Below are 114,226 nucleotides of genomic sequence, written 5' to 3'. Positions count from 1 at the left end.
GCACAGGAGACCCTGACACGCCTGGTCCAGGCCGCACTGCCGCGTCGCTATCCGGCCGGGGCGCCGCCTGAGGTCGAGACGCAGATTGCCCACGAGCTGAAGCTGATCGGCTCTCTGGCCTACGCGCCGTATTTTCTGACCGTGAACACCATTGTCCGTCATGCCCGCTCACTTGGGATTGTGTGTCAGGGACGCGGATCGGCCGCAAACTCGGCCGTTTGCTACGTCCTGGGAATCACCAGTATTGATCCGGTCCGCTCGGGTCTTCTGTTCGAGCGGTTCCTCTCGGCCGAACGGCAGGAGCCGCCGGATATTGACGTCGATTTCGAGAGCGACCGCCGAGAAGAGGTCATCCAGTGGATCTACCGACACTACGGCCGCCACCGCGCGGCCCTGTGCGCGACCGTGCAGCGCTATCAGCCCAAAGGCGCGTTGCGAGAAGTCGGCAAGGTGCTCGGCCTTCCGGAGGATCTGACCGGCCAGCTTTCAAAACACATCGCCTCGTCGTTAGCCGATCCCGATCTGTGCAAGGCGCGTGCGGCCGATCTTGGTCTCAACCTGAAGGATCGCCGCCTTAGCCTGACCTTCCATCTCGCGCGCCTGCTTCTCGGCTTTCCACGTCAGCTTGGCACGCATCCAGGCGGATTTGTGCTGACCGAGGATCGCCTGGACGAACTCGTCCCCCTGATGCCGACGGTCATGGACGGCCGGCAGATCATCGTCTGGGACAAGGATGACATCGACGTCCTGCGCTTCATGAAGGTGGACGTTCTGGGATTGGGAATGCTCGGCTGTCTGCGTCGCGGGTTCGAGCTGCTGCACACCGTGTATCAGACCCGCATGGATCTCGCCGCGATCCCGGCCGAGGATCCACAGACCTATCGCATGATCCAGAAGGGCGACACGCTCGGGACATTCCAGATCGAGAGCCGGGCGCAGATGTCGATGCTGCCGCGCATGAAGCCCAGGACATTCTACGATCTGGTGATTCAGGTGGCGATCGTCCGGCCGGGGCCGATCCAGGGGGATATGGTCCATCCCTATCTCCGCAGAAGAGAGAAACTGGAGCCTGTCACCTATCCGTCCGAGACCCTGCGCGGCATTCTGGGGAAAACACTGGGTGTCCCGCTGTTCCAAGAGCAAGCAATGCAGGTGGCGATCCACTGCGCGGGCTTCACACCTGGCGAGGCGGACCATCTCCGCCGCGCGATGGCGACGTTCAAAATGACCGGGGGCGTGTCGCCGTTCCGGGACAAGCTGGTCAACGGGATGCTGGCCAATGGCTATGAGCAGGACTTTGCCGAGCAGACCTTCGCACAGCTCGAAGGTTTTGGCAGTTACGGCTTTCCCGAAAGCCACGCCGCATCGTTTGCCCTGATTGCCTATGCCTCGGCCTGGATGAAGTGTCACTACCCGGATGTGTTCTGTGCCGCCCTGCTGAACAGCCAGCCGATGGGATTTTATGCGCCCTCGCAGATCGTTCAGGATGCACAGCGGCATGGGGTCGAGGTCCGGCCGATCTGCATCAACGCCTCCCGATGGGATTGCACGCTGGAGCGCGGCCGGAGCGGACGGCACGCGGCCGTCAGGCTGGGCTTTCGAATGGTGAAGGGGCTGGCGAACGGCCATGGGGCCGCCCTGATTGCGGCCCGGATGCCGGACTATGAGAGTATTGACGATGTCTGGCGCCGTGCGGATGTGCCGGTCTCGACCCTGGAATGTCTGGCGGAGGCTGATGCGTTTCGGATGTTCGGACAAATGCGCCGTGCTGCCCTGTGGTCAATTAAGGGGTTGGCGGATACCGCCCTGCCGCTGTTTGAGGCAGCGGATCGGGGCCGGAACTTTCCGCTGCCGGAAGTGATCGAGCCGGAGATTGCTTTGCCGCAAATGTCAGAGCGGGCCTCGGTGCATGAGGACTACCGGGCGACGGGTCTCAGCCTGAAGGGTCATCCGGTGGCATTTTTACGGGAGGGCCTGCGAAAAGAAGGGATCGTCCGGTGTGGGGATCTTCCGTATCTGCGGGATGGACGCCGGATCCAGCTCACCGGATTGGTGTTGATGCGGCAAAGGCCAGGGACGGCCAACGGCACCATGTTCGTCACGATCGAAGACGAAACCGGTACGGCCAATCTGATTGTCTGGAAAAACGTGCAGGAGAAATTCCGCCGTCCTCTTCTCGCCTCCCGTCTTCTGGCCTGCAAGGGGCGGCTTCAGAAGGAAGGTGATGTGATTCATGTCGTTGTGCTCAGCCTGGAAGACCGCACGCCGTTGCTTCAGGGATCGGAGCTGTTGAAGGCACGGGACTTTCGGTAGGGGACAACACCGGACCGGCAGATTTTATTTTAAGAATGAAAACATTGTTGTTGGTGCTGAACCTGTGGAGTTGTGGGCAGAGCCGCGTCATGATGGTCAGCCTGCAGGGCTGTCCATCATGACGCGAGCGGACGTGAAACGGCTGTCCATAAATCCACGGGCTCTACTTTCAGATCGAAACTCAACTAGTTTATTCTCCTACATCAGACTGGTCTTTCGTTTGTCAGTCGTAGTCTCTACGCTGGAGCCTTTGAATGTTCGGCCGGCACCACACAAAGCCAAGTCAAAGGGCGACTAGCGCTAAACATCCACACCAGAAATAACCAAGGCCGCCGTCAAGCAGGTTAAACCATCTGTGCATCCAATCGTCATGGATCATCTCTACGTTCATAATTTGGTCCTTTCCGTCGATTGCTTGTCAGTCATGGCCGTCATCCTTGAATTAAAAATGCCCGAAGCAGGCGCCTCCAGGCCGGTAGTCCTTCTGCTTTCCAGCCGCGCTGAAGTTGCTTGTCAGCGGCAAAAGTGTTCCGAAGCAGTGGCGACACCGAGAGCCTTTCTTTTGGGGCGGCCCCTTCTCTCCGCTGGCGTTGGCGCTCTCGACGGATCATAATGACACGAGCAAAATTCACTTCTCATATCTCCTGATTTCTTTCTCATCAGTCATACCGTGTTCCCCCAGCTCAGCCCTCATGCTGTTCCGCAAATCATTCGTGCCGAAGTTCCGATGCTTCAAGCTTAACGAGTGATACGCGAGCGTTCGAGTAGGGTGTAGCGGACGGATCAGGATGCGTGATGATGTCTGAACCGGCAGCGGCGGCGAGCAACGTGCCAAAATACGGATCATTTTCTTCCGCGATCGAGAGCACCTCGTTCGCGTCCCGCGCCTCGCGGGTCAGGTCGCTGTCGGCGTCCTCAGCCAGGAAGGCCGCTGACCATTTGGTAGACGCTATCTAAGGAGGCGCCGCCACAGCAGTCATCCCGCTCCGAGCGAACAAACGGATAATGCGATCATATGACAAAACGCCCTATAAGGAACTTAACCGCGTCCAGCGGTTAAGTGACAAACTCAAATACTTCCACCATACCTCTACCCAATACGCAATTTGTTCGACAACTATCCATGCTTATTTGTAATATTTATATCTATTTGGAGAATACTCATTAAATACTAAATTGTAACACCTAAAAAATATTATGTAATGAAATATATATTCATACGAGCAGATCTTTGTTCCATATGAAACGATATCGACCAGGTCGCAGTCCCGGTTTTCCCGTCGCTTGGAAACCAATTTTTTCAAGGAGTTGCCAAGAAGGACGGTTCTCAGGTCGGCATTCAGCAATAATTTCACGTTTTGGAAAAAATTTGGTAAGCAGCATGATCAAAGCGGTAGCGCCTTCTCGCGCAATACCTTTTCTCTGCTGATCTGGCCGAACCCAATACCCAATCTCTATTTCGTTTTCGTCATGTAGGTGCACACCTATCACAGCAGCCATATCATCAAAGCCATGAAGCCACACACCCATAAACTTATCTCGCCCATCCGCCTTCCCAATAATTAGGTTTTTGGCATCAATTTCGGTAAATGGTGTTGGTAGAAAATGCACGATGTTGGTAATTTGAGGGTGGTCTGTAAGACGTTGGAAAGAGCCTGCATCGTTGACACCCAGAATACGGAGATGCAAACGCAAGGTCTGGATATCAGGAATATTTTCGAGAGAATTCTGATCAGTCAAAGCAATCTCCAAGAGTGATTGGTTATCAATAAAATAAGAATGTATTCTATATATTAATAAGAGAATTTGCAAAAGAGAAATTATGTAATTCTTCTTTATAAGAACATATAGTTATTAATTTTTTTCAGATACATTTACATGAGTTCCAAATATTCTTGTTTCCAATCGTTGGAGGCTTTTTCCGATGGCTGACTTGGTGAGACCAAGGCGCAACCCTGCTTTTGTGAAGCTCCCTTCCTGAACGGCTGTGACGAAAATTCGCACACCTGTGAAAGGATCTGCAGAGAGTTCCGTGGACAAATATTCTACTCCGTGACGACATTTATGACACTTATTATCTGACGTTAGACAGATAATCTTCCTGAAGACACGGATTTCTTGTTTCAGGAGAAGGCATGACAGATCTTTTTTCACCACTCCAGCTTGGCAGCATAGCCCTGCCTAACCGCATTATCATGGCACCTCTCACAAGGTGCAGAGCCGACAGCGAGCGTGCTCCGACACAGCTTATGGCGGAGTATTATGCACAGCGTTCTTCTGCCGGTCTGATTATCAGCGAAGCCACAAGTATTTCCCCTCAGGGAGTTGGATATCCACGGACCCCAGGACTGTGGACAGAGCAGCAGGTTGCAGGCTGGACGACCGTAACAAAGGCGGTTCATGAGGCAGGCGGCCGTATTGTCGCACAGCTCTGGCATGTCGGACGGATCTCAGACCCGGAATACCTCAATGGCGACCTTCCGGTCGCTCCGAGCGCTCTTCCTGCAGAAGGTCATGTCCGTCTCCTGCGTCCGAAACGTCCTTATCCAACACCTCGTGCTCTGGGTACGGATGAGATTTCAGGAATTGTCGAGGATTATCGCAAAGCTGCTGAGAATGCGAAAAAGGCTGGCTTCGACGGTGTTCATCTCCATGCGGCGAATGGCTATCTCATCGATCAGTTCTTGCAGGACAGCACCAATCGCAGGACCGATCGCTACGGTGGTTCCATTGAAAACCGTGCGAGATTTCTCCTGGAAATTGTAGATGCGCTGACATCTGTCTGGGGAGAAAACCGGATTGGCGTTCATCTACGTCCTCGTGGAGAAGAACACGACATGGGAGACAGTGATCCCGTTGCACTGTTTGAATATGTCGTAACAGAGTTGCGTGCCCGCAAAGCGGGATTTCTGTTCATTCGTGAAACACAGGGAACAGATAGCCAACTCAGCAGACTGAAATCTGTTTTCGGTGGGCCAGTTATTGCAAATGATGAGTTTAGTCCAACGGATGCTGAGCAAGTTGTCGAAGAAGGAACCGCTGATGCGGTAGCTTTCGGACGGCTGTTCATTGCAAACCCGGACCTGGTCGAACGCCTAAAAGCGAAAGAGCCCTTCAACGCTCCCGATCCTAAAACCTTCTACGCCAGTGGACCAGAAGGTTACACCGATTACCCAAAAATCAATGAAAAAATATAGTGAAAAATAAGCAAAAAAACGGATCTGTATTAATATTTAGAGATTAGCAATTATGGACACTTTAGAAACATCGCCCACTCCAACATCAAGAATGACGACCATTGTCTTTTTTATTTTAGCTTTGGGAACATTTTCGATAGGAACAGCCGAGTTTGCGGCTATGAGCCTTGTGCCCATGATCTCTCACTCTCTGTCAATTTCCGAACCTCAAGCCGCTCATATGATTGTGTCATATGCTGTCGGTGTCAGTGTGGGCGCCCCACTTTTTGCAATTTTTGGAGCAAAGTTCAGTCGGAAAAATCTTCTTGTCGCAATGATGGCTCTCTATGCGATTGGAAACGCTATGAGTGCTTCCGCATCAGATTATCATCATCTTTTACTCTTCAGGTTCGTAACAGGGCTACCACACGGGGCCTATTTCGGTATAGCGGGCTTGGTTGCATCCTCCCTTGTACCACCTAACAAGCAATCTCAGGCGGTAAGTAGAGTTATCCTAGGACTCACTGTTGCAACCATTGCTGGTGTCCCGGTTGCAAACCTCATTGGTTTATTCCTGGGGTGGCGTTGGACCTTTCTTGTGATTGCGGCACTGTCACTTCTCACTCTGGTTTTGATCAAATATTTTGTCCCTGCCGACAAACCACGACAAGGCGCGTCTGTAAAAAGCGAACTCGCCGCTCTCCGCATCAAACAAGTCTGGCTGACATTGGCAATTGGAGTCATCGGATTTGGTGGGATATTCTGCGTTTACACTTATCTCGCCTCAATCATGCATCATGTTACTCACCTTCCTGATAGCTTTGTACCCATTATGCTGGTGATTTTTGGTATAGGCATGACCGTGGGAACACTCATTTGTGGCTGGATGGCAGATCATAAAATGATGCCCACGATGGGTGGCACTCTCTTAGTGGGGGCAGCAGCTATGGCAATGTTTCCGTTAGCTGCCGACAAACTCCTGCCACTAAGCATTGACGTCTTCCTGATTGGCGCAAGTGGTGGCTTGGCGGCAGTCGTACAGTCGCGTCTTCTGAGCGTTGCGCTCGGGTCAGAAGGACTGGCAGCAGCGCTCAATCAAAGTGCATTTAATATAGCGAATGCTATCGGTCCGTGGCTGGGCGGATTAGCCATCATGAGTGGTGCTGGCTGGACGTCAGTAGGATGGGTTGGACTTGCTCTTTCGTTAGGAGGGTTTGTGATCTTCCTTCTGAGCCTTTTTGAAGAAAATCGAGCAAAAAAAGCTTAACTGTGAAGCTATCATACTGATGCGAATTCATTCTTGAAGGATGAAGAAGCTAAAGCGTCTGTCTCGAACACTTGAAGGGGTCTGCAGACCCGAAGATGATCTGCGTTCCGAGTTTGTATATACCGAACTGTATTTCGATCAGACGCACTTCTGTCATGATGGCTGGTCCCTGCTGTCAGGGACTGGTCTGCCCCCGCCCCCTTCACACATTTATAATCCCGAGGACCAAAGCCTGGCTGATATAGGTCAGTGTAGGCTTTGCCCACTATTTCAAGTTACCCGAGGCCTTGACCAGAAAGTGTTTGGACGCCTGGGTATTTCGGGATGGCCAGAAAGAAAGCGAAAAGTATTTTCACTACCCGCACAGGCGCTTTTCTATTATTAGGTGTTTAGTCCCGTGTTTTGATGGGTTGGATTGATGATGAATCTTTCTGGCTCTGAAGTCCAGATTTTGCAAACGTATTCGTAAGGGGTAAGGCCACTGAGGGTCTTGAGTCTTCGCCCGAAATTATAGGCTGCCATGAAGTCGTTGAGGTGTGTCCTCAACTGCTCATGACTGTCGTAATGGAAGCGTTTGACGGTTGCTTCCTTGATTGTCCGGTTCATCCGCTCGACCTGACCGTTCGTCCAGGGATGATTGGGTTTCGTCAGACGATGTTCGATCCCGTGAGCTTCGCAGATCATGTCGAAGCGCATGGGGCGAGACCAGGCCGTATTGCGGTTACGGGGCTGATCAGCGAACTGGATGCCGTTATCGGTCAGAATGGTATGGATCCGATAAGGAATGATGCTCAGGAGATATTCGAGGAATTCCCAGGCGATTTTCCGATCGGCTTTCTCAACCAGTTGTGTGACAGCGAATTTGCTGGTCCGATCGATGGCGACGAAGACATACAGCTTGCCTTCAGCAGTTTGGACCTCGGCAATATCGATGTGAAAAAAGCCGATGGGAGTGCGTTTGAAACGCTGTCGTTTGGGCTTGTCTCCCGCGATATCCGGAAGCCGGGATATCCCGTGGCGCTGAAGGCAGCGATGCAGAGCCGAGCGTGTCAGATGAGGGATGCTGGCCTGCAGGGCATAAAGACAGTCATCCAGCGGCAGCAACGTATGCCGGCGAAAGGCTACGATCATCGCTTCGTCCGTCTCGGACAGGACCGTGGATCGCGGCTCTTTGGGACCTGTCTTCTGATCCTCAACCGTTTGACGCTTCCGCCATTTTGCAACTGTTTTCGGGTTGATCCCGAACTCCTCGCTCAGCGTCGCGAGCGAAGCCTGCGATCGCTGTAGTGCGCTCGCACGGCGTGCGTGGTCGTGGCGCTGCCATGACGTATCTGTCCCATAAGGCTTCCTTCCACTCGCGTGAAAATATCACACCATCAAAACACGGGACTAAACACCTAGGCGACAGGCAGTTTGGCGATGAAAGTGGAGTGTCGGTTTTCTATCGGACCACTTCGAGGCTGTAGGCAATCCGAAATGGGATCGACGCAAGGTCGTGTCTGGTGATCCGGGCGGCTATTCGTAGAAGCTACTGGTATCTACCGAGAGCCGGATTGCCTCCGCGTCTATGTCGAGCGGCTTGCCTGCCGCCACTATAACTCTTGCCTGGTAGGGGTAGCTGTCGTCTGAGCGCATGCCGATATCGTGTGCGACATCTGAGTTTGAGCCATATTGCAGTTCCACTTCGACATCGCCGGTCACGCAGTACTCGATCTCGGCCGCATCCAGGCGCCGCACCTTAATCTCGTCGATTGTGTGCCCATCGACGCGTGTATGCGTTGAGAGTTCGTCAAGTTCTTGGATTGTATCGAGGATCAGGCTTTCGAACACCGCATCCTGCAGTGAAGTGCTAACCGTATCCTTAATCGAATGACGTGCGTAGGCAGCATCTTCGAGCAGCGTGTGAATTTCGGTCAACACGTTGTAAAGCATCTCGCGCACCGCGCTACCCTTGTATACCACCGTCTCAGCGCGGACGTGGGTTGCCTTGTGCAGGTTGTCCATCGCTGCAAGCAGCGGTTTCGCCACCGCGCCAGCATCAACCTTAAGTTTCTCCTTCACAAAGTCGTTGGGAAGTCCAGCTTGGACAATATACCGCGCGCGTTGGCTTCGTGTGACGGTCTTGGTATCCGCAGCTTGTTTGAACCAGATGCAGCGCCGCACCTCGTCTTCGGGCGCTAGACTATGCAGCACATGAGTCGCCAACTCACGCAGTGCGCTCGCCACAAGATTGCCGCGGATCGGGTTCGTTTTGTCGCGCCCGACCTTGATCGCGCCCTTGCAGATCTTTTCGAGGAACCGGTCGCGCGGGCCGTGTCCGATCAGATCGCGTCGTGCGGCCTCAACATCTTCCCACGCAATGCGATTTGCCATTCTATTCTCCCTTTGCCGCGATCTCTACACGTAGCTCGCATTGTAACATTTAAGTGGGGCGTCGAGCGGGCGAGATTGCAGTGTCAGCTTTCGGCCAGCAACCATCACCACTTCGATGTCTGACTTGTAGGCGTAAGCCTCCTGTCCGCCATCAATGAAGCTGTTCATACTTCCAGAAAGCGGACTGCCTAGAATTACAAGAATGCAGTAAGTCTAAAAATGTGCAGAATACGACCTTGTTAAATTGGCAATAAAATTCTAACTTTAGCTCATGTCTAATATTTTTTCTGATCCGGATGATTTTTCTGATAGCATAAAATCGCTTTCGTTATACTCAATATTCATAGATTACCTATTTAAGGTATTAGAAAGGACGGCTGTTCTGGTTCCTATATTTGCCATTTGGCAAAAAAGTCATAATTATTATTTTTTAATAATAGGTATTGTTTTCTCGTCTATTTTAATTCTAGACATCTGGATTAAATTTTACTGCAATACGATCAATTATCCTCACGCTCACATGACAGGTTTCTTTTTCTCCAGATTTGGAAGAATTTCCCAGTTTCTCATTTTGACCGTGTCGGCTATCGCGATCATGTTCTTTGGCTCCCGTTTTGTTGCACTTTTTATTCAGTTACAAATAAGAAGCTGAATGTCGGGAGCCGCCTCAAGGCAGGCATCAAAGTGATAGTGGCGGGTGCCCGAAAGCCGACATTGTCAGGCAAGTCGTGATAGACCACGTTTGGGATATTCTTGCCATTCTCAGCGGCCCGAGCGGATGACTTGTTGCTGTCACAAGAGGACGTTGACCTTGCGCCTCGTGCGTCCGCAGAGGCGCACGCTGGAGACCGGCCAGAATCTGATTTCAGATCCACAAAAGCGGCTATCCATTCAGGCAACGCAATCGTAGCGAAGGCGATCAGCCTCCCGACACAGAGCAAAATAAACCAGAAAGTGTATCAAGATAGCTAAGGTGTCATGTCGAACGGACAACAGACACATGCTCGCCGGGAACATTCTCGCATTGGTAAAGTGATATGGGTGCCAAGACTAGCCGCAGCGGCTCAAGGACGATATATTGCTATTGCAAAGGGGAAAGCATGGGCGCAAAATTCGCTGTAAAGCATAGTAATCTCATTGGGTATTGCACGACTGAAGGGCAAGCCAAGGCGCCGAGAGTGGACCGCGAGACGTTGGGCACTTTCCTGATGTCGCTTGCGTATGGCCAGAATCTTATCAGTTCGACCCAAGGCACGTCAGACGACTGGACCGATCAAGTTCGGAACATCGCTGAGACTTGTCTGAGACGTGCACAGTTCAATTTCGGCGACCGAAGCCCTGTCGAACCAGTTGAAGTTCGAGCGTTGTTGGATCCGCTGCGTCCCTATTTCACGGGATATGATTTCTTTGCGCTAGTTCTCCCGCAGGGACGGGGGGACCAGGATCGGGAGAGTTTTTCATTCTTCGTCGAAGCGGCGATCGGATCGCAGAAATCTGGACTGATCCTGCTGCCCGACGAACTGCCCCAAAACGGTGTGGCGCAGTTCGTCGATCCCTTCCCCGCGCTGCGTGAACTTGCCGACCATCCGGTTGCCCCGCCTTGGGTCCTGTTTTGGACACCCTTTGGAGGTGCCTGTGCGCTGCCGCTCAAAGATGCACGCACCTTTTATCGCGACGCAATCGTGACCGCTCTGCGTCATGGTCGCCGACAGGTAGACGATGCAATCCGACGAGTAGCTCAACGGCAGCAGAGCAAACGGATCCTGCATCTGAGCGACCTCCATATTGGACGGCCAGAAGCAACACAGCGTCGCTCGTGGCTGAAACAGCATCTGGCAGGCGTGCTCCCCGGCATTGATCGCGTCGTGGTCACGGGTGATCTCTTTGATACGCCGAAGGAGGAATACCGGACTTCATTCGACGAGCTACGGCTCGATGTCGAACGCCTGACAACAAAGAGTCTACTCGTCATTCCGGGCAATCACGACGTTCGCATCAAGGGCAATGCTTGGGGACCGCTTGGTCGCCAAGCGGACCAAGTAATCGATCTGGGCTGGTCACCGCTCGAGATCGACGACGATCTGCAAACGGTCTTCTTTTCATTCAATTCGAGCGAGGACGGTGATGCCGCGCAGGGCTCGGTCAATCAGCGCCAGCGCCTAGATCGCGCGGTAAAGTTTGATGCCTTGCGGAGCAAACGGCCCGAACTCAATGGCTATCTCAAGGTCGCGCTTGTCCACCATCATCCGGTAAACTATTCTGGGCAGCCAACGGCCTTCTACGAGAAGCTGTTGGCCCCCTTCGGATTAGGCGATCGGCTGATAGAGTTCAAGGATGCCAAAGCGTTCCTCACCTGGTGCGAGCGTCGCGGCATTAGTCTTGTGCTGCACGGTCATAAGCATGTCCCACACCTCGCTTCGATCACGCGCGGTGGCCAGCAGATGACGATCGTCGGGTGCGGCTCGTCAACTGGCGCGGAGGGCAAACCGATGTGTTACGACATCATCACGCTTAATCCGCAATCGGGCGAATGTAGCGTGTCGTTCTTCCATGATGTCGCGGGGGACGGCAGCGGCTTCGATCTACAGAATATCGCGATAAAGGTGGCTTGATTGTCGGATTTCATCCAACAACTTTCGTGCTCGGCGTGAAATTGCCATCGGAGGCGTCGGACTGCTGAGCTAACGTCTTAGGGCAGCTTCGAACAGCACGCGGCGCTAACAGTTCACCATACACCCCCTCCACGAAATGGAATCTGCCGGTCGGCGGCTCCGACCGGCAGATTCCATGGGCTTAGAATAGCAGATGTCGGTGTAAGCCGACATTCCCGGCTACGCATCGGAATGGTGTATATTGGTCGGTAGCTGTCATGAACATGGGCGCAGGCTACGGCCGCTTTCGGCTATCGCTTGCCGATAACCGACATTCCGCATCCCCCCCCCCTAACTGGCCAAAGGTGGCCATATAGCGTGATAAAAAACCGGCCGTTTAGCGTGAACATTCACACCCATGAATGCGATTGCAGATGCAGGCCCTGTCGGAAAACGGATGTTTTTCTTAGCGCTAGTTAGAGGACACAAACCGACATAAAAGTTCAGAAGTTGCAAAAATAGCACATTACAGTTTTAAAATATTAAGGGCGCACGCGAAAAATAAGAACAAATATTGACTGTTGCATTTGAGGAACACGTAAGTGTCTTTCGCAACGTATTGATACAATGCGGTTTGGTGTCCTAGCGGTCGGAGATCCTGGCTCCTCTAACCGAGATACACCACCATCCATGACCGCATCGTCACCTGTTCACTTCATTTCTGGTCTCCCCCGGGCCGGTTCGACACTTTTGGCCGCGCTTCTGAGTCAAAATCCAAAAGTGCTCGCGCACGGCCGAATATCGCCTGTCGCTCCCATGATCATTCGACTATCGGGTCTGATGGCCGAGGGGGAGTACGCTTCTGATTTTTCTGAGGAGCAACGCAAGCGTCTGCTCCGAGGCGTTTTAGAGGATTATTATCATCCACAGCCCGGTCAAATTGTCCTGGATACGAGCCGTGAATGGTGTACGCGACTTGCCTTGATCGACCGGCTCTACCCGAAAGCGCGCGTGATCTGCTGCGTGCGTGATCCTGTCTGGATCCTTGACTCTCTTGAGCGCCTCATTGTGCGAGATCCCATTTTATCGTCACGACTTGTCCCTATCACTCAACGAAGCACGCAGCATGACCGTCTCGATCATCTGCTGTCTCGGGAAGGTGTTTTTGGCTACGCTTGGCGGGTTCTGATGGAGGCTTTTCACGGTCCCTTTGCCGATAAGCTTATTCTTGTGGATTACCAGACACTAGCCACCAATCCGCGTCAGGCCCTTGAAAAACTGACGCGGTGTCTCGGTCTGCCCACGTATCCATATGATCTGAACAATGTCACCAAGAAGGATGCAGAAGCCTTCGACAGTCTGCTTGGAACTCCGGATTTGCACAGGATACGTCCGGTCGTTAGCCATGAAAGACGACATTGTATTCTTCCGCCGGATGTTATCGCACGGATGCAAGGCGGCATGTTTTGGCGAGAGACATCTCTTCATCTCCAGTCAAAGGCACAAATCATTGCCTAGACTATATTTGCGATTTCAGGGGCTGCGAGGGATGGTCGTGACGTTATGGCTTCTTGAGCCAGCAATGTCATATGGCGACCCTACGACTTACTTCATGCCGCCTAAAGCAAAAGAAGTATTACCAATGCCCTCAGAATTAAGCATTAAGGCCGGATTTCAGGATTTTAGGGGAGTAATTGAGAAGAAAAGAAGGGATATTACACCAAAGGCTCAATGGCTTCCTTCGGATTTGTCCCAACTTTCCAAAATTGGTCCGCTCGACATTGAGCGAGCGACCCAATCCCCACTCATTGAGGAAAAGGGGATCACAACAACCTTTTCGTATCCTGTGAAATCCCTTCCTGGTGTGGACCTCACAGCCAGCTTTTTCGGTGGCCATCGAGATACGATACAGGGAGCCGCAGGAGGGTCAGCAGCAGTGACAGGAGGCGTTCGTATTCACTGGTGAATGCTTTGCCAGCTGGTTCCTTATGCAACCGCGCTGAACCGTGTCGCGGCTGGAAAAGGCGTCCGCTTCCGAATATCAGCGCCACAAAGCCGACTTTCCGTTTACCCCTCCTGAACTGCCCGTCTGCTCAGTTATGCCGGAGCAGACGGCCGGCAATCGCCTACATGGTGGACCTGAAACGCGGTCAGAATGTTCCTAATAGCGGACATAAGCGAAATGAATCTTGTTGAACTCGGCTTTGGCTGGGGGCGAAATGTCACGCCAAGGGCTGGTTGGGGGTTGGACGGTTCCCTTAATGCGCTGCTAACGCCTAATGAGCCCCCCATCGACTGCGTATTGGCTGCCTGTCACATATGATGCATCGTCGGAAAGAAGAAAAAGAGCAACAGCTGCGGCTTCTTCAGGCGTTCCTGCCCGTTTGAGGGGGACTTGATTAAGCACGAAGTCCTCAAATCCCTTCCGCGCTTCATCTGGCAAAAAACTGCGGAAATTTGTCTCGATTGGGCCTGGGACAAGGACATTTACGCGAATGCCACGTGGAGCCAAAGCTGTAGCCCAAGAGCGTGCCATGGCAACGACAGCACCTTTTGTTGCAGCATAGAGGCCAGTGACCGCTGCACCCTCATAGGTCGAACTTGAGGACGTTACAACGACTGATGCTCCCGGAGCCAGACTTGGCGAGAGCCGTGCCAGTTGAAGCATTGGTCCCCGCACATTCGTCGCCATCATATTATCGAATTTCAATGCGTCTAGTTCTTCAGGTGTCCCAAGTGCTGCGAACGCCGCATTGAGCCATAGTCCATTCAAGCTACCTGTAGATTTGACGATTTCGGCAAGTGCTTCTGCCGTGGGATCAGCAGAGTCATTTCTTACGACGATGGCTCGATCCCCAAATTCCTCTTTAGCCGATCGCAATCTGTCTTCGCTCAGACCCGTCAGAATGACTTGGCCGCCTTCCAAGATGACTCGCCGTGCTCCGGCAAGTCCCATGCCACTTGTCCCACCCGTGATTAAAACGCGCTTTCCATCAAATCTTGCCATTAATCCGACCTCCTTTTTTATAAAAACATTCTCACACAACGTGTGTCCGTTTTGCGACATCAGTGACGTGTTTTTGCTAATGCCTAAATCACGAGCGATCCACTGGTAGCTTGCGGCCTTTAGAAGCTGGCGCTTTGTCCCAGAGAAAGTCCCCGGAAAAGGCGCTGTACCCCCATCCTACCGGGGAAGTATGCGCCAGAAAATCGTTAGGGACGGCCGCCGATGTCGAACGCAGATGCGAAATAGCGGCTTGCAGATAGACAGCGTTCCAGTAGACGATCGCCGCAATAACGAGATTGAGGCCGACGACCGGTATTGCCATCTGGTTTACCAACAGCCGACAGTCGCAAAGCCCCCCCAAAGCTGCCTGCATGAGACCAGACAGGCAGCCAGATATTGTGATCAGAAAACAGCCATTCAGTGTAATAGTGCGACGCATCTGAGACAGTAGACACTCCGTAAGTTGCCTTGGATGATGCGGAACATAGTACTAGCTGATGGGTACGCTCAATCCGCCTTACGAGACAGCACCGCCTGATTTGCGGCAACAGCCTTTTGGGAGCTGATCGAGTTCAGATCATCTGCCGTTGCGTCCGTCTGAACCTTGGCCTTGCCTGTCTGAACCTGCTGCAGCCCGGTCGTCGCTTCCTGCGCCATGTTATCCAGGCTGATCGCACCAGCGGCTTCCGCCGCCTTCGGTGCAACGGCCTTTTCATAAATGATTGGTGCGCCCTCGGCCGTCGTTGTCGGTGCACCTGGAGCGGGTGCTACGGCCTCAACAGGCGCAGGCGCAACAGCAACAGGTGTAACGCTCACAGGCTGACCAGGCTGTGCTGTCACCTCCGCCTGAAGAGAGGGTGCTGCCGGTGCCGCGACAACAGGTGTGCTGTACGCCGTGCGGTTAATGATCAGGTGATCGGGGCCGGTGGAGTCCGTCGGATCCTTGTCATAGATGTCGACAAGCTTGTCGTTACTGCCAAAGCAGAACAGAACCGTATGCAACTGCGGACGGGTGCCAGCCTTCACCGGTGCCCAGATGACCTGCGCCAACCCAAGGGTTGCAACACTGGTGACAACTTCACCCGCCTTCATGGCAGCACGGCCACCAGCCGTCAGGCCGGTCGTGTAAATTTTGTAGATATCGCAGGACCGACCGTTCTTCTGGATCGTGCCCTCAGCCTTGCCGACCGTGCTGACAACGCCAAACCTGTCCGTGTTCTGGTTGAACTGACTGAGCAGTACAGGCTCAGGCGCGGGCATCCCGCTGCTGCAAGCGGCCAGAAGCAGAAGGGCAGAGCTGGAGAAAAGTGTTTTTGAAATGGCTTTCAGTGTCATGACGGACCTGTCGATCACGGTCCCCGCCTGATAACGGGGACACAGTATGTTGCGTTACAAATCATATTAAACGCTATCGTTTATTCGTCAATAGACGATATCTTTTATTTGTGTTTGACAGGCGCAGTACGAGCCGTGTAGCGGAGGCGTATGGGAAGACCGCCACTCAACTTCAAAATGACATCCGTTCGCCTGAGTCCTGAGGAGCGCGATCGTATCATCGCCCTTGTGGGCGACAGGGGAATGGCTCAGTTTATTCGCGAGGCCGTTGAGAAAGAGTTAAAGCGCCGCGAGCAGTCTCTTCGACGTCAGGGCGATCCGCCTTCAGATCCCTGACGGCTTCTGCCAGCCCTGCCCCCAGAAGCAGGAAAGCAATCCCGCCAAGCGGCATGTTCAGAAAAGCGCTCTGCGACGACAGAGGCCACTCATGCAGAACAGCGGCCCCGAAGAGACCGACACGCCAGGCAATCTGCGCTGCAGAAAGACCGACCTGCCGCGTGGCGGTTCGTCCCAGAACACGCCACCAGCTTCCGATCATCGCAACAAACAGAGCAGCGCCTGGAAATCCGCTGTTCGTGGCGGCTTCGAGCACATGATTATGGGTGTGCTGGACGCAGACAGACACTCCGCCTCCATCCGGTCGCAGATGGCTCGGACCGGGCTTCAGGAACACCTCAGAACGACAGTAGTGCCGGAACGCATCGTCCCCTAACCCCATGACCGGATGGGCTTCGATCATCACGGCCGCACGATTGTAGATTTGCCCATACGGGGAACTGGCGAAGTGGGCGAGCTGGCTGTGTGTCTTTGTCACCAGATGCTCGAAAGCGTCCGGGGACACGAACGCCAGAAGTCCAATCAGAGCCGGACTGACGACCAGAAGTGCGAGCGAAGGACGCCGCAGTGACGGGAGCACTAGGGCACAGACGCCGGTGCCGAGAAGAAATGTCGCCAGAGACATCCGCTGGCCAGCCAGAACGAGCAAACCGAGAACCGGCAGCAGGGTCGCCTCCGTCACGAGTGCTTTCTGCCAGGACCTTCTCACACGTTCCCCCAACAGCGCCCCAACAAACAGAGCGGCCGAAAAGACCCAGCAGTGCAAAAGGCGCAGACACACGCGGCTTGTCGTAGGGGCCAGTGAGTGTCCCAATCCCCGAAACGCGGATTGCCAAACAGGTTACGACCCGTCACCGCCTGAAGCAGCATTTGCCCCCCAGATACAGAACGCAGGCGATAACCAGACGGCGACACCATGTCCGGGTCCAAGATTCCTACAACGTCCAGAACGCCAGAGCGAAGGCCGCGACCGGAAAGCGGATGGCCAACAGCGCCTGGGTGAAACTGGCAGTCGCCTCTGCCGGAACTGGCACCTGGCGTGGCAGGGAACACAGGACCAGCCACCCCCACCAGACAAGGGCCGGCCAGACGAAGCCCTGACGACACCAGTGCCACTCGCGGGTCAGGACGCTCCGAAGCAGAAATCCAACGGCGAGCCCATCCAGACAGCCCTCGGCGAGACCGCGCCAATGCACCAGGAACAGCGACAGAAGCAGGGTGGTCAGTGCCCCGAGACGATCCAGAACGCGCAGAAGAGTGGGCTTTTCAGCATGCCCCATGTCAGATCCACGCCGCTCGGCTTTTTGGGCTCTCCACGCCTACGGCGGCCAGCGAGACACCGGCCTCGGCCAGCATCCCCACTTCCCGGGTGCGATGATCCCGCAGTGCATACAGGCTGCGATCAAGGAACAGGGTGTTTCGTGCCCCGCGTTCGATCAGGGAGCGGAAATAGGCATCCCGGAACCGGATGACAGCGCCCCGCTCCAGCCGGGACGCCATGACGATGACGGCGACGGCCGCCTGCAACCGGCCGAGGACGACGCAAGCCTGCGACCAGGCATGACAGGTTACACCCACCTGCCCCGACAGATACTCGGCAGCCTCGATCAGCTGCTCGGCACTCGGCCGACCGGTGGAACAGAAATCCCGCAGGCTGCTGCAGATTTCGAGATAGAACGTCGCCGTGCCCTTGAACCCGCGCAACGCTGTCCGGTCATACACGCTCGAACGGTCGGGTTTGGAATCCGGCCCTTCACACCGCATGTGTTCAATGCGACTGCCGCTATCGGCGGCTACGTGATCTACTTTTTTAGAAGTTTGAATGTTTTTAGTATCTGTATAGTGGGCCCCGTTTTGAGGACCCATGGGCCTCATTTCTGCTGGATACGACGTTGAAAAAACAGCGTTTTCCACAGGCGCATCATCCGGGCCGGATTCAGGCTCGACGCAGTGCTCGGCCAGAGCCGCAGAAAGGGCCAGCATCTCCCGGTATAACCCCTCCAGAGTGCCAGGCTGAGCCGTCCTCAGACGGCTGCGCATGATTCCCGTCGCTTGCTCCATGATGTTCTGAAGCCCGAGGTCTTCTGCCTGTGCGCGGACCGTGTCGTTCAGGCTGGCAATGCTGTCGCGCAGAAAGGACACGCGCTGGCGCAGTCGCCGCTGTTCCGCGCTCAACGCCAGCAGATCCGGCCAGCGGTAGCGCAGGGACGCCAGATTGAAGCCAACCTGCGTCTGGCCCTCCTCCGCCTGCCATCGTCGGCCGCGCTGCCCGTTGCGTCCGTCCTGGGGCACCAGAAGCCGCGCGTCCGCCAGCTCTCGGATGTGCCGCTGCAGTGTACTGCGCGACAGTCCTGTCCAGGACATGAGCGTGGTGTTGTGCGCGTAGATGAAAGGCGTCTCAAGCGCCGTCCAGGCGTCCGGAGAGGTCTTCTCCACCATGATAATCAGCGTCGAGGCTGCTCCCCGGCTGACAGGCAGGACACCGCGGAGGGATTTCAGCATGTTCAGCATATCCCGTTTGCCGGGTTCAGCCGGGACGGGGGTGGTCAGTTCGTCGCGTGCGGCCAGCATGGCCTCACTGATCCGGCGTCGGCCGCGCCGCGTGCACGGGGCCTGCGCCCTCTGCGTCTGTGCAGAATGCTTCATTGATCGGTCCGGTCTGGGGATGAAGGGACCACCTCACGGCCGGACACCAGACAAAACGCTCCCGTTCGCAATTTAGTGCTTGCGTTTCGAAAAGAGCTGACGCTAGATGAAGTTAACGATTTCATCACCTAACGAGTGTTTTGCCGGAGCCCTGGCTCTTCCGATCGCCAAATCGGAGGAGGCGGGGTTTTTGGTTTGTGGGCGCTACGTCATCGGGGGTCCTCTGGATCGACTCGCTGGCGCCGCCCACAGGGACGTCTCCAGACATCCGGGCATCGTGCCTCCGTTCGGGCGCTGGAACAACCTCGAAAGCGCTGTGACGGCGAAAAAACTGAGTAAAAACGGACGTTTAGTGTGTCCATTTTGGCGCGCTTTTTTCAACTTGTGACGGCCTCCGAAGCCCCGCTGCCCATGCGGCTGGCCACCGTCTGCTGGTACTGAGCCACCGTCCAGCCGCTCATATTGTTGGCTGCCAGAGCCTTGGCCGAGACGAACTGGCTGAGAGGCGCGTTGGCATTCGAAGCCGTCGCAATGGCCGATCCTGCTTTGGTGCCAAACATGTAGGCCCCATACACCTGTGTCCCTGTCGCAGGTGCCCCCGTTGCCAGACTCACCGTAGAAGCATAGTCGCTGATGATGGCGCTCGCGACTTTCGCCTGGGCGACAGGATCGGACCGGTCTGCCGTACTCAGCCCAAGTCTGGAGGCATACTGGTTCCAGGTGCCGTCTGTGACCTGCCACACCCCCTGTGCGCTCGAGGACGTATTCCCGACATTCTGGAAATGGCTCTCGATCTGCCCGAACGCCGCCAGCGTGTCCGGATTGATCCCGGCCGCCTGCGCCGCAGCCACCGCGTCCGCCCCATAGGTCTGGGCCATCAGGGTTGCAGAGGCGTCCGCCGTACCCCATGCGCCCTGATACGAGGATGTGGCGGTGGATCCGCCAGTCGTCGTAGAGGACGATGGCCGTGTGAAGACGGGCGATCCAGGTTCCGGATTGACTGGGACGATCTGCTCAGGAACCGCCCCGCGAGCCAGACTGACGGTGCCCGCGGTTGCAACTGCCAGGAGAAATATGGGGCGTGCGGCGCTCACTTACTTGGCCGGATAATCGAACAGGACCATGCCGGCCGCATTCTCACCCGTGACAACGCAGTTTGGGGACGCACCGTCCACGAGCGGGCGATAGGCTACGACGTCGGCCTCCGGGATCCAAGCATAGATTGTTCCCGAGCGCACAACCTGCCGCCAGCCCTGAAAGACCGTGTCCGTCACAGCGATCTGCGGAGCGGCGGTTCCGACACGGATAGCGCCACGACGCGGCTCGGCAAAAAGCGGCTCGAAGTCATGAACGGGACTGCGGCAGGTCACGGGAACCGGCGTGGCGTGCAGCGTCTGCGGCGCCTGCGGGACTGTCGGGGGCGGACCCCAGTTGCGGGAACCGAGCTCCGACTGACGCTCCTGCGACAGTCTGTCGAGCTGCTCAGGCGTCAGATGCTGCGCTGAGGCCTGGGACACCAGAGGGGCCGCCAGCGAGACACAGACGGCGAGCCAGAAGCGAAAGCGCATGGTGTAGAATCCTTTAGAAAGTACCTCCCCATAGTCTGACCAATCCGAATGTGAGTGCGAACACGACCCTGATTGACGCGCCTGGATCGCACTCACATGGGCGCCCGTCATGATGTCCGCAGGAGGATCAAACCCATGCGCTCTTTTATCCCGATGCTGATGCTCGGGCTCCCCGCTGTTGCTCTCGGAGCCTCGACCTGCCCCGCACGACGGAGCCACTTCATCCGGATCTGGATCAGGCACTCCTAAGCGAACTGGTGGCGTTCGAGACGGCGCTTGGACTGGATAAGCGGGCGGCCGTCGAGGCAATCACGCACGCCCTGAATCTTTATGCGCGTGGCAAAGAACTCGCATAGCACCTGAGGCGGCATGTCCCGTGCCGCCTCCTTCTTCAAACCTACATCCCCCGTCCTCTGCCTCACGACGTGTCTAACCATCAGACGTCTCCATTCGTTGATGGTAGCACTGCCAAGTCTAAGGCATCTATGCTCCCTCATGTATAAAACATACCTCTCTTCGTTGCACCAAAATCAGCGGCACTCCTTGGAATCAGCAAATAAGTAAGTTCTATTATCAGATAGCCAATTTCTGAAATATTCGTACGAATCCTTCGAAAACAACACAGAGATTCCGTCAATTTTTCCTTTAATATAATCTTGGTTCGTGAATGATTTTTCGAATAAAATACTATGCTTGTTATTACCATTAGTATCTTGAATATATATCCCATTCCAAACATCTTTGACATTCTGTAAAGGTGATCGATTCAGCCTATACTTTAAAAGCTTTTGGTAGATCGTTCCGGTTTCGTTATCTGTTTTATGGATAAACTTGCAACTGTATATTGGAAGGGTTGTTTCGTTTACAGAAAATCTTGAAGTAGATAGAGGAGCTCTAACGAATATGGTTTCGATATATTGAGATCGGGTAGCAGTCGCGTCATGCGCCAAAGCAAGTGGAACTCCTAAAAAGAGAAAAAACATCTTAATGAAGAAAAATATTCGCAAAATCGACATATGTAATACCGCTTCACACCGAGAAAAAAATTTAAGTGCATATTAGCACGACATAAAAGCACATTGTAGCAACTGAGGCAGCATGTCCCGCGCCGCCTCACTCTTCGAACCTACATCCCTCGTCCTGTGCTACGAACCCGCGTGCGATCGCGCTCCCGGTCTTCGGCCTGCTGCGCTCTCCGACGCTCCTGCAGATCTTCAACTCGCCGCGCTGCATTCAGGGCATCCTGCGCGGCATACCCGGCCTTGCGCAGCTTGCGACTGACATCGTCCCACTGCGCGCGCGGGACATCCCGGATCGGGGCTTCCTCAACCTGACGACGCACCTGACCGCCCGGTGACTGCCCCTTCTGCCGGGTCCGCTCATTGACGTGGTTCTGCCGGATCCAGCGCGTATTGGCTTCTTCGTGCGCAAGACGGGCTTTTGCCAGATCAACGGCCAGGGACTTGTAGGGATGACGTCCCATATCCGACGCCAGACGGTCATACAGATCGTTGACCGTCACCGGCCGGATGTCGCCCAGAGCCCGCGAAAACGTCTCGGCCTCCCGGAGAGATCCCTCCGACACGGCCGTCCAGCAGCGATGCACATGTCGGCTTTCGGCAACGTAAGAGGTAAAGCCTGTCATGGCCGAGGATCCACGCGGCATGGCGTTGATATGCTCGTCGGATGTCACACCCTGCGCCGCATCGACCGTCATGGCGTGACCAAAGCCCAGACGGACGCGTCCGGTCTTCGGGTCGGCCAGTCGGGTCCAGGGCACGAGCCCTTCCCGTCCCTTCGCATTCTGCAAAACCAGTCCCTCATCGGACCAGCCTTTGACGGTCGTGAAGTTACCATTCGAACCCAGATCACGCCAGCGGCGCCCGTGGGCTGTGTCCACCCGGACGCTGGTTTTTGCAAACAACCGAACCCGGTCGCCAACAGCGAGAGGCAACTCATACGTGACGCCACGCTGATCGATCGCGGCCTTGACGATTTCCTCCTGCCCGATCTCGCCGCGCCTACGTAGCCGGTCACGGACGGCACGGCTGAGATCCATGACGTCTTCGTTGGTCGGCGCCGACATGGTGATGCCCCGCTCCGATCCGGCCTGCGTCAGCATGTCGCGGCGTCGAAGATACAGGTCAGCGATCTGCTCGACGACTTGGTCATGGTCGCCCCCCACAAGTCGGATCGTGCCGTCCTTGCGCTTCATGTCGATGGCTTCACGCGCCCGCGCAATATCGGCTTTCTTCTGCTCGTCCTCGGTCTGGCTCAGATCGCGGCCGGGACTGCGGAACATGCTGGCGATCTGCCGACCCCGCGCCGACTTCTGGCGGATCGTGCTCAATAGCTCCGGACGGGCTTCTTTGGGCATCACCCGCAAAAGCAGTTCCACAGCGTCACCGGCCTCGATCGCCTGTGCCTGTTCCCGGTCGCCCACCACCCGAAGGGCAAAGCCCTTTTCCTGCTGAAGCTGGAGGATCTCAAGCAGCTGACGCGGGGAGACCTGACTGACTTCATCAAGGACAAGAACCGACTGCCGATCGAGGACAATCTTACCTTGCGCCAGACCGTCCAGAAGGGGTGTCATCGCGTAGGTCTGGGAAATGCCCGCATCCTTCAGCGCATCGGCCTGACGCCAGGCAATGGCCGCGCCAATGACGGTGCGACCGTCCTCCTGCCAGGCGTCGACCAGAGGCTTCAGAAGCGTCGTTTTACCGGATCCGGCGACACCGATCAGGAAGCCCAGACCACCTGCCTGACCCAGCGCATTGATGGCCGCAAGCTGTGCGGCGCCGTGTGCCGGCTCGCGCGTGAAGTCGAGACCCGACCGGGCGACGGCTGCGGCGATCTGCTCGTCACTGAGTGCACCGTCCCGCGTCCGCGCAGACAGGCCGGCAAGACGGGCCATGTCCTTTTCGACGGCGAGCTGGACACTTGTGGCGACCCGGAGGCGGCCATCCTGCTCGCGCTCAAGGAAGCGGACCTGTTGGCTGTCGATCTCAATGCCGCGTTCCTGGATCATATCGGCAACCCGCTCCACGTCCTCCATCCCCTCAATGCCAGCCGCAATGAGACCGTGCGCGGCATGCGTCCGGAAGGCGTCCCGGTCGATGACAGCGGCCGTGCGAAATTCGTCAGCCAGCATTTTGGCCGCAATCCCGTAAGCCTTCTCGAAACGCTCGGCCTGGGACAGCAGAACTGTCTTCTCATCGGTCAGGACCGTGTCATGGTGCCAGCCGATCTCATCGGCCTCCTCCCGCCAGATGTCCCGCTCATTGCGTCCGGTATATTTTTTCGACCGGTAGGTCAGATTGGCCTGATGCAGGACTTTGAACTTCTGCTCGGCACTCATGGCCTTCCAGTCCCCGCCCTGCCGCTTGACGAAGGCTTTGGCCATGCGCTCGGCCTGCTTGCTCCGCTTTGAAAACAGCTCGCGGGCTTCTTCGGGGATACCGCTGACGACGACAGCCTTACCGCGTGCATCCACGTCCACCCGAATACCCAGCTTGCGGAGCTCGGAGGCCAGCTCGGCCTGGAAGTATCCGCCAAACATATGCGACGTCATCCCGGTCACGCGCTTGCTGTCCAGAGACCCGAGGTGCCCGCTCTCCGTGGCGACCGCGTTGAACATGATATTATGGATATGCGCCTGTGGATCCCCCGGCACCAGAACTTCCACCGCCGCCGTGGGGCCTTGTGCGCCATCCTGGATCTTCATGACCGGTCGTGCCGTGTAATGACGGAACGAGACCCAGCCAACATCCCCGCCTTCGTTGTACGAGACGCCCCCCTTTCCACGTCGTGCAATCCCGATCTCCTTGGCGATAAATGCCATGGCACGGTCATTCGCCTGATGGATGGCGGACCAAATGAGGGCCTGCTCGGCTTTCGTGGAAGCAAACTCTGCAGCAAGGGTGACGCTCTTGTCCGGGGCGGCCGTGAAATCAATCCCGGAAATCTCTCGGTTCGCATGAGCCCCTGCCCATTTCTCCCCCGTGTCAGCGCGCTTGCCCTCAAACAGACGTGCGAGGGCTTCATCGGTCGGGCGCGTCGTCACATCAATGCCGAGCTGATTGGCAATCCGTTCGCTCATATCAGGGGCCCAACTTCCGCGGGCATCGCGTCCGGTGTAATAGGAGTTTAGGCGATCACCGGATTCAAACTGGCTCTTCTCGCCGTTCCGCTCGAACCGGGCATCCTTTTCCGGCTCCAGCTGATGCTCCCGCAGATAGGCGACGATGAGCTTCCCGGCCCCGGCCGCAGAAAGCTTGCGGTAAGTGATCATGCCTGCTCGGCCGCTTCGCCGCTCCCGCGCTCAAGCCTCGCAACCTGTTCGCAGAGCTGCTCCATGACACTGCCCTGGCGGTCCAATGCGTTCGCCATGCGAACCATGACCTCGTGCAGTCCCTCTCCCTCCTGTGGCGTATCAGGCGGGCTGACCAGCTGATGGATCTGGGCAAGCATTTCCCCGAACTGGTTAAGACGGGTCATGACAAGCAGTTCAAACTGGCTCTGCCCCTTGAGGGGGTGAGGCAGCGTAAAGTCTTCGACGTCAGACACGGATGGTCAGCTCCTTCTTACTGAAAGAGGCATTCTCCCATCCTGGGTTGTGAGTGCGGTCGGCGGGGGTCAGCAGGACGCGTCAGGGATGACGGGCCACACGCCTTGCCTGCGGGAACAGGCTGCGGAACTGCTCCAGAACCGTCCGCATGAACGCCTTGCTGAACTGCCCTGTCACGGCGGACTGCCGAAGGTAATACGATCCCTTGACCGGATCGAGATTGTACTCATCCAGCATGAGCCACTGACTTCGGTTCTGATCGAGCGCCGCACGCGGCTTCTCCGTTGCCGGGATCTCGATGGCCTGTCGTCCCTCCGCTGGCTTCTGCGTGGTGAGAGGCAGCAGCAGAACATAGTCCTGACCATCCCGGCCGACGAACAGCACGGCTACGGCGACTGGCCGGTCCTTGCGCCCCTCTGTCTCACCCTGTGCATCCTGCCAATGCCACAGATAGGGGTAGTGCAGGACCGTACCGGGCTCGAACACGGCGCTCATGGTCAGCGCTTGTCCGGAGACAGGAACGCATCAATGGCCTGCGCGACATCCTCTGCCAGATCGGCGGGCATATCGGCTGTAGCTCCAGACACGCGGCGGTCGGGCTGCGACTGTCTGAGCGCCTCGTACTGCTCGACACTCAACACCACCAGACGGGGCTTTCCGCGCTGGCTGATGGCGATCGGTCCCTGGAGCGCGCTGGCGATAATATCTCCCGATTTCCGGGACAGATCACTGGTTGAAAAGGTACGCATTGTCGGGCCCTCCGCTCCGTTGGACATACATCAGCGCTGTCGTTGTCGTAATATACAGCAATTACAGCACAACGAAAAGCACCCTCTCAAGAGCATCGAGCGGCGTCCCCTGATCCGGTTTCCTGGTGGTCCCGCAGGGACCGCACCCGAAAGGGTGCATTTGTATATGGAAAAAGAAAAAGGCTGATACTCTCGTGATACCCTTTTGATACCCTCATAATAGCGAAGCGATACCTGTTGATACCATCGCGATATCGTTCTAGAGTGTCCTTCAGACGCCAGTAGCCGCGTCAGCAAGCCCCTGTGAGGATACACATGACTGCCGCCAGCATCGGAATTGAGGGAGCTCTCGGAGCGCTTGAAAGAGCGTCTGGTGCGACGTCTCTGCGTGTCTGGATGGAAGCACACCGCGATGAGCTTCTGACAGCTCTCGATGGTCGGCGTCTGAACTGGAAAGCCCTGTGTGCGTGGTTTGCCGAAGTCGGCCTGACGAACGCGAAGGGTGAAGCGCCGTCTGTAGGATGCGCCAAGTTGCTCTGGAACCGGGTCGGCAAGACACTCGAGGCCCGTAGGCAACGCCATGCCGATGCGGCAGCCGCCGCAGAGCGACTGGCCGAAGAAAAGAAGGCAGCCCGTGAGGCTGCGAAGGCGAGCCGGGATGCCGAAGCGGTTGAGGCTGGAACACTGTCTCAGCGGATGCAGGAAGCAGACCGGGCCCAGAGCTTTGCCACAGCCCAACGGATCGAGGTGCAGGACGCTCATTCCAGGGCGGCAGTCCAGCGTCAGGAGCGCACCCAGCAGCAGGCCGCGACAACACAGCAGAGCGACGTTGAGTCGTCTGATCCATCAGAGTTCATCACGCTGGATCTTCCGGTGCTCAAAGGCGTTTCGAACCGTGCCTATCTACCCGTTGACCCCAAACTGGCCCCAGTCCGGGACGGTGATATCAATCGGTACACAGGCAGCGCGTGGCGATATGGCGGCGATCTGCCCGGATATCCCAGCAAGCGAAACTACGAGTACGAGAAAGAATGGCTGCGGGACGTGGGTCTTCTTCTGCGCCATCGCCATCCGACAAACCTGACCATGACGCCGGAAGAAAAGTTCGTCATGCGCGGTGCCAAGAGCTGCATCCCGAACCTGTACTGAGCCGGGTTAACCGCACTCACAACGGCCTGTGAGATCCTTCTGGGACGGGACACTTTCCCGCATCAGCAGGAGACACAGGCATCATGACTGAAAAGCCTACAACGCCCCCCAAGAAGGGGCCCCCACGGCGGCGCGCCGTCTGGCGTATCGCTCGGGGTCGAAGCGGCGGGAGCCTCGCGCTCGCCATTTTCGTCCATTGGGCCATACAGGCAGGCCGGGACGTTCTGGCGGCAGATGGCGATCCAAACAATCCGATGCTGTCCAAGCTGTTTCCGCCGGAAGGCAAGCACGGTGTCGAGCGCCCGGCTAACGCAGAACTGGAAGAGAGCAAGCTCTGGCTGGCCAACACGCTCGCACAGGCTCTTGAACACAACGCCTCCCTTGCCATCGACATGGGCGGCGGCGACCGGGTCAGTGAAGAACTGGCATCAGAGTCCCATCTGGCCGACTTCCTGAAAGCGAATGGCGTCAGCCCGACGTTTGCGTATTTCACTGGCCCGGAGCGGGACGATTTCGATCACGTCTACCGCATCTGGAAGTCTGGCGCCTTCAATAACGGCGACTCAATCCTCTTCCTGAACGAAGGTCTCTTCCGATCCTCTACACGCTCTGCTGATCCGTTTCTCTGGCTGAAAAAAGATACGCGCCTAGAGGAAATGGAGGCGGCCGGTGTGCGTCCGATCGTTTTCCCTGCGCTGACGTGCATGAAGTATCTGGAGGGTGATGACATGAACGTCTTCGACGTGGTGGCGGGCAAGCCGAAGGCTGACGGCACCATGGTCAATCCCCTGTGGAAGCACATGACGGTCAAGTGGCTTGAAGCGTTCCAGCACAATATCAAGGAAGAAGGCGTGGCCGAATGGCTGCCGTAAGCAGCCTCACCCCCTCGACCGCACAGGAGGCGCGTGAGCGCCTTCTGGCAAGCCTGCATGATGCGGGGATAGAGCCCTCCAGCCCTCTGGGTCTGATCATGATGTCCCAGTCTGAGGGCATCAGTCTGGCCAGTGCACGGTTCGACCGGGCGGCTGAGGCACTGTCTGCGGCCTCGCGGACTGCTGAAACGGGACTGGCGGACCTCCGGGAGCAGCTGACACGCGGGGTCGAACAGGTTGAAAGCCTCAAGGCGTCTGGAGAGAACCGGATCCGCACACAGGAAATTTTCCTCGAGCGGGAACAGACGGCGGCCGTGGCACAGATTGTCAAAAGCATCGAACAGGCACTGACAAAAAATGCCGTGGCGCAGCAGGAGGATCTGTTCAAGGCCCTCAAGAAGCGCCTTCCTGAGAACGAGGAACTGTTTTACCGACAGATCCGCTGGAACCGTATCTTCGTGGCCTTTGTCATCGCGGCCGGTCTTGTGACACTGGGCTACTGGAGCGGGAGCCGCGTTTCCTCGGAAAAGACCGTGAGAGGTCATTTCTGCTCCGAGCACCTTCAGTATGACAAACCGACCGGGATGCAGTGGTGCCCCCTGACGCTACCCTCTCAGGGCATCGGGGACAGTCGGTCATGACGGTCGGGCGAGTCTGGAAAGGTTTCGCGTCTTTCAGGGGTCATGCGATCGGCGTGATCCGCTTGCGGATTGCGCCGATCGCACGATTTGTTTCCGGGTCGGACTCATTGCGGGAGATTTACGCCAGCCCGCTCCGGTTGGTGCTCTGGGGAAGTGGGTGCCTCTCCCTCCTTGGTGGCGCGTGTACCCGCGTGCTTTTCGGTCCATCACTGGGCTTTGCTGCATTTCCCGTTGGTGCCTTCGGAGTGCTGCCAGTGTCCTGCATCGGCCTTTATCTTTTCGTTCGTTTCGAGAGCCATGCGGCCTTGGTCTGGTCTGTCGCAGGACTGACGGGTCTGGCGATCCTCGTGTCTGTGGCCGTACCGACGCTGTCTTGGCCGTGAGCTCTCGCGCAGACACCGCCAGGGCGAAGCCCTGACGCAGCATACGTCACAGCCGCGCTTGCGCGGTTGTGTCCATTTTGGCGCGGTCTGGCCGGACAACAAAAAAGGCGGCTCCCTGGGGAGCCGCCTTTTGCGTGTGTGGACCTGGCCGAGGCCGATCAGGCGAGGCCGTTCGAGGCGGCCCGGATCTCGGCAGGGGTGGCACCAGCGGCGCGCGCGTCGTCTGCGGCCTTCTCAATGCTGGCATCGAAGCGGGTATTTTCCAGAAAGGTCATGAGGGCATCCGCAATGGCGAAGCCACGCGCAAGGTGCTCCAGCCTCCTCAGGGGAAGGCTCTTGGCGCTGGCGTCGGGGACATAGTGGGCGAGTGCGTGAGACATGGGACAGGCTCCACGACCGGGCGGGGCCGGTCGCTCTTCGATGTGCAGAGGGACAGGAAGAGGCCGCGCCCTGTGGGCGCGGCGGGCCTGACTTAGAAGCCCATGGCATCAGCCTGAACGGCAGCGACGTCACGGGAGAGGCTGCGGCCATTGTCGCGGGTGTAAGGCTTCCACGCCTGACCCATCAGTTCCTCATAGGCGGCACATGCGCCGGAAGCGACGCAGGACAGCGCGTAAGCCTTCGCGCCATTCTCGGCGGCGATGCGGCGCAGACCGTCCACGCGGTTATCTGCCCCATCCACGCCCATGCGGTCTTCGTCGCGGTCGCCGTTGGCGTAGCTGTCTGCGGCATCCTTGGCGATCATGCGGCGGTTTTCATAGAAGTTCGCGGCGCCATAGGCGGACCGGATGAGACCATCCACCACGCGGTCAAGGTGCATCCGCAGACCGTTGAAATTCTGCTCGCCCCGGATATAGGTTACGAGAATGGGAAACATCAGGTCGTATTGCTCGCGGACCATGTTGGACCCTGCCCCGGTCAGCTCGTCAACGTCACCGGCTTCGACGCCGAACGCCAGCACGATTTTTCCCATCTGGTCTTCAGACGGAACGAGGCGGAGAATGTCGGCCAGCCCCGGAGAGGCAAGAGCCTTGGTGCGGCGTTGGGCTTCGTTGAAGCGACGGACGGCGGCGGGAGAATAGTTGCCCTGAGAAGCGTTCTGGGACATGGTGTTGGATGCGTCGGACATGAAAACAACCTTTCTAGTCTAGCGAAGTCCCGGCTTGGTGTTCCAGCACTAACCGGGGCGCTTTGTCTTGAGGACCAATCCCTCTCGACAAGTAAAAGATAGCCTTTTCGGCGTTTCATGACAAGAGAAAAAGAGCGRAAAACCGCCATAAAACGAGTTTTATTTTTACATGACAAGTAAAAAGATTTCTTGATGACTTTATGAATACCTGTCGTTTTCCTAGACCCATCCTGCCCGTGCGGCGAGCACACTGACGGCGACGAGAGTGGAAGGGAGGTGGCGTTTTCCTGAGCCCATCCTGCCACCGGCCAAGACGGTCGACGGGACAGGCCGTCAAGTCCGGAGCGTCCTGAGCAAGGGAGCAGGTTTGCGGCTGATGCGGGGTCGCGTGCGGCCCTGCAGCAGACGCGGGCCTGACACCTGCCGCCGAGGGTCGCGCAGTGGCTTTACGGACTGGCACGGCGACTGTCAGACTGAACGCTGGATGCGAGGCCGCCGTCGTGGAACGTGCCTCCCCGGACGGTCCGCAGGACTGGCCGGGGAGGTTGAGGAGCCGTCTCACGAACCGATCACCCAGACCAAGACCGTCCGTCATCGGAAAAGAACGCGGGCAAGCCGTTACCCGGAAGGGCCGAGACCCGAGGGCCAGACGCCCGGTTGAGTGCGGCTGGGCGTCGGGGCTCGGTGGAGCTTGGCGACGCAGGAGCCTAGCGGAATAGAGCGCGCGAACCCTTCAGGGCCGCCCCAAATCCTCTTTTGCTTTCTTTGCTCACTGCCCTGATTTTTTCCCGGAAGAGTCCCGGGTCAGAAAGAGCACCACAAAACCCACGGCAAGCACCAGCAGACCTCCCCGGGTTGGATGTAGAAATCCCTGCCAGATCAGGAGAAGAACGGCCACCTGAATGACCAGAGCGCCGATGCGGATTGCGTTGTTTCGTGACATGGGCACAGTCTAGCTTTTTCTGCTGTCCTGGCGCAGCCCCCCTGTGGGGGGCGAGCACTGGGGGCATCAAAACTCGCGCCGGCGAGGCGCGTCCGCCTGATTGAACTAAACGAGCGGACAAAAAAAAGCGGCCCGAAGGCCGCCTGTGTCGCTTTGTCAGGAAGGACTATGCCGCTTCTGTCGTGGGCTGGCGGTCGGGAGTAACCGGCTAGCAATCCAGCCGAAAAGAGCGCAGCCACCTGCAAACGCGGCGAGCATCATCAGCAGGTTTGGGAAAAACTCATTCATCATGTTCGGTCTCCGTTGGCGTGACCTCAGTGTTCGGAATATAGCCCAGAAGCGTCCACGCGGCAATTTCAAAAGCGGCGGCAGCAAGCGCGGCTGCCAGACGCTGCCACATTGGAACGGCCGCTCCCGTGAAGAGCGGAGCCACAATCCCCGCCCCGAGGATTGCCAGCGCAAGGCTCTGGCAGCCGCTTGCGAAAAGCTTCACGCGCTCGGTTGTGTGCTGCGTGGACGTGGGAGGTCTGGGAGGCAGTGTCGGCAGCATCATGGAAAAGTCACTTGGGTGGTCATAGCGCCGGTTCCTGTGAGGAGAGTGAACGGGGACGGTCCTTTGGCAGGACCGTGCAGTGAACTGAGTACCTTAGAATGGCGCCTGATCGTCCCGTTCCTCATCCGATTGGCCCCAGCCGCCTCCTTCGCTTCCGCGGTTGCTGTCAATCAGCACCAGTTCACCCTTGAACCGGTCAACGACAACTTCTGTCGTGTAATGCTCCTGACCGCCCTGATCGGTCCATTTGCGGGTGCGCAGTTCGCCTTCGAGATAGACCTTGCGACCTTTACGGAGGAACCGATCTGCGACGTCCCCCAGACGCTCATTGAAAATGACGACACGGTGCCATTCGGTGCGCTCACGGCGTTCGCCGCTCTGGCGGTCATTCCAAGTCTCAGACGTGGCGAGTGTAAAGCTCACGACCTTGGACCCGGACTGCATATTGCGGACTTCCGGGTCTTTACCAAGGTTGCCAACGAGAATGACTTTGTTAACGGAACCAGCCATGAGAGCCTCCAAGACTTAGGGAACGTATCGACTGGACTTGTTCGGCGTTATTGCCTCTGTCCATGAATATATAATAGGTTTTTACTTGGTATCGGTCAACGAAAAACGGCAGGAAACCGCCGTTTCCGAAGAAATAAAGCCGTATGAAAAGTCGTTTTACTTGCTGATTACTCAAAGGATATTTGATGTTTTCCTAGACCCATCCTGCCCGTGCGGCGAGCACAGTGACGGCGACGAGAGTGGAACGACGGTGGCGTTTTCCTGAGCCCATCCTGCCACCGGCCAAGACGGGCGACGGGATAGGCCGTCAGGCCCGGAGCGTCCTGAGCAAGGGGGCAGGCTTGCGGCTGATGCGGGGTCGCGTGCGGCCCTGCAGCAGACGCGGGCCTGACACCTGCCGCCGAGGGTCGCGGAGAGGCTTTACGGACTGGCACGGCGACTGTCAGAATGAACGCTGGATGCGAGGCCGCCTCCCTGTAACGTGCCTCCCCGGACAGTCCGAAGGACTGGCGGGAGAGGKTGAGGAGCCGTCTCACCGACAGATCACCCAGACCAGGGCCGTCCGACGTTGGAAAAAGACGCGGGCAAGCCGTTACCCGGAAGGGCCGAGACCCGAGGGCTAGACGCCCGGTTGAGGGCGGCTGGACGTCGGGGCTCGGTGGAGCTTGGCGACGCAGGAGCCTAGCGGAATAGAGCGCGCGAACCCTGCAGGGCCGCCCCGATCCTTCTTTTCTTCTGCCCTTCAGATCACCCACGAGTCAGTATCGAAGAAAGAAAACACATTATCCCCTCTCTCCTGCTCTGCCGTCTTCAATCTCCTCCTCAGCACCTTCTGCTCCTGACGGGCCTTGCGCCTTTTCTTCTCGTCAGCCTTCCAGCAGTCCCGCAGGACAGCACGCAGTTCAGGACACTGTGCGCTGATCTGTCCATAGGCCTGACGCCGGAACCGGGCCACGCCGCCGAAACGGTCGATACCTGTCAGCATGGTACTCCTGCCGATCCCCGGATAGAAGATCACGCCGAGGCCATCCTGCGCGGCGGGTGTTGAGGGCAGCCGGAAGAAAAGGGTGGCGAAGCCATCCGAGGTCTGAACCCATCCGGGCGCTGGCCCTGCCAGTTGCCGCAACGGCATCAGGTCAAAGTCCGGACAGTTCTCGGCGATAGCCGCTGTAAGAGCGGGAGACCTGTGCCAGAAGCTAGCGCTACAGCCCGGCCAGTCTTTTGAGGTGTCGGTCGGAAACAGGAGTCCGAAGACGGTGATGAGATCAGCCTCATAGACAAGCTGACCGCCCTGCCATTTGGCAAAGCCCGGATCATCGAAGCAGTCAAAATACTCCATGCCCCGGATACTGACATCGGGATAGTCGTCGGACAGCCCGTGGCCGTGGTCAAGGCAGGACGTTCCGATCCCGTTTTCGAGGGTCATCACCAGCGTGGTGTCGTTCTCCCACGCCATCTGGTCCGGTGCGCAGGTCCGGTAGGCGCGCTCTTCGGCGATCTGGCGCAGACGATCCTGCGGGCCGGTGAGCGTGAAGACTGTTGTGACGGCAGTAGCCACGGAAAACATCCTTTTCTTTTTTCAGACGCTTTCCCGCAGACGCAGATGGCTGGACGGGACAATGGCGCGCCCTCCTGGGCGCGGGCCGCGTGCGGCCGGACCATTGTGGCGGCCGGACGGCCTGTGGCTGGCCCCTTTCCTCTCCTGACCCGTCTTCCGCTTCTCCTGACCCCGTGTTTCAGCTCCTCGCAGCAACTCTCTGAGCTTTCGACTGTTTTTCTCTGCGCAAGGGCGGTCGACCTCATGCCGGCCACACATCAAACCGCGAGATCCCGATGAAGAAGATGCTGATGCTGGCTGTTGCAGCCGGCCTGATGACCACGACACTGACAGCCGCCCAGGCGGAACCGGGCGGTTGCGTGAAATACGGTGCTGCCGGTGCGGTCGGCGGCCATGTCGCCAATCATCATGGCGTCCTTGGCGCCATGGGCGGATGTGTGACGGGCATGTATGTCCGCCACGAGCATCGCAAGGAAGCGCGTCAGAAAGCCGCGCTGTATGACAAGGATCATCCGGGCGCCAAGGGCTCCTACGAAGAGAAGGCCACGGCCTATGATGTCGAGCATTCGACCAAGCCGGGCCAGATGACCTCTGACGCCAAACCGGCGGCTCCGACCGGGGACGGCAGTTCCTTCTCGCCGCAGTAAGACCCATCCACAAGCGCAACCCGTGCTGGTACCACTCGGCACGGGTTACGATGGGTTCAGGCTTTCCCTTGTCTGCTCTCTTCTCCTCGGTGGCTTTCTCAATGCTCCCGGGACAGGCTCATTCTTTGCACGACGGCTTCGGCCTGCAGGTACAGCGCCTCGATCATGGCCAGACCTTCCTCTCTCCGGTCATCCGCCAGAAGGCGGTCGGCTTCCCGGGCGAGGACCTTGAGGGGCGCCATTAGGTGAGACGACGTCTGGATTGCGGGAGGAACAGGGAGTGAGATCATGGGGTGTGGTTCCGAACACTGATGGTGCGTGAAGAAAATGGGACCTGGGCGGGCAGTGGAACATAGCCGCGCACCGGCTGAGCGGCGCTTTGGCGGATCGCAAGAAGATCCTCAAAAGCCTCCGCCGCAAGGTCTGCGAGCCGCGGATCGAAGGCTGTCCCGGCCTGCTCCCGGAGGAAGGTTCTAACCTGTCGGGGCAACCATCCGGACTTGTACGAGCGTTTCGAGAGCAGGGCGTCGACGACATCGGCCAGCCCGACAATCCGGGCAGCCAGCGGAATGGCGTCACCCTGCAGGCCAAAGGGATAGCCTTTTCCGTCATACCGCTCATGGTGGAGCAGAACCACCTCATGAACGATCGTCGGCACATCGGCAGAAAGATGAAACAGGGCCCCGAGACCCATAGAGGGATGCTGGCGCATCACCGTCATCTGGCGGGAGCTGAACACTCCGGGATGATTCAGCAGGCTGTCTGGCAGGAGGAGCTTGCCAGCATCGTGCAGTCGGCCTGCAAGATCCACGGCGCTGGCGCACAGCCCGCTGCCCGCAAGATGACCGATCAGACCCGCCAGTCGACCGACACGCTGTCCATGACCGCCATCGCCGCGGGCGAGCTGCCCCAGCAGGCTGGCGAGAGGAGGACCCTTCTGGGCGTCATAGGTTGCAGGACGTCTTACGACTTCCTTGAGGAGCGTCTGAAGTTCCGGCATGTCACCTCTTCCGATTGCGTCGGCTCATTCTACGGACACTAAATGTGAGTCCGTTCAGGCCGGATGCAGGAGACAGCGGGCGAGGCCGCCGAGCAGAAGGGCAACACAGGTCACGACAATCCTGACCTTGCGACGACTGCGGTCTCCAGATGCCGGCACCAGACCCGTGAGACGTTCGGCGACCTTGACCAGAGCCAGTGTAACGCAGGGGAGAAGCATCCACGGCCAGAAGCTCAGCGCGAGCAGCGGCTTGCCAAGGGCGTGCAGGTGCCACGATTGCGGTCCCGCAACCTGATCCAGGGCACAGAACCCGTCGGTCGCGTTTGTCACAAGAAACAGCATGCCTCCGGCGATGCAGCTGAACCGGCCGACACGGCGGGGCGGCGTCGCCGATGGCGCGTTCCTGTCCGGAAGACCTGTATAGCGAACGGTGGTCACAACAGTCGGCGACCAGGCCGCATGTGCAGAATAGGACGTCACAGGCCGGCTCCCGGAAAAAGGCGCGAGAGGGACAGCAGGAGCAGGACCGCACCGAGGCTCGCGAACACGGCACTGCGTCGGCGCTCCAGTCCGTAATCCCGGCCGTCATGGCCGATCTCCGGTCCCCCAACCTTGATCAGGGCCTCGAGGCCTCCGCCGAGGATAAAGACAGGTCCGATCAGAGCGCCGAGACGGGGCACGACAAACGCAAACAGAAGCAGGCCAATACTCGGCCAGCTTGCCAGAACCTCGCTGATCACTTCCGCAACGCGCTCCCGGACCGGTACGTTGCGCATGGCGTCACATTCCCAGGGCACGGCGGTAAATCTCCAGAAGGGTTTCCTGAGCCTCGACCTCTGCGGGCTCCTGTTTGCGTAGCTGGATGATCATGCGGATGACCTTGACGTCGAACCCGGCCGACCTGGCTTCGGCAAAGATATCCTTGATGTCACCACTCAGCGCCTTGCGCTCTTCTTCCAGGCGCTCGACCCGTTCGATGATGGACCGCAGCCGCTCGGCAGCGATGCCGCCTGCGACGGCACCCTGATTGTCCTGAGAATCTTCAGGGACGAAAACGCGTTGCAACATGATCAACCTTTCAGAGATCGGGTGAGAGGCAGATGGGGGCGTGTGGCCGGGGCAGATCGCGATGCCCGTCTGCCAGGGCTTCCAGCCAGCGGGACTCTCTCACCGGAAGATGCCCGTGACTTGCGATCAGACGGCGGAGGGCTGTGCGATGCTCCCCCAGGCGCTCGGCGAGCACGCGCTCGGACCAGCCGATTGTGATCAGGGCACTGGTGATCGCATAGCCATTTAACGGGGGGCGATTACCCGGAGGCGGGACAGCGCGCGCCAGCGGGTGGCTCAGCCTGCCCCTGCCCGTCCTGCCAGCGCAGGATGCGGTCTTTCGAAACCCCGGATCGGCGCGCGGCCTGACGCGCACTCCAGCCGATGACAGACAGTTCGCTGGCAATCGAAAGGGTCACCCGACGATGCCCGGTACGAACGGAACGTGAATCCACACGTCCTCCCCCCGGTTGCCCACAACGCTGTCCACCGGATCCGGGGATAACCTCCCGCAAGGCCTTCACCGCCATCGATCAGCCGTGCCGGGCAATATCGGTGAACGTCCGATCCTGTGCGCCCTGCCGGATATGTTTGGCCATATGAGGCGAGACGATCCGATAGCGATTGGGTCGACGGGGATCCAGTCGCTCCTCGATCAGGCCCGCCTGTTCCAGGGCCTCGAGCGCCTCACGCACAACCGCAATTTTCAGGCCAAGCCAGGGTGCAATTTCCCCAGCGGTTTCGTGCTCGGTCAGGGACGCAAAGACGAGGTCATGAATAGGCGACGTCACGACAGTCCTTGTCGCGGGCATCCACGGCACGCGGGCGTAGACACTGTGCCCCAGGGCTGCGATTTCTCCGGCTCTTGCAAGCGTGACCAGGGCATCAGGCAGAGCGCCCGCCTGCTCGGGCGTGAGGTTCGCCCGCAGTTCGAGAACGTTGTACGGCCCGCGGTTCAGGCAGGTCCGAACGTGCTGAAGGACAGACTGATAGGCCTCACGTTGTGTCTCTGCATTCAGTTTGCGGAAAACCCGCGCTTTGGGTTGGTTGCCGCCGATCTTCACTGTGTTGCCCTGTCTGCTGTCATCGTGCGGACAGTCTGCCACGTCCGGTTGTGAGTGCGGTGACGCCGCCTCACAGCTGACCTGCCACCCGCATGCACTCGTAGGCCTTCTGCAAATTAGCCAGACCAATCGCCACCCAGACGGGGACGAACACCGGGACGTACCACCGTGGCATGAAGGCTTTCGTCTTCCATAGGCACCGCAGATCCATTCCGAGAACGCTGAGAGCCAGGGAGAACAGGATGGCCTGTGCAACCATGGTCCAGACCATCTGGATATCGAAAGGAAAGACCATCCAGCCAAACCCGAGGACCAGTGTCCCCGCGAAAACCATGCTGCCGAGCATCCATGGAGAGTTCAGGGAGGGAAAAGAGAGTGCCCTGGGCAGGGCAGCCTGCTTGGGAGATATGAGTTGCTCGGTCATACCGGGCAGTATGACGAAGGCGTTTGTGAGTGCGGTTCAGCGGATCGACCGGGAGGGGTTGAAGCAACAGACCCGACTTGAGGCCCTCAGACCGTCAGCCCGAGATCTGACGCCTTGTAACGCGGTGTCGGAAGAAGCCACACCACAGCATTTCCCTCAACATCCGAAAGATACAGCACACCCTCTGACGGACAGCTCAAAGGACGACCATCTGCATCCAGCACAAGGTGGAGGCTCTCGGTCGGGCTCACCGCGTAGGCACAATCCTCTTCCAGGAGAACGAAAGCGTAGTCTCTCCCCTGATCGGTCAGCGTTTTTAGCGTGCCTGGAACCACACCGGCAGATCCGGTCATCAGACGCTCCGCCATGAACCGCGCGACTGCCTGGAGTTGCTTTTGGCTCAAGTCTGCATAGCGCGCAAAGACCGAGCCTCTTTGCTCTGTTGTCACGTCTCTTCTCCTTGCACGCCTTTTACTCCGTCGTCACCCTGGCCGATCAGATCCTGCCGGATGTGACCCTAACCCACCCGCCCCCCGCGTGAATACAGAAGGCGCGTCGCAGACCGACTTGCGTGCGTATTTACCCGTTTCTAGAGTCATGTGATGTGGCATCCTCTTCTCATCGTCCGACATTTCTCTGAACGCAGCCGTCGGAAGAAAGCCCAGGTGGCAGTCCTCGCCTTCCTGAAAGACCTTGAAGATCATCCCTTCAAGGCAGATGCCAGCCGGGATCCGCGCGAAGAAAATGCCTACTACCGTTTGCAGCGCATGGTTGGCTTTGCCGAAGCGTTCGACAATATCCCGCTCCATCCTGCTTGTGAGCTGCTGCGCACCCTTCTCCGCGTGGGAGATCCTTACCATGCAAAAATTGATATCCGGTCGATTACCGCTGTCAGCGCGTCGAAGGGAAAGCTGGTCGCCGAACTTGACAGCCTGCCCGAGACCATGAGCTTCGATAAGTCCTATCCACCAAACTATGGTCCTTTTGATGAAGACCAGACTGCTCGGCTCCGGGAAGCGATCCTGCAGGAGTTCAATCCGTCTACAACTCGAGATCGAGAAATATTCGACATCACCGATGTGACCTGGAGCCACGAGCGTATTGCAGCGAATTGCGGAGCTTCTCGGCGTTTCAGTCTCTGGCGGCGCCTCGCAGGCAGAGGGGGGTGGCACACGGTCTGGCTTCATGCCCGGATTACACCTGTGCATCTTGATGGAGACGTGTTCGCGGACCTGCTCTCGTCGTGGCGTATTGTCAGGGTCAGTCGCTCCCGCACACTGGAGCGATCACTCTGGGACATGCGGCAGGCATGGCCAGACGGGCCATGCCCTCTTGATTACGCGCCAGCCTGGCAACCTGATCACTCGGAGACCTGGATCCTCCCGCTCCCGCACCGTGTACCCGCCTCTTTACGCAAGATTTTGATCCGGGTGCATGCGGCGATTGATCGCGCTGGCATCGAGGACGTCTTACGCAGCATCAGCGAGGCACGTTGCCTCAAGACAATCGGCGCCGCTCAGGGAGAAAATGATGTCCCTCTGGACCACGCATAAAAGACGTCATGTAACAGGCTCGACATGAGCCTTGCCGGTTCCGAGAGGATAAGACAGCTCATGACCCTTCCCAGATCGATGATCTTTAACATTATTGCTATCTGTTTCGAGATATCGTGGTGCTCTGTAGCCCGCGCTACCGCGCAGCCCTGCACTCTCAAGACAGCCGAGTTCTGCCGGGACACCAATCAGTTGGTTTGGAGTCCGGGCTTCGATGGTGAAATCAAACGCTTTGTTGGACCTCATACGGGCGAATTTGCGACGCTTCAGCGACAGGTATTAGCCTCTTTGGGTGGTCCGCCCGATCGTCCGGTCGAAATGCTAGGCTATAAGGCCGGGGGCTGGCTTTTCTCGGCATGTAAAGCACACGAATGCCCGGTCAAGGGTGCTTTGCTCCTCGATTACGACCACTCGATCCGCGGGCTCGCGGTGTTCGATTTTGGGACAAAAGGGGAGAAAAACCCTCGCCTTGATCTGATCCTGAGAGACCCTGAAGACACAAAAGCCCGTGACGTCCTCGCTGCATGGGCAACCTGGACCATTGCCCAGGACCTCTTCACCTATTCGGATGACTACGTCGCGACCAAGCTGACAGGCATCACGGTCCTGCCAGCGCAGCGTCTCAAAGACTGAGAGGTGATTTGAAGAATATAAAAAGTACGACGCCCGCTCACGCCTCATAGTTAACGTAAATAACGATCGCCATTCCCTCGAGAGCAGACGCATCAGACCTAAATTCCACGTATCGTCGAAGCTAGTTTGATTTTCGATATCAGCATTGATATTATCAATAAATTGACTGCCACAAAAAAAATAACGAAGACTAGGTAAATGAGTAAAAAAACTGAACTTCCAGAGTTTCTATATAAATATATAGATCCAAGAATAGAGAAAATAATAAAGCTTATTGAGCGAAATTCCCTTTGGGCTGCAGATCCTAATAGTTTTAATGATCCATTCGACTGCTTTCCCTACATAGACCTTTCCACAACCACAGCAAAATCTACTGAGATATATAATAAATTATGTAAATTAAGAAATATTAAAGCAAGCAGAGTGGATAGAAGACGTTATGTTAAAGAATTACCGAAGGAAGTGGAAAAGGAATGGACACCCAAATCAAAACAATTAATCCGTTGGAGGGAAAATATAAAACAAATAGGCGTCGTGTGCTTGTCAGAGATCTTTTCCGACATTCTTATGTGGTCACATTATGCATCAAACCACGAAGGTGTATGTATTCAATATTCTACCAAAGAAATACCGATAGAAGTTTTTGAAAAAGTTGAGTACCTCGATGAGCGTCCCACCCTCAATCCGTATGATTTGCGCTTATCAATGTTGCGTGGTGATGAGCGAGATTTACTTAAAGAGTTTTTTAGGAAAAAAGACTCAAACTGGAGTTACGAAAAAGAATGGCGGTACTTTATTGAGATAAAGAAAGAAAACGAAGAAGATATAAACCATGAGAGAGAAATAAAACTTAATGAAAATGCCATAAGAGGAATTTACTTTGGTGCAAAAGCGAGCGCAGAACTTATAGAAAAGGTTAGTTATTTTATAAAAAACAAGAATAAAAGCATTTCTCTTTATAAGTGCCAATTAAATTCAAAAAAATACCTCCTTGATTTTGCGAAACTTTGAAATTCTTATTAAATGCAAATACCCAGGCGCAAAGCCACAAAGCTCGGCGAGATTAGCAGAGAGGTCCGCTTCCGATCAGGTGCTTACGCGAAACAAACCTTCGGCTCTCCCCCAGTGCGGCCACCGCACGTGAGTGGTCAGAACCCCATCGCCTCTCTCTGAGCCTGCCGATTGAAAACCGTTCCCCGTTGGAGCGCGGGACGGCGCTTGAGATTGCGCCCCCAGCCATCCCGCCGCGCCTGGAGCGGGATCTCGTCGATGAAGCAGCTCGGATTGGCCTGCTCGCCCCGACGAAACTCGCACCAGGACACACTGACACGCTGGCGGCCGCGGGTGAGTGCGACATAGGCCAGTCGGCGTTCTTCAGCCGGGTCGATGTTCGTGCGCGACGGAAACAGCGTATCTTCCCAGCCGATCAGAAAGACATGCCCGAACTCCAGGCCCTTTGATCCATGGATGGTCATGAGCTTGACCCGGCCAACACTGTCATCGTCGCGGCTTTCCGAACCAAGGGCTGCGTGGTCAAACAGTTCCTCTACCGAGCTGAACTCATTGGCGAGCGACAAAAGCTCATGAAGGTTTTCCAGCGCCGTGCGCCCGTCCTCCCCGGCCGCCTGGTGTATCGCGAGATACCCGCTCTCGTCTACGAGAACCCTCAGACGCTCTCCCAGACTGGGCTCGTCACTGCGGGCACCCTTCAGAATCACGTCCAGGAAGCCGCGCAGCTTGTCAGCAGCCTTGCCGGTGCGTCCCTGCATCGTGCGCTCCGCTGCCTCGTACAGCGAGATCGCCTCGTCATCCGCGACCTGCTCGAATGTCGCCATGGCCTTGGCCCCGATCCCCCGGGCGGGCTGATTGACGATCCGACGGAAGGCCTCGTCTGACTGCCGCTCATACGGAAAACATGTCAGACGCAGGAAAGCCAGCGCGTCCTTAACCACCGCGCGCTGCCAAAAGGCGGTATCATTGACCAGCTCGTAAGGGATCTTTGCGCGCAGCAGAGACTCTTCCAGCAGCCGGGAGAGATGGTTGAACCGATAGAGCACCGCCATGTCCTCGTAAGGCACACCTTCCAGGGCACGACGTCCGATCTCGGCGGCGATCCCGGAGGCCTCGTCCTGGCTGCCAGTGTGCCGCATAATATCCACTGGCTCCCCATCTCCGGACGCGGTATACAGGGTCTTCTCCAGCCGGCTCGTGTCGTGAGAAATAACCGCGTTGGCCGCTGACAGGATATGACCGGTCGAGCGGAAGTTCTGCTCCAGGGCAATCAGGCGTCCGGTCGGAAACTCCTTCAGAAAGCTTCGGATAATCCGGACATTGGCCCCACGCCAGCCGTTTATGTGGAATACAATTTTTCAATAAAAATCCTGTCAGCAGTACCGTTCGGAATGCATGCAATCTGCATGCTTCAAACGAGTCAGTCGGTGAGAAATGCATTCCTATAGGCAATTTTTGCATAGGGCTTTCACATAGTGCGCCGAGGAGGCATATAATACTCCATAGACCCCAACTAAGAATCAAAGATATACTGGGGATGGTAGCAATATTTCGATTAGTCGATCTTTCATGATGACTGGTTAAACGGATCTGTGGGAATCTAGTGACAAGCGTTACATCGTACCAACAACGTGTTGAGGAATGGCTCGAAGCTTGCTTTTCCCCCTCAGTTAGGGCCGATCGAGCAGAACGCACTCATCGTTTTCTGGAAGAGGCGCTTGAATTGGCGCAAGCCAACGGATGCAGTCGTGACGATGCGATTGCCTTGGTCGATTACGTGTTTGGCCGGCCAAAGGGAGATCCGCAGCAAGAAGTCGGCGGAGTGATGGTCACACTTGCCAGCCTTTGCAGTGTGTCAAAAATTCACATGGATACAGCTGGAAACGACGAACTAGCCCGCAATTGGGACCGGATCGATGCAATCCGGGCTAAACAGCAATCCAAGCCTCACGGGTCCTCTCTTCCCCAATGAAAGAAGGAACCACCGCTTTTTGGCCATCAAGTGGCATCCCAACTGCAATATTCTGTCTGCGATCAAGGATGAAATCTTGATCACCGTTTCTTTTGTAGGACAAGAGCTTCATGACAGGTGCACCAAGCTAGACAAAGCGGAATTGGCCTTCGGTAGCTTGAATGCTGGTGCTCTGATCACCTTCATTTCGGAAGCACGTGCCTTCGAGAACGTACAAGAGCTACTGGACCTCCTCGGCGATCAAATAAAAATTTTAGCGGATGATTCACTTTCCGTCTCAATTGGTTCAGACTATGTTGCGGCGCTTGTTGCAGTTGGTACGCGTTTCAAAAGGGACGCTAATAGCCGGGTAATTTGGTCGAGCGTAAAGGCGTTGAAGCTAGTGACAATATCGAGGCTACCTTGAATTCAGCACTCAGCATCACACCTGACTGGTTCTCAAAACCTGGTGATTCATTACGCACTCTGATGCTTCGTCGAAGCGTCAACGCCCAAGACATCGCCCGCCATCTCGATGGTGGGATTAAGACGTTGCGCGGCCTACTTGATGGTTCGCATCCCATTGACGCTAATCATGCAAGCGTATTAGCCGATGCCATAGGCGGCACGACATCTTTCTGGCTGAAGCGGCAGGAGCAATACGAAGATGCCCTCGAGCGAGCGGTAGATCGCGCCATTACCGTTGAGGCCGAAGACTGGCTTTTGCTGCCTGTCCCCGGGAACAAGCCCAGGGGGCGCCGGACTCAGGAAACGACGCGTGACGAAGTTCGCCGACGCCTTCGCTTCTTCAACGTGAGCACCATGGATGCTTGGCACGCGCGTTACGGCAAAATCTGCACCAGCACCCTGTTCCGCACTTCTTCGACGTTCAATTCGGATGACGGTGCTGTCCTGATGTGGCTCCGTGACGGCGAGCTGAGCTCAGATCTGATATCAACGAAGCCATGGAACGCCGACAATCTTCGAGACCGTCTCGACAGCATACGCAAGTTGTCGAAGCTGAAGCAGCCGGAAGTCTTTCTACCTAAACTCAAGGAACTGTGTGCCGAAGCAGGCGTCGCCGTGGTTGCAAAGAAGGCACCACCAAAATGCAGGGCATCAGGCGCCAGCCGACTGGTAGCACCTGACAAAGCCATGATCTTACTCAGCTTCCGCGGCCTATCGGATGACAAGTTCTGGTTTACTGTGTTCCATGAGATCGGTCATCTAATCCTTCACGGCGCCCAAACTTTCGTTGATTCAGACATAAACGGAGATGACCTCGACGATTACGAGCACGAGGCCAACGAGTTCTCCTCACGCATGATTGTGCCAGCGAAACTCGTCGAAGAATTTGAGCGGCTACCGCCCAACAAAAACAAGGTTCTTCGCTTCAGCGCGAAGGTAGATGTTTCAGCTGGCCTTTTGGTGGGCCAGATGCAGCACCAAAAAATGATTCGGCCTGACCAGATGAATTACCTCAAGCGCCACTGGAATTGGGACGACCTCGCCGAAGTTTTGGATTAACATTCCCTACGAAGAGCTATCCTAGAAAGTGTACGAATTTTTTTGGGCTTTTTTGCCAATTGCAGAGGGCATCTTCCATTACAGTCATCCCGACCTTGAGGTGCGCATCTAAGACGTCGAGTTTCTGTTGGACCTCGCCATTCGATCTCCTGCTGTCAGGCCTTCCATCCATAAGAAGACGGGCGCCGTTGCCCGGGCCCGTCGCGCCGTCCAGATAAGCGGATCCGGCCTCGATAGGCGCAAGTCCATATCGCCCGATCAGCGCGAGATAATCAAACTTAGCCAAGCGACCGAAAGAGCAAATCCTCATCCGTTGATAGAGATAGTCGAAGATCGTATGAGGGTTGTTGCCTGCCGCGATTACCGCAGCTGCAAAAAAGGTAGCATGTCCACCTGGACCAATCCAAGCAAGGTATTCAGCGACTGTACGCTGCATAGGCCGGTTCGCGTCTGGGCGCAGACTCTCGTACTTGCGATGGTTTCCGAAGGCGCCACCGACATGCATCCAGTTGTGAGTAAGCCACTGATTGAAAGCTGCCGGATTAGCCGTGACTGAATGCCAGTCCCATAAGCCAGCGCCGAGCATCCCATAGACATCTTGGAGGCGTCGCCAACCGCTATCAGGCCTACGGGCAAAATGGGTCATTAAGAAGATGAGCCAGCCAGCTTCGTCGATGTTTCCCTGCTGAATGTGGAACGCAACAGCTCGTTCGGCATCAAATGAGAGGTTGTTAGGATCAGCGCGAGCCGGAGAAATGGGGGAGCGTTGGACAAGGCGGTAATATTTCTCACGGCGTAGACTAGCGACAAATTGCATCGCCAAAGTCTCGATCGTCTGGATATCGGGTAGTCCCTGAAGCCCTTGATCAGCCTTCGCTCCTGTTAGCCCCGCGACGAGGCGTTGATGTTCAGTTCGCTTTGACGGCCACATTTATAATCAATCCTTCAAACAAGATATGTGTCGCTCGCGCTCGCCCTTGGCTTGAGGTGGAGTCTGCCTTCTAGATACGGAGCGTAAAAATCACAGGCCAACTGAGCCTTCAACTCAAGCAACCGAGCTGGATAATCTGGTTCGGATTTTTGAAACCAGAAGGCTTGTAGCAAGCGAACTATGTCGGCCCAGTAAGGATCATTGATCTCGTCTGCAGCGACTATACTCTCCCTATTCCGCAGGCGTCCTTCGATCTCCAAAAACTTCTCAACCATATCAAAAGGATTACCCTCTGACATTGGCGGCATCTCACGGGTCTGCTGGAACCCTTCTTCGACATACTTCTTCATGCTCGGTAGATGCTTCTCGTAGACATGCATGCTACCGACATACTGGTAGTAGTTCCCAATCTCGACACCCAGCCTACGTGCCATCATCTCTTGAATCATGGTGAAACAGAATACGTCGTGGGGAAGACCTAAGTAGGCGTCGTTGGAGCGCATCGTAACCGACATATGCAGGGCGCCATTGCGTAGATGAAACTGCATAGTCGTGGTACACGGAATCTCTTTGTGCACCGTGGCGATATCTTCAGCATTGAAAAGCTGAATGACGGCTCGCCTCGAACCCGACTTTTCTTTAAGTAGCTGATAGATGCTGTCGAACTGATTGATACCACTGCGCATATTCAACAGCCTTGGCCCATAAGCGCCTTCAAGAATTCCACCAACAGCGTCGTCTTTATAGGCTCGCACGTAGGGTTCTATGAATTTCAGAGTATTTGAACCGGACAGATACCAAAGTAGCTCCCCTAGAGCGCTAAAAAATTTTCCCCGGTTCTCGGAAATACTTACTCGGGCACGAGGCCTTTTGATGTGTAAAATTACACTGATTAATTCACGAGTTTTTCCACGCGATCCAACATGCAGCTGACCATTGGCTTCAAGCGCACCGTAAAGTTTAAACAGAATGGCGTCGAGACTATCCCCGGAAAATTCCATAGTCGTTCACTGGCCTCTCTAACGCCTCTTCTAGGGTCTCCACAGGCTATATGTTCTATTAACTCCAATAAACGTCAATAGTGTAGCTCCAAATACTGCTGCACTGGACGGTCACATTCTTGGTTGTCGCTAATCAATTTTATTGGCTTTGGTAGCGAAGTGGCTTCATTCCAATCCCAATCATGCTGGAACCCCTGCTCGATTAACCATGCCGGAACGTGCGCAGCTGGGGCGAATGCATTATTCGGATTGGCCAAAGCACGAATACGCCGTAGCTTGTCAGGTCTTCTTTGAATAATCGCGGCCATTGCCACGGTCTGATATCTGTCACAGGCAATTGCACCAAAACCTATGGCGATCGTACGGCTCGCAACGTCTATATCGTAATGAGGCCATGATACGCGCATCGTCAGCGGGTCCTGAAACCAACTCCGCTTAAGACCAATACGCGCTGCCATAGCGTGAAGTTCACCGAGGTCCGGCGAGAACATGTGGCACATCCACCGCCCGCGCATTGTGTGGATAGCAATATCTACATAAACACTCATCTTACGGTCAGCAGTAGCACATCGGGGTACGCCTCGCTAGCTTGGTATCCAATAACCCAGCGGGTTCGAAAAAATTTTTCCATGGAGTTTTATATCCCAACAATATCAGCGACAAATAATTTTGAATTGATCCAATACAGCTTCCTAAACCGTCCATTTATAATGCAAATGATGACCTGAGATTCTTGTCTCATTTTGATTTCAAGCATCGAAACCCAATCTATTTTCGGATCATCGACAGCCTATCACTGCGTCAGAAGTGTAGGCAGAAGCAGCCGTTAAAGTATTGAAGGCTTGAGCCACTCATCCAGCTTCGACCACCGTCGCCGACCACCCGCATTTCGGACAGCGATCGCCAAGGCTCTCTTCTGCCCCACCAGTACGACAAGCTTCCGCCCCCGCGTGACGCCCGTGTACAGCAGATTCCGCGCCAGCATGGCGTAATGTTGAGTAGCGATAGGGATCACGACGACCGGGTATTCCGAGCCCTGACTTTTGTGGATCGTGGTCGCATAAGCCAGCACCAACTCGTCCAGTTCACCAAACCCATAGATAACCTCTCGGCCATCAAAGGAAACTGTCAGTTCGCTCTCGTCGAGATCGATTTTAACAACGACCCCAAGATCCCCGTTGAACACGTCTCGGTCATAATCGTTCGCGATCTGCATCACCTTATCGCCCGGACCGTAAGTCCAGCCAAACCGCTCGACCTTTACGTCGCCCGGAGGGTTCAACGCCTTCTGTAGCTCTATGTTGAGAGACCGCGCTCCAAGGCCGCCACGGTTCATCGGGCACAGCACCTGTACGTCGCGCACCGGATCAAGCCCGAATGCTGCAGGAAGGCGATTTTTCACCACCGTGAGCAGTTTCCGCAACCCGATCTCCGGGTCGACCGCTTCGACAAAATAGAAGTCCGCCCCTTTTGTTGAGCTCAACTCCGGCATCCAGCCTTTATTGATCCGATGGGCGTTGGTGATGATCCGGCTATGCGCGGCCTGACGAAACACCTCGGTCAAGTGCACGACCGGGATGGCACCAGACCGAATGATATCTGCCAGAACCTGACCTGGGCCGACAGACGGCAACTGATCGACGTCGCCCACGATCAGCAATGCAGCACTATCAGGGAGTGCCCGCAGCAAAGAGCGCATCAGCAACACATCCACCATACTGGCTTCGTCCACCACCAACAGGTCGCAAGTCAACGGGTTTGTCTCGTCCCTTTTGAAGCAACCCGTGGCGGGATCCGTCTCCAGGAGCCGGTGAATTGTCTTGCCCTCCAACCCGGTACTCTCCGATAGACGTTTGGCCGCCCGTCCCGTTGGCGCGCAGAGCTGCACCTCGATCCCTTTGGCGGTAACGATTTTCAGAATACTGTTGACCAGCGTTGTCTTTCCGACACCAGGACCACCGGTGATCACCAGCACCTTGCTGCGGAGAGCGAGGCTCACCGCCTCACGCTGGCTTGGCGCCAGGGCCAACCGTGTCTGCTGCTCCACCCAGTCGATCGCCTTGTCCGCTATGATCTCCGGCCAGGGCGGAAGACCAATCGCGCAGGCTTTCATGCGCTCGGCGATGGTCTGCTCGGCGCGATACAGGCCCATCAGGAAAATGGACGTGTCACGGTTTAGTTCCGGACCATGGGTATCTGTTAAGCGACGTTGCGCTCATGATCCAGAGGACTTTTCCACTGGAGTGCGGAATGCCGCCTCTGCGCGTTGTAGAAATTGTTGATGTAAAGAGTGATGGCCTGCTCGACCTCCTGACGTGTGCTCCAGGCCTGTCGCCACATGAGTTCTGCTTTCAGGGTTTTGAAGAAGCTTTCTGTCACTGCATTATCCCAGCAGTTTCCCTTTCTGCTCATGGACACGAGAAAGCCATGAGCAGAAAGGAGCTGACGGTAAGCCTCTGAACAATACTGACTGCCACGATCAGCATGATGGATGCAGCCTGGTGGTGGCTGACGCAAGGCAATAGCGCGTTGTAACGCTGTAGTGGCAAGATCTGCGGTCATACGGACATCAAGGTTCCAGCCGATGACTCTTCGTGAGAAGAGGTCCAGCACCACAGCCAGGTAAACCCAGCCTTCCCGCGTCCAGATGTATGTGATGTCCGCTGTCCATTTCTGGTTAAGCGCTGTTGCGGAGAAGTCCTGTCCCAGAAGGTTAGGTTCAATGGCATGACTGTGAGCGCTCTTCGTGGTTACTTTAAAGCACTGCGTTCGGACAACCCGGATGTCATTCTCCCGCATCAGCCGTCCCACACGGCGATGTCCGGCAGAAAAGCCACGAGCTCTGAGTTCCTCTGTCATGCGGGGACGTCCGTAGCTTCGCCTGCTCTGCGCGTGAATGGTGCGGATATGGACCATCAGAGCATCATCCTGCCTTCTGCGGGCACAGACCGGACGACGTCGCCAGGCTCTCAAACCTCGGTCGCTGACACCAAATAGCCGACAGACCCGTTCACAGGAAAGCGGACCGTGATATCGCGCAATGAACGCAAACCTCACGATCTTTGGCTCGCGAAGAACTGTGTCGCCTTTTTTAGCAGTTCCCTCTCCTCCTTCAGCAGAAGGTTCTCACGACGTAATCTCTCATTCTCACGTAATAACGCCGTATGATCCGTTGTGTCAGCAACGACAGTGTCGTGCTTCTGGGCATCACGGATCCATGTCTTCAACGTCGAAGACCCAATACCCAGATCCTGAGCAATACGCTCACGCGACAGACCGCTGCTCAGAGCTAAACGCACCGCCTCGTGTCTGAACTCAGCCTTGTAAACTCGTCCCATTCCAATTTTCCTTTACAACCACTTTCGGTCTTAAAGGTCCGGCACTAAACCGCGACACGTCCATCGGGTTCGATGCGCAGGTGTATTCCGGCCCAAACTGTCCGCTCGTCCAGCCGTGCCGACCCAGCACCTGCTGACCGTTCTCCGCAAAATAGCGGTTGATGCTGAGCGGTCCCTCCCCCTCGTCGGTGTCGGACAGGTCCACAACGTCCAGCCAGGCGGTGTCACCCGGGCTGTCTCCGATCTCGCGACGGCGCAGGACCAGCACGTCCACGACCACGTCGGTCCCGGCATCATCGCGCATCGCGCCTGCCGGCAAGCGGACCGCCCCGACCAGGTCCGCCGTTTCGAACAGGTGCCGGCGCGCTGTGGCGTCGCGCTTGTCCATCGTCCAGCGTGACGTCACGAACAGACCCATGGCACCGGGACGCAGGCGGGAGACGGAGCGGGCGATGAAGTAGTCATGCAGCGACAGGCCAAGCCGCGCCAGCTCGTCCGTGCCACGCACCGTTCGGTTGCTGAACGGCGGGTTGCCAATCGTGAGGTCAAACTGCTCCGCAATCTTCGCCGTCGTGAAGTCCTCGGCGCGAACCCACTGGTTGGGAAACAGCTTGCGGGCAATGCGGGCGGTCAGCGGATCGTTCTCGATCGCCGTCCAGGCCGTCTTGGGGGCAAGTTTCTCCGGGATCGCGCCCATGAACAGACCCGTGCCACAGCCCGGCTCCAGCGCACGTCCGCCGCGGAACCCCATCTGCGTGACCAGATCCCACAGCGCATGCACGATCAGTTCCGGCGTGTAATGGGCGTACTGCGTGGCCCGCGCCAGCCCGGCCCGCTCCTGCTGGCTCGTCAGCGTCTCAAGCTGCACCCCGATTTCTTCCCAGCCCTGACGGAAGGCTTCGCCCGGGCGGGGGAACAGACTGTTGGCCAGCTCCCCGGCTCCAAAGCCCGTAAACTTCGCCAGCAAAGCCTGTTCGGAGGGCGTTGCATTGCGGCCGTCCGTTTCCAGTTCAGTCAGAAGACGGATGGCGGCGAGATTGTCCCGCGCCCGCGCTTTCCAGCCCTGGGACAGGTCGCGTGTGCCACACAGGCGGAAGTCGATCTTCGGCGCCACAACCGGGGCTGCAGCGGCGTCTTTCGCGAGGGACGCGGCCTCGTCGAGCGCACGATCTCCGGGCAGGTCGCCCCAGAACAGGGTGTTGCTGCCGCCACCCAGGGCGGAGGTGTCGAAAAAGCTGAGCTGGGTCTTGCTCATGGGAGGAACTCCGGACAAGCGGCAGCGCCCGGTGCTGCGCGGGGGCAGACCGGGGGGCCGGAAAACAAACAGGATGGGTTTGGGTGAAAGGCGCTCAGGCCTTCCGGATCAGGTCACAGTGGACCGAAGCGCAGGGAGATCTGTTCGCGCTCACTGTGGGACAGACGCGACAGAGCCTCGCGGTGATAGGGCGATCCCTGACGGGCCTGGCGCGCGACCTGCCACCAGGCATTCTGGTCCGAGCAGGTCACGCCGCGCAGCTGGGTGTCAGCGTGCTCCGGGCCGCAGCCTTCGAGAATGGTCCAGCCCTCGCGGTGGGCCTGAACCAGACTGAAATTCTGTGTGGGGGTTGGGCGTGTGAGGGCCATGACGGGCATCGTCTGCTGTCTCCTTTCTGACCTTTTCCGGCGAGCGCGGCGTCGTTCTGGGCGGCAAGGGCGACGCGTCAGCGTCGGGACCGCCCGGCCCGCAGCGCCAGCGAGGACACGGACGGACCCACCCCTTGCGGCACAGGGCGATCCCGTGGTGCCTGCCCTCTTTCCTTCCTTTTCTTTTCTCGTCTTTTCTTTCGTCGGCCTCTTCTGCGATGTGTGCTCTAACGATCAAAGAAACATGACCGTGTTTCGAGGCGGCTCAGGGAACTGTTAAGATCTGAGGCAGTAATAGTCGTAACGACTTGCAGTCATGACCTGAAAGAGCCATGTCCAGAGCTCTTCCAGAACCTTGAGGGACATTTATGACCGACCTGATTGAGACCATTGCACACCCTCATGCTGATCTGCTGCCACTCACCGCCGACATCGTGGCCGCCTATCTGTCGCAGAACGCGCTTTCCGCCGACCAGCTCCCTGCGCTGATCCGCAGCGTGCACGACGCCCTCGCAGCCCCGGCCACGCCGGAGCCTGTCGCGGAAGAAGCCCCGATCCCCGCCGTGAACCCGAAGCGCTCCGTGTTTCCGGACTACATCATCTGTCTGGAAGACGGGAAAAAGCTGAAGATGCTCCGCCGTCATCTCAAGACGGCCTACAACATGACCCCGGAAGAGTACCGGGCCCGGTGGGGCCTGCCGCGCGAGTATCCGATGGTCGCGCCCAGCTATTCAGAGAAGCGCTCGTCCCTCGCCCGCGAGATTGGCCTGGGCTCCACGACCCGCGCCTCGGCGCCTCAGGAGCCTGTAACGCAGGATGAAGAACATCCACCGGTAAAGAAGCTTCCCGAGAAACGTCGCGGCCGTCCGGCTCGCGCCTGAGACTAGACCGGCCTTCCCCCGGTGCCGAAGGCTCCGGCCCGGAGGATCCAGTCCTCTGTCAGAACCGTCTGCAACGGACGGTCTGACAGGCAGGCGGCGACCAGGTCGGGCCGCGACCGGGCTTCCTGATAGACCGTCCCCTCGGACGACAGCTGTTCGAGCCCCCTGTCACGTTTGATCGTGCAGCCGAAGTCCTTTTCATATCTGACCAGTTTCGCAAACCGCTTCGCATCCATCCATTTCAGGGTGGCGAACTGGTCTGCATTGCCGAAGATGCAGAACGCGCAGGACAGGCGTGAAAATCCGACCTGATAGGGAAAGGCGGGCATGACGCGCCAACGCCTGAGAATGTCCCAGACCTCCGCCTCGGACCAGGCATGCACAGGGCGGAAGTGATCGACATGCCGACGCCGCCGTGTCCCGTTCCTCGTGTCAGTCCGATGGGGCTCAAAGGCGGCATAGCGGGCCCGTGCGGGGCTCTCTTCGGCGCGCTCGCCCGTGACCATCAGGGTACGGCGGCTGAGGAACCTGTCCTGTCCGCGCAAGGCGCGATCAGCCACATCAACCTTGAGGCTCGCCGAGCACCAGCGCACGGACAGGCTGGCTGAGACCTGGGGAAACCGCAGGCGTGTCCCCTCTGGCCCCTGCCCTCCTGCTTTGATGACTCCCTCCGGTGTTTCGAAGAGAACCGGAGCTGTGGGCGCAGCGTCCCGCAGCATTTCGCGCTCGAAGCCGCCTTCGCGCCAGGAGCGGTAGAGCGGCAGGCTGAAGTCGCGCGCCAGGGCTGCGACGTATGGGCCTGTGGAGGGCCAGTCCATGAAGGACCGCCCTGCCCCATCCACCTCGTGATGCCAGAGCTCGATGCGTTCGGCCGGAGCCCCGGCTTCCAGCAGGGCGAGCAGACAGGCCGTGCCGTCCTTGCCTCCGGACACGGCGACAATGATGTGGTCATAGGACGCGAGATCAGGTCTCATGACGCCCACCGACTGACCGGGGCGCCTGTCCGCACCGAGCGGCACATCAGCGCGTGGGCGATCGGACGTTCCCTCAACAGCAGCGGCTTTTCATGGCGACCGTCCCAGGTCAGGCCGTCGCACCGTTTGAGCAGCCCCATCTGGACGGCGGCTTCGTCGCGACAGGCGCACACGCGTTCATTGCCACCGGAGCTACGTCGGCAGGGTTCATCCGCAGGAGCGCCACAAGCCGCGCAGGCAATAGTCAGCGCTGGGTCGCCCTCTTCCCAGTGCATGTTGCAGCGCCGACAGGTTGTGGGCTCCTGGGTATCCGTCCAGCGCATCGGAGGCCGGCCACGAGGTGTTGGGACATAGGGGAACTGGTAGCGTTGCATGATGCTCGATCCATCTCTGGTTCTTCAAACATCATCGCGACGGTCAGGCAGATGACCGGGGTGCAACAGTGCCGCGCAGCGGCAGGATCGGCGTCACCCGGACCCACGCACAGGCGGCGCAGCCGACGAGCATGGGGAGGACGGACGGCGACCCACCTGTTGCAGCACGGACGACCGACAGGCAGCGGTTCTCTCTTTCGGTCCTCCTTTTTCTATTCAGCAATTTCGAATTTCTTTAGTTGACAGCTGTCAACTGGTCTCGTTAAATGCGGTCATATTACCTCCATGCGCGCGCTACCGCATCTGGCGCGACATTCCGCACCCAAAAGAAAGCCGACGTGCATGTCCTCTCCAGCTAATATCAACCCAAACCTGGCCAGCGGCGTAGACGAATTACTCTCGCAGCAAGCACGAGCTCTCTCTGAGCGTCTTCAGGCGCACCGGCTCGAACTCTTTCCCCCCAATGCCTCAAAGACACTTCGGTCGTTCCAAATCGGGGAAGTCGCCAAACTGTTGGGCTTGGCGCCTGGATATTTGCGGAATTTAGCACTTGAGGGGAAGGGCCCCCTTCCTGCCATCGGCAACGGTGGCCGGCGTCACTACACAGCCGAGCAGATCTCCGACTTGCGTCGTTATCTCGATCAGAACTCACGCAGCCAGAAGCGATATGTTCCTTGCCGTAGCGGGAGCGAGGGCCTGCAGGTTATCTCGGTTGTTAACTTCAAAGGTGGAAGCGGAAAGACCACATCCGCAGCTCACTTAGCACAGGGTCTCGCGTTGGACGGCTTGAGAGTTTTGGCAATTGACCTTGACCCTCAGGCTAGCCTTTCGGCGCTACATGGCTTTCAGCCAGAGTTCGATGTCCATGCGAATGAGACATTATATGGAGCCATTCGCTATGATGACGAGCGGCGTCCACTGTCGGATCTCGTACGCAATACGAACTTTCCGGGATTAGATATCGTACCAGGAAACATTGAGCTCATGGAGTTCGAGTATGAGACGCCTCGGCTGTTGGCGTCTTCTGACCAAGCTGGCGCAATCTTTTTCTCACGTGTCGACGAAGCCCTTCAGGACGTCGAGGAGAACTACGACGTAATAGTCATCGATTGCCCGCCTCAGCTTGGCTATCTCACCATGTCTGCTGTGTGCGCAGCAACAGGGCTTCTCGTAACTGTGCACCCTCAAATGCTAGATGTAATGTCGATGTGTCAGTTTCTGCTCATGATGGGCGACGTAATGACACATCTGCGCGACGCTGGTGCAAACGTGTCTTATGACTGGGTCCGGTATCTTCTTACGCGTTACGAACCTTCTGATGGCCCCCAAACGCAGATGTCCGGATTTATGCGGACGGTGTTTGGGGATCACGTTCTCACCAATCCGATGTTGAAAAGCACCGCTGTCTCTGACGCAGCAATCACCAAGCAGACGCTGTTCGAGATCGAGCGTAAGCAATTTACCGGCTCAACCTACGATCGTGCGCTTGAATCTGTAAACGCGGTTAATGGCGAGATTAGGGACCTGGTTTTTAGGGCTTGGGGTCGCAAAAGCTGACCTCCGTGGCAGGGGGACGCCGAAGTTGACAGCTGTCAACTAATGGCTGGTCGCGTCAAAAGTTGGCAGCTGTCAACCAAATTGCACACCAATTCGGATTTCGCAGAACTTCTGCACGAAAATGCAAATAGGGAACGAGAACAATGGCAAGAAAGCATAATTTGGGTAGTCTGGTCTCCGCGCAATCGTCGGCTCCGAGCAAAACGCAAGCGCCCTCATCGACATCGTTATCAGGGTCCTATCGCAGTAGCGGAGCACTGGGGTCAGTAGCAAAGAGCCTTGGGTCTCTTCGCCAAAAGGCAGACGAAGCCGCTGAGCTAGAAATTCTCCTGAAGACAGGAGCGACCATCATCGAGCTCTCGCCAGACCTCGTCGAGACGTCCTTTGTCTCAGATCGTATGCCTGGCAATGATGAGGCATACCTTCAGCTACGAGACGCGATTAAGAGCACAGGACAGCTCTCTCCAATTCTGGTCCGCCCGCACCCCACTAAAGCGGGTCATTATCAAACCGCTTATGGCCACCGTCGTCTACGCGCTTGCCGTGAGTTGGGCTTGAGTGTCAAAGCCGCAGTGAAGGAGTTATCGGACCACGACCTCATTATCGCTCAAGGGCAGGAAAATAGCGCGAGGGCGGATCTCTCCTTCATTGAGAGAGCGACATTCGCCCACAGCCTCCTTAAACGAGGATATGAACGCTCTACAATTATGACTGCTCTTAGCACCGACAAAACAACGCTATCGCGTATGCTCTCGGTGTCCGAAGCTATCCCGCATATCTTAATTGAATGGCTTGGACCTTGTCCGACTATTGGCCGCCCACGCTGGCAAGAGCTGGCCGAAAGTCTCAAGGCGTCGCCAAATCAGACATCGTGGGAAACGTTTATCGGGGCTTCCGGCAAAACGGAGGATGCAGATAAATTCGCCGAGCTACTTGATCAGGTACAGGATCGAGCAAGGCAAGCGCGCCAGTTGGAAAAGCAGAGCATTAGGCCGGTGAATAAAGCTGCTCCAACGGCGAGTTGGGTGTCGACCGACAAAGTCCTCACGATAGATCTGGAGGCAAAAAAACGGGCCACAAATCTTGTATTCAAATCTGCTGACGCATCAGAATTTGCAAGCTTTGTTATGACTGCAGTTCCTGATCTTTATGAGCGGTTTAAAGCACAGACGACCGAAAAGGATAAAGCCAAGAACTAGGAGGAAACGGGAGGCGGGGAGGGCGATAATACGAGCCCTCGCTCGGTCACAGCGACCTTTGCAGAACGATAAGCGGCGAGGGCAAGCCCCAAAGGTTCCTTGAACTCAGCCTTAAACGATTTGAGAGTTTTAAATTCGGTTCCGAACTGCTTCCACAGCGATCCCCAGCCTACAGGGGTATCCCCTTGCAGGGCGTGTAATCGGAAAGCTAACCAAAGATACGCATCGATAGCTCTTGGCGAGTTCTGTATGTCACGAATTGCCGCGCGGTCGATAAGAATGGGATGCCTTCGCAGCTCCCGATAGAAAGCCTCCGACAACACGACTGTTTCAATCATGCGAGTATTTCTTTTCGTTCTGGGGTCTATCTCCCCAACGTAACGAAACGACTCAACGAGACGTTCATTGACGACAACGCCTTCGCGGTCGTTTCCAAATTTAAAGTCAACGGTGCAGGTCGCCAGCCTTTCGATTTGCTCGACCAGTTTTTTGCTAATAGGACCTCCGCGACTAAGCCCCATCCTTTTGAGTAAAGACGCAGGAGATTTTGCTAGCGAGATTTCCCGTGACCCCGTTTCAAGAGCCTCGGACTGCCAGTCGATCAAGAGCAACCTAGCGATTGTCCCGCACGGAACTGACAGTTTTTCAGTTGAATCGTCATCTCGCAGTCGAACACCTGGTCGAACTAGCAACTGAGCAAAGTCCGTTTTTATTAGCCAGTCTTCACCTGGTTTTCGTTCTCGGTGGGGAAGACCGGCAAGACACCATGCGCTATAACTATAACCTATTGAACTGCCACCCTCGATTTCGCGAACCAAAGATGACGCGGCAGCGTCTACAATCTTACGCCCGGATCTGCCTGCAACGACTTCAAGTATCGGGTCAGTCAGAGCGGACGCTTCGCTATCTTTTTCTAGCGAATGGCTCTGAGCGATTTTGATAGCGTCTTGAGGGCCATGTACTTCCACCAGCTCGTGGATTGATCTGAACAGATCGTGCTGTGACTTAGCGTTAGAGTGCATAATGCGATTTCCAGCAGATCCTCAATAAGCTCAGAAACACACATCATCAGGGCCTTGTCGATGTGTTCGTTGCTTTCCCTCCCAGATGTGTTCGGTGCCTACCTGCGTCACGTAGCGTGGTTGTGTTTCTTGCCGACTTAACAATAAAAAAATTATATTGTTATTATATTGTTTCGTCGGCAGAGAACACGTTGATAACTCCGTAAACCACTGAAAAAACGTCTTGTTTTTTTTACCTAAATTAGCGCCGTAGGCAGAAAACACTTCACCGATCTTGGCTTTTAACGCGAACCGCCTGAAGAAAACCGTGCCGGTAGGCAACAAACACAGGGAAAACCCTGCCGCCAGCGGAAAGCATTAAACACAACTTTCGGTGGTTTTTCATGGTCGGGAACGAACACATCGACAGCGGCGCACGATTCGATGGTAGGCAGTGAACACATCTAACGGTGTGAAACAGATAGTCGCCTTCAGGTAGCATGACGTCAAAACCGGGTCCGTCCAGGATGTTTGGTCATGGCATCCTCAACCTCGATATATTTCTCCACGACACCAAAGGTCTGGTGCCTGGAGAAACGCTTGAGCGAGACAAGATCCGTGCCGTCACGAGCTCCTGTGGTGATCGCTCCGCGTCGCAGGCTGTGCCCGCTGAAATCGCCTGTCAGTCCCGCATCCAGGCAGCGCTTCTGAATGATGCGGGCCACAGACCGGTCAGACAGCGCCTCTGAACCCATGGCGGGCAGGGCAGGGGGCTGACCGGCCTCGGCAGCAGGCGGAAGCCACACGCGCCGGAAGACCGGTCCCTTGGCGTCGGCCAGTTTCGCGCTCCGAAGCCAGCCTTCATAGGCCCGAACCGGGCACAGGGCAGTAATCCCGCGTGGGATGGCGACTTCGACACCCTGACTGGTCCGGTCCCCCTTGGAACGGTCCAGCCGGATCCGCATCCCGTCATCATCCAGCGCCACGTTCTCGAGGCACAGCGACGCCACTTCGGACCGTCGGAGGGCGCCGGCAAAGCCGAGCAGAAGAATGGCCTTGTCGCGGATCCCCACGAGCGCGGTGGTATCGATCTGCTCGATGACCTCGCCCAAGAGATCCCAGGTCAGCCCCTTGACCTGACGGGACGCGCTTCCCGTCGACGTCCTGCGAATACCCGCAACAGTTTCGGACACCAGGGCATGGGAGGTCGGGACGGGGACCTGAGCGATATGATGCAGATACCGCAGTGCGGCGCGGTGCAGATCCACCGTTGCTGGTCGCTTCTTCTGCAGGGCGAGATCGGCCAGATAGGCGGCGACGTCCTCGCTGCGGGCGGGCAGGGCAGGAATCCCGTGCCGTGCCGCCCATGCGCACCAGGAGCGCACGGCCGAGCGATAGGTCCGGCGTGTGTTCATTGCCTTCGCCGCCCGGGAATAGGTTTTCGAGGCGCGCTCCGCCGTGACCAGCGTTCCATCATAGTCGGGCAGCGCCTCGTCGGTCAGGGCATCGAACCACAGCAGCACCGCCGCAGACTGCTGACCCAGAGGAGAGGCCAGTGGAGCCAGCGTGACGGCCTGCGATCCCGCTTTGGGCCGCTTGGTCGCCTTTGGCTTGAACCAGGCGACGAAGATGGGATCGGGTTCGAGGTCCAGAGCGATCGCCAGGTCGTGCCCGGAGGGCAGGGTGGTTACATGGGCACTGGCAATCGCCAGAGCGTCTTCAGCCGTTTCCACATTGGTGGCCAGGACCGTGTCCTCGGCAAATTCGTTATGCCGGTATTCGATGCCGCGAATGACCAGAGACAGGCGAGGGGAGAAGCGACCGGTGGACAGGAGCGCGACAGAGTTTTCCAGACTGCCGGCAGGAAGCTGCTGTCGGGTCTTCTGGTCCAGCCGGTCCAGGAGGGCCTCACGGGCAGCCTTTGCCGAGCCTGCGATGTGAAGATGGCTGAGCATGGAAACCTCCGTGAAACCTGAACTCGGCTCCTGATAGCACGAAGCCCGGGGCAGGGCAGAGAGGAGAACAAACACTGTCCAACGACGTCTAGAAATGTGTTAACGAAGACTGAATGCCGATCCGACCAGAACTGAAGCCGCTTTACCCCCCAAACTGGTCCGAACTGAGCCGACAGGTGAGGTTCGAGCGGGCAGGGGGGCTCTGTCAGAGTTGTGGTCGTCCGCATGGCCATCACTTGCAGGTGCTCCCGGGTGGCCGATGGAAGCATCCGGACACGGGGCACTGGTTCAATGGTCGGGGCAGGTTGGTCTCACCTCCGGACCTGATAGAGCTTCTGCAGGTGCGCCAGACAAAAGTGTCTCTGGCGGCGGCCCATCTGAATCATGATCCCACCAGCAACCGACTGCGCAATCTGCGTGCGCTCTGTCAGCGCTGCCATTTGCTGCACGACCGGATGTATCATCTGGCTCAACGACGCCTGACCTTGCGACGGCGCCTTGCGCTCGGGGATCTGTTCGAAGGTCTGTATCGGGCCGGGGTCACACGCCTGGGGCTATAGAAACCCTGATCGGCGTATGATTCGGCCTTCTGAGCGTCAGATCAGGCGGCGGCTTCGATCGTGACGTCTGCGCTCGCGAGACGAGGGTAGCGTCGGATCACGCCTTTTGGGCTCTCTGCATGCACCAGGAGCGTGTCGTGTCCTTCCTTGAGGAACGTCTCCAGAGACGCGTCGTCGCGAACACAGTGAACGAAACCCTGGTCTTCGGCACGGGCGAGGGCGCGGCTGTCACCATAAAGAACTCTGGTCATGTCTGCTTCTCCAGTCTGAGACATTGATGATGCGGCGGAGGAAACCCGCTGCCAGACAACCGTATCGCGGGTGGTTGTGAGTGCAGTGAGAGCGAACGCCATGGATGGCTTGGTCGGGGCGCAGCCTTTATGGTCCGCAACTCAATGCCGTCACAAAAGGGGAAAAGCAGCTGTGACTGATCCGAAAATGTCCTTCCGGACAGTGTCTGACGACGCCACGGACAGGCAGCCTCTCAGCGAGCTTCTTCTGGAAATCGTCGATGCCGTTCCGTCTTTCACAGGCAATGGCTTGACGCCGTCACGTCCGAGAAAGCTGATCGTGACCGTCCTCTGGCTCGGCTCCGGCCTGACTCTGATAGCGGTGCTTTTAACGCTGCGACATGTCGCTTTCGCAGTACTGCTTGCCTATCTCGTTTTTAACCTCAGTCTTGCCGCCTATCTTATTGGCAGTATCGCTCTGGCAGCCAAACGAGAACTGAAGGCCCTCCAGAAGGAGAGCGTCATCCGTGCCGGTCAAATGCTTTCGAGTGATCTTGCAATGCTCGAACGGTTGAAGCTGTATCCTCAGGAAGAGCTTTCACTGGCCCGCAAAGCTTGTGAGAGATCTTATGACGGATATCTGGAGCGGCTCTCTCTTCTGAAGTTTCCCGCACTCCTCAAGCTGGTCCCACTCGTGACGGGCGTGGGGCTCACAGGATTACTCACCTCTGGTCCGACGCATGGACCCACGGTCATGCGTGGGGCTGGCCTTCTTGCGATTATGATTTGTCTGTGCGGCGCCCTGATCGTCTGGATGGTGGAATTTTCCCTGAAGTCCAAACGCCACAGACACCAGCGGCTAGTGGATTTGCTGGACGAAGGCATTGAGGCCTGCAAGCGCGATGAGGATGCTAATCTCGCGTAGCACGCGGCAAAAAACAGGGTTCTACCTCTAATGAGCTTAGAAACTTGACGGCCTGTGATGGGCGAGCAATCTGGCGTAGGGGACGGAGCTTTTCCTTCTGCCAAAACCGGATCGGTTTAGGCTCTGTTAGGTCTTGATCTGGTCTGCTGCGGCTGCGATGCAGACGACTGCCATGAAGGAGGTGGCGGTTTTCTTGTATCGGGTGGCAACAGCTCTCCACTCCTTGAGGCGCGCCCACAGGTTTTCGACCAGATGCCGGTGCCGATAGGCCCATTTTGGGCAGGCCACCTGCGGCTCGTTGCGTTTGGGCGGAATGACGGGGCGTGAGCCCCTGTCCCATAAGGCCTCGCGAAACTGGTTCGAGGCATAGCCCCGATCGCAGATGACGTAGAGTGGGACATGCGGCAATGCGTCGAGGAGCGTCATGGCTGAGGGTAATTCATGGGCCTGTCCAGGTGTCAGGGTGAAAGACAGGGCTTTGCCACGTCCGTCAGCGGCGACGCAGACCTTGCTGCCAAAGCCTCCACGCGAGCGGCCAAGCGCTTCACGAGCGCCTCCGCGTCCTCGGTATCCCCCTTTTTGGCCGCTCCCGCCGCCTTGTGATGAGCCCGGATGTTCGTGCCATCGAGGAACACCATGCCGAGGGCAGGGTCGCGGTCCTTCACCCGTTCGAAAAGGGCCTGCCAGACACCGGCCTTGGCCCACCGGATGAATAGCTGGGCCACAGTCCACCAAGGGCCGAGTTCGGTGGGAATGGCTCGCCATTTTGCTCCATTCTGATGGCGCCAGAAAATTGCCGACATGGTCCGCCGCAAATCGCGTGGCGGGGTTTTTCCTCTCGGACGGACTGCCTCAATCAGAGGCTCCCATACCGACCATGCATCATCAGAAAATACAGACTGCATCATACTCATCTCGAAGAGCTAGGCAGCCATCCTAACGTTTCAAGCCCTAACGGGCCCTAGAGGTAATCTAATATCTAGTTTAAAATTACAAAGGGAACAGAAATGACTATCTCTCAAAACAACAAAAAAATAACACAAATACGAAAATATATTTCTTCTTTAAGAGAAAGAAATAGTTCTGAAAGCATTCCGGATGTAGATATTGAGATGAATAATCAATCCATTAGTGATGCTTATGAACAAATCAGTGAAATCGAAGAAGATACTAGGCAGAGAAGGATAAATCTTAGAGATCAAATAAATCGTAATCTTGAAACTGATAATAAACCTACGCCCTGGGAAGATAGATAATAAAATTTCCTCCTAATGTCTGAAAATGCCCACTCTCAGACACTAGGGAGGGATCATGTACTGGACATTGGATATATCAAGGTAACAAAGGCATAACCCGGATATATAAGGGAAAACTATTATTAGAACGCATCAGGCGGCTCATGATTAAGGCTCTTATACCGGGTAGAGTTTCCAAAAATAGATGCTGTTCGTCCTGTCGTTCTGAAGCGTCTCGATAGGCACATTACTCGATGCCGAATAATTGACGAGTGCCGCAATACCGGCAGGCAGCGCGTATTTTAAACCAAGATCAGCCCCTAAATCGACCACGCTGCCGAGGAAATAGCAATCCGGCTTAAATGCATCGCAATGCGCTTCGAAGGCAAGGCGATCATCCGCATCCAAGTTAACATATCCAACAAGCTCAGGATGGTCCTCAGGGCTAATTTTGAGAGTTAGGCCGCGAGGAAATGGATCCGACCAATTGAAGTTCTGCGGCATCAATCGTCTCATCGTAGCGGCCGTCTCGGGCCAACAGCCACCGATGAGCCAAGGCGACCGTACTACGTCATCGGTAAGGAGGAGTTTGGCTGCGACTTCTGCTTTACGAATCTTGGGGGAGATATAGGCCAAATACGCTTGAAGGTTGGATCGCTTGCTGCGGGCTTCGATATCCAGTGCGCCGGTGGCCTCAATCGCCGCAATCGTCTCGGTCACGCGCTGTGCATCGGCGTGATTGATGGTGAAGATTGCGCTGGGGTCATTCTTCAAACCCCAACTCGCTTCTGAGCAGAAGAGGGCGAGTTCTTTATCGGAGAGCACGATGTTGAGGTTACTGTCCAGCGGCAGGCAAAAAATGGGAGGCTGCGGCGCTGCCTGTTCGTCGGACGACCTAAAAAACTGAGAAAAATACTTCTGTACGACGAGCGGATGATCTTCGAGAATGCGTAATAAGTCGTCCCACCCATGATAGGAGACAGCAAAGTGACCGGATTTTTTGTGTTTCTGTGTGAGCGTTGCAGTATAGGTCACCAGTTTGGCATCGTGCGGTGCAATGGTAACCATGATGAGATCAGTTAGCGCTGGTGCAAACTCTTTCGCGCGGCTGACCTCGGTGTCGATGGTCTTGGTATCTAGATTTTTAACTGCCTTGCACTGTACGCCGATCACTCGGTTGCCGCTGCGCACTAGCACATCCACACCGTATTGGGCTTGCCCGCTGCGTCCGTAAAGCGTCACGCTTGCGTCGGGATATTGACTTTGCCATAGATCGCACGCGAACTTTTCAAACTGCTTGTCATCTGAGATTTCTGGAAGCCGCTTGCCATTAAAACTGCTCATTTTGGTATGATCTTCTTGTATAATTTCGTATCCGTAGCCTCTGCAGAAGCTGGCTGGCAACGTAGCTAAAAAGTAGCCAAAGTAGTAGCTCCGCTCTGCACAAAGTAAATATTTTTCTCCCCCGAAGCTGCCGTGAGCTGGAGGGTTCGAAAAACCCTCTGCTTTTGAGGTTTGCTCTGTGATTCCATTTCTCGTGCGTTGATTGGGATATGGAAGATGAAACAGGCGGGATTTTTTGATGTTGAAGAGCGGCTTGCTCGGCTAAGCGGGCTCGGTGATCAGCTCGAAGCGTTTTCCCGGACTGTGGAGTTTGAGGTGTTTCGCCCGGAACTGGAGAAGGCTCTGGCGTATTCAGCTGGGAGTAAGGGCGGGCGACCGCCGTTTGATCCGGTGCTGATGTTCAAAATTCTGGTCATCCAGACGCTGAACAATCTGTCCGACGAACGGACGGAATACCTGATCAACGACCGTCTGTCCTTCATGCGCTTTCTGGTATTGGGGCTGTCGGACCGTGTACCTGACGCCAAAACAATCTGGCTGTTCCGTGAACGCCTGACCCAAGCAGGTGCGATTGAAAGACTGTTCGACCGCTTTGACGCTACTTTGAAGAACGCTGGCTATCTCCCGATGTCAGGTCAGATCCTGGACGCAACACTGGTGGCTGCTCCAAAGCAGCGCAACACGAACGTCGAGAAAGCGGACCTGCGGGCAGGACGTATCCCTGAAGACTGGCAGGACGAGCCGGCAAAGTTGTCGCACAAGGACCGTCACGCGCGCTGGACGCTGAAGTTCACGAAGGCGAAGCGGCAGGATGACGGAACCATGCCGTCGAGTGATCTCGCCATTCCGTTCTTTGGCTACAAATCTCACGTCTCCATCGACCGGAAGTATCGGTTCATCCGGAAATGGAAGACGACGGATGCCGCTGCCAGTGATGGCGCGCGATTAAGAGAGGGGCTACTGGATAAAGCCAATACGGCCTCAAGCGTCTGGGCTGATACAGCGTATCGCTCAAAAGCCAATGAAGACTTCATGGAAAAGCAGGGCTTTGTCTCAAAGGTTCACAGGAAGAAGCCGCATCTCAAACCCATGCCACTCCATATCCAGCGGTCCAATGCAGGAAAGTCCGTGATCCGATCCCGCATCGAGCATGTCTTTGCTGACCAGAAATCGCAAATGGGTCTGTTCGTCCGAACTGTCGGTATCACCCGGGCCACCATGAGGATCGGCCTGGCCAATATCGTCTATAATATGCGCCGCTTCCTCTTCCTGGAGCGGATCAGCGCGAATGCATAGCAATCCAGCGGGTGGCGGCACTCGATCTGCTCAAAACGCAGATCGAAAACGACCCCAAAAGCAGTCAATCAAATCGCCAAAAGCCTGAAATCACCAGCCAAGCGTATCAATCAAGGGTTCTTCGATCCCTCCACTTCATGGCAGCCTATAATTTCGGGCGAAGACTCAAGACCCTCAGTGGCCTTACCCCTTACGAATACGTTTGCAAAATCTGGACGTCAGAGCCAGAAAGATTCATCATCAATCCAACCCATCAAATCCCGGGACTAAACACCTAGGCTTCAACCAGATGTCTCAAAAACCGAGGCCATTACAGTAGAGAAAAGCAGATAAAAACAAAATTCCTATAATATCTACTCACTAACAGCAAACTCATTTTGTTCGTTCTCTAAAAACTTAGAGAATTTCTTGAAACTCTCATTAAATTTTTGCTTACTCTCCAGAAGATACCCATATTTATCGCCTGTAGCCTCAATCATTTTAGAATTAAGATTTAGCGACCGGAACGTATATAAATCGAAGACAACTTCGGAGGAAAGATACGTCATCAATAATATTTTATACGATTTATCATTATTATAAATATTATTTTCTATTATTTTCATTGCTTGAGCCATGTTAATCTTATAAGCTATAAATAGTTCGGGGGTATATCTCTCAATGAGACTATGTTCAGCAAACTGAGCACTTATCTTATCAGCCGGATTTTCAGAACGTTCGAGCTTTCTAATGTCTCTAAGCGCTGTGACATAGACCTCTTGCTTTATGTAGTTTTCATTAAGTTTTTGACAAATGTGTATAAGCAAATCTGCCGTAGTATCGCGCTCCATAATCCGAGCACTGTTTTGAGCGATTCTATTCGAGTTATTAGCAATAAAAGAGGTTTTCCGAGCTGTATACATCACAGCCAATAGCGTCCAGACAGATATGAAAGCCTGAGTCCAATTAGACACATCCCCATACCATTGAAAGTCGCCAAATTTCGATTTATTATAAATATAATCAAATAGTAAAACAGCAACAGGAAAAATTATGGACCCATACAATACGTATTTCTCTAATTTATCCAATCTATCGACGCGCGCCTTAATCCTTTTCCTAATATTTTTCGGAACCACTGGAGTATTGTTAGAAACACCTGACATAAGAACCACCCAAGATTTCTGAACCTGTCGATGGTTTGCGTGTCAAAACGTGTTTTTTCAATCCCCTAACATCGAGACTTACAGTTTAACGTCGGCTTCCGGGAAGTCTCATCGTGTGTGAGGACGTCCGAGATGACGGCGTAAGCAGCAGGGCTGCTTACGCCTCATGTTGGTCATTCACAGACTGAGACAGACTTTCGAAAAGCTGACAAAAGTTTGCCTGTCTTATTCAATATAATCTGTGTTTCGTCTGGTATTACCAATATGCGCGAACATGATATTCCCTCCGAGTGTAGAGTTGAAGATGGCAATCGGAAAGGGTATTAAGATAAATGAGAAAAATGGAAATTATATGTTATTATTAGGAAAAAAGTATAGAAATTGCATTAACTCCTTGCGTTCCCTATAGATAGTATCCGATCTTAACAAGTAAACAATGAATCTATTTCATAAATAATAGTAAGGTTTTACATGATCAATACATGGATCGATGATTTTGAAAAAGTAAATAAAAATGCCCTTGCGGCAGAGTGGTTCGTATCGCCACTTGAATACTTATGGAGTGACGGAAAGAATCATTTTGACAAGATTTTCCGGGACGGAGTTACCCCTCATTCTAGATTCGATCAAATGGTATCGCCAACGCTATATCGAACGACGATGCAAGTAGATTTTCGGGCAAAGATGACGGTTTTTGCGTTTATGAGAGAAACGATCGCGAACTCCTACGGCGTTGAGTTCGAAAGCGGTCTATTGGCCTTTTATCAACTTGATTATCTTGCGTGCCTTTCACAATGGATCTACGTTATCGAGGGGTATTGCAGAAAATTATTTTCGGTAACATCCCCTTCAAATGTGAAATACTCCCATTGGATTATACCGAGGACAGGAGACACAACTCGCGATCGCTTGATCAAATGCCTGGCAGAAGCATTAGGAAAATATTTGGATGGGATAATGTTCAAGCGAGAGTCTGATCCACATATTGAACGGCTAAGTAGACATCTTCTTCTACATGGAAATCTCGAGAACAAAGACTTCTTCAGCCAGAAAAATTGCCTAATACTCATGTTTCTCTTAGACGCTCTTGTGGTCATAGAGATGGTAAAAAATATGAATTTTCCGACGATATTTTCTGAACGCCCCGGTGAAGTAGAACGTATCAAACGTCGGAAAGCTTTGTACATGATGAAACTGAAGCATGCATTTGCTGATGAAAACATATTGAAGATAGAGTTGCTAAAAGAGTATTTGTAAGAAAGATTGCTGCAGCAGGTTATCTACTAGCTGCCCAGAGAGCGTTATTGGCAAGTCACTTGCTTTGCTGTCGGCGGAATGTCAAATTTCCGCTTAGTGCACCTGATAACGGACTATCTGCTTTCCCCCCCCAAGCTGTCGGCAAGCTGTAAGCACGTACCGTGTTCAAAAAGCTGAAATTGAGTGTGAATATTTACGGGCGTGTCTCACAAAGCAGTCTTATTGATAATGGTTACAATGAAAAAACATAGAAAAAATATTATCATTGGGATGTAGAGAAATATAAGAAATTTATTCCCAATAAGTGCAAACAAAAACGGAGATGCCGTAAGCGTCAAAATGGAAATCGCGAGAAAATACCTGCCTTTCTTTGTCTGGGCCTGAGCGATGCCGCAGCCATTTTTGCGACGAGAAAACCAATATTTATTTTCGCTGTAAGCAGTGGTGGCGTCATTGTTTGACATTTTCTCGTCTCCTCTAAAGCTATTTAGGGGGGCGGTATTTCTCTGACATGTTAGCGCCTTATCCTGGTCTTTGTTCTTTCTTCCAAAGAAGCCATGACAGTCCCCAAGAGAAGACTGCAAGCAAGAGGACAACGGTCAGATAAGTATGGTGTGTTTTGTAGGGACCGAACATCCCAAACCCGACTGCGACCAGAACAGCACCAGCAAGAATGAAAACCGGCCCTGATGCCCGATGTGTCCGGTCCCAGACCCGGACGCTGGCTTTCGTCCAAGGTGTCCGGATACCGACAAGCGTATTGGGTCTGAGTTTCCCAAGGCCGTTGCCGACAATAATCAGGAACCCACCCACCATGATGTCGGTAAGGGAGCCCATGGCAATTCTGATGCCCAGAGCCTGCTCCATGGATGCAATAGTCAGGAGACCGAGCATGGACGTCACTGTAATCCATGCGGCATCATAGACTAACACAGAGGCCTGGAAACCGTCGCCAGAGCGCCTCAGGGATGGAAAGCCATACATCAAGGTCCATAATCCGAGTTGAAGTCCGATCCAGATGTTTAGCCCTTTCCAGGGAGAGACAAAGTGATCCCGGGCCCATCCTTGGGAGAAATGAACAGGCACCATGGCATTTGGCGGAGCCATCCACAGGATACCCAAGCTAATTACCAGCGTTGTCAGGATGACTGCGAAGGAGACAAAGGGGCCGTATCTGTCCTGCATAAGTCTGTTTCCTTTCCCAGCCGCATGGAAGACGCCAGACGAAGCCATGCGTCTTCCAGCACTGAAAGCTTCAGGTGGTAGATCAGGGTGGTGCCGACGCGCTCGCGATGCACAAGATTTGCCGCAAGAAGTACGGTCAGATGACCAGACAGGGTCGGCTTTGCGATCGTGAAATGCTCTGAGATTTCGCCCGCTGTCATTTCTCGCTCACGCAGCATCTCGAGGATGGCGCGACGCGTTGGATCGGCAAGGGCTTTGAAGACATCACTCATGATTCGGTATTTAGCGAAACAAAGAATTAAATGCGACTAAATTTTTGTCTCTTAAGGTTCGAAGTCCGTTTTCGTTCATTAGAAGCCAAAAACAGACCTTCCGTTTACCCCCTCAAACCGGCCGCGACACCGAGAAATGGTTCCAACCCTGCGTGAGTTGAAATGTCTCTCGCAAAGAGAGGCCAGAGACAATCAGACTGTCCTTCCGGGAGCAGACGTTGTCCTTGCATCGCGTCTGTCGAACACGCCTCGAAAAGACCCTTGCGGGTCTTTTTTGTGCCCCACCCCCTATATCGGATAATAAGAAAAAATGGACATAGATTTTATGGCAGAAAACTGCGGATTTCTGGCATTTCTTGAGGTTTTTGGACGGCTGTTTGTCTAAATGCCCATCACGCCCTTCATGTCTCCGAACTATACGCCGTTGACGTATGAGCCAATGACGTATAGGTTTTTGTGAATGTCAAAGCTGCAGACCGTTGTCGAACTGCCTGAATTCATAAAGCGGGCAAAAGCCCTGATGTCAGACGACGATCGTACGGCTCTGATTAACATGCTCGCTGCAATGCCAGATGCTGGAATTTCTTTAGGTGGCGGTCTGCGAAAGGTCCGCTTTTCCCGCGAGGGTGGTGGGAAGAGGGGAGGGTACAGAACTCTCTATGTTTTTGGCGGAAGACAGATGCCTCTGTTCCTGCTGACCGTTTTTGCCAAAAACGAGAAAGACAATCTGACGCGATCTGAACAGGCCGCCCTGGTAGACTTGAGCAGGACGCTTGTTGCGAAATACGGAGAACCATCATGAGCGCTTATGACAGCATTCTGCAGGGGCTGAATGAGGCTCTCGCCTATGCGGAAGCTCCGGTCGAGGACAGCGTGACCCACCAGGTGCGTATTCCGTCGGTTGACGTGGCGGCCATCAGAACCCGGACCGGACTCTCTCAGGCACAGTTTGCCAGAAGCATCGGGGTCGCCAAGGGGACCCTTCTGAACTGGGAACATGGCCGTCGTCAGCCAACCGGACCAGCCCAGGTTTTGCTGGCGATGTTGGATAAGCGGCCATCGTTAGTGAGTGAGCTGCTTTCTGCCGGTCGCTGAGAAAACACAGGTCCCGATACGCTTATTAAAATGGCTAATATGGGGGGAAACCGGTCAATCGGGTTTTGGATGGAATGCTTCTGAAAGCGGACGTCTTCGCAAATCCCAGAGTGCCTCAAATATAGGTATTGACTTGGAGCAGCGTGATCGTCGGGCTGGCCGCCCTGATGTTGCTTGAGACGAATTGCTCGCCGCTACTCATTCGATCGGTTAGCGATTATTGCAGCGGCTTTCAGGTGGTCGAGACATGGCCCGGCTTCGGCGGAGCGCGCGGCGTCTACTCCATGACGGGTTCGAGCATGGAGCTGACCCGGGCTAAGGCGAACGCCTACCGCGGAAAACATGAGCGTCGATCATACGTATTCCTTCATCAGCCGGAGTGATTGTCGACTCAAGGTTGATCTTCAGAACGAAATTCCTCCGAGGGTAGAGTATTATTTTCATGTACCTGTTAGGTATTTAGTGCGCCACATCTCCCCTTCAAACAACCACATAAGTAGCGCCATCTAAGCAGCGTTCAGAGATAGCAACGCAAGTAGTCCTAATCGGGTAACCCCTTCGATTTCACCCCCCCCACTCTGTGCGAGCGTTGCGCTGGTCCGGTCCCATCCATAGGTTGGCGTCAGGAGAAGTAATATGAGCGAGACCACTAACACCGTCGTTGATTTTCCGAGTGACAAACCGACGCGCAAGCTTTCCTCGACGGAAGGGATTTGGAGCAAGTCTGTGGTCAGCCACGGTTATGCCGGCGTTCCTGCGATACTCATTCGCTCCCAAGGAGCGCATGAACTTGAGCCCGATGCAATTCAACATCATTATCCAGCTGCTGGAATACTGGTACGACGCGAGCCGCCCACCCTTTCCCACGAAGAAGGATATGGCGGACCGTATGGGTGTAACCGTGAGGGCGATCCAGAACAACATCGCTTTGTTGGAGAAAGCCGGGCTGATCCGTCGCGAGATGCGGCGCACCGCTGCGGGCGACTATGACAGCAATATCTATCATCTGGATGGGCTGATTGAGAAGGTGCCTTCCCTGGAGCCTGACTTCGCGCGGGAGAAAGATGCAAAAAAGGCGCTCCGCCAAGCCCGGTCGGACGCACAGCTATCGCCGCTCCGACGGCGAGTCAGGACAAAAGGCTAGCCCAGAAACAGGTTGCCCCGGCCGCATGTCATTGCTGACAGAGACGGGACCGGGGCTTACGCGGAAAAATATAGATCAACTGACGTCCTGGGGCAAGGCCAGAGGGCGCCTTCGGGAGCGTGTAGATGATCGTGGACGAGGAACTTGAACAAGCCCTCTCGCTGGAGCGGTTCAGCCGCTACCTGAGTTGGGCGGGTGGCGATCGGCGGAGGGCGCTCGACCTCTACGCCCTTAACACGCGTCTATCCGAAGCGCTCTACGTCCCCCTTCAGGTGCTTGAAGTGGCGTTGCGTAATCGCGTCCATGCCGTGCTGGCGGAGCACAAGGGATGCCGTTGGTTCGAGAAGCCAGATCTCCTCATCGGCCCTTATCAAAGGGAGCAGGTCACGGCTGCGCTCTCGGACTTGGCGCGGCAGCGCAAGGAGGCCACGCCTGGCCGCGTCGTAGCGGCCCTCACCCTGAGCTTCTGGACCACGATGCTTGGCAAGCCCTACGAGAATTTGTGGCAGACGGATTTGCACCGTATTGCCAGACGCGAGGATGGTAAGGGTCTCACGCGCAAGAGCCTGTCAGTCCCCCTGACCCCGATCCGACTTCTCCGCAACCGGATCGCTCATCATGAGCCGATCCTGTTCTGGGACCTAGAAAAGCACCATTCCGCGATCCTGCAAATCACGGCGTGGCTTTCGCCGGCCGCCGCCTCGTGGTGCCGGTCGCTTGATCGTTTTTCCCAAGTGTTCCCGTCCGAACGACTTGTCTTGCAAGACGGTGACGGCGCTTAGATATAGCAGTCTGAGCTACCGCCCTCTGGCACCGGAAGCGCCGACACAACCATTGCCGACCTCCGATTTCACTCGCTCCATCCCGTCTGCGACTGGCAATGAAGGCGGAGACGACAATGCACTTACGCTCAACCCGTCCCCGCTGGTAGCTGCTTATTGTCAAGCGCGAGTTTCGAGAGATTTTTCATTCAAAACGCCAAAAACGTTTGCATAAATCCCTTTATTCGCTAAACGAACCCTATGATCGATATTCGCCGCACCATTCTTGACGCACTACCCAAGCACCTCTTGCTCGACCTGGAGGACAGGCTGCGGGCAGAAGCACTCAAGGCACACGAGGTGGTGCGCAAAGAGTTGACGCTTAACCCAAAGCGTAGTCGGGAAGCGGAAGGTCAAATTCGATTCCGCCTACAGGAAGAAGGCTACGAAGAGGTCGTTCAGCTTCATGGCGGGCATCTGCTTATCGATGGCGTGATGCTCGGTACCGACTTGAAGGTGTTCCAACCCTTTGCACGATTTGCCGGTCGCGAATCTGGCGTTATCCTCGGGTTTGCCGCCATGCCGGAACGGCGCAAGATTCCTGCCAAGAATATGTCGAGAGCAGCCGGGGTGACGCTTAACGTCCATCTTCAGCCCAGCCTTCTCGTTGATGAGAAAAGCCCGCGGCCAACTGATATCTTCGCGCTATTCTTGACCGCGAGGGATCGCGAGCGCGCCGGAATGATCGAGGAAATCGCGATCGGGGTGATCGGGTCGGATTATAAAGACTTTATCTTCTACGAATCCTTGGAAAAATTCCTTGGCGGTTACGCCTCCGATCCAGTCACGCCAGATGGTCCGGATTGTGAAGCGAAGATTGTGAAGCTGCGTCAAACCCGTAAGATATTCGTCCCACCCGAGACACAGCCCGACAGCGATATCGCTGAGGGAACCACCGACTAACCGGAACACGGTTTCAGACAAGGTATGCTTGCTCCGTATCCATTGGGTACGGAGCCGATGGGATTCGAAATATGCGTATTGGTACTCCGGGATTTATACCCGCCCGACTGACCGAAGCTCGCGAGGCTCGCCGGATTGCAACCAAATCTGCGCTCGCAAGACGTCTTGGTGTTAGCCCTACCTCAGTATCGCGTTGGGAAGATCTTGGAGCTGACCAGAGTCCCGATTATTCCACGCTCGTCCGAGTTGCTGGTGAGTTAGGCGTTCGGCCTGAATTTTTTCTTCGGCCGTCCTACCATAGCGAACGTCCAACATTTCTGCGCTCTTTGGCCAGCACGCTTGTGCGTGATCTGGCATACCAAAAGGCGCAAATGCATTGGCTTCAGGAAGTCAGCTTCGTGCTAGGACATTATGTCGACTTGCCGGAAATCGACATCCCCGATGTTCTGGATGGGGCGACCTACGGCGAACTCCGAGATGAAGACATCGAAGACATTGCGCTACGGCTGCGCCAGCACTGGAACATGGGCGAAGGTCCATGTGGCGATGTCGTGGTGCTCATGGAGCGTATAGGTATCGTAGTGGCGACGATCCCGATGGGCACGACCAAACTGGACGGGCTCTGCAGTTGGTCTCCAGTGGACGGGCGCCCGCATGTGCTCCTAGCAACCGATAAAATGTCCTTTCCTCGTCGGCAGATGGACGCTGCTCACGAACTTGCCCATGTCGTACTTCATCACCAGGTACCTGAGGAGGAGTTCCAAGATAACCTGCGCATGATTGAACGGCAGGCGTTTCGTTTGGCAAGCGCTCTTCTTATGCCTTCCACGACATATCCACACGAAGTTAAATACCCTTCGCTGGCGATGCTCACCAATTTGAAAGAGCGGTGGCGTGTCTCGATTAAGGCTCAGATCAAGCGCCTTAGTGACCTTGAGATCATTCCCGAGGAATATACTCGGCAACTTTATAAACTTTACTCTGCCAAAGGTTGGTCGAAAGGGGAGCCGCTGGACCACAATTGGCCAATTGTGGCGCCGAAAGCGCTCCGTGACAGCCTTAACCTGATTGTCGAGAATGAAGTTCGCGGTAAGGCCGATCTTCTGGCAACGGAGTTCACGATATCGGCGTCGGATGTCGAGAGCTTGTGCAGTCTACCGAGCGGTTGGTTTGATCGGGAGCCAGCAGAAGTTGTTTCTCTCAAAATTCGCACAGGGTCGTCGGCAGCCGATCTGTCGCCCAAGGGAGAAATAATCCCGTTCCCTGATAGGGAATAACTGAACGAACACTCTTAGGGTCTGCCCGAAAATGAGTTTGAGCTGCACCGGGGATTCATGCAGACCCATCGTCGCGTGCAACGGGCGACGTCTGCTTTGGGGAGGCGCTGAGCCACGCCTCATCTCGGACATACGGCGCTAGTCGACAGCTTCTGGAAGCGGACATCCTAGGTTTTTGACACAGCTGCGGAAAGATGCACCTTCTGTCTATGGCACGCGCAAGACGCTCTACAATCGGTTCTAGCGCGTGATGGCCATTCGTCCATGAACAGGATGGATCACGCGACGCTATTCATTTCACGCCGCAAAACCAGCATTCCGTGTAAGTACTAGCGGCCTGATAAGCGCCCGACTCTGTGTGCCGCCTGAAAGCAAAAGGTCAGTCACTATCTTAGCCTCCCCTTTCGCGATTGTTTGTATAGAGTCCCTTGTCGATCGCCGTTGGCAGAACCGTGCGCGAGACGGCGTGCCCGGTCGATCAGGTAGCCCGCCTCATCTAAGCTTCTTACCAACATTTCGACCTCATCTCGTCGACGATCGTCATATGGTGGAGCAGCTATGGTAACCCGGCTGATGACATTAGGAAGCAACTCGACGTTGAGGGAGTTGCTCGCATGCGCAGGGAGTTCGAAGGCTTCACCGGGCGCAAAAAACTTATACTCGCTGGAATTTATATCAGCGGTCGGGGCAGCAAAGGGCGCATCGCGCCGCAGAATATCACGAACAATCCGCCTTCCCGCGGAATTGCCGTAAGTCAGGACATTGCTCTCTTCGAACAGCGCAGCGCAAATCCCGAACCAGGTCACCGCGCCATTGAGCCAGCCGTCGAATTCGCGTGCCGATCGTAAGAATTCGAACGAGCCGTTCCCCGCTATTGCCAGCATCAATCCGCCGATGAACTCTGAGCACATGCCACGATCGCTACGGCTCCGGAGATCCTCCATGACCTCGTTAAAGCGATTGATCCGTTCTTCCCGTGATGCAGCAATCAGCGCTATTAGATCGACGCCGCGAGACAAGGCGGTCAGCCGACTGAGCATCTCGGGCCGGATCGATCCGTGCGCGATAGCAAGCGATAAAAATTCCACGATCTCTCTGCGATCTTGGGAGGATCGGTCACTATGCGACAGAATTGCCGAGCGCATGACTTTCCAAGCTCTGCTTGCGCCCTCCACATCCTGATTACGGAAAAGATCGTCTTGTCGCTTGTGCAACTCGACCCATTCGTCGAGCACCCAGTTCAATGTAGCTTCATCATATTGCGCGAGCGCCGCCTGTCCAAGTGAGGACGAAAGCGAGGCAAGCAGCATCGGCAAGACGTTGTTGGATCTCTCGGATTCACGAGCGGATGCGACCCAAGCTTCCGCCATCGCGGCGCCAGCAACGCACTTCGCTATTATAGCGCCGCTCGGCGAGACGCCCTGCGGTTGCTCCACGACCGATATCCGTTCAAGAGGAAGAATCCGAAAAAAGGCGGAAAACGGGCTCACTTTTGTATAGGTGGCAAGGAATGCGTACAGATCCAGCATCTGCGCTTGCAGCACGCAGATTATAGGCGCCGCGCCAAGTCTGTTTCCATCGAAAATCAAGAAGACATCACTCGACTTTTCTGCACCAAAACTCGACTTTTCTGGCTTGAGTATGTCGCCGGACAAGGCCGGTCCAAGCCAGCGGACGAAGTCTTCCCGATTGAGCCGGATCCTTTCAGTTTTGATCATAGAAAGAGGTCCTTTAAATTTGGCTCGATTGGCCTTGTGATCTTGCAGGCATTGAGGCCATTTTCGAAATAGCCTGCGAGACTCTCCGCATTGTAAACAACGAGTGTCGTCTTGGCGCGGGTAACAGCTGTGTAAGTCAGATTTCTCTGTGTCTGGTATCGCTTGAGCTTTTCTGCAGAGAACATATGCACCACACGAAATTCTAGGCCTTTCGCACCCTGCACCGTGGTCACGACGACCGGCCGACCTAAGGCGATCACGCCATAGGCGCCCGCACGCTGTACCTGCATTTCGCCAGCGATGTCGCTCTGTTTCAGAAGTTCAACTACCTCGTTCAGCTCTACTACCCGCGGGCAGAGTATCCCGATCATCTCTCCCGGATAAGCCTGCAGCTGGGTCTTAATGCGAGGAATCGCCGCAGCGACCTGATCGACGAGCGACAATCCGCCGATTACTTCTACGGTCGAGGGGAAAGTGGTCTCATCATAGTTCGAGGTCGCTTCCATCCCTGCAGTGTCATCCAACAGGTTCTTGATCCCGTCCGCTACGCGACAGATCTTGATACCATTGCGATAATGATGCCGTAGATCGGTTCGGGTAGCGCCCAGTTCCTCCAGCCGTTGCAGTGCTCCGAATTTGTCGGTGATCCGCTGATTATTGTCTCCTACTGCAAACAATCTCGTGCCGAAGGAGCGGATCACCTCAATTTCGTCTGCCGAATAATCCTGCACCTCATCGAGCAAAATCACGTCGAATATATTTTCTGGCGCGCCCTTTTCGGCGACCCTCGCGAGCCCCTCAAACAAGCTGTCCCTGACCTGATCGAAATCATCGCTTTCTTTTATCTGGATGCCGTTTGCCCCAAGCACTTCATAGGCCCAGTGTGCGAAAGTCTGAACTTTATCTGCAGCGAACGGATAATGCTCGGTTCCCGCCGATATGAACTCCTTGAGCACCCGCCCGAAAGCAAGAACCTTGATGTTCGCCACCCGCTTTCGATAAAGATAACTGGCACGAAGTAGAAGAATGTTGGTTTTACCACAACCCGGTGGACCCACGATTAGGTGATCCTCGTCGGGATCGAGCGCAATCGCCTTTTGCTGATCGTCGTCGAGGTCCCCGAGATTTTTCCACCATGAAGCTTCCATCAATCGCCCTCCACACCTGCAAGATTTAATTCTCCCGCGATGCCGGCCTGTGCCTGATCAAGGCCAACTATCAGGGCGGCCTCGAGCCGTTCGCCGAAAGCAGCGGAATTGTAGGACCCTTTGAAAATGGTGATAGGATCTGCGGTTGGCTCGCCCGTCTCTCCGGCAATTTGGGCGCTGGCCGTCAAATGCACTGCCTGTGCATCGACATCTACCACATCCACGCGGATTTCGATATACACGGTGTTTGCAAGCTTAAACTCGCAAGACGCTCCGATTTCGACTTTTAGCATTGGTGCGCGTCTGGCACCTCTCGTGATTATGAGCGGCGGCATGATAGTGTAGTTGACTTGGCGGATTCGACGTAGTTCAACCTTCAACCCCTCAATCACCGTTTCGAGTAGCTCTGCCGAGGCTGGACCAGGATCTGCTGCCGGTTCGGACTGCGCTTCGGCGAGCAGACGCCGCTTTACAATGCGCTGGCGCGCATCGTCCGCCACCGTGGTCACAACCGGCGGCCGGAAGGTATTCCAATTCGCGAGCAAAAGTCGCTTAGCGGGGTCCTTCACCAATGCCATGCGGCAGGCGTCGACCAAGTAGGAGGGAACGGTTTCGCATGATATGTTGGGCTGTTCGTGCTGAACGGCGTTAACAAGCGCCGCATAGGGATGGACGAACCCCTCAAAAAGCGGGCGCCGCATGATCAGATCGTGCAAGACCGCCCCGACCTGATACATAGACAGTGCGTGCCAACCTTCCTCGCTGTCCATTTCCACTCGAAGTAAAAATTCTGGGGAGCTGTACTGAAGGGTACCAACGAATAATTTCTGCCCGTCGACATCGGTCAGTCCAACTTCCCCGACAGGCTTTAGGACGCCAAAATCGAGAAGGACTAGGCGCGTAAACTCGTCGAGGAGCACGATATTTGCGGGTTTGATATCGCGATGTGCAAGACCCTGCGCTTCGAGGAATTCACATGCCGAAACAAGCTGCTCGATTAGAGCTGGGATATTTGCAGACGGAACGGTGCCCAAGCATTTGCTGAGGCTCGGCCCGTCGAGATACTCCATGATGATGTAGTGGTTCTTGGAAGCAGCGTGGATTCCACCCCCAAGTATGGAAACCATGTTGGGATGATGCTTACCGATGAGACCGAGCTCGCGATGAATTCGCTCGAGCTGAGATTCGTCTCCGTAGCGCTGAATGAGTTCGTCATCAAAAATCTTGAGCGCTGCAAATTTATCAGCCGACGCACTAATCGCCTTGAAGACTGCCGCAGATTTTCCGTGATCAATCAGTGATTCGATAACCCAACCATCTATTTCTTTGCCACGAAATTTGACTTCCCATTCTCTGGCCTTGATCCCGTCCACACTTCCTCTCCGTCTGCTGAGCCGAACTCAGTGCTAATTGACCTAACTACTTCAGCGGAAATAAAAAACAGGCCGAGCACCGATTTCCCAGCCAACAACTTCGCGGCAGCACAGGGCGTCGTCAAGCGTTATACGTTTCGCCTGTTAATTCTCGCATGCTTGCTGCGCCCGTTCTGCATCTTTCTTCTCTTTCCCGATTTGGTCTCATGACCTGATGTCGACTTTGGAAGCGAGAAGGTGCCATAAAACAGCGAAATTTTGAGCGTGAAGCTTTCATGCCGAAGCGGGCAACGAAAGCTCGTTTATCTCAGCATGGCCCCAAAACGGCCAGTCCGATCTCCCCCCCAAGTCAGCCGCGAGCCTCAGAATAGTTACAGACCTGCGTGAGTTGGAATGTCTCTCGCAAAGAGGGCCAGAGACGATCAGGCTGTCTTTCCGGGAGCAGACTTTGTCGTTGCATGGCGTCTGTGGAACACGCCTCGAATAGATCTTTGTGGGTCTTTTTTGTGTCTCACCCCCTATGTCCGATAATAGGAATTAACGGACATAGGTCAGGAAAAAGGGGCATTATTTAGAAAAAAGACGGAGAATTACCTTTTGGACGAATTGGGGTAACTTAATGCCAAGATCGTAAGAATTTTGGTGCGCGCGTCACATAGAAGCTTTTCTGCTATACCCGCCATTATCCGGCTTTTTTTTAGTACGGTAAGAGGATATTATCACGTGTTACAATGACAAAAGACAGTCCCAGAAGTTCCGTAGAAGAGGGCTAAAAAGAGCTTAGGCTCAGGACCCATTGATTTGATTACGGAAATCTGATTCAGGCTCTGCAAGGAGACTGAAGATGAGCGACTTGTTTTGGCTGACGGATGAACAGATGGATCGTCTGCGGCCCTTTTTCCCAAAGAGCCACGGCAAACCTCGCGTTGATGACCGCCGCGTGTTGAGCGGGATCATTTTCGTGAACCGCAATGGCCTGCGCTGGCGTGACGCACCCCGGGAATACGGTCCGCACAAGACGCTCTATAATCGCTGGAAGCGCTGGGGCGACATGGGTATTTTCATGCGGATGATGGATGGCCTGTCTGCTGCGAAAGCCGAGTCCCGGACCATCATGATTGATGCGACGTATCTCAAAGCGCACCGCACGGCTTCAAGCCTGCGGTTAAAAAAGGGGATCCAGGCCGCCTGATCGGACGCACTAAAGGGGGCATGAACACCAAGCTGCATGCGATCACGGATCAGAACGGACGACCGCTGAGCTTCTTCATGACGGCGGGACAGGTCAGCGATTATACCGGTGCCGCTGCTCTGCTGGACAGTCTTCCTGCCGCACAATGGATGCTGGCGGACCGAGGTTATGACGCCGACTGGTTCCGGGATGCCTTGGAGGAAAAAGGGATCAGACCCTGCATTCCGGGGCGAAGATCCCGCGGAAAACCAGTCAGATACGACAAGAGAAAATACAAACGTCGCAACCGCATCGAGATTATGTTCGGAAGGCTCAAGGACTGGCGAAGGGTCGCAACCCGCTATGACAGATGCTCGAGTGTCTTCTTCTCAGCCATCTGCCTCGCCGCAACCGTCATCTTCTGGCTATGAGTCCTGAGCCTAGCACTACTTTGGCAGAATTGAGTTAGGGTGTCTGTTGAATATCCATCCGCAATGAGGGCAATGTGTTGGTGGTGAACGAGCTATGCGGTCAAGAATGGCCTGGCGCACTGCTGGCAGACTGGGTTGCGGTGGCGGTCCGGAGGCTCTTTTTTTTTCGTCCCACCTGAGCGAGTCTGCGGGACTGCAGGAAGGCGTAGGCCATCATCGACATCAAGGCATGGCGGTGAAGTCCGGTCCAGGATCGTCCCTCGAAGTGATCCAGCCCCAACTCCTCTTTGAGTTGCTGATGGGCCTGTTCGCATATCCAGCGCGCTTTGATCGCGCCAGCCAGAACCTTGATTGGTGTCTCGGCCGGTAAGTTCGAAAGGTAGTATTTTCGTTCGCCATTCGAGCGATGCTCCCCCACCAGCCAGGCTTCTTCGCCTGGCATGTGCTGGGCTCCAGCAGAGCCGATCCGCTGGGGGGCACCATCTGCGATGCGTACGCGTATGGCCGCAAAACGAGCCGTCAGGCGTCCCTTCGTTCCCTTACGCCAACTGACCTGCCACCACTTCGTCCCTTCGAGCATGGTGTGCGCCGCCACGGACGTGACATTAGGGACGTGGCGCACTCGTGAACGGCCGCGACCTGTAACCGGGAAGATCAGTTGAACATCGGCGGGGTAGACCTTTTGGTGTCGGGGAATACCGACAGCCCAGCAAAGACTACGTGCGGTCAATGCCTGCCGAAACGGAGCTGACAACCCGTAACCCGCATCGGCCAGCACGCAGCCGAAGCGGACACCCGCTGCGATGACGCGATCAATTTCCTCAAGCGCGATCTCAGGCTTCGTACGGTAGTCCTGTAAGGCACGAGGTACGCCTGCCTTATCCATGCGCGCGACGTCGCCTGTCCAGCTTTCCGGCAGGAACAACCGCAGACTCAGCATCAGCGGAACTTCACCCGAAGCCAGTGTCACAGAGACCATTGTCTGGCAGTTTGCATTCTTGCCTGGTGCGGTTGCGTATTGGGGCGCAACGCCAACAGAGGATTTGCCCTTCTTCGGCAAGGCGGTGTCATCGATGATCAGCCAGGATCCGTTGCCACCAACCAGGTCATCCGCCTGTTTCCATAAGGTCGCTTCCAGTGGAGCTTTGTCCCAAAGCCCGGCTCCGATGAAATGATGCAGCCGGTCATAGGGGACCGCATCCGAGCGTGCGGCCATGGGTTGGATGCTCTTGCGATCTCCTGGCCCAATCAGACCTGCGATATAGGCCGGGCACATTTTACGCCGCGTCTTGTTGCCCAGACCATCCAGATATGGGGCGAGCCATTGCTCAAGATCCGCTTGCCAGTCTTCTTCCAATGCCAGCCTCCGTCAAAGCTGGCTCCCCATGAATCACGCAATCAGCCCCATGGGAATCCTAAAAATCATGCTTCTGCCAAAGTAGTGCTAGGCCCGGCTACGCTGATGGTTTGACATTTTTCTGAAGTATTATTGTAGTACGTGTGACTTGCATTTGACGTGAGGTCGCTTACCATCCAAAATGAGGAATGTTTGATGTACGGCATCCAAAAAGCGGGAGCGGATATATTAATTCAATACATAAGAAAATTTAACATAATAATAAATTATTTATTCCTAATATCGATAAAATATACAGAATTTATGTTCTATACGCAATCAATAACTCTGATAGGATACATCCCCCAATGACACTGCGCTTATTTATTATTTCATTTATATTGTTATCTTCGTGCCATACTAATCATAAAGATGAAAAAAAACTCATTATATTTTATGATAAAAGCAGTGAATGCAATATAAAGATCGATAAATTTTTATATAAAAATAAAATCAATATTATATATAATATGAAAAATATAAATTCTATAGTTATTGGAGGGATAAGAAATGACAAATACAATAAAATAAAGAGTTATTTATCTAAATTAGAATGCGTGTATGGAGTTAATGATGACGAAATTATGCATTATAATTACAGTATGAATTGATTACCATATCTATTGCTACCAGCTTTAGTCTCCTTCTCTTGGAGGTTATCGAGACAAAATGTTGTATAGGATCTGAAGCTGTTTCAGGCGCTCCGAATGGCTCCTTAATGCCCTGTTGTTGTTGAGAAGAGGTTCATCATTAGTACACCTGCGATAATCAAAACCATTCCAATTATGCCCGGAAGATCAATGCTCTGTCCCTGAAAGACCCAAGCGATCACGGCAACAAGGACAATTCCCACACCAGACCATATTGCATACGCAATCCCGGTTGGAATCTCTCTGAGAGCCATCGAAAGACAATAAAACGCAAAAAGATAGCCGACACCGAGAATGACTGTCGGGATGAAACGTGTGAATCCCTCAGAGGCCTTGAGAAGCGAGGTTGCGATGACTTCCGCAATGATGGCAATGCTGAGATAGAGATAACTCATAATGTTATAATAGTCCTGGCTACCTTAGAACAAAAGCCCCTCTTAAGAACCCGAAAAATAACCCATTTATTCAGCCTTCATATTAATGGGTTCTGTATCTGGTAATACAGTTGCGCTTTCGTTTTAAAATGTGAGAGATATGTTGCGACCTGATGTATGTGATCTGAATTCGGGCCTGGATGATCTTCACGATGCGACGGCGGATTTCATGGATCGACCATCGGATGAGCTCCTGCGTGTTGGCAGTGGGCTTTATTTTGAGCGCGTTGGCCCGGGAGCACACGGCGGCCATCATCGTTCATGTGAGCATGGCCAGCGTGACATGATGGTGCCAGCCGTGCCACTCATCTCGTTCCAAATTATGGTTGCCCATAGATTCAGAATTCTCAAGAAAACGCAAATGTAGTGCCAACCCAGCGTTTACTGACGCTGGGTTGGTGTCACGTCAAGCCTGTAGAGCGTGCAGGTCAGCAGCTTCAGCGCCTGAGGCCAGATATGGTCCCGAAGCGTGAACCTGAAGCGCCATGAGAGCAATACTTCCAATCGGCCGGGTCCCAAGAGGCAAGAGCGCGCTTCCGTTTGTCCAGCGGGACATGCCGTCCTCGACATTATTCCATCCGGACAGATCGATGTCCTGCAGATGAGATGTCAGGGTCTTCGTCGCGTTTCCCTCGAAAAGCTGGACGTCGCCAACCAGCAGGCCGAGCATACGGCGGTCATCCACGAACGGTCCGACAACATCACACGGACGGCTTGCATTTGAAACAATCCGAACGTTTTCAACACCAGCCGGAATCATGAACATAATCCGATCATTATTCTTACGGATCGGGCGGAGCGTTGCACCGGTATCTGTGACAAGGTGAAGATCGTTCTCCTGCGTCAGGGAGAGAGTATCAGTCATAAGAGGAGAATTGAGGTGAACAGCTCGTGTCTCAATCTGACGGAAGAGGGGTTCGACAAGATCACGGTCTACGGTCAAAGACGCTGCTGCATCCTCCCAGGACAGATTACGGGAAGGTGTCAGAGACACGACCTCTCCAGCCTGCCGAAACGCACTACGATTTCCAGTGTCAAGATAACTCTCAGTCAGCATACCATCCGCCATGATAACTGAATGTTCTTCAGTTTCGATGTGATAGTAATCGTAAGAGGTTATCGACGTGTCATAGAAGATCGAACGACCATTTACGAGCATACGGGCCGGAACGAATTTTCCATCAAAAAACAGACAATGCTCGGCTGTGATGAGCATATCCTTGAACGGTACGCCGTAGGATACTGCGTCCTTCAGAATACGGACGGGATAGCCCGCCTGATCCAATGGAAGATACGGCCGCACCGTACAATGCGCATGTCCCGCCCACGTGACGATATCTGTATATATCACCCCGTCTTTACAACAGAGGACTTCGTCACCCATGACGATATCCTGCACGGCTTTTTTTCCATTGGGGACAGAAATAATAGAATCCCTCAGAAAGCAAACCAAGACCCCGTTCTGACTTGTATTATTTAACGGGGTCGAACTAATGAATAAATTTCCATCCTGATATGACTGGAATAAATTATTATTTTTTCCATAGTCATAAAAATCTCCCGATACCGTGATTGTTTTTCCATTATCTGTAACGATATTCGTGCTATTTCCGTTCTTTGAAACGGAAACAACCTTTGTTGCGCCAGGAATTTCTATGGTTGATCCTGCGTTTCCAAATCCTGATATACTTTGAAAAGAAATGACGGATACATTACTCCCTGGGTTAATCAGAAGTGTACCACCACCTTTTCCGAAAGCGACTTTGGATCCACTTAAGGCAGAAATCGCAGCCTGGTTCTGTACTGAATTCAGAATCAGCTTTCCGCCAGAAGAGATATTATACGTCGAACCAGAAAGGGCTGATATCGTCGAGGCACTATCCATGGAAATGGTGCCTCCATCTGCTGTGAATGTCGCACCAGTCAATGCATTGACAACGCCACCAGTCAATCCAGTTACTGTAACAAAGGCGTTGTTGCTTGAGGTGACACTCCAAGGGTTTGCGAGGGAAATTAATGAGGGAGAAAAATTGACGGAAGCATTGACGTTTTTGCCTGAAAAATTAGCGCTCGCTCCGCCAATCGATACGAGTCCAAGGACAGGCAAAGCTGGAACAAGAGTGTAACTCCCGCTTTTCGTGACAGTATGGTTGTATCCATATATCAGCGACATCTTTTATCCTCTCGTTAATTTATCGTTGACGCGTCTTAACGCGATATGTTTCAAAGAGCAACGATGTATGTGTGATGAATTACAGAATGTATAGTTTCTGTAAAAATATCATATTCGGTTCATTAATTAATATTAATATTCTCTGGTTTGTAAATAAAATAACATTTGTTTATTGTTTTATTATTCAGGTTTTCTTATGTCTAATTTATTAAAAAAATTATTTACTAGATTATCTGATGGGATATGGAAATATAATTCTACGTTTGTTTTTTGTGGAGTCTTCATCGCTTTTCAAGAAATCAACCGTATCTGCCCGTACCGTTGAAGCCGTAGTGGTCTTTTCCAGCAGCCCCTCTCTCAACCGCACACCATCACTGGTGGGGGCATCCGTCGTTTTCCATTTCCAGATGAATCGGAACTTCCGGTTGATGGAGACATGGAATTTTTAGCCAAGAACCCAATGACCAGATTGTTTTGGCATCTGGCACGCGGTCCGACAGCCCCAATCCCATTAAGCGCATGAACGACAGGCGATCGTTGATCAGATACGCCGTCCGCTCATCAGGAAAATTGTACAACGTCTAGATTACCAGGATCTTGAATACCAACACTGCATCAAACGGGAAATGACCGCCTTTTCTTCCGTCTGAACAGGTCAGAGACATCTCCAGATCAGGGCAGAACACTTCAAAATTCACAGTCCGAGAAAATGCTTCGAATTGATTACCCAGCCTGCTCAGTCGAGCAATCCATTTTTCAACATTAAAGAAATCTGGCTGCTTCAAATAACCCCCCTCATCACAAGATAAAAAAGTAAATCATCGAGGACCCATCATAACCAAGGGGTTTTTTAGAACTTTCCAGCTGACAGCACTGTTTGCGATCGGCCCTTCTGATCGCTCTTCACCTCCCCGAATACGCTCAAGACTGAGGAGGCGCCAAGAAGTCTCTTAGATTATCAAGAAAAGCTCTAACGCGTAGCGGGACGTTGCGTCGGCTGGGCATCGTTGCAAACAATCCGATCGTCTCCCCTTGGTACTCCGGTAAAAGACGGACCAACCTGCCGCATTGCAGGTCGTCGCCGACGTCCCACAAGACTTTGAACACGATGCCTTTACCCTTGAGGGCCCAATCATGCACCACTTCGCCGCTCGTCGTCGATAGATGCGGCGTTACCTCAACGACCTGATCTTCTCCTTCACGAGACAGCCGCCATCGGTCGAGCATTCCCAGCTCATGCCCACGCATCAGGCAAATACAACGATGCCGATTTAATTCGGCAGGAGTGGCAGGCATGCCAAATTTCTCAAGATAGGCCGGAGCAGCGCAGATGACTCGTTCACTGCTCATGATTTTTGTCGCGACAACCCCCGTTTCATTCGGCATGCCAATCCGAATGGCCATGTCAAGGCGACTATTAACAACATCCAGCCCTTCATCCGACAGAAGAAGATGGACGCGCAGCTTCGGGAAACGATCGGCGAATTCGCTGACAAAATCAGCCAAACGGCGACGTCCCAGTTCAAGTGGTGCTCCAATCCTCAGAACACCACGAAGTTCCTTTTGATTGGCGGAGATCTCGGCTTCGGCTGCCTCAATATCAATCATGATCTCTGCAGCACGCTCATAAAACGTCTGCCCTTCATCCGTCAGGTCGAAACGCCTCGATGTCCTTGTGACCAGCCGTACGCCAAGCCGCTCCTCCATCCGAGCCAGTCTTCGACTGGAAGCTCCAGCCGAAACGTTGAGATGACGTGCGACGGCAGTCAGATTTCCCGATTCAACGAGGAGTACGAAAAATCTCAGGTCACCGGCGTCATCGTGCATTGAGGGGCCATCTTTGCGTTTTATACACAGATACAATGCCTTTTATGCGACTACCAGCACCATCAACGCACATCCATTGTCTGTTCATCAATGAATGGAGACAGACATGACGTCCGATCGCACTGCATCTTCACTCCCTCCCCTTCTGGATGCGGTTCACAACCGCGAAACCGCCTTCACGAATGAGGAGCGGCACAAGAATGGTACGCTCGGCCTCCTGCCTGACGCCGTCGAAACCCTTGATCGGCAGATGGAGCGCGTCCTGTGGCAGCTGGACAGCAAGAGCAGCGATCTCGAGCGCTTTTTGCATCTGAATGGATTGTCACAGCGTAACGAAACACTGTTCTTCAAGGTTGTGATGTCCGATCCGAAACGCTTTCTTCCGATTGTTTACGATCCGACAATCGCCGATGCCTGCCTTCAGTACAATCGTCTCTTTGAGAGACCACAAGGTCTGTATCTTTCGTTGCGTCACAAAGGGCATGTGAAAGAGATTCTCGCCAACTGGCCCGAAAAAGATGTGCGCTTTATCTGCGTCAGTTCCGGCGGTCGCATTCTAGGGCTCGGAGATATTGGAGCCAACGGCATGGGCATTCCGGTGGGTAAGCTGCAACTCTATACAGCCTGCGCCGCAATTCCACCTCAGGGCCTGATGCCGATGTTGCTGGATATCGGTACGACCAATCAGGAATTGATTGACGATCCACTCTATCTCGGTTTGCGGCAGGCGCCCCCATCGTCAGACGAACTCGACGCATTCGTTGATGAACTCGTCGCAGCCATTCAAGAGCTTTATCCTCATTGCTGCCTGCATTTTGAGGACTGGAAAGGAGACGATGCCATCCGCCTATTGGCGCGATATCGTGACAAGATCCTTTGCTATAATGACGACATTCAGGGGACTGCGGCCATTACGATCGCGGGTCTCGACACCGCCCTGGCGATCAAGGATGAGGCGCTGAAAGAACAGCGTATCCTGTTCTACGGTGCAGGGTCTGCCGGGATCGGTATCGCGAATATGATCGTGAGTGCGCTACGGGACGAAGGCCTTTCTGAAACTGATGCCCGCGCCTGTATCTCAATGATGGATATCAACGGACTGATCGAACCCTCGCGGCAGGATCTTAATCCTTCGCAAAAAGTGTTCGCTCACTCCCATGCAGCAACGAAAGATCTTGCAGAAGCCGTCAAATCTATTAAGCCTACTGTCCTGATCGGCGTCAGTACCAACGCGGGTGGCTTCACCGAAGAAGTCGTCCGCACCATGGCAAGCATCAACAACAAGCCCGTCATTTTCGCGCTTTCCAATCCCACCGACAAGGCGGAATGCACTGCCGAACAGGCCTATCGCTGGACCGACGGCCGCGCGCTCTTTGCTGCAGGTGTCCAGTTCGATGATGTTACTTTGAATGGCAAGACGCTAGCCCCCGGCCAGGCCAATAATTTTTATATCTTCCCCGCCGTGGCACTGGCTGTCTGGGCAACACAGGCACGACGCATCACCGACGAGGTCTTCCTTGAAGCCGCCAGAGCGACCGCTGAACAGGTCACACCGGAGCAACGGGCCCACGGTCTGCTTTTCCCGCCGCAAAAAGATGTCCTGCGTGTAGAGATCAACACGGCCATCAAGGTCGCCCGTCAAATCTTCAAATCGGGCCTGGCTCAGGTTCCTGAACCCGAGGATATCGTGGACTGGATTGAAGCCAAGCTCTACCGACCAGGATACTGAATGACAAAAAAATAGAAAGAATATCTATTATCTTTAATAGAAAAATTTCCTTATACCCTATTTTTTACCATCCATTACTACCATATTTCCTAGTAGAAAATTAATGGATGGTAAATAACTCTAATTTTTGTTTTCAGAGGATTTTTCCTATCTCTTCCATTCGTTGGGAAGGAGATAACCTTTATGTCCGATGTCCATTTTGTCGAAATGGTCTTTTAGCACTGCCTCTTGCGTTGAATGGGATAGCATAGAAAATCCGGACGCTTCAAAGCTACTTTTCTCACGAAGATAAGCCCGAACATAAATTTCAAACTCGTCGAAAGAAATTCTTCCGTCATGATTTTTGTCAGCTATCGAAAAAGATTGATTTTCATTCGTTTGAACCTGCGCTGAACATGATGATGATACCAAGGCAAAAGATAAAATGCTCCAGTATTTGATAGACACGTTATATCTCCTGAAGATTTTTTAAAATAAACTGTATTTGTTCGATACCACTTGACAGGGTTCGATTTCCAAAAGCTTCGTAGGTTATTTCCTGACGTCTTATGATGGCATCTTGTAGAAACATCCGTACGGCTTTTTTCTCGAACGGATTTTCTGCATTTTGACGTAATTCCAGAATGAGCTTACCGAGCGAAACTAAAGAAAAGGCGCGATCCAGGACGTCCCGAGCACGGTCTTTCTGGCTCAGGAATGACAGTTTCAATGCCAATCGCGATAGTTTCTGGATTTGATCTCCCTGCCACTGTTCTGCAAAAGGTAAATGATGAGACGACGATGTCGCTAACAAATTTACACTTCTGCGTAGTGATCTCATAATCGCGTTGGCATCAGATTCATGATTTGGAGGAAGAAAGACCCGAAATACGAGCACCAGAAGAACGGCACCACAAATAATGGCCATCCAGGTATTTGTTAAGGCGATATCATTATAAACCATTTCATTGGTTACGAGAGACTGTATTGCAAAAAATACAGCATATCCGAAAGCGCCAATGCTGTATTTTGGATGAAACTGTAGCCAAATTCCCGGCAAAAGAAAAAAACTTAAACTCAGCCAGAGCAAGCAGTATCCGCTAATAAGTGGCAGAACATAAACATGATAGATCCATGTCGCAGGTATGCTCAGCACAGTTCCTATTGCCATAGCCATACTAGCCTTCGATGCTGAGGGCACCGTAGAAAGCAGGCTGGATGCTGCAATGACATACATCATCATCATAGGACCATTCGGCCACGCTGTTACATACCAGATGAATGTCGCAAGCAGCGTGATCAGGATGCCTCTGGCTCCATTACGGAGCGCTGTCGGCCATTCCAGATAAGGAGATACGCGCATTGGAACCCGATTTTTTTTCTCTGTGAGTTCCTCGATGATGCGACGTAATGCCAACAAAAGATTTTTCACATTATGCACAGACGCAAGGCTGGCGGCTGTAAGCATTTCTTCTGCTTCAAATATCTCTAGAGACTGAATACCTTGGTCGAGTGTTTTTAATATTGATTCCGGATCGTTCCGCCATGACGGATTTCTTATACCGTCGATCACGTTTTTTAGCATGCGTGTTGCGTAGGCGTGGATCTCGTAAAACCGGGTATGGGGTTGGTGCAGGTTGCTCCAGTGAGGATGATAACCCGCAATCACACCGGCCATTTGATTGACCGCCATTTTATAGCTTGAAAGATGGTCTTTGATTTCGGGATTATCTGACGCTGCATATTCCAGCAATGGCGTCAGAGCCGTTATTTTCTTCAATACGGCCTGACGGCTATCATAGAGTGCAACAGGAAGCGTTCTGAAATCTGAACCGTCAGCGACAGAGAGAGCCGTAAGACTGCTATGAAAAGATTTTGCGTGTTCCAGAACCGCTAGAAAAGCGTCATTTAATGCCCTGTGAACGGGTTGGCTTCGACGTGGAGACGTCGCCAAAAAAATAACAGCCGTACTCACTACGCCGATGACCACGTCAGATAATCTCATCATCGCAGACATGAAGACGCTCTCAGGATGAGAGAATGACGAAAATGCGACAATGATGATTGTATATCCCGTCAGAACAGCGGCATAAGCCCGATACAGTCTCAGAAGACTGGCGGTCATGCAGGCTAATCCAACGATGAGAGCCAAGGCCACGAAATAAAGCCAGGCGGACTGAACAAAACAGCCCATAATGGCCACACTCAAGCCCGCTCCGAACACTGTTCCCAAAACGCGCCAAAGGCTTTTGGAAACGAGTGCACCAACCATGGGATGTGCGACAATCACCACAGTTGTCACAGTGCTCATCGGAGAGTCCAACTGTACAACAAATGCTACCAGTAAAGCCAAGCCGACTGACAGACAGACACGAACGGCAAAAGCAGTGGTTTTTAAAAACCCGCTCCATCGTGCTTCTGAAAACCAGAATGATTGTGGAGACCAAAGCCTCTTCCGAACGATGGTCGTCATACAGACGCGCCATGATCAGTAGAGAGAAGCGCTTCCATCATATCCAGATCTTTTGTCAGGGTCAGCTTCTGGCTCATGGACAATCCGGTTGTCAGTTCTGCTTCCAGGTCAGCAGCCAGGCGATGAAAAAGCCTGCACTGTTTCCTACCCTCAGAGGTCAGAAGAACCATCTTAAGGCGTCGGTCCTGCGTGTCCGTCTGGCGAATAACCAGACCCTCTCCTTCCAGAACATCAAGCAGACGGACCAGAGCGGATCGATCGACCCCAATCAAAGAAGCGAGATCGCTTTGCGTCAGCGGCGTTTTCGAGATCATCAGATAGGCCATGGGACGCATGGTCGCCAGCGTCAGGCCATTGGGTCGCAAAACCCGGTCAAGATGCGTGCGCCATAAGGTCGCCAGACGCATGACGTGGAACGTCAAGGAAATATCATGGTAGCGCGTCTGGTCCAGGCAGGCGGCCGTAAAAGATTTCGACATTTCCGAGTCCATATCATCTGTTGACATGTAACCTTTTTATATGACAAACGAAGCCAAGGAAATAGATTTCAGCTTGTTTTGGGCAAGTTTGGAAAATTTTTTAATCTTGTCGGCTCAGGCGTTCTGGTGGGGCTGACGTGTGATGAGTGAGACGTGAACCAACACGCTGGCAATATTTCATCGATGGAAAGGGGGAGCTAATGCTTACGGAAGTCAATCTCTTCGGCGTCTTTGTCGCACCCCTCTCAATTTACGCCGTTGCAGCAGTGTTCGTGACATTGCTGTTGAGAAGCATTCTGTGGCGGACCGGTGCTCTGACCTGGTTCTGGCACGTCGCCCTCTTTGAAATAGCGTTCTATGTCTGTGTTCTCTGTCTACTCATCCTTTACGTCTAGGAGGGGTCGGCTATGAATTGGACCCGCAGTGTGATCCGCGTTCTGCTGACTCTGATTGTCCTGGCGATGGCCATTGGCCTCGGTCGGACCATGTGGGACATTTACGTTCTCGCACCATGGACGCGCGATGGTCGGGTCCGTGTGTACGTCGTAGATGCAGCCCCTGAAGTTTCCGGAACCGTTGTTTCCGTCCCCGTCGTGGATAACCAGTTTGTCCATCGCGGTGATCCGCTTTTCGTTCTCGATCCCGTCCGCTTCCGCCTTGATATCGACGCGGCCCGCGCCCGTCTTGCAGGCGCAGACGAAGATCTGAAGCTCCGCTCTTCGGACGCCAAGCGCCGTATGGGACTGGGTGGCATTGTTTCTGCGGAAGAGCAGGAAGACTTCAACTCAAATGTTGAGACACAGCGCGCCAAGGTGAATGCAGCGAAGGCCGAATTGAATACGGCCGTGCTCAATCTTCAACGTTCGACGGTTTATTCACCGGTTGACGGTTACATTACCAACCTGAATCTTCGGGTTGGTGATTATGCTCATGCTGGTCAGCCCGGTCTGGCTGTCATTGACGCGCACAGTTACTGGATCAACGGATACTTTGAAGAAACCAAGATGCATGGCGTGCATGTCGGTGACGAAGCCCGTGTGAAGCTGATGGGATACAAGCAGATCCTGCCTGCCCACGTCGTCAGTATTGGTCGTGGTATTAATGACCGTAATGGCGTGTCAGACCGTCTTGGTCTGCCAGACGTGAACCCGATTTTCACATGGGTCCGCCTTGCGCAGCGTATTCCGGTTCGTCTGGAACTGGATAACGTTCCACCAGAAATCACTCTCGCGGCCGGTATGACCGCGACTGTCACGATCGGCCGCGAAACGCCTGGCGCCCGTGGCAAGCTGACCACCTGGCTGCAGAATCATCTTTGATCATGTCCCGCAAACTCCTTACCCTCGCGCTTAGCACCTGTCTGTCGCTGACGGCCTGCACCGTCGGACCGAATTTCAAGCCAGACAGGATCAAGGTGCCTGACTCTTTCGTAGAGCAGCCCCATTCAGTGACGGCAGCTGAGATTGCCCGCACGGAAGCGGACATGAAGGACTGGTGGGCGCAATTCCACGATCCCATGCTGAACGAACTGGTCGAGCAGGCTATCAAAGGGAACTACGACCTTCAGATTGCGTCCCAGCATATCGTGTCCGAGCGCGCTGTCCGTCGGCAGGCTCAGGCAGCGTGGTATCCGCAGCTTGATGCAGCTATGGGCGGTGGCGATGACCGTCACTCCATCAATGTCGATAACTGGCCGGTCCGTCCGGGATCTCTGGATGCCAACGGTAATCCGGTCAATAGACCGGACGCCTCGATTTTAACCTATGGTGCGCGTGCAAGCTGGGAAATTGACCTGTTCGGGCATATTTCCCGTCAGGTGGAAGAGCGCAAGCGGCTGGTTGAAGAGTCCATTGAAAACCGTCGCGCCATTCTGGTTTCGCTGCTGTCTGAACTGGCGTCGGATTATGTGTCACTCCGTGGCGTGCAGGAGCGGTTGGCCGTTACGGAGCACAGCATCGATGTGGCACAGCGCTCGCGGGAATTGACGGAAAAACTGTACACGCACGGTCTCGGCAATACACTGGCTGTGGCACAGGCGCAGACCGAAGAGCATCTCGAACGCTCGCGTCTTGCCCCTCTTCATTCTCAGGAAGAGCAACTGATCCATGCCATTTCCGTGCTTCTGGGTGAAATGCCCGGCAAGCTGGAAGAGGAGCTGGATGTTCGCAAACCGCTGCCAACGGTTCCGACATTTCCTGCGTCCCTGCCGTCGATTGTTCTGGCCAATCGTCCGGATATTCGTGCGGCAGAGGCTCATTATGCTGCTGATACCGCACAGGTGGGTGTAGCGGTCGCGAACCTCTATCCAAAGTTCATGATCCCGCTGACGTTCAACCCGAATGCCTCGGCGGCTTATCAGGCGTTCCAGATGGGCGGTATGGCCTGGAGCTTCATGATGATGGCGTCTTTGCCTGTCATTCATGGTGGTCGCTATACCGCCGAGATTGCTCAGGCCCGTGCAGAAGCAGAAGCCAGCCGGTTGGTCTATCGCAAGACAGTGCTCAAGGCGTTCGAGGAAGTTGAAGACTCACTGGGCGACTGGCGGCATGACGATGAACTGGTCAGTCAGCTTGAAGATGCTGCACGGGATTCCGGTCTGGCCCGTGACAGGGCTCAGAAGCTGTTTGGTGCTGGTCTGACAGGATATCTGAATGTCCTGACCACCGAGCAGACGGCTCTGACCACGCAGGATCAGGCCGTTGTCGGGCGCACGGCGCGTCTGCGCGATGCTATTGCACTTTATACAGCCATGGGCGCTGGCTGGCAGGGACGTCAGCTCACAGATACGCGTCTGCCAGTTGAAATCGGGAAGCAGAACGCTCTGGCGCGCGCCTTTACGGAATAATATTATGGATCACCAGCTATATGCCCCAGAATACCTCACGAGGTCAGATCTTGTTCGAAGATGGGCATGGTCTGCCATGAAGCTCGAAAAATATATCGCCAGTCATAAGTCTTTTCCAAAACCTGTCGGGTCCATTGGAAATGGGAAAATTAAAATCTGGAAGCTGTCGACTATTAAAAAGTTTGAAGCGGCGGAAAACATTTCTCCGTCTTACGCAAGACTGTTTTCCAAGCAGGAGTATCTCAGCAGATCGTGAGAGGCTGTTTTTGCAAGATCAAAAAAACCGAACCGTTCGGTCATGGATCTTGAAATTTATATTACAATTCGCCATAAACTACCCGGTTTCCGGAATCGGCTTGAGACCGTTTTTTGCCCCTTAAAAGGATACGTTCTGCTCATGATGTTCGGTAGCCGACAGTTTCCACTGCGCCCTGCTGCTCCATTAATTGCGGTCGTAGGCGCAGATGGGAGCGGAAAATCGACTGTCGGTTCCGCGCTGCTGGCATGGATGTCTGAACAATATCCAACCCGCCTTTGCCATCTTGGAAAACAGACCGGAAACTGGGGACGCTGGATTGCCAGAATTCCAGTTTTGGGAAAACGGGTGGATCAGAAAATTGTGCGAAAGTCGTCTTCTGTCCGGACAGCGAAAGGCTCTGGAGCCTTCACATCCATCGTTATTTTTACGCTCTCCATGCGTCGCCTGGCTCGCTTTTTGAAAATGCGTTTCTGGCGTATCCGAGGCTATGCCATTGTGACAGATCGCTATCCACAGGCCAGTATTCCGGGGCCCATGGATGGGCCGGGACTTGTGGCCCGTCAGCCTCGGAGTTGGATGGCTCGTTGGCTAACCCGAATTGAGCAGAAGATCTATGACTGGATGGCAGACTATCCTCCGGATCTGGTCATTCGCCTGCATGTTGATCTCCCGACAGCCCTGATCCGCAAACCCGATCACCGTCCAGCTTCTCTGGAACGAAAAATCAACGATGTTCCTCTCCTGATATTTCCAGGCTCACCAGTGCTGGACCTCAATTCCGTAGATCCTCTGGAAAGCATTCTTGAGCAGGCAAAAATCGCAATCGCCCCGATCCTTCGGAAAGCGTCACCTGAACACAGGATATCGGCGTCATGACCGTCCTTACAGATTGTTCTCATCATCCGGCCTCTCTTCAGGCTCCTGCAAAAAATATTCTGCGTATTCCCCGATATCGTGGGAAATTGATTGCTTTTGTCGGATCTGATGGCAGTGGAAAAACGACATTAACGTCCCGCCTCAGCATCGAACTAGCCCAGGATCGTCCAACAACCTATGTTTATCTGGGCCTTGGATCCGGAGATTTGGGACGCCGTATCGGGCAATTGCCTGTCATCGGTCAGATGCTGGAAAAAAAACTCAGTAAAAAAGCCAAAACGACACGGACACAGGGAGAAAAAATCCCTGGCTCCCTGACAGCGCTTGTTGTTTATGCCTTCTCGCTAAAGCGTTACTTTAATCACCTGAAGATGCAAAATGCGCTCCGTGCTGGCCTGACTGTTGTGACGGATCGCTATCCACAAGCCGAAATTGCCGGAACATGTGACGGGCCTGGTCTATCTGCCGCGCAGCCAGGTAATTTCTTTGTCGCATGGCTCAGGAAATCTGAGGCAAGCCTGTACCAGCGAATGGCGGAGCACCACCCTGATCTGATTATCCATCTGGATGTCTCGCCGCAGGTTGCCCATCAGCGGAAACCGGATCACGATCTGGAGCTTCTGCAGACCAAATCCGAAATCATGAAACAGTTAAGGTTTGGCGGAGCCCGGATGGTCAGTATTGATGCCTCTGCCTCATTTCAGACCGTCTGGACGCAGGTCGTGCACGAAATACAGCCGTTTTTCGCAAGTCATTTTTCGCATGTAGAGACTGGATATACTGTCCAATCCTCATGATTTTCAAAAATTCTGATCAGGTGTTTCGGAGCATTCTTAAAAATGCGGGATCACTGGGTACTGCGAAAATTCTAGGGGCGCTCATCAGTTTGTGCGCACTGATCTGCGCTAGTCGGACCTTAACACCGGCTCAGTTTGGAACGCTGACACTGATCCACACTTTTGCGATTGGTGTAGGTGCACTGACAAAATTCCAAAGCTGGCAAATGATCCTGAAATTTGGGGCACGCCCCCTTGAGTTGGGAGATAGGGCAGCTGCCCAGTACGCGATCCAGTTTGCCATTGCGCTTGATATTACCTCGGGTTTTCTCGGCGCGCTGGCAGGCGTTGTCGCTCTGATCTTCTTTGGAGAGTTTTGCGGTATCGAGCCAGCGTATCGTCTCGATGCGATATTCTATTGCACTCTCATACCGACCATGACGGCTGCCGCTCCGACAGGAATTCTACGACTGTTTGATCGATTTGACCTGATCTCCAGACAACAGATTATCACCCCAACCCTAAGAGGGCTGGGGGCACTGGCCAGTTGGATGACAGGAGGAGCGATCGTCTCTTTTCTTATTACATGGTATATGGCTGATCTCATCGGAGATCTGGTTTTATGGAGCTTGTCCGTCCGCGAACTCCGTAGAAAAGATCTGTTAAACGCGTTGAGGCCAAGCCTTCTTCAAGCCCCAAAAAAACTTCCCGGTGTGTGGAAATTTGTTTGGTTGACCAATCTCAATACGACTCTTGATGCCTGCTGGTCACCTGTCGGAAATCTGATTGTTGGTAATTTTCTAGGGGCAGTACAGGCTGGGCGCTACAAAATTGCCACGACCCTTCTGGAGTCCGCTGTCAAACCGGCACGTTTTCTGGAGAAAGGGTTCTATCCGGAAATCATGCGATTGGATCCGAGCAGTACACATCCCTGGCGTCTGGCTCTTAAAGCAGGCGGATTATCCGCAGCCATTGGAGCTGCCCTGACAGGTATCGTGTGGTTGGGGGGACGTCCCTTGATCGGACTATTTGGCCATCATTATCGCAGCGCAGCAGATGTGATGATGATTATGGCGCCGGCACTGATCATTTCTATGGGCGCATTCCCCTTGGAATCCCTGCTGTATATGACTGGCCGCGCTCATAGAGTTCTGCTCTCTCAAATTGCATCAGTTCTTCTCTATCTCACTCTTCTCGTTTTTCTGTTGCCGCGTTCTGGCCTGCGGGGCGCAGCATGGGCGTATGTTATCGGAATTTGTAGCCTGCACCTTTTCTGCGCTGCGTTTGCAGTCACGGCCTTTCGGAAGCGCCAGAAGATTTCAACGTCACACTCTCACGTATAAGAAAAAATCTCTGATGATTAATCTCGAAAAGCCCCGTTATGATCACGTCTTTCTGGATCAGTTGTTTCAGAATATATTGGAAGATGATATTTCTTCTCCGGGGGCCAGGTATCCAGGTGGTAACTATTTTCAATATCCAGAGGACCTGAGTGTCTCGGGATACAGGATTTGCTGGCAACTCTTAAACGACGGGGTTAATATAAAGAACTTTCGTTTTCTGGTGCTCAATATCATTTTAAAAGGTGGTACAGAGTCTGTTAAACAGCGCCAGAATTTCAAATATGTACGCGCACGCTTCAAACATCTACGCTTCGCATGTGCAAATTTTGATCGGCGCCATCGGTATCCTTGGTCTCTCAATTTAGTCACCAGTTTAATGGGGCATATGCAGGACGCCTTTAAAAACCGGCAAATGGCACGAACCAGGATTTTTGGGACGATTTTATTCCTGACAATGCTCCCAGCGTTTTATGCACTTGTTCGATTTCAGATGCGAAGCTTTCTACCGGACAGCAACAAAAATATGATTGCTTACCATCAAAGGGAAAACGCGAAAATCGACAGTATCGTTAGAAAGGAAAAAATTACCGCACATGATTTTCATGATTTGAGAAAGATCATCAGCCGTCGTGTTGCTTTCAATGATACATTCCGGGTTCTTCATTCTAGCGATTATCTCGATAAAATCTCGCTCTATCTTGCTGATATCAACGGAGAAATGGGCGATTATCACGATCGCCTTGTAAAAAAAAATATTTCTAAACCAGGCTCATACAAAGAAAATATTTTTATACTGGACAAAAAATTAATAAATAAAATTGTTCATCTAATTCGGTAGTAAAGTGCATTAGTCAGATATGCTATTTTCCATAGAAAATAATCATTTACGTTTTGCCAAAATTTCTCTCATTAGGACTATTATAAAACTGGTCTGCCGTAACGTATTGGCCAGGTCGCTCAAACATATTTTCTAAGGGATTTGAGCCATTTTCCACAAAGTCTCTCGTATCCAGCAGTGCGCCTGATCGTCTCCATAAGATCCATGCCAGATCATGTCGATCCTGACGCCTGCAAGTGCCAGAGGAGGCGGACTGGTTGTGAGATTGAAGATCTTCGCCAGCATTTGCGCAGGACGGCTGTGCATAGTTGCTATCACGGGGGCCTGCACCAGCAAAGGAGCAACGCTCATAAATCTTGGCGTTGTCAGGGCAACTGAGCGGCTCAGTCCTAAGAACGCCAGGGCCTTATCAACTACACCGTTTTCTCCGGGCCGTAAGCTTGTCAGAAGATGTGGGAATTTAAGAAAATCGTCGAGAGAGAGAGGGGGGTGTAATTTGGTAATATTTGGATTGAAGAGGACCAGATATTCGTCTCGCATTAAAAGACGGCTTTTATGATGGGTTTGCGCACCACTAAAAGGCCCGATACCGATCGCTAGATCAATTTTATTTTCATCAAGAGCATTGAGGACGGATTCAGGATCGACGTTATGTAGGCGCAGGCGAATTCCCGGTGCCTTTTCGTGAAGGAATGCCAGAAATCGAGGCATCAGAAGCATTTCGATACTGTCTGGGATTGCAATCCTGAAAAGACGTTCGGCTGTGGTTGGGTCAAATGGTGTCTCACGTCCCAACAAGGCCTGAAGCCCACCGAGGGCTTCTCGCACTGGCAGACGAAGTGCTTCCGCGCGTGGAGTCCGTCGCATGCCGCCAGCATGTCGTGTTAACAGTTCATCCCCAAATAAAGTTCTAAGACGCCCTAAATTATGGCTCATGGCAGATTGGCCTATCCCCATCAGTTTTCCGGCTTTTGTCACACTTCCCGTATCCAGAAGAGCATCCAGAGCAATCAGAAGGTTCAGATCAAGCCCGGCCAGATTGATATGATCGATACCCACCATTAACCTCATTTGTTTGTTTAATTCTCAATGTCCTCTTATCTTTTTGCAATGTCTCTAAGACAGATAAGTGCCAGTTAATCAAAAGGGGAGGGAGGACATCGGGCCGGGAATGAAAGCGATGCGGTTCCTGCATCTCAGGCTGAAGCTGCTTAGTCTAGCAGGATCCGACCTGAGCCATGGAGATGCCGTGAACATTTGGTCATGATCCGGAACTACAAACTGTGCGCTTTAAGCGTCTTATAAAGTTATGCTTGAAGAAGTAGATATCGTTGCTCTGACCACAGTATCACCATATTCCCTTGTGTCATAGCGCGACAGTCTGGGTCATCGTACATGCTGTTGGAAAGTAAAGTTTGCACAGAGTGTCCTGTGCGGTAGCAAATGAAATCAATGCCTTTACAATCGCAACAGTCCAGGAAGCAGATACAGAAAATGTTTTCGTGGGGAAATAATCGATGCCGAAAGTAATCTCCGATATATAACCTGAATACTTCGCCATAGATATCAATAAAATGACGAACCGTTGAATACTTTGAGGACAGAAAAATGAAATCACGTGCTGCTGTCGCTTTTGAAGCAGGAAAGCCGCTTGAAATTGTTGAAATTGATGTCGCGCCGCCGCGTAAAGGAGAGGCCCTCATTCGGATAACGAATACTGGTGTTTGTCATACAGATGCATTCACACTGTCAGGCAACGATCCGGAAGGGCTTTTTCCAGTCGTGCTAGGGCACGAGGGGGCTGGTATCGTTATCGAAGTTGGCGAAGGTGTAACAAGTGTCGTCCCGGGAGATCATGTGATCCCGCTTTACACGGCGGAATGCGGAAAATGTGAATTTTGTTTGTCCGGGAAAACCAATCTGTGTATTGCTGTTCGCGCAACACAGGGCAAAGGCTTAATGCCGGACGGTACAACGCGTTTTTCGTATAATGGTCAGCCTTTGTACCATTATATGGGATGTTCGACGTTCAGTGAATATACAGTTGTTGCTGAAGTCTCGTTGGCGAAAATCAATCCTGAGGCCAATCCAGAACATGTCTGCCTTTTGGGGTGCGGTGTCACGACGGGAATTGGTGCGGTCCATAATACAGCCAAGGTTCAGCCGGGGGATTCCGTTGCTATCTTCGGCCTGGGTGGTATTGGTCTTGCTGCGGTTCAAGGGGCACGGCAGGCGAAAGCAGGACGCATTATTGCCATTGACACCAATCCGGAAAAATTTGCGTTAGCACGCCAGTTTGGCGCTACGGACTGCTTGAATCCTAAGGATTTCGATAAGCCCATTCAGGAGGTTCTGATCGAAATGAGTGGCTGGGGTATTGATCATACCTTCGAGTGTATTGGCAATGTCCATGTCATGCGCTCAGCCCTGGAAGCTGCGCATCGTGGATGGGGACAGTCTATTGTTATTGGTGTCGCCGGAGCGGGGCAGGAAATCTCGACACGTCCGTTTCAACTGGTCACAGGACGTGTCTGGAAAGGCTCTGCTTTCGGCGGTGTCAAAGGTCGTTCCCAACTTCCGACTATGGTCGAAGAGGCGATGAAGGGGGACATTGAGCTTGCTCCCTTTGTTACCCATACCATGCATCTGAACCAGATTAACGAGGCTTTTGACCTCATGCATGCAGGAAAGTCTATTCGGTCGGTTATCCACTTCCACTGAGAGCGTTGAATTAAAATTAGACGATGAGGTACAGAAAAAACTGCCATCCTTGTTGTCCAATGGGCGTCTGCAAAACGGACATAACTGGCGAAGCTGCTTGACCGCTGCTGCTGGTGTCAGCAAAGTCGTGTTTGCCTAAAAAGACAGCGATGCAGGTATGGTGATAACCTGTGGTCTCTCTGGAGAGACAGTCACGCTTGAGCGAATAAACCCGCTCTTGGCCATGGCCGGACACGACGAGGATAGGCCTCGCCCGTGGTCGGTTGTTGCTGTCCAGATTGCGATCGGCTCGTGTCCGTCTCACCAACGGAAAGACACAGTCATGAAGCTAAACCATATTAACCTCTACAGCCACGATACTGAGGCTGATCGCGTGATGTTCGAACAGTATTTCGGCCTGCGCACTCTCGTTGTACGTGGGATCAAAATGACCATCATGCAGGATAATGATGGGCTGGTTCTGATCGTCAATCATTTCGATAACAAGCTCGAAGGCTTTGATTACCCCAGGCAATTCGACATCTTGCACATTGGTTTCATCCAGAAGTCTCGCGAGGACGTCGATGCTCTCTATGAGCGCCTAAGCGCCGATGGCTGGGAGGTGCAGGCTCCACGCAACGCACATGGCGCGTGGTCCTTCTACTTGCGAACGAAGGGTGGTTATTTCATCGAAGTGACGACATTAACGCCGGTTCGCCCCGAAGAAGCGTATCAGAAAAACTCATAATAATGCCCGCCATGAGCGGCTGAGTAATTGGCCGAGCTTCATCAACGATACGGATCATACGTCTCTTAGCACCTCAAAGTCAGTGAACTAGGCTCAGGACCTATTAATTTATTGAATTGAGCTGTGTGTTGTGATTCACAGGCTTACCGATGGAGGTTGAGCCTGTGAGTGACATGTTTTTGCTGTCTGAGCGCCAGATGGAACGGATCCAGCCGTTTTTCCCACTGGCACATGGGGTTCCGCGTGTGGATGACCGTCGTGTTCTGAGCGGGATCGTTTACGTGATCCGCAACGGTCTTCAGTGGAAAGACGCTCCGAAAGCGTATGGTCCGCACAAGACTTTATACAATCGCTTTATCCGCTGGAGCCGCCTGGGTGTCTTTGACCGGATTTTCACTGCCCTGGTTGAGCAATCAGGACGGTCGAAGCGTCTAATGATCGATGCAACACATCTCAAGGCGCACCGGACATCGGCGTCCTTGCTCAAAAAGGGGCTTTTCCCCGTCATATCGGACGGACAAAAGGCGGTCTGAATTCAAAACTCCATGCCGTGTGCGATGGTCAGGGCCGGCCTGTCCGCCTTCATCTGACAGCGGGTCAGGTCAGTGACTTCAGAGACGCAGACGTGCTTCTGGCAGATCTCCCCGACGAGACAGAAGAAGTCATCGGCGACAGAGGCTATGACAGCAACCGGATCAGATTATCGCTTGCAGAACGGAATATAACCCCCCTGTATTCCTCCAAAGAAGAACCGGAAATCAAAGCCGCCTTACAACTGGCATCTGTATAAAAAGCGCCACCTCATCGAAAACATGTTCGCAAAGCTCAAAGACTGGCGGCGGGTGGCAACACGATATGACCGCTGCGCACACACTTTCATGTCCGCTATCCACATCGCAGCAAGCTTCATCTTCTACCTCAAAGAATGAGTCCTGAGCCTAAGCGCGAGTGCCTAGTCCTCCGGCGGGTGACAGCCCCCATCGGCTCAAAGCTCAGATCGAAAGCGACCCAAAGAACTGTTAATCAAAGCGCCAAAAGCCAGAAATTACGGACCAAGCGCACCAATAAAGGGTTCTTCGATCCCTCCACGTTGGCAAAGGAGGTTTGTCTACTTGGTATGTGGCGTCCGTATAATCTGCGGAAGAAAAAATACAGGATAGATTCAGGATCGGGGATTTTAACTAGGAAAATCTATTTCAGGGTCTGTGAATAGACTGGAAATGAGTGACTTTTTTGGGCTGACAGAGGAATAGATAAGCCGACAGTGGCCATCTACTCAAAGAGTTACGGTAAAGCCGTCGCTGACGATTGACGCCTTGAAAGAGGAAGGTATCAAGCCGTGTGTCGGAGGGCGAAATCTCGCGGAAGGCCCTTCAAATTGGATATGAAAAATATAAATTCCGCTGTCGCGTTGAGATTATATTTGGAGTGCCCAAGCATTGGCGATGGATTGCAGCATGCTACGATAAATACCCTGAATCTTCTTCTCAGCTATCGGCTTCTCCGCAACTATCATATTCTGATTATGATTCCTGTGCTTCATCGCCAGTAGGTATCAGTCCCATAGACCGCATCTTGGAAAAAATGGATCTATTTCGATCGACTGTCTTTTCTGAGTAATTGATAGGATAGCTTTATTGTTTTCTGAAAATCGATCCCATTTTTTATCGAACTTCTCCGTCTGAGAAATGAAATCGCACCAAAGACTGTGTACGATACGAGAAAACTCTTGATCAACAGCTTGATATCGCGCCGGTAAGGTCGTTCTATCATAACTTTCTCGCCACCATACGTTTGCCAGTTCGTCACCATGGGCGGCACCGGTTTCATTAGGGTCGATGCCTCCGAAAAGATATTTGTGGACGGGCTGAAATTTGCTCAGTGCAAGGGCGTAGCGGGTCGTCGGATTTTGAAAGACCAGATCCCCTGCGACCGCACGCCATATTCCCAGAGGGTCATGGTGGGGTAGGGCATCCCGATAGCGGTTCACAATATCGGTCCCACTCAGGCCGAGAGGCTGTACTCTTGGGTCCAGTAAGCGCGTAGTATCTGCAAATGTAAGATGAGAGTGTACGCTCGAATGGGACAGATATTCGGCTGATGTCGTGCCGATCATAACTGGAACCTGCGTTACCAGCCCTTGGGTAGCTGCTGTTTCTGGATCAAGAGGTAAGGACGCGGCGTCAATGACGGGTTGAAAGGGAATTCCTACAATTGTCACGCGACCGTCTCGAGTGAAGTCATGCTGTTCGTAGGATTGGTTGCAGATATCTTGTTGAGCAGCGAGAAGCTGATGAATAGGTATTTCTTCGAGGATTTGAAGTGATGGCTGGCCGAGACGTTTGAGAAAGCGTTGTGTCGTCAGGCGTGCGTCTTTGTATGGTAGTACCGCAGGGGTAGCACCAGACTGGATCATGGTTCGTGAAAACAATCCTTTTGCCGCAGGCATGGCCATAAGAGTGGAAACGGCAAATCCACCCGCAGATCGCCCGGCCAGAGTGACGCGTTCGGGGTCTCCTCCAAAGAGAGCGATGTGCTTTTGAACCCACTCCAAAGCCTTGATGATATCAAGTAGCCCGCGGTTTTCGGGTGCGCCATCCAGACTTAAAAATCCCAGTGCTCCCAACCTGTAATTGAGAGCTACTTCAACAATTCCGCTAGCTGCGAAGGCACCTGTCTGGAGGAGTGGTTCGTTTCCTGATCCTACGGCGTATCCGCCTCCGTGTAGCCAGACAAGAACGGGCGCTTTTCCCTCTTGGCCGGGACTTCGGATATTGAGAGTTAGAAAATCTTCACCGGAATCCAGTATGGATGTCGCACCTTTTCCGACAGGGCCATAGGTTGGGATCTGTGGGCAGACGGCACCAAGGCGGTGAGCGGATCTCACACCGGTCCAAGGCGTAATGTCCTGAGGTGCTGCGAAGCGATTTCCAGGAACGATGGGGGCGGCATAGGGAACACTCAGGAATGTCAGAATTCCGTTTTCCGTGAAGCCTTCTACTGCACCACTTTCGGTCATGATCTGCGTCATGAGAGGTTCCTTCACTGCTTTACCCGCCGACGGCGCGACGAAGATTGATCAGACGTTCAACGATGATGATAGGTAGCAGACTGAGAAGCACCACGAGGACCGAGAGCGACGCGACCTGCGGGTCCGTCCGGAACTGGATGTACTGGTAGATGGCGAGTGGCAGCGTAACGGCTCTATGGCCTGCAATGAACAGGGCGATAACGGCTTCGTCGAAGGAAAACAGGAATGCGATCAGAAATCCGGTGATGAGGTACGGCCTGAGTGCGGGTAGAATGACACGACGGAAACTCTGCCAGGGTGACGCGCCGTGAATGCGAGCAGCTTCTTCCAGTGTTCGGTCCAGTTGTGCAATCCCCGAGGACACAATACGTGTCGTATAGGGTAGCGTGATACTGATATGGGCCAGAATCAACCCCGTTAGCGTGTCCAGAAGGCCAAGCGGTTGCAGGGTCATCATAAGCCCCACTGCCAGCACAATATGGGGCATCAGCATTGGAGAAAGAAAGAACCACTGCAGGCTTTTCCGTCCCGGGAAGTGGCCTCTCACCAGAGCAAAAGCAGCGCTCGCCCCCACAACCAGGGAGAGGCCCGCAGAGCATCCTCCGATTAACAGACTGGTTTTTCCAGCCTGAAGAAAAAGGGGGTTATACAATACCCTGACATATGAAATCAGAGAAAAGCTCGCGGGCGGAAAGCTGAGATAGGGACGTGTATCGAAGGACACGATCAGTACGATAATCAATGGTGCGAGCAAGAACAGGTAAATCAGGCCAATCAGAAGATGCCACGCTATCCTGACGGTTCGGTCATGTTTCATGACTGGCTCTCCACGCGCTGAAGAATTCTCTGATAGAGCGCCACGAATATTCCGAAAAAGGCCAGGAGGGTAATGGACAGGGCACCGGCAAATGGCCAGTCCAGAGCTATGGTCGTCTGGTTGAAGATTTCTGTTGCCAAGACAAACACGCGCCCTCCACCCATCAACTGAGGTGTCACGAGTGAACTGATTGCAAGAACGAAGACAAGGAGCGAGGCTGTCATCAACCCTGGCAGGGAGAGAGGCAGCAAGACACGCCAAAAAACCTGAAGGCGACGTGCCCCGAGGAGGGAAGCCGCCTGTTCAAGCTCGGCATCCAGCCGGCTCAGGTGGCTGAGGATGGAAATAATGCCATAGGGCAGCAGAATCTCCACCAGCGCGACAACCGTGGCAAAGGGGCCGTTATCTAATCGTGTGGGCTGCGCCAGAATGCCAGCCCACACGAGGGTGGTGTTAATGAGGCCATGTCGACCGAGGATGACCATCCAGCCGTAGGTCCGGATGACTGTGGATGTCAGGAGAGGAGCAATGGCTAGCGCTGTCAGGGTGCCTCGCCAGCGGCTTTGCGACCGGGCAAGGAAAAGCGCGACGGGAAAAGCCATTGGGACCGTAATGACAACACAGAGCAGTCCAATGAAAATCGTGCGTCCGATGACCCACCAGTAAAAACTGTCCTCGAAAAGCCGGACATAGGCGTGGAGGGAGAGTATATGTCCGGTCGTAGGTTGGAGAGACGTCCTAGCCAGCCAGAGGAGCGGGAAGACGAATGTCACGACAAGGGCCGCAACACCCGGAAGGATGAGCAGGACCTGCAGCCAGGACGGCTGTTTTCTGACAGACACCCTCATGAACTCGGATGGCCTGAAGTGAGGGTGTCGGAGATCGGCTCTTGAAGGACTGACATGTCGCTGGCCTGCCAGTGCAGGTCAACCATGTCTCCCATCTGGGCTGGTTGGCCCTGATCTTCCTGCTGTTCAACGGTGAGTGTTACATACCCGACACGGACCAGATAAGTTCGGCGCTCACCCGTGTAAACAACGTTTTCGATCACACCCTGGCAGCATGTTTCGAGACTGTTGCCCAGTCTGATGCGATGGGGACGGATCAAGAGGGTTCTGCGGCCTTTCCAGCCTTCGGAAAAGCCAATGAAAAGTGTGCCGATGCCTTCCGCATGGATACGTTTGCTATCGACCCACACAGCCTCGATGAAGTTGCTGCGTCCCACGAAGGACGCCACGAACCGGTTTGCGGGACGAGTATACAGATCTGCGGGTGTGCCAAACTGCTGGAGGCGTCCTTCCGACATGACGGCAACCTGATCCGCAATGGACAGAGCTTCGTCCTGATCATGCGTCACAAAGATGGCGGTGATCCCAAGGCGTTTCTGGAGCGCACGAATTTCCGTGCGCACCGTATCGCGCAACCGGATATCAAGATTGGCCAGCGGCTCATCCAGCATGAGAATGTCAGGCTCGATGGCAAGCGCCCGCGCCAGTGCCACTCGTTGCCGTTGTCCGCCGGAGAGTTCAGTGATGCGCCTGTTCTCCAGCCCGGTCAGGTGCAGGAGAGAGACCAGTTCCACCACACGCCGCCGGCTCTCTTCCCCTTTGATCCCCCGGACATCCAGGCCAAAGCTGATATTGCGGGCGACGGAGAGGTGAGGAAACAGGGCATAAGATTGAAACACCATTCCCATGTTGCGTGCGTGAAGAGGGGTTTCCGTCATTTGACGCCCCGCAACGTGCAACTGTCCTGAATCAACCGGGGTCAGGCCTGCAATCATGCGGAGTAGGGTGGTTTTTCCGCATCCGGAAGGGCCCAGTAAGGTCAGCATCTGCCCGCGTTTCAGCGTAAAGCTGACGTCATCGACGGAACGCCTTTCTGCGCCCGGAAATTGCCTCGTGAAGCCGCTGACGGAGAGATAGGCTGGTGTTGAGTCTGTTTCAGCCACTGATGACCTCACGTTGAATACGGCGGATCCAGCTATTGTAGTGCTGGCTAACGAAACCCCAGTCCAGATGCAGTTCACGGCGTGTTGTCTCTGGTCGGCCGAAAATTGCTTCGGATGTCTCGTCTGACAGTACAACCTGACGGTTTACAGGCCCATAAAACGCGACATTCGCAAAGGCTGTCTGCACGTCCGGGGAAAGGGCATGTTCAATGAAGGCCTGCGCCAGTCTGGTGCGTTGCTGAGGGGCCGTCAGGTTGAGCGTATTGATCTGTGCGACGCTGCCTTCAGACGGAACGACAGCACGCAGCGTATCCGGATTGTCCCGTGCAAGCATCTGGCCGCGGCCGTTCCATCCAACACCCAAGGCAATCGTCTGGGCCAGCGTCAGGGTGTAAATGTCGGGCTGTGCGTTCCAGGTTGCGACATAGGGGGCAAACTGTCGCATGAGGGTCAGTCCCGGCTCGATGTTCTGCCTGTAGTCCCCTCCGGCCATGCGCGTCAGAAGGGGAAGGAGTACAACGCCACGCGTATCCTCGACAGGCATGGCGATCTGGTCCGTCAAATCGGGACGCCCAAGTTCACGCCAGCTTTCCGGAGGACGCGTCAGAACGCGGCTGTCATAAATGAGCGACAGATTATCCCGTGAGAATGCGACACCATTCATGGCATCGAAGCGTCCCCAGTCCGGGATATCGCGCAGGGTCGGGATCTCTTCCTCCCGTAGAATGGAAGTTAGTCCTTCCTGTTTGGCAAGAATAGCGACCGATACATCCGCAATGGCGACATCAATCTGCGGTGCTTCCCGTTCCAGCCGTAGCGCTGCAAGAAGCTGTGCAGAATTGATGATGGGGCGGTACGTCACGCGGACGCCCGGCATGGCGCGTTCGAAACTGTTGATCACGATGGCCTGAAACGCTTTCTGGAAGGGCCCATGAAAGCCGGCTACCGACAATTCCAGATCGCCATCCGCCGCCCGTGCATGTCGCCATGCGGGCAGTGTTGCCAGACCGCCAAGAACCTTGCGACGCGTCGTGAAGTGGGGAGCGGTTGGCATGAGTCGCGTCAGACCTCTGGTGTCCATGTGTCGCGATACAGGCGCAGCCAGTTCTGTCCGAGAATTTTCTCGATTAGCCCTGTGGACCACCCACGGCGCATCATGGCGTCTGTCAGGTTGGGTGTTTCTGGGATGCTGGCAAAGCCCGATGGCTTGCGGATCGTGGTACGGCCAAATTCTGTCAGCTGACGCCCATATCCCTTGTCCCGGTTCGCCCAGAGCAGCCAAGGGCCAGGACGGGGATGTCCTGTACTGAAATCGGTACCCATCGCAATGTGGTCTTCACCCACGATGTTCAGGACATGGGTCATGGCATCCAGATAATCATCGATTGTCGCGTCATTCCCCGCACGTAATCCGGGAGAGAACAGGCTGACACCCACGATGCCGCCTTTTTCGGCGCAGGCTCGGAACAGATAATCTGGCTTGTTGCGTTTCACATCCCGAAGCGCGCGTGGCAGCACATGTGAAATACAGACCGGGCGTCGGGAGTGCTCAATCACGTCGGCGGACGTCAGGTCGCCTACATGACTCAGATCGCACAGCACGCCATGACGGTTCATTTCATGGAGAACCTCGCGTCCGAAGCCTGTCAGGCCACTGTCACGCTCTTCAAGATAGCCAGCCCCTGAATAGTTCTGGGTGTTGTAGGTCAACTGCATGGTATTGACGCCCAGCAGCTTGAAAAGCTGTACATAATCCAGACGGTCTTCCAATGGGGACGTGTTCTGCCAGCCGATGCTGATTCCCGTGCGATTGGTACGTTTGGCGGTCTCGATATCCGCGACGGAGCGGATTGGCATGATCAGATCCGCATTTTCAGCAAAGTGCCGCTCCCAGGTTCGGACATACGCCATGCCCTCACTGAAGTTCTCCCACAGCAGGGACGCAGCATTGACAACGGTCAGGCCGCCGGCACGCATCTGTTCAAAGATTTCGCGGCTCCAGGCACAGGTCTGAAGGCCATCAATCACGATGCTGCGCTGGTGCAGCTGGAAGGAATCCTCGGTCATGCGTTACTCTTCACCTTTGTGGATGTGCCGTTGACGATCTGTTCGGGGTGCCATTCATCCCCAAGGAGTTCTGGTCGGTCGAACTCACGGAAAATATTCAGCCAGTCCCGGCTGTTTTCACGCAGGAAAGACGCTGCGACCCCATGGACCAGCCTTTGAACAGCCTCATCCATTGCAGGTGCGCCGCTCGTGAGCTTGCCATGGCTCAACACAGAGGCAAAGCACAGGCAATAAATCCGGGATAACGGCTCTTTGTCGCGGTCTTCGCGTGCGACGAACGAAAAATCGGGTGCCAGATACGGAGACTGGCCGAGGGACTTACTCTCTTCTCGGGCGGGAGGCGTGTAATGATCATCCCAGAGGCTGATCTTGGACGCAAATGAGGAAAGTTCTGGTCGAGATGTGACGTCACAGGAAAAACCGGTCGCAAAAATCAGAAAATCCAGCTCCGTTTCACCATGAGGCGTTGTGACGGTTAACGCAGATGCTGTTTCTTCGACAGAGAGCAGGGGGGCATTCACATGCAGTCTTGCATTTTTGTGCCTGAAAACCCGGCGTGTACTGTCGCGTGGGGGAGGGACCGGGGCGTCAAGCCCAAGGCGCATCATTTCCCATTTTACTGCGTCTGGCAGGCCAACATATCCCATGACCAGCCCATCGCTGCTGATCCCGGTGAACTTATCCACACTTGGGAGAGCTTCGCGGCGGACGAAGAGGTCAACACCAGCAGCGCCAGCCTCCAGAGCGCTCGCAGCATTGTCCATTGCAGAGGCACCCGCTCCCACGACCCCCACACGCTTTCCAGCAAGCGCTGTAAAATCAATCATGTCGGCAGAATGGGCGCAGAACCGGGGAGAGATCCCATTAGTAACAGCAGGAAGGGATGGTGCACCCAGCCCGTCTATTCCCGTTGCAAGTATAACGCGTCGGGCCAAAACCGGAGTGCTTTCTCCTCGCACTGTAACCCTGATGAGCCCATCGTCCTGCGGAGTAATATCTGTGACGTCCATTCCGTTACGAACTGGCAGGTCCAGAACGCGTCGATACCAGATGAGGTAATCCATCCATTGTGCACGTGGGATCTTGTTTAACCGTTCCCACGCAGCGTTACCGAACTGCGCTTCAAACCAGGCGCGAAACGTCAGGCTGGGAATGCCCAAAGCCGGGCCGCAGGCAGATTTCGCTGTACGGAGTGTAACCATGCGACCGTAGGTGACCCATGGGCCTTCTGCGCCTTCAGGAGCGCGATCAAGGCAGATGACTGAACTGATGCCCCGAAGCCGCAGAGCCGCAGTCGCTGCGAGCCCGATCATGCCTGCGCCGACCACCACCACGTCATATGTTGGTTCAGGCGCGTCATGGAGTGGAAGAACCCATGGTTTTGCCGGGAGGTTCAGATAATCCAGATCGCGGTGAATACGGGCTTCAAGGTCCTGAAGATCGAGCGCTGTCCCCGTTGTGGTGGCCTCAATTCCTTTTGGCATCTGGTGCTCCTGGCTCGGTCTGAAAAAGGCGTGTGTGAAGTTTTTCGAGCGCTTCGGGTGGGTGCCGGATAAAATCTGGCAAAAGGGCACGCGCTGTAATTTCGATCTGTTCGATGAAGCGAAGAATGCCGCTATCAGCTGCCGAAAACGCCGGTGTCAACACACTCCACGCCCAAGGAATATGTTCCACAATAGGCCGCACGACCGTACCGCCAATGGGAATGCCGTAGGCTGTTACAGGCTCTACAATGGCCACTCCCAGTTCCTCACGGGCACTCATGACAGCATTCAGGGATGTATTGGTTTCTATCCTAGTGAAAGAGCTGTTTCCGGATGCCTGAAGAGCTGCGTCGATCGTGCGTCGCAGCCGGAAGGGATTGCCCACGGTCAGAACCTGTTGAGTATGCAGTTGACGAAGAGAAAGGCTGTCGGATTGGGCAAGAGGGTGATCCTCATGCAGAACGGCAACACAGGATGCTTCTCCAATCCAGTGAATGTGCAGATTGGTATCGTCGATGGGCAGGGTCGCCAGACCAACATCAACACTCCCATCCGTCACGGAGCGGACGACATCATCGGCTGGCATGCCTTTGAAGGACATGGAAATATCTGAACTGCATTGCATCAGACCGGAGATCGCTCGGGGAACAAGGCCGCCAGAGAGTGCAGATGTGGCGCCGCATGTAATCCGGCGATGGTTTCCACCTGCAGCGATCTGTCTGGCTTTCTCCTCAATATTCTTCAGTCCGATGAAGGAGCGCTTGACCTCATCATAAAGGAGGCGTGCTTCCTGCGTAGCATGCAGCCGCGTCCCGTTCCGCTCGAAAAGGGTAAAGCAGAGTGCTTTTTCCAGTTCCATAATGAGACGGCTGACAGCAGACTGCGTGCGCCCGAGATGACGTGCTGCGCCTGTCATGCTGCCGATCGAAAAGACAGCATGAAAGGCTTCGATCTGACGTCCTGTAATCATGGTTTCAAAATCCGAGGGTGATCGATGTTACCGCCGCAAATCCTCCCCCGAGATAATAGCTGGGTGCAGTGCCTGCGACGGACGTTCCATATATACCTTTTGTGGTCTTGGCATTCGTCCGAACCGTATAGGCGCTGGACAGGTAGTTGCTGTCACCGAGGTTAACAAGATTCAACTGGATCGTCGGGCGGTGGATGAAGTGGTAAGTCTTCATGCGGTACCCTAACGTCATATTGGCAGTTTTGTAGGCAGGGATGCTCTCATCATTCATGAACGTTGAGTATTGTGAATCAACGTAATTGAAGAATACATTCCCAAAAAACTGACCGTCATCATAAGATATGCCTGCAGATGCCGAAAATTTCGGTGTCAGGACTGCACTCTTCCCTTTGGTTGGGAGAAGATCGTTTCCAACAGCAAGATTGTTGTCGATCGTCGCATGGAGATACTGTCCCGAAACGTATGGGCTCAAATGATGCCAGGGACGAAGGGAAATCTCGACCTGCGCTCCGCGCGTCGTCTGACCGCCTGCATTGATGAGGTTTGTCGTCAGTGCACCATCAACATAAACGGATGTCGAAATCTGCCGATTTGTGAAATTGTAGTTGAAGAAGCCAATAGAGGCATTGATAAGACCAGTATGACGGTACCCAATTTCTTCGGAAATGGAGTACTCATTCTTGAGGTCAGTTTTTCCAGCCGTCGAGATCTTTCCCGTCGAGACACTGAAAGCGTCATAATACGGTACGTCTGACATCGGCGCGTGGAAATTGGTTACCGCGTCGATGAAAATCTGATTGTTTTTGTCAATCTTATAGCTGGCCTCGAAACGAGGCAGCGGAACTGCGCTATTTGTTCCCCAACGATAGGTCGCACCCGGAATGTTGTTTGTTCCGGATCGTGCCAGAAGAACAGCTTTGAACCCTGCGGTCAGATCAAGCCGATGATTCAGTAGCGACAACCCGTCCTCAATGAAGAAGCCATTGACCTGCTGCATCATGTGGAAATTCTTGGTCGCCAGGATGGAGCCGTTTTGAGTGCGGATATTATTATTGATGATGTCACCCGCCGCACTGACAGGAGAGTAATCGTAGAGAGAGTTTTTGGTCAGATTGCTGTACCAGTAACCAACCTTGAGAGTATTTATGCCGGTCTTCAGCGTGAAATGACCTGAGAAGCCCGTATTAAAACTGTTGGAGCCAGCAATCGCGGCGGCTACAGCTTTCCCGTTATAGAGGGTAGGGAAGCTGACGGTTCCCGCAGACTGGTTGCCAAGATACAGGCTGCCAGGCGTCAGGGTCGTTCCACTTGGGACCGACCCGCTCATCCACTGGTAGTAGGGCGCAATATCAGCCGTCAGACCTTTTGCAAGCGTAAAGTGGCTTGGAGCACTGATCATCATTGAAGAGCGCTTATATTGATAAAGCCGGTAATAGGTTGTGCTACCTGGAGTATATTCACCAGAATAATTGTAGGATTTTCCGTACTTCTTCCATTGGGCAAGAGACAGATATCGTGTTGGGGATTCGTCAATCGTATTCCAGGTAAAGACTGCTGAGGCTCGATTGTCTGCGCCCCATTCTTTTACCACTTTGGAATCGACATGGTAGCGACGGTTCGTTCCAGGCCCACGCCAGTTATTGTTTCGGGTATACGAACCAGACATGAATGCCCGGACACCCGAGTGGCCGATTTCTCCGCTATCCAGTCGCAAAAAATCCTTATTTGTCGCATGTGTTCCGCCTGAAAGCGATAACAGTGCGCCGGCTTTGTGACTGGGATCCAGCAACGTTTCGGTAATCTGGCCACCACCTGCATTATAGACAGGAGCAGCAATGTCGCTGCTTCCCTGCGCCAGATCGACACGACCAATATTTTCCGTATCTGCCCATTCGGACGTATCAGCGATTCCATAAATGGGGTCGCCCGCAGGCATTCCCTCAAACACCAGACCGATCTCCGTCTGGTCCAGACCACGAACAGTAATGCTTGTATGGTCCGCGAGACCCAGAGGATCAGAATTAGCTACAACAGCGCCTGGCGACATTTGAAGCAGATTGAGTGTGTTCGTGGTTGGGGACTGCTTCGCAATATAGTCTCGCGTAACCCCGCTCTGCATGCGTGGAACCGTTTGAACCGGCATGAGTCCTCCGCCGGGTGTAGTATTGGTCACACCTCCGGAGAGCGTCTCTGTTCTAACATGAATTTCTTCCGCTTTTCTGACCGGGGCAGGCGCATGCGTTGTGGCCGCCTTCTTTGGTGTGCGGGAAGGAATTGGCTGTCTATGCATGACGTCATGATCGGACGATTGCTCATCTGCAGCCTGAGCAGTGCCCCCTAATGTCAACAGAATGAGGGTCAGAAGTGCTGGAAACTCACGAGATGCGGACATGGCGGGATCCGGACGAAAAGGTTGGAGGAAACAGGCCCATTCGCATTTTGGCTGCACTCATTAATAACTATATTAATGAGTGCATTTCCATAAGCTACTCAG

General features: G+C 54.3%; 114 protein-coding genes and 8 pseudogenes (1 of these 122 cut by a window edge). 46 read left to right on the top strand and 76 right to left on the bottom strand.

Annotated elements, in window-relative coordinates; all coding sequences use genetic code 11:
- Positions 1-2,313, top strand: the 3' portion of a protein-coding gene (locus KP702_RS14055; protein ID WP_215769249.1) for an error-prone DNA polymerase. It extends 828 nt beyond the left edge of the window; only the last 2,313 of its 3,141 coding nucleotides appear in the window; its start codon lies off the left edge, out of view; its stop codon occupies positions 2,311-2,313.
- 707 nt (positions 2,314-3,020) lie between these two features.
- Here the strand turns inward: KP702_RS14055 and KP702_RS14050 are convergent.
- The 3 genes from KP702_RS14050 to KP702_RS16605 form a co-directional block, all read right to left on the bottom strand.
- Positions 3,021-3,182, bottom strand: a complete 162-nt coding sequence (locus KP702_RS14050; protein ID WP_215769248.1) for a hypothetical protein — start codon at positions 3,180-3,182, stop codon at positions 3,021-3,023.
- Between the two features lie 346 nt (positions 3,183-3,528).
- Complete coding sequence (locus tag KP702_RS14045) at positions 3,529-4,053, bottom strand: GNAT family N-acetyltransferase (RefSeq protein ID WP_215769247.1); 525 nt, start codon at positions 4,051-4,053, stop codon at positions 3,529-3,531.
- Between the two features lie 114 nt (positions 4,054-4,167).
- Positions 4,168-4,317 carry a LysR family transcriptional regulator gene (locus tag KP702_RS16605; RefSeq protein WP_373687863.1) on the bottom strand — a complete coding sequence of 50 codons (150 nt, stop codon included), beginning with the start codon at positions 4,315-4,317 and terminating at the stop codon, positions 4,168-4,170.
- A gap of 131 nt (positions 4,318-4,448) precedes the next feature.
- On the opposite strand from KP702_RS16605, the gene KP702_RS14035 reads away from it, so the two are divergent.
- Entirely contained in the window at positions 4,449-5,510 is a 1,062-nt protein-coding gene (locus KP702_RS14035) for an alkene reductase (protein WP_215769245.1), read from the top strand.
- 52 nt (positions 5,511-5,562) lie between these two features.
- The gene (locus KP702_RS14030; RefSeq protein ID WP_215769244.1) at positions 5,563-6,756 is read left to right on the top strand and encodes an MFS transporter; all 1,194 of its coding nucleotides are present in this window, start codon (positions 5,563-5,565) and stop codon (positions 6,754-6,756) included.
- 381 nt (positions 6,757-7,137) lie between these two features.
- Here the strand turns inward: KP702_RS14030 and KP702_RS14025 are convergent.
- The 3 genes and pseudogenes from KP702_RS14025 to KP702_RS14015 form a co-directional block, all read right to left on the bottom strand.
- Positions 7,138-8,096 (bottom strand): annotated as a pseudogene (locus KP702_RS14025) (IS481 family transposase).
- 175 nt (positions 8,097-8,271) lie between these two features.
- Positions 8,272-9,129 carry a hypothetical protein gene (locus tag KP702_RS14020; RefSeq protein ID WP_215769243.1) on the bottom strand — a complete coding sequence of 286 codons (858 nt, stop codon included), beginning with the start codon at positions 9,127-9,129 and terminating at the stop codon, positions 8,272-8,274.
- 24 nt (positions 9,130-9,153) lie between these two features.
- On the bottom strand, positions 9,154-9,297 hold the full coding sequence (locus KP702_RS14015) for a hypothetical protein (protein ID WP_215769242.1): 144 nt from the start codon (positions 9,295-9,297) through the stop codon (positions 9,154-9,156).
- Between the two features lie 932 nt (positions 9,298-10,229).
- Here KP702_RS14015 and KP702_RS14010 point away from each other — a divergent pair.
- The 3 genes from KP702_RS14010 (at position 10,230) to KP702_RS16305 (ending at position 13,686) form a co-directional block, all read left to right on the top strand.
- The gene (locus KP702_RS14010) at positions 10,230-11,741 is read left to right on the top strand and encodes a metallophosphoesterase (protein ID WP_215769241.1); all 1,512 of its coding nucleotides are present in this window, start codon (positions 10,230-10,232) and stop codon (positions 11,739-11,741) included.
- A gap of 669 nt (positions 11,742-12,410) precedes the next feature.
- Positions 12,411-13,238 carry a sulfotransferase gene (locus KP702_RS14005; RefSeq protein WP_215769240.1) on the top strand — a complete coding sequence of 276 codons (828 nt, stop codon included), beginning with the start codon at positions 12,411-12,413 and terminating at the stop codon, positions 13,236-13,238.
- A gap of 31 nt (positions 13,239-13,269) precedes the next feature.
- Complete coding sequence (locus tag KP702_RS16305; protein ID WP_252348742.1) at positions 13,270-13,686, top strand: hypothetical protein; 417 nt, start codon at positions 13,270-13,272, stop codon at positions 13,684-13,686.
- A gap of 303 nt (positions 13,687-13,989) precedes the next feature.
- Here KP702_RS16305 and KP702_RS13995 read toward each other — a convergent pair whose 3' ends face one another.
- The 12 genes from KP702_RS13995 to KP702_RS13940 form a co-directional block, all read right to left on the bottom strand.
- Positions 13,990-14,727: an SDR family oxidoreductase gene (locus KP702_RS13995; protein ID WP_215769239.1), complete on the bottom strand. Its 738-nt coding sequence runs from the start codon at positions 14,725-14,727 to the stop codon at positions 13,990-13,992.
- A gap of 88 nt (positions 14,728-14,815) precedes the next feature.
- Entirely contained in the window at positions 14,816-15,100 is a 285-nt protein-coding gene (locus tag KP702_RS13990; RefSeq protein ID WP_373687862.1) for a Tn3 family transposase, read from the bottom strand.
- A gap of 134 nt (positions 15,101-15,234) precedes the next feature.
- Complete coding sequence (locus KP702_RS13985) at positions 15,235-16,080, bottom strand: hypothetical protein (RefSeq protein WP_373687859.1); 846 nt, start codon at positions 16,078-16,080, stop codon at positions 15,235-15,237.
- Between the two features lie 235 nt (positions 16,081-16,315).
- Positions 16,316-17,080 (bottom strand): O-antigen ligase family protein, encoded by a 765-nt coding sequence (locus KP702_RS13980; protein ID WP_215769237.1) that lies wholly within the window; start codon positions 17,078-17,080, stop codon positions 16,316-16,318.
- A 253-nt stretch (positions 17,081-17,333) separates the two neighbouring features.
- Positions 17,334-17,678, bottom strand: a complete 345-nt coding sequence (locus KP702_RS13975; protein WP_215769236.1) for a hypothetical protein — start codon at positions 17,676-17,678, stop codon at positions 17,334-17,336.
- Position 17,679: 1 nt separating this feature from the next.
- Positions 17,680-19,044, bottom strand: a complete 1,365-nt coding sequence (gene repC / locus KP702_RS13970; protein ID WP_215769235.1) for a replication initiation protein RepC — start codon at positions 19,042-19,044, stop codon at positions 17,680-17,682.
- A 377-nt stretch (positions 19,045-19,421) separates the two neighbouring features.
- Positions 19,422-20,138, bottom strand: coding sequence for a transglycosylase SLT domain-containing protein (locus KP702_RS13965; RefSeq protein WP_373687858.1), 717 nt, complete (start codon positions 20,136-20,138; stop codon positions 19,422-19,424).
- The gene (locus KP702_RS13960; RefSeq protein WP_215769234.1) at positions 20,139-20,612 is read right to left on the bottom strand and encodes a hypothetical protein; all 474 of its coding nucleotides are present in this window, start codon (positions 20,610-20,612) and stop codon (positions 20,139-20,141) included.
- Between the two features lie 1,126 nt (positions 20,613-21,738).
- On the bottom strand, positions 21,739-24,903 hold the full coding sequence (gene mobF, locus KP702_RS13955) for a MobF family relaxase (protein ID WP_215769233.1): 3,165 nt from the start codon (positions 24,901-24,903) through the stop codon (positions 21,739-21,741).
- Complete coding sequence (locus KP702_RS13950; RefSeq protein ID WP_215769232.1) at positions 24,900-25,178, bottom strand: hypothetical protein; 279 nt, start codon at positions 25,176-25,178, stop codon at positions 24,900-24,902. Before KP702_RS13950 ends, mobF begins: the two co-directional genes overlap by 4 nt.
- Positions 25,179-25,260: 82 nt before the next feature.
- Positions 25,261-25,674 (bottom strand): hypothetical protein, encoded by a 414-nt coding sequence (locus KP702_RS13945; protein ID WP_215767220.1) that lies wholly within the window; start codon positions 25,672-25,674, stop codon positions 25,261-25,263.
- Between the two features lie 2 nt (positions 25,675-25,676).
- Positions 25,677-25,928 (bottom strand): type II toxin-antitoxin system prevent-host-death family antitoxin, encoded by a 252-nt coding sequence (locus tag KP702_RS13940; protein WP_131973940.1) that lies wholly within the window; start codon positions 25,926-25,928, stop codon positions 25,677-25,679.
- Positions 25,929-26,243: 315 nt separating this feature from the next.
- On the opposite strand from KP702_RS13940, the gene KP702_RS13935 reads away from it, so the two are divergent.
- The 4 genes from KP702_RS13935 (at position 26,244) to KP702_RS13920 (ending at position 28,973) form a co-directional block, all read left to right on the top strand.
- Complete coding sequence (locus tag KP702_RS13935) at positions 26,244-27,077, top strand: hypothetical protein (RefSeq protein ID WP_215769231.1); 834 nt, start codon at positions 26,244-26,246, stop codon at positions 27,075-27,077.
- Positions 27,078-27,160: 83 nt separating this feature from the next.
- Positions 27,161-27,949, top strand: coding sequence for a hypothetical protein (locus KP702_RS13930; RefSeq protein ID WP_215769230.1), 789 nt, complete (start codon positions 27,161-27,163; stop codon positions 27,947-27,949).
- Positions 27,937-28,590: a hypothetical protein gene (locus KP702_RS13925; protein ID WP_215769229.1), complete on the top strand. Its 654-nt coding sequence runs from the start codon at positions 27,937-27,939 to the stop codon at positions 28,588-28,590. The genes KP702_RS13930 and KP702_RS13925 overlap by 13 nt, the downstream gene beginning before the upstream one ends.
- Positions 28,587-28,973, top strand: coding sequence for a hypothetical protein (locus KP702_RS13920; RefSeq protein ID WP_215769228.1), 387 nt, complete (start codon positions 28,587-28,589; stop codon positions 28,971-28,973). The genes KP702_RS13925 and KP702_RS13920 overlap by 4 nt, the downstream gene beginning before the upstream one ends.
- A 158-nt stretch (positions 28,974-29,131) precedes the next feature.
- Here KP702_RS13920 and KP702_RS13915 read toward each other — a convergent pair whose 3' ends face one another.
- Positions 29,132-29,353, bottom strand: a complete 222-nt coding sequence (locus KP702_RS13915; protein WP_215769227.1) for a hypothetical protein — start codon at positions 29,351-29,353, stop codon at positions 29,132-29,134.
- Positions 29,354-29,445: 92 nt separating this feature from the next.
- Positions 29,446-30,102 (bottom strand): hypothetical protein, encoded by a 657-nt coding sequence (locus KP702_RS13910; protein ID WP_215769226.1) that lies wholly within the window; start codon positions 30,100-30,102, stop codon positions 29,446-29,448.
- Between the two features lie 367 nt (positions 30,103-30,469).
- Here KP702_RS13910 and KP702_RS13905 point away from each other — a divergent pair, with 367 nt between their 5' ends.
- The gene (locus KP702_RS13905; protein WP_215769225.1) at positions 30,470-30,763 is read left to right on the top strand and encodes a hypothetical protein; all 294 of its coding nucleotides are present in this window, start codon (positions 30,470-30,472) and stop codon (positions 30,761-30,763) included.
- Between the two features lie 108 nt (positions 30,764-30,871).
- Here the strand turns inward: KP702_RS13905 and KP702_RS13900 are convergent, their stop codons facing one another.
- From KP702_RS13900 to KP702_RS13880, 6 genes and pseudogenes are all read right to left on the bottom strand, one after another.
- Positions 30,872-31,045 carry a hypothetical protein gene (locus tag KP702_RS13900; protein ID WP_156315493.1) on the bottom strand — a complete coding sequence of 58 codons (174 nt, stop codon included), beginning with the start codon at positions 31,043-31,045 and terminating at the stop codon, positions 30,872-30,874.
- 156 nt (positions 31,046-31,201) lie between these two features.
- Positions 31,202-31,336 carry a hypothetical protein gene (locus KP702_RS16440; protein WP_255494206.1) on the bottom strand — a complete coding sequence of 45 codons (135 nt, stop codon included), beginning with the start codon at positions 31,334-31,336 and terminating at the stop codon, positions 31,202-31,204.
- The gene (locus KP702_RS13895; protein WP_024717183.1) at positions 31,326-31,598 is read right to left on the bottom strand and encodes a hypothetical protein; all 273 of its coding nucleotides are present in this window, start codon (positions 31,596-31,598) and stop codon (positions 31,326-31,328) included. Before KP702_RS13895 ends, KP702_RS16440 begins: the two co-directional genes overlap by 11 nt.
- Before the next feature lie 132 nt (positions 31,599-31,730).
- Positions 31,731-32,108 (bottom strand): annotated as a pseudogene (gene ssb, locus KP702_RS13890) (single-stranded DNA-binding protein); the annotation flags it as partial.
- 167 nt (positions 32,109-32,275) lie between these two features.
- Positions 32,276-32,644, bottom strand: a complete 369-nt coding sequence (locus KP702_RS13885) for a hypothetical protein (protein WP_215769223.1) — start codon at positions 32,642-32,644, stop codon at positions 32,276-32,278.
- A gap of 206 nt (positions 32,645-32,850) precedes the next feature.
- Entirely contained in the window at positions 32,851-33,675 is an 825-nt protein-coding gene (locus KP702_RS13880) for a hypothetical protein (protein ID WP_215769222.1), read from the bottom strand.
- Between the two features lie 266 nt (positions 33,676-33,941).
- Between KP702_RS13880 and KP702_RS13875 the strand changes: the two genes are divergently transcribed.
- A complete protein-coding gene (locus KP702_RS13875) occupies positions 33,942-34,313 on the top strand; it encodes a hypothetical protein (RefSeq protein ID WP_215769221.1) in 372 nt (123 codons plus the stop codon).
- A gap of 98 nt (positions 34,314-34,411) precedes the next feature.
- Here the strand turns inward: KP702_RS13875 and KP702_RS13870 are convergent, their stop codons facing one another.
- The 10 genes from KP702_RS13870 to KP702_RS13830 form a co-directional block, all read right to left on the bottom strand.
- Positions 34,412-34,603 carry a hypothetical protein gene (locus KP702_RS13870; RefSeq protein WP_215769220.1) on the bottom strand — a complete coding sequence of 64 codons (192 nt, stop codon included), beginning with the start codon at positions 34,601-34,603 and terminating at the stop codon, positions 34,412-34,414.
- A complete protein-coding gene (locus KP702_RS13865) occupies positions 34,600-35,313 on the bottom strand; it encodes an HD-GYP domain-containing protein (protein ID WP_215769219.1) in 714 nt (237 codons plus the stop codon). The genes KP702_RS13870 and KP702_RS13865 overlap by 4 nt, the downstream gene beginning before the upstream one ends.
- A 54-nt stretch (positions 35,314-35,367) precedes the next feature.
- Positions 35,368-35,793 carry a hypothetical protein gene (locus KP702_RS13860; RefSeq protein ID WP_215769218.1) on the bottom strand — a complete coding sequence of 142 codons (426 nt, stop codon included), beginning with the start codon at positions 35,791-35,793 and terminating at the stop codon, positions 35,368-35,370.
- Positions 35,790-36,089, bottom strand: coding sequence for a hypothetical protein (locus KP702_RS13855; protein WP_215769217.1), 300 nt, complete (start codon positions 36,087-36,089; stop codon positions 35,790-35,792). The genes KP702_RS13860 and KP702_RS13855 overlap by 4 nt, the downstream gene beginning before the upstream one ends.
- A gap of 4 nt (positions 36,090-36,093) precedes the next feature.
- On the bottom strand, positions 36,094-36,381 hold the full coding sequence (locus tag KP702_RS13850; RefSeq protein ID WP_215769216.1) for a DUF2312 domain-containing protein: 288 nt from the start codon (positions 36,379-36,381) through the stop codon (positions 36,094-36,096).
- Between the two features lie 10 nt (positions 36,382-36,391).
- Positions 36,392-36,556: a hypothetical protein gene (locus KP702_RS16300; RefSeq protein WP_252348741.1), complete on the bottom strand. Its 165-nt coding sequence runs from the start codon at positions 36,554-36,556 to the stop codon at positions 36,392-36,394.
- A 64-nt stretch (positions 36,557-36,620) separates the two neighbouring features.
- Complete coding sequence (locus KP702_RS16295) at positions 36,621-36,815, bottom strand: hypothetical protein (protein ID WP_252348740.1); 195 nt, start codon at positions 36,813-36,815, stop codon at positions 36,621-36,623.
- A 78-nt stretch (positions 36,816-36,893) separates the two neighbouring features.
- Positions 36,894-37,466 carry a helix-turn-helix domain-containing protein gene (locus KP702_RS13840; RefSeq protein ID WP_231875123.1) on the bottom strand — a complete coding sequence of 191 codons (573 nt, stop codon included), beginning with the start codon at positions 37,464-37,466 and terminating at the stop codon, positions 36,894-36,896.
- Between the two features lie 28 nt (positions 37,467-37,494).
- Positions 37,495-37,848 (bottom strand): hypothetical protein, encoded by a 354-nt coding sequence (locus tag KP702_RS13835; RefSeq protein ID WP_252348739.1) that lies wholly within the window; start codon positions 37,846-37,848, stop codon positions 37,495-37,497.
- A gap of 86 nt (positions 37,849-37,934) precedes the next feature.
- Positions 37,935-38,297: a hypothetical protein gene (locus KP702_RS13830; RefSeq protein ID WP_215769215.1), complete on the bottom strand. Its 363-nt coding sequence runs from the start codon at positions 38,295-38,297 to the stop codon at positions 37,935-37,937.
- Positions 38,298-38,513: 216 nt separating this feature from the next.
- Here KP702_RS13830 and KP702_RS13825 point away from each other — a divergent pair, with 216 nt between their 5' ends.
- The 3 genes from KP702_RS13825 to KP702_RS13815 all read left to right on the top strand — a co-directional run bounded on the left by KP702_RS13825 (position 38,514) and on the right by KP702_RS13815 (position 41,045).
- Positions 38,514-39,401 (top strand): hypothetical protein, encoded by an 888-nt coding sequence (locus tag KP702_RS13825; protein WP_215769214.1) that lies wholly within the window; start codon positions 38,514-38,516, stop codon positions 39,399-39,401.
- A gap of 60 nt (positions 39,402-39,461) precedes the next feature.
- On the top strand, positions 39,462-40,034 hold the full coding sequence (locus KP702_RS13820; protein ID WP_215769213.1) for a hypothetical protein: 573 nt from the start codon (positions 39,462-39,464) through the stop codon (positions 40,032-40,034).
- A gap of 198 nt (positions 40,035-40,232) precedes the next feature.
- Complete coding sequence (locus KP702_RS13815) at positions 40,233-41,045, top strand: DUF2971 domain-containing protein (RefSeq protein ID WP_215769212.1); 813 nt, start codon at positions 40,233-40,235, stop codon at positions 41,043-41,045.
- A gap of 137 nt (positions 41,046-41,182) precedes the next feature.
- Here KP702_RS13815 and KP702_RS13810 read toward each other — a convergent pair whose 3' ends face one another.
- A complete protein-coding gene (locus tag KP702_RS13810) occupies positions 41,183-42,256 on the bottom strand; it encodes an ATP-dependent helicase (RefSeq protein ID WP_373687861.1) in 1,074 nt (357 codons plus the stop codon).
- A 780-nt stretch (positions 42,257-43,036) separates the two neighbouring features.
- Between KP702_RS13810 and KP702_RS13805 the strand changes: the two genes are divergently transcribed.
- Positions 43,037-43,423, top strand: coding sequence for a hypothetical protein (locus tag KP702_RS13805; protein ID WP_215769211.1), 387 nt, complete (start codon positions 43,037-43,039; stop codon positions 43,421-43,423).
- A complete protein-coding gene (locus KP702_RS13800) occupies positions 43,420-44,523 on the top strand; it encodes an ImmA/IrrE family metallo-endopeptidase (protein WP_215769210.1) in 1,104 nt (367 codons plus the stop codon). The genes KP702_RS13805 and KP702_RS13800 overlap by 4 nt, the downstream gene beginning before the upstream one ends.
- 16 nt (positions 44,524-44,539) lie before the next feature.
- On the opposite strand, the gene KP702_RS13795 is transcribed toward KP702_RS13800, so the two are convergent.
- The 7 genes and pseudogenes from KP702_RS13795 to KP702_RS13765 form a co-directional block, all read right to left on the bottom strand.
- Entirely contained in the window at positions 44,540-45,454 is a 915-nt protein-coding gene (locus KP702_RS13795; protein ID WP_215769209.1) for a hypothetical protein, read from the bottom strand.
- 14 nt (positions 45,455-45,468) lie between these two features.
- On the bottom strand, positions 45,469-46,455 hold the full coding sequence (locus tag KP702_RS13790) for a thymidylate synthase (RefSeq protein ID WP_215769208.1): 987 nt from the start codon (positions 46,453-46,455) through the stop codon (positions 45,469-45,471).
- 74 nt (positions 46,456-46,529) lie between these two features.
- A complete protein-coding gene (locus KP702_RS13785) occupies positions 46,530-47,003 on the bottom strand; it encodes a DUF4031 domain-containing protein (protein ID WP_215769207.1) in 474 nt (157 codons plus the stop codon).
- A gap of 278 nt (positions 47,004-47,281) precedes the next feature.
- Positions 47,282-48,616 (bottom strand): annotated as a pseudogene (locus KP702_RS13780) (ATP-dependent RecD-like DNA helicase); the annotation flags it as partial.
- A 38-nt stretch (positions 48,617-48,654) separates the two neighbouring features.
- Positions 48,655-49,793, bottom strand: a protein-coding gene (locus KP702_RS13775) for an IS3 family transposase (protein ID WP_373687857.1) whose coding sequence is annotated in 2 segments (ribosomal slippage) — positions 48,655-49,538 and positions 49,538-49,793 — 1,140 coding nt in all. Because the reading frame shifts where the segments join, the coding sequence is not laid out codon by codon here.
- A gap of 70 nt (positions 49,794-49,863) precedes the next feature.
- Positions 49,864-51,048, bottom strand: a pseudogene (locus KP702_RS13770) (lactate dehydrogenase); the annotation flags it as partial.
- Positions 51,049-51,161: 113 nt separating this feature from the next.
- A complete protein-coding gene (locus KP702_RS13765) occupies positions 51,162-51,425 on the bottom strand; it encodes a hypothetical protein (protein WP_141353760.1) in 264 nt (87 codons plus the stop codon).
- Positions 51,426-51,784: 359 nt separating this feature from the next.
- Between KP702_RS13765 and KP702_RS13760 the strand changes: the two genes are divergently transcribed.
- The gene (locus tag KP702_RS13760; RefSeq protein WP_215769205.1) at positions 51,785-52,297 is read left to right on the top strand and encodes a MucR family transcriptional regulator; all 513 of its coding nucleotides are present in this window, start codon (positions 51,785-51,787) and stop codon (positions 52,295-52,297) included.
- 2 nt (positions 52,298-52,299) lie between these two features.
- Here KP702_RS13760 and KP702_RS13755 read toward each other — a convergent pair whose 3' ends face one another.
- Both KP702_RS13755 and KP702_RS13750 read right to left on the bottom strand, forming a co-directional pair.
- A complete protein-coding gene (locus tag KP702_RS13755; RefSeq protein WP_215769204.1) occupies positions 52,300-53,271 on the bottom strand; it encodes a phosphoadenosine phosphosulfate reductase family protein in 972 nt (323 codons plus the stop codon).
- Positions 53,268-53,645 carry a hypothetical protein gene (locus KP702_RS13750; protein ID WP_215769263.1) on the bottom strand — a complete coding sequence of 126 codons (378 nt, stop codon included), beginning with the start codon at positions 53,643-53,645 and terminating at the stop codon, positions 53,268-53,270. The genes KP702_RS13755 and KP702_RS13750 overlap by 4 nt, the downstream gene beginning before the upstream one ends.
- A 342-nt stretch (positions 53,646-53,987) precedes the next feature.
- On the opposite strand from KP702_RS13750, the gene repA reads away from it, so the two are divergent.
- On the top strand, positions 53,988-55,202 hold the full coding sequence (gene repA / locus KP702_RS13745; protein ID WP_215769203.1) for a plasmid partitioning protein RepA: 1,215 nt from the start codon (positions 53,988-53,990) through the stop codon (positions 55,200-55,202).
- Positions 55,203-55,345: 143 nt separating this feature from the next.
- Entirely contained in the window at positions 55,346-56,401 is a 1,056-nt protein-coding gene (repB, locus tag KP702_RS13740) for a plasmid partitioning protein RepB (RefSeq protein WP_215769202.1), read from the top strand.
- Here the strand turns inward: repB and KP702_RS13735 are convergent.
- Both KP702_RS13735 and KP702_RS13730 read right to left on the bottom strand, forming a co-directional pair.
- The gene (locus KP702_RS13735) at positions 56,398-57,423 is read right to left on the bottom strand and encodes a replication protein RepA (RefSeq protein WP_215769201.1); all 1,026 of its coding nucleotides are present in this window, start codon (positions 57,421-57,423) and stop codon (positions 56,398-56,400) included. The two genes, repB and KP702_RS13735, sit on opposite strands and share 4 nt — an antisense overlap.
- Positions 57,424-57,908: 485 nt before the next feature.
- Positions 57,909-59,357 carry a site-specific integrase gene (locus tag KP702_RS13730; RefSeq protein WP_215769200.1) on the bottom strand — a complete coding sequence of 483 codons (1,449 nt, stop codon included), beginning with the start codon at positions 59,355-59,357 and terminating at the stop codon, positions 57,909-57,911.
- 113 nt (positions 59,358-59,470) lie between these two features.
- On the opposite strand from KP702_RS13730, the gene KP702_RS13725 reads away from it, so the two are divergent.
- Entirely contained in the window at positions 59,471-59,917 is a 447-nt protein-coding gene (locus KP702_RS13725) for a hypothetical protein (protein ID WP_215769199.1), read from the top strand.
- A gap of 41 nt (positions 59,918-59,958) precedes the next feature.
- Here the strand turns inward: KP702_RS13725 and KP702_RS13720 are convergent, their stop codons facing one another.
- On the bottom strand, positions 59,959-60,168 hold the full coding sequence (locus tag KP702_RS13720) for a hypothetical protein (protein ID WP_215769198.1): 210 nt from the start codon (positions 60,166-60,168) through the stop codon (positions 59,959-59,961).
- Positions 60,169-60,340: 172 nt separating this feature from the next.
- Between KP702_RS13720 and KP702_RS13715 the strand changes: the two genes are divergently transcribed.
- A complete protein-coding gene (locus KP702_RS13715) occupies positions 60,341-61,072 on the top strand; it encodes a hypothetical protein (RefSeq protein WP_215769197.1) in 732 nt (243 codons plus the stop codon).
- A 126-nt stretch (positions 61,073-61,198) separates the two neighbouring features.
- Here KP702_RS13715 and KP702_RS13710 read toward each other — a convergent pair.
- Positions 61,199-61,977, bottom strand: a protein-coding gene (locus KP702_RS13710) for an IS5 family transposase (protein WP_215769257.1) whose coding sequence is annotated in 2 segments (ribosomal slippage) — positions 61,199-61,638 and positions 61,638-61,977 — 780 coding nt in all. Because the reading frame shifts where the segments join, the coding sequence is not laid out codon by codon here.
- Between the two features lie 102 nt (positions 61,978-62,079).
- Between KP702_RS13710 and KP702_RS13705 the strand changes: the two genes are divergently transcribed.
- Positions 62,080-62,328, top strand: a complete 249-nt coding sequence (locus KP702_RS13705; protein ID WP_215769196.1) for a hypothetical protein — start codon at positions 62,080-62,082, stop codon at positions 62,326-62,328.
- Between the two features lie 156 nt (positions 62,329-62,484).
- Here KP702_RS13705 and KP702_RS13700 read toward each other — a convergent pair whose 3' ends face one another.
- Positions 62,485-63,651 carry a restriction endonuclease gene (locus KP702_RS13700; RefSeq protein ID WP_215769195.1) on the bottom strand — a complete coding sequence of 389 codons (1,167 nt, stop codon included), beginning with the start codon at positions 63,649-63,651 and terminating at the stop codon, positions 62,485-62,487.
- Between the two features lie 216 nt (positions 63,652-63,867).
- Here KP702_RS13700 and KP702_RS13695 point away from each other — a divergent pair, with 216 nt between their 5' ends.
- Together KP702_RS13695 and KP702_RS13690 are read left to right on the top strand one after the other, a co-directional pair.
- Positions 63,868-64,947 carry an IS5 family transposase gene (locus KP702_RS13695; protein ID WP_215769194.1) on the top strand — a complete coding sequence of 360 codons (1,080 nt, stop codon included), beginning with the start codon at positions 63,868-63,870 and terminating at the stop codon, positions 64,945-64,947.
- Between the two features lie 134 nt (positions 64,948-65,081).
- Positions 65,082-65,225: pseudogene (locus tag KP702_RS13690) on the top strand (IS481 family transposase); the annotation flags it as partial.
- Positions 65,226-65,300: 75 nt separating this feature from the next.
- Here the strand turns inward: KP702_RS13690 and KP702_RS13685 are convergent.
- Positions 65,301-66,092 (bottom strand): hypothetical protein, encoded by a 792-nt coding sequence (locus KP702_RS13685; RefSeq protein WP_215769193.1) that lies wholly within the window; start codon positions 66,090-66,092, stop codon positions 65,301-65,303.
- A 471-nt stretch (positions 66,093-66,563) separates the two neighbouring features.
- On the opposite strand from KP702_RS13685, the gene KP702_RS13680 reads away from it, so the two are divergent.
- Positions 66,564-67,349, top strand: a complete 786-nt coding sequence (locus KP702_RS13680; RefSeq protein WP_215769192.1) for a hypothetical protein — start codon at positions 66,564-66,566, stop codon at positions 67,347-67,349.
- A gap of 206 nt (positions 67,350-67,555) precedes the next feature.
- Here KP702_RS13680 and KP702_RS13675 read toward each other — a convergent pair whose 3' ends face one another.
- From KP702_RS13675 to KP702_RS13665, 3 genes are read right to left on the bottom strand one after another with little or no spacing between them, the layout of a single operon-like run.
- A complete protein-coding gene (locus KP702_RS13675; protein ID WP_215769191.1) occupies positions 67,556-67,813 on the bottom strand; it encodes a hypothetical protein in 258 nt (85 codons plus the stop codon).
- Positions 67,814-67,871: 58 nt separating this feature from the next.
- The gene (locus KP702_RS13670; RefSeq protein WP_215769190.1) at positions 67,872-68,534 is read right to left on the bottom strand and encodes an SdpI family protein; all 663 of its coding nucleotides are present in this window, start codon (positions 68,532-68,534) and stop codon (positions 67,872-67,874) included.
- Positions 68,489-68,806, bottom strand: a complete 318-nt coding sequence (locus KP702_RS13665; RefSeq protein ID WP_215769189.1) for an autorepressor SdpR family transcription factor — start codon at positions 68,804-68,806, stop codon at positions 68,489-68,491. Before KP702_RS13665 ends, KP702_RS13670 begins: the two co-directional genes overlap by 46 nt.
- 460 nt (positions 68,807-69,266) lie before the next feature.
- Here KP702_RS13665 and KP702_RS13660 point away from each other — a divergent pair, with 460 nt between their 5' ends.
- The 7 genes from KP702_RS13660 (at position 69,267) to KP702_RS13630 (ending at position 74,046) form a co-directional block, all read left to right on the top strand.
- Positions 69,267-69,608 (top strand): type II toxin-antitoxin system RelE/ParE family toxin, encoded by a 342-nt coding sequence (locus tag KP702_RS13660; protein WP_215769188.1) that lies wholly within the window; start codon positions 69,267-69,269, stop codon positions 69,606-69,608.
- Entirely contained in the window at positions 69,605-69,901 is a 297-nt protein-coding gene (locus tag KP702_RS13655) for a DNA-binding transcriptional regulator (RefSeq protein WP_215769187.1), read from the top strand. The genes KP702_RS13660 and KP702_RS13655 overlap by 4 nt, the downstream gene beginning before the upstream one ends.
- Before the next feature lie 143 nt (positions 69,902-70,044).
- On the top strand, positions 70,045-70,284 hold the full coding sequence (locus KP702_RS13650) for a hypothetical protein (RefSeq protein ID WP_215769186.1): 240 nt from the start codon (positions 70,045-70,047) through the stop codon (positions 70,282-70,284).
- A gap of 416 nt (positions 70,285-70,700) precedes the next feature.
- Entirely contained in the window at positions 70,701-71,045 is a 345-nt protein-coding gene (locus KP702_RS13645) for a helix-turn-helix domain-containing protein (protein ID WP_252348744.1), read from the top strand.
- Positions 71,046-71,170: 125 nt separating this feature from the next.
- Positions 71,171-71,827, top strand: coding sequence for an Abi family protein (locus tag KP702_RS13640; RefSeq protein ID WP_215769185.1), 657 nt, complete (start codon positions 71,171-71,173; stop codon positions 71,825-71,827).
- A gap of 240 nt (positions 71,828-72,067) precedes the next feature.
- Positions 72,068-72,769: a hypothetical protein gene (locus tag KP702_RS13635; protein ID WP_215769184.1), complete on the top strand. Its 702-nt coding sequence runs from the start codon at positions 72,068-72,070 to the stop codon at positions 72,767-72,769.
- Positions 72,770-72,840: 71 nt separating this feature from the next.
- Positions 72,841-74,046, top strand: a complete 1,206-nt coding sequence (locus tag KP702_RS13630) for an ImmA/IrrE family metallo-endopeptidase (RefSeq protein ID WP_215769183.1) — start codon at positions 72,841-72,843, stop codon at positions 74,044-74,046.
- A gap of 386 nt (positions 74,047-74,432) precedes the next feature.
- Here KP702_RS13630 and KP702_RS13625 read toward each other — a convergent pair whose 3' ends face one another.
- From KP702_RS13625 to KP702_RS13615, 3 genes are read right to left on the bottom strand one after another with little or no spacing between them, the layout of a single operon-like run.
- The gene (locus KP702_RS13625) at positions 74,433-75,764 is read right to left on the bottom strand and encodes a hypothetical protein (protein ID WP_215769182.1); all 1,332 of its coding nucleotides are present in this window, start codon (positions 75,762-75,764) and stop codon (positions 74,433-74,435) included.
- A complete protein-coding gene (locus tag KP702_RS13620; RefSeq protein ID WP_215769181.1) occupies positions 75,761-76,912 on the bottom strand; it encodes an ATP-binding domain-containing protein in 1,152 nt (383 codons plus the stop codon). The genes KP702_RS13625 and KP702_RS13620 overlap by 4 nt, the downstream gene beginning before the upstream one ends.
- Entirely contained in the window at positions 76,912-78,285 is a 1,374-nt protein-coding gene (locus tag KP702_RS13615; RefSeq protein WP_215769180.1) for a protein kinase domain-containing protein, read from the bottom strand. Before KP702_RS13615 ends, KP702_RS13620 begins: the two co-directional genes overlap by 1 nt.
- Before the next feature lie 844 nt (positions 78,286-79,129).
- On the opposite strand from KP702_RS13615, the gene KP702_RS13610 reads away from it, so the two are divergent.
- Positions 79,130-79,887 (top strand): IS5 family transposase gene (locus tag KP702_RS13610; RefSeq protein ID WP_215769179.1). Its coding sequence is split into 2 segments (ribosomal slippage): positions 79,130-79,451 and positions 79,451-79,887, totalling 759 coding nucleotides; the frame shifts between segments, so codons are not numbered across the junction.
- 34 nt (positions 79,888-79,921) lie between these two features.
- On the opposite strand, the pseudogene KP702_RS13605 reads toward KP702_RS13610, so the two are convergent.
- The 3 genes and pseudogenes from KP702_RS13605 to KP702_RS16645 all read right to left on the bottom strand — a co-directional run bounded on the left by KP702_RS13605 (position 79,922) and on the right by KP702_RS16645 (position 83,820).
- Positions 79,922-81,250: pseudogene (locus tag KP702_RS13605) on the bottom strand (IS701 family transposase).
- 748 nt (positions 81,251-81,998) lie between these two features.
- Positions 81,999-82,331 carry an SMR family transporter gene (locus KP702_RS13600; RefSeq protein WP_193391487.1) on the bottom strand — a complete coding sequence of 111 codons (333 nt, stop codon included), beginning with the start codon at positions 82,329-82,331 and terminating at the stop codon, positions 81,999-82,001.
- A gap of 442 nt (positions 82,332-82,773) precedes the next feature.
- On the bottom strand, positions 82,774-83,820 hold the full coding sequence (locus tag KP702_RS16645; RefSeq protein WP_252348738.1) for a Hint domain-containing protein: 1,047 nt from the start codon (positions 83,818-83,820) through the stop codon (positions 82,774-82,776).
- 247 nt (positions 83,821-84,067) lie between these two features.
- Between KP702_RS16645 and KP702_RS16640 the strand changes: the two genes are divergently transcribed.
- Complete coding sequence (locus KP702_RS16640; protein ID WP_252348737.1) at positions 84,068-84,493, top strand: hypothetical protein; 426 nt, start codon at positions 84,068-84,070, stop codon at positions 84,491-84,493.
- 324 nt (positions 84,494-84,817) lie between these two features.
- Here the strand turns inward: KP702_RS16640 and KP702_RS16595 are convergent.
- Positions 84,818-85,325, bottom strand: a pseudogene (locus KP702_RS16595) (transposase); the annotation flags it as partial.
- A 136-nt stretch (positions 85,326-85,461) separates the two neighbouring features.
- Entirely contained in the window at positions 85,462-86,367 is a 906-nt protein-coding gene (locus tag KP702_RS13585; RefSeq protein WP_215769176.1) for a LysR family transcriptional regulator, read from the bottom strand.
- A 106-nt stretch (positions 86,368-86,473) separates the two neighbouring features.
- On the opposite strand from KP702_RS13585, the gene KP702_RS13580 reads away from it, so the two are divergent.
- Complete coding sequence (locus KP702_RS13580) at positions 86,474-88,096, top strand: NAD-dependent malic enzyme (protein ID WP_215769175.1); 1,623 nt, start codon at positions 86,474-86,476, stop codon at positions 88,094-88,096.
- Between the two features lie 147 nt (positions 88,097-88,243).
- Here the strand turns inward: KP702_RS13580 and KP702_RS13575 are convergent, their stop codons facing one another.
- Genes KP702_RS13575 through KP702_RS13565 form a run of 3 tightly spaced genes read right to left on the bottom strand, consistent with a single transcriptional unit; the run spans position 88,244 to position 91,054 of the window.
- Positions 88,244-88,543 carry an EF-hand domain-containing protein gene (locus KP702_RS13575; RefSeq protein ID WP_015074840.1) on the bottom strand — a complete coding sequence of 100 codons (300 nt, stop codon included), beginning with the start codon at positions 88,541-88,543 and terminating at the stop codon, positions 88,244-88,246.
- A gap of 1 nt (position 88,544) precedes the next feature.
- Positions 88,545-90,548, bottom strand: a complete 2,004-nt coding sequence (locus KP702_RS13570) for an FUSC family protein (RefSeq protein WP_215769174.1) — start codon at positions 90,546-90,548, stop codon at positions 88,545-88,547.
- Positions 90,545-91,054: a MarR family winged helix-turn-helix transcriptional regulator gene (locus KP702_RS13565; protein ID WP_211499657.1), complete on the bottom strand. Its 510-nt coding sequence runs from the start codon at positions 91,052-91,054 to the stop codon at positions 90,545-90,547. Before KP702_RS13565 ends, KP702_RS13570 begins: the two co-directional genes overlap by 4 nt.
- Before the next feature lie 173 nt (positions 91,055-91,227).
- Here KP702_RS13565 and KP702_RS13560 point away from each other — a divergent pair, with 173 nt between their 5' ends.
- The 7 genes from KP702_RS13560 (at position 91,228) to KP702_RS13530 (ending at position 97,964) form a co-directional block, all read left to right on the top strand.
- Positions 91,228-91,422: a DUF1656 domain-containing protein gene (locus KP702_RS13560; protein ID WP_215769173.1), complete on the top strand. Its 195-nt coding sequence runs from the start codon at positions 91,228-91,230 to the stop codon at positions 91,420-91,422.
- Between the two features lie 12 nt (positions 91,423-91,434).
- Complete coding sequence (locus KP702_RS13555; protein WP_215764720.1) at positions 91,435-92,346, top strand: HlyD family secretion protein; 912 nt, start codon at positions 91,435-91,437, stop codon at positions 92,344-92,346.
- Between the two features lie 2 nt (positions 92,347-92,348).
- Positions 92,349-93,872, top strand: a complete 1,524-nt coding sequence (locus tag KP702_RS13550) for an efflux transporter outer membrane subunit (protein ID WP_215769172.1) — start codon at positions 92,349-92,351, stop codon at positions 93,870-93,872.
- Between the two features lie 397 nt (positions 93,873-94,269).
- Positions 94,270-95,007: a nucleoside triphosphate hydrolase gene (locus KP702_RS13545; protein WP_215769171.1), complete on the top strand. Its 738-nt coding sequence runs from the start codon at positions 94,270-94,272 to the stop codon at positions 95,005-95,007.
- Entirely contained in the window at positions 95,004-95,804 is an 801-nt protein-coding gene (locus KP702_RS13540) for a hypothetical protein (RefSeq protein WP_215769170.1), read from the top strand. The genes KP702_RS13545 and KP702_RS13540 overlap by 4 nt, the downstream gene beginning before the upstream one ends.
- Complete coding sequence (locus tag KP702_RS13535; protein ID WP_211569604.1) at positions 95,801-97,126, top strand: lipopolysaccharide biosynthesis protein; 1,326 nt, start codon at positions 95,801-95,803, stop codon at positions 97,124-97,126. The genes KP702_RS13540 and KP702_RS13535 overlap by 4 nt, the downstream gene beginning before the upstream one ends.
- Positions 97,127-97,139: 13 nt before the next feature.
- Entirely contained in the window at positions 97,140-97,964 is an 825-nt protein-coding gene (locus KP702_RS13530; protein ID WP_215769169.1) for a hypothetical protein, read from the top strand.
- Positions 97,965-98,096: 132 nt separating this feature from the next.
- Here the strand turns inward: KP702_RS13530 and KP702_RS13525 are convergent, their stop codons facing one another.
- Positions 98,097-99,035: a LysR family transcriptional regulator gene (locus KP702_RS13525; RefSeq protein WP_252348736.1), complete on the bottom strand. Its 939-nt coding sequence runs from the start codon at positions 99,033-99,035 to the stop codon at positions 98,097-98,099.
- 537 nt (positions 99,036-99,572) lie between these two features.
- On the opposite strand from KP702_RS13525, the gene KP702_RS13520 reads away from it, so the two are divergent.
- The 3 genes and pseudogenes from KP702_RS13520 to KP702_RS13510 all read left to right on the top strand — a co-directional run bounded on the left by KP702_RS13520 (position 99,573) and on the right by KP702_RS13510 (position 102,341).
- Complete coding sequence (locus KP702_RS13520; protein ID WP_215769168.1) at positions 99,573-100,685, top strand: S-(hydroxymethyl)glutathione dehydrogenase/class III alcohol dehydrogenase; 1,113 nt, start codon at positions 99,573-99,575, stop codon at positions 100,683-100,685.
- Between the two features lie 322 nt (positions 100,686-101,007).
- Positions 101,008-101,412 carry a VOC family protein gene (locus KP702_RS13515; protein ID WP_064275426.1) on the top strand — a complete coding sequence of 135 codons (405 nt, stop codon included), beginning with the start codon at positions 101,008-101,010 and terminating at the stop codon, positions 101,410-101,412.
- Positions 101,413-101,576: 164 nt separating this feature from the next.
- A pseudogene (locus KP702_RS13510) lies at positions 101,577-102,341 on the top strand (IS5 family transposase).
- Positions 102,342-102,967: 626 nt separating this feature from the next.
- On the opposite strand, the gene KP702_RS13505 reads toward KP702_RS13510, so the two are convergent.
- The 9 genes from KP702_RS13505 to KP702_RS13465 are packed head-to-tail and all read right to left on the bottom strand — an operon-like array spanning position 102,968 to position 114,124.
- Positions 102,968-104,443 carry a carboxylesterase/lipase family protein gene (locus tag KP702_RS13505; protein ID WP_232309271.1) on the bottom strand — a complete coding sequence of 492 codons (1,476 nt, stop codon included), beginning with the start codon at positions 104,441-104,443 and terminating at the stop codon, positions 102,968-102,970.
- A gap of 19 nt (positions 104,444-104,462) precedes the next feature.
- Positions 104,463-105,260, bottom strand: coding sequence for an ABC transporter permease (locus KP702_RS13500; protein ID WP_198150537.1), 798 nt, complete (start codon positions 105,258-105,260; stop codon positions 104,463-104,465).
- Entirely contained in the window at positions 105,257-106,108 is an 852-nt protein-coding gene (locus KP702_RS13495; protein WP_064275429.1) for an ABC transporter permease, read from the bottom strand. The genes KP702_RS13500 and KP702_RS13495 overlap by 4 nt, the downstream gene beginning before the upstream one ends.
- A complete protein-coding gene (locus KP702_RS16590; protein WP_015075083.1) occupies positions 106,105-107,211 on the bottom strand; it encodes an ABC transporter ATP-binding protein in 1,107 nt (368 codons plus the stop codon). Before KP702_RS16590 ends, KP702_RS13495 begins: the two co-directional genes overlap by 4 nt.
- Positions 107,204-108,265 carry an extracellular solute-binding protein gene (locus KP702_RS13485; protein WP_252348735.1) on the bottom strand — a complete coding sequence of 354 codons (1,062 nt, stop codon included), beginning with the start codon at positions 108,263-108,265 and terminating at the stop codon, positions 107,204-107,206. The genes KP702_RS16590 and KP702_RS13485 overlap by 8 nt, the downstream gene beginning before the upstream one ends.
- An 8-nt stretch (positions 108,266-108,273) precedes the next feature.
- A complete protein-coding gene (locus KP702_RS13480) occupies positions 108,274-109,278 on the bottom strand; it encodes a membrane dipeptidase (RefSeq protein WP_064275431.1) in 1,005 nt (334 codons plus the stop codon).
- A complete protein-coding gene (locus tag KP702_RS13475) occupies positions 109,275-110,762 on the bottom strand; it encodes an NAD(P)-binding domain-containing protein (RefSeq protein WP_064275432.1) in 1,488 nt (495 codons plus the stop codon). Before KP702_RS13475 ends, KP702_RS13480 begins: the two co-directional genes overlap by 4 nt.
- Positions 110,746-111,732 carry a LysR family transcriptional regulator gene (locus tag KP702_RS13470; protein WP_023942176.1) on the bottom strand — a complete coding sequence of 329 codons (987 nt, stop codon included), beginning with the start codon at positions 111,730-111,732 and terminating at the stop codon, positions 110,746-110,748. Before KP702_RS13470 ends, KP702_RS13475 begins: the two co-directional genes overlap by 17 nt.
- Before the next feature lie 4 nt (positions 111,733-111,736).
- Positions 111,737-114,124 (bottom strand): TonB-dependent receptor, encoded by a 2,388-nt coding sequence (locus KP702_RS13465; protein ID WP_064275433.1) that lies wholly within the window; start codon positions 114,122-114,124, stop codon positions 111,737-111,739.
- Positions 114,125-114,226 lie beyond the last annotated feature (102 nt).

Origin of the sequence: Gluconobacter sp. P5B12 (assembly GCF_018812035.1) — a bacterium.
In the GTDB taxonomy this organism is placed as follows: Bacteria; Pseudomonadota; Alphaproteobacteria; order Acetobacterales; family Acetobacteraceae; genus Gluconobacter.
Note: the sequence above shows the minus strand (reverse complement) of the source record. Positions and strands in the feature narration are given on the sequence as shown.

What these genes read in the sequence shown, in the direction of transcription:
- KP702_RS14035 (WP_215769245.1), top strand. Translation starts at nt 4,449, where the DNA reads ATGACAGATCTTTTTTCACCACTCCAGCTTGGCAGCATAGCCCTGCCT.
- KP702_RS14030 (WP_215769244.1), top strand. Translation starts at nt 5,563, where the DNA reads ATGGACACTTTAGAAACATCGCCCACTCCAACATCAAGAATGACGACC.
- KP702_RS14020 (WP_215769243.1), bottom strand. Translation starts at nt 9,129, where the DNA reads ATGGCAAATCGCATTGCGTGGGAAGATGTTGAGGCCGCACGACGCGAT.
- KP702_RS14015 (WP_215769242.1), bottom strand. Translation starts at nt 9,297, where the DNA reads ATGAACAGCTTCATTGATGGCGGACAGGAGGCTTACGCCTACAAGTCA.
- KP702_RS14010 (WP_215769241.1), top strand. Translation starts at nt 10,230, where the DNA reads ATGGGCGCAAAATTCGCTGTAAAGCATAGTAATCTCATTGGGTATTGC.
- KP702_RS14005 (WP_215769240.1), top strand. Translation starts at nt 12,411, where the DNA reads ATGACCGCATCGTCACCTGTTCACTTCATTTCTGGTCTCCCCCGGGCC.
- KP702_RS16305 (WP_252348742.1), top strand. Translation starts at nt 13,270, where the DNA reads ATGGTCGTGACGTTATGGCTTCTTGAGCCAGCAATGTCATATGGCGAC.
- KP702_RS13995 (WP_215769239.1), bottom strand. Translation starts at nt 14,727, where the DNA reads ATGGCAAGATTTGATGGAAAGCGCGTTTTAATCACGGGTGGGACAAGT.
- KP702_RS13990 (WP_373687862.1), bottom strand. Translation starts at nt 15,100, where the DNA reads ATGCAGGCAGCTTTGGGGGGGCTTTGCGACTGTCGGCTGTTGGTAAAC.
- KP702_RS13975 (WP_215769236.1), bottom strand. Translation starts at nt 17,678, where the DNA reads ATGGGGCATGCTGAAAAGCCCACTCTTCTGCGCGTTCTGGATCGTCTC.
- repC (WP_215769235.1), bottom strand. Translation starts at nt 19,044, where the DNA reads ATGAAGCATTCTGCACAGACGCAGAGGGCGCAGGCCCCGTGCACGCGG.
- KP702_RS13960 (WP_215769234.1), bottom strand. Translation starts at nt 20,612, where the DNA reads ATGCGCTTTCGCTTCTGGCTCGCCGTCTGTGTCTCGCTGGCGGCCCCT.
- mobF (WP_215769233.1), bottom strand. Translation starts at nt 24,903, where the DNA reads ATGATCACTTACCGCAAGCTTTCTGCGGCCGGGGCCGGGAAGCTCATC.
- KP702_RS13945 (WP_215767220.1), bottom strand. Translation starts at nt 25,674, where the DNA reads ATGAGCGCCGTGTTCGAGCCCGGTACGGTCCTGCACTACCCCTATCTG.
- KP702_RS13940 (WP_131973940.1), bottom strand. Translation starts at nt 25,928, where the DNA reads ATGCGTACCTTTTCAACCAGTGATCTGTCCCGGAAATCGGGAGATATT.
- KP702_RS13935 (WP_215769231.1), top strand. Translation starts at nt 26,244, where the DNA reads ATGACTGCCGCCAGCATCGGAATTGAGGGAGCTCTCGGAGCGCTTGAA.
- KP702_RS13930 (WP_215769230.1), top strand. Translation starts at nt 27,161, where the DNA reads ATGACTGAAAAGCCTACAACGCCCCCCAAGAAGGGGCCCCCACGGCGG.
- KP702_RS13925 (WP_215769229.1), top strand. Translation starts at nt 27,937, where the DNA reads ATGGCTGCCGTAAGCAGCCTCACCCCCTCGACCGCACAGGAGGCGCGT.
- KP702_RS13920 (WP_215769228.1), top strand. Translation starts at nt 28,587, where the DNA reads ATGACGGTCGGGCGAGTCTGGAAAGGTTTCGCGTCTTTCAGGGGTCAT.
- KP702_RS13915 (WP_215769227.1), bottom strand. Translation starts at nt 29,353, where the DNA reads ATGTCTCACGCACTCGCCCACTATGTCCCCGACGCCAGCGCCAAGAGC.
- KP702_RS13910 (WP_215769226.1), bottom strand. Translation starts at nt 30,102, where the DNA reads ATGTCCGACGCATCCAACACCATGTCCCAGAACGCTTCTCAGGGCAAC.
- KP702_RS13900 (WP_156315493.1), bottom strand. Translation starts at nt 31,045, where the DNA reads ATGTCACGAAACAACGCAATCCGCATCGGCGCTCTGGTCATTCAGGTG.
- KP702_RS16440 (WP_255494206.1), bottom strand. Translation starts at nt 31,336, where the DNA reads ATGATGAATGAGTTTTTCCCAAACCTGCTGATGATGCTCGCCGCGTTT.
- KP702_RS13895 (WP_024717183.1), bottom strand. Translation starts at nt 31,598, where the DNA reads ATGATGCTGCCGACACTGCCTCCCAGACCTCCCACGTCCACGCAGCAC.
- KP702_RS13880 (WP_215769222.1), bottom strand. Translation starts at nt 33,675, where the DNA reads ATGTTTTCCGTGGCTACTGCCGTCACAACAGTCTTCACGCTCACCGGC.
- KP702_RS13875 (WP_215769221.1), top strand. Translation starts at nt 33,942, where the DNA reads ATGAAGAAGATGCTGATGCTGGCTGTTGCAGCCGGCCTGATGACCACG.
- KP702_RS13870 (WP_215769220.1), bottom strand. Translation starts at nt 34,603, where the DNA reads ATGATCTCACTCCCTGTTCCTCCCGCAATCCAGACGTCGTCTCACCTA.
- KP702_RS13865 (WP_215769219.1), bottom strand. Translation starts at nt 35,313, where the DNA reads ATGCCGGAACTTCAGACGCTCCTCAAGGAAGTCGTAAGACGTCCTGCA.
- KP702_RS13855 (WP_215769217.1), bottom strand. Translation starts at nt 36,089, where the DNA reads ATGCGCAACGTACCGGTCCGGGAGCGCGTTGCGGAAGTGATCAGCGAG.
- KP702_RS13850 (WP_215769216.1), bottom strand. Translation starts at nt 36,381, where the DNA reads ATGTTGCAACGCGTTTTCGTCCCTGAAGATTCTCAGGACAATCAGGGT.
- KP702_RS13835 (WP_252348739.1), bottom strand. Translation starts at nt 37,848, where the DNA reads ATGACCGAGCAACTCATATCTCCCAAGCAGGCTGCCCTGCCCAGGGCA.
- KP702_RS13820 (WP_215769213.1), top strand. Translation starts at nt 39,462, where the DNA reads ATGACCCTTCCCAGATCGATGATCTTTAACATTATTGCTATCTGTTTC.
- KP702_RS13815 (WP_215769212.1), top strand. Translation starts at nt 40,233, where the DNA reads ATGAGTAAAAAAACTGAACTTCCAGAGTTTCTATATAAATATATAGAT.
- KP702_RS13795 (WP_215769209.1), bottom strand. Translation starts at nt 45,454, where the DNA reads ATGTGGCCGTCAAAGCGAACTGAACATCAACGCCTCGTCGCGGGGCTA.
- KP702_RS13790 (WP_215769208.1), bottom strand. Translation starts at nt 46,455, where the DNA reads ATGGAATTTTCCGGGGATAGTCTCGACGCCATTCTGTTTAAACTTTAC.
- KP702_RS13785 (WP_215769207.1), bottom strand. Translation starts at nt 47,003, where the DNA reads ATGAGTGTTTATGTAGATATTGCTATCCACACAATGCGCGGGCGGTGG.
- KP702_RS13765 (WP_141353760.1), bottom strand. Translation starts at nt 51,425, where the DNA reads ATGCCCGTCATGGCCCTCACACGCCCAACCCCCACACAGAATTTCAGT.
- KP702_RS13760 (WP_215769205.1), top strand. Translation starts at nt 51,785, where the DNA reads ATGACCGACCTGATTGAGACCATTGCACACCCTCATGCTGATCTGCTG.
- KP702_RS13755 (WP_215769204.1), bottom strand. Translation starts at nt 53,271, where the DNA reads ATGAGACCTGATCTCGCGTCCTATGACCACATCATTGTCGCCGTGTCC.
- KP702_RS13750 (WP_215769263.1), bottom strand. Translation starts at nt 53,645, where the DNA reads ATGCAACGCTACCAGTTCCCCTATGTCCCAACACCTCGTGGCCGGCCT.
- repA (WP_215769203.1), top strand. Translation starts at nt 53,988, where the DNA reads ATGTCCTCTCCAGCTAATATCAACCCAAACCTGGCCAGCGGCGTAGAC.
- repB (WP_215769202.1), top strand. Translation starts at nt 55,346, where the DNA reads ATGGCAAGAAAGCATAATTTGGGTAGTCTGGTCTCCGCGCAATCGTCG.
- KP702_RS13735 (WP_215769201.1), bottom strand. Translation starts at nt 57,423, where the DNA reads ATGCACTCTAACGCTAAGTCACAGCACGATCTGTTCAGATCAATCCAC.
- KP702_RS13730 (WP_215769200.1), bottom strand. Translation starts at nt 59,357, where the DNA reads ATGCTCAGCCATCTTCACATCGCAGGCTCGGCAAAGGCTGCCCGTGAG.
- KP702_RS13725 (WP_215769199.1), top strand. Translation starts at nt 59,471, where the DNA reads ATGCCGATCCGACCAGAACTGAAGCCGCTTTACCCCCCAAACTGGTCC.
- KP702_RS13720 (WP_215769198.1), bottom strand. Translation starts at nt 60,168, where the DNA reads ATGACCAGAGTTCTTTATGGTGACAGCCGCGCCCTCGCCCGTGCCGAA.
- KP702_RS13705 (WP_215769196.1), top strand. Translation starts at nt 62,080, where the DNA reads ATGACTATCTCTCAAAACAACAAAAAAATAACACAAATACGAAAATAT.
- KP702_RS13700 (WP_215769195.1), bottom strand. Translation starts at nt 63,651, where the DNA reads ATGAGCAGTTTTAATGGCAAGCGGCTTCCAGAAATCTCAGATGACAAG.
- KP702_RS13695 (WP_215769194.1), top strand. Translation starts at nt 63,868, where the DNA reads ATGAAACAGGCGGGATTTTTTGATGTTGAAGAGCGGCTTGCTCGGCTA.
- KP702_RS13685 (WP_215769193.1), bottom strand. Translation starts at nt 66,092, where the DNA reads ATGTCAGGTGTTTCTAACAATACTCCAGTGGTTCCGAAAAATATTAGG.
- KP702_RS13680 (WP_215769192.1), top strand. Translation starts at nt 66,564, where the DNA reads ATGATCAATACATGGATCGATGATTTTGAAAAAGTAAATAAAAATGCC.
- KP702_RS13675 (WP_215769191.1), bottom strand. Translation starts at nt 67,813, where the DNA reads ATGTCAAACAATGACGCCACCACTGCTTACAGCGAAAATAAATATTGG.
- KP702_RS13670 (WP_215769190.1), bottom strand. Translation starts at nt 68,534, where the DNA reads ATGCAGGACAGATACGGCCCCTTTGTCTCCTTCGCAGTCATCCTGACA.
- KP702_RS13665 (WP_215769189.1), bottom strand. Translation starts at nt 68,806, where the DNA reads ATGAGTGATGTCTTCAAAGCCCTTGCCGATCCAACGCGTCGCGCCATC.
- KP702_RS13660 (WP_215769188.1), top strand. Translation starts at nt 69,267, where the DNA reads ATGTCAAAGCTGCAGACCGTTGTCGAACTGCCTGAATTCATAAAGCGG.
- KP702_RS13655 (WP_215769187.1), top strand. Translation starts at nt 69,605, where the DNA reads ATGAGCGCTTATGACAGCATTCTGCAGGGGCTGAATGAGGCTCTCGCC.
- KP702_RS13645 (WP_252348744.1), top strand. Translation starts at nt 70,701, where the DNA reads ATGCAATTCAACATCATTATCCAGCTGCTGGAATACTGGTACGACGCG.
- KP702_RS13640 (WP_215769185.1), top strand. Translation starts at nt 71,171, where the DNA reads ATGATCGTGGACGAGGAACTTGAACAAGCCCTCTCGCTGGAGCGGTTC.
- KP702_RS13635 (WP_215769184.1), top strand. Translation starts at nt 72,068, where the DNA reads ATGATCGATATTCGCCGCACCATTCTTGACGCACTACCCAAGCACCTC.
- KP702_RS13630 (WP_215769183.1), top strand. Translation starts at nt 72,841, where the DNA reads ATGCGTATTGGTACTCCGGGATTTATACCCGCCCGACTGACCGAAGCT.
- KP702_RS13625 (WP_215769182.1), bottom strand. Translation starts at nt 75,764, where the DNA reads ATGATCAAAACTGAAAGGATCCGGCTCAATCGGGAAGACTTCGTCCGC.
- KP702_RS13620 (WP_215769181.1), bottom strand. Translation starts at nt 76,912, where the DNA reads ATGGAAGCTTCATGGTGGAAAAATCTCGGGGACCTCGACGACGATCAG.
- KP702_RS16640 (WP_252348737.1), top strand. Translation starts at nt 84,068, where the DNA reads ATGACGGATACATTACTCCCTGGGTTAATCAGAAGTGTACCACCACCT.
- KP702_RS13585 (WP_215769176.1), bottom strand. Translation starts at nt 86,367, where the DNA reads ATGCACGATGACGCCGGTGACCTGAGATTTTTCGTACTCCTCGTTGAA.
- KP702_RS13580 (WP_215769175.1), top strand. Translation starts at nt 86,474, where the DNA reads ATGACGTCCGATCGCACTGCATCTTCACTCCCTCCCCTTCTGGATGCG.
- KP702_RS13570 (WP_215769174.1), bottom strand. Translation starts at nt 90,548, where the DNA reads ATGACGACCATCGTTCGGAAGAGGCTTTGGTCTCCACAATCATTCTGG.
- KP702_RS13565 (WP_211499657.1), bottom strand. Translation starts at nt 91,054, where the DNA reads ATGTCAACAGATGATATGGACTCGGAAATGTCGAAATCTTTTACGGCC.
- KP702_RS13560 (WP_215769173.1), top strand. Translation starts at nt 91,228, where the DNA reads ATGCTTACGGAAGTCAATCTCTTCGGCGTCTTTGTCGCACCCCTCTCA.
- KP702_RS13555 (WP_215764720.1), top strand. Translation starts at nt 91,435, where the DNA reads ATGAATTGGACCCGCAGTGTGATCCGCGTTCTGCTGACTCTGATTGTC.
- KP702_RS13550 (WP_215769172.1), top strand. Translation starts at nt 92,349, where the DNA reads ATGTCCCGCAAACTCCTTACCCTCGCGCTTAGCACCTGTCTGTCGCTG.
- KP702_RS13545 (WP_215769171.1), top strand. Translation starts at nt 94,270, where the DNA reads ATGATGTTCGGTAGCCGACAGTTTCCACTGCGCCCTGCTGCTCCATTA.
- KP702_RS13540 (WP_215769170.1), top strand. Translation starts at nt 95,004, where the DNA reads ATGACCGTCCTTACAGATTGTTCTCATCATCCGGCCTCTCTTCAGGCT.
- KP702_RS13535 (WP_211569604.1), top strand. Translation starts at nt 95,801, where the DNA reads ATGATTTTCAAAAATTCTGATCAGGTGTTTCGGAGCATTCTTAAAAAT.
- KP702_RS13530 (WP_215769169.1), top strand. Translation starts at nt 97,140, where the DNA reads ATGATTAATCTCGAAAAGCCCCGTTATGATCACGTCTTTCTGGATCAG.
- KP702_RS13525 (WP_252348736.1), bottom strand. Translation starts at nt 99,035, where the DNA reads ATGAGGTTAATGGTGGGTATCGATCATATCAATCTGGCCGGGCTTGAT.
- KP702_RS13520 (WP_215769168.1), top strand. Translation starts at nt 99,573, where the DNA reads ATGAAATCACGTGCTGCTGTCGCTTTTGAAGCAGGAAAGCCGCTTGAA.
- KP702_RS13515 (WP_064275426.1), top strand. Translation starts at nt 101,008, where the DNA reads ATGAAGCTAAACCATATTAACCTCTACAGCCACGATACTGAGGCTGAT.
- KP702_RS13505 (WP_232309271.1), bottom strand. Translation starts at nt 104,443, where the DNA reads ATGACGCAGATCATGACCGAAAGTGGTGCAGTAGAAGGCTTCACGGAA.
- KP702_RS13500 (WP_198150537.1), bottom strand. Translation starts at nt 105,260, where the DNA reads ATGAAACATGACCGAACCGTCAGGATAGCGTGGCATCTTCTGATTGGC.
- KP702_RS13495 (WP_064275429.1), bottom strand. Translation starts at nt 106,108, where the DNA reads ATGAGGGTGTCTGTCAGAAAACAGCCGTCCTGGCTGCAGGTCCTGCTC.
- KP702_RS13485 (WP_252348735.1), bottom strand. Translation starts at nt 108,265, where the DNA reads ATGCCAACCGCTCCCCACTTCACGACGCGTCGCAAGGTTCTTGGCGGT.
- KP702_RS13480 (WP_064275431.1), bottom strand. Translation starts at nt 109,278, where the DNA reads ATGACCGAGGATTCCTTCCAGCTGCACCAGCGCAGCATCGTGATTGAT.
- KP702_RS13475 (WP_064275432.1), bottom strand. Translation starts at nt 110,762, where the DNA reads ATGCCAAAAGGAATTGAGGCCACCACAACGGGGACAGCGCTCGATCTT.
- KP702_RS13470 (WP_023942176.1), bottom strand. Translation starts at nt 111,732, where the DNA reads ATGATTACAGGACGTCAGATCGAAGCCTTTCATGCTGTCTTTTCGATC.
- KP702_RS13465 (WP_064275433.1), bottom strand. Translation starts at nt 114,124, where the DNA reads ATGTCCGCATCTCGTGAGTTTCCAGCACTTCTGACCCTCATTCTGTTG.